The sequence below is a fragment of the Flagellimonas flava genome (assembly GCF_050617915.1).
Taxonomy (GTDB): Bacteria; Bacteroidota; Bacteroidia; order Flavobacteriales; family Flavobacteriaceae; genus Flagellimonas; species Flagellimonas flava_A.
On record NZ_JBODQE010000003.1, the window covers coordinates 173,015 to 288,357 of the forward strand.

Genomic DNA, 115,343 nt, shown 5'->3' on the forward strand with positions numbered 1-115,343 from the left:
AAAGCTACGCTAAGTTTGGAGAATATGACCAACCAGCGCTATAGAACCTATTCCTCAGGAATTGTTGCCCCAGGCACAAATTTTATCATGGGGTTGGGTTATAACTTCTAAAATAAAAAAGCCCCGATTAATCGGGGCTGAGTATTTGGTTGGAGCTTGATTTTTAATGATCCAAAGCCTCTTTGGTATCTTCCGCCGCCTTTTTCAGGTCATCTCCCATTTCTTTTGCTTTGTCCATGGTTTCCTCACCAGCTTTTTTAATGCTGTCCAAGGCTTGCTCACCAGCTTCCTTCACATCTTCCCCAGCCTCCTTCACGGCATCCATGGCATCATTGGCGGCATCTTTTAAGTTGTCGCCAGCTTCTTCCAAGCTTTGTTCCGTTTCTTCAGCTGCTTCCTTAGCCTTGTCTGCGGCCTCTTTGCATGATACCAAAACGGACATGGACAGGGTCAAGGCCATGACCCCAATTACTACTTTTTTCATATTATAATGGTTTAGTGTTAAAGCTGTCAAGATATAAATTTTAAAAGAACTGGATTAGCGCAGCATATCATATTTAGGTTAAGCAACTTAAAGCATTTAAAACACTCATTTAAGCAACAGTTATTCCATCTAAATTTTTAATTTTGCAAACTTGGAATTCTAGAAGAAGTAGCAGTACATATGAAGTTTGCGGAATATAAGGGATTGGATTTACCTAAGGTGTCCGAAGAGGTTTTGGATTTTTGGAAAACCAACGAAATATTTGAGAAAAGTGTTTCCACAAGGGAAGGTAAGGAAAGCTACGTTTTTTACGAAGGCCCACCCTCTGCCAATGGGATGCCCGGGATTCACCACGTTATGGCAAGGACCATAAAGGATATTTTTCCAAGGTACAAGACCATGAAAGGCTACCAAGTAAAGCGTAAAGCTGGTTGGGATACCCATGGATTGCCCATTGAGATTGGCGTTGAAAAGGAATTGGGCATTACCAAGGAGGATATAGGCAAAAAAATCTCGGTTGAAGAGTACAATGCTGCTTGCAAGAAAGCGGTGATGCGCTATACCGACGTCTGGAATGAAATGACCGAGAAGGTTGGTTATTGGGTAGATATGGATGACCCCTATATCACCTATAAGTCCAAGTATATGGAATCGGTTTGGTGGTTGTTGAAGCAGATATACGACAAGGGTCTTTTATATAAGGGATACACCATTCAGCCTTATTCACCCAAGGCAGGTACGGGATTAAGCTCGCATGAGCTTAACCAACCGGGCACCTATCAAGATGTTACTGATACCACGGTTACGGCACAGTTCAAGGCCAAAAAAGAATCGCTACCCAATTTCCTGAAAAATGTAGAGGGAGACATCCATTTTCTGGCTTGGACCACTACCCCATGGACCTTACCATCCAATACAGCATTGACCGTAGGGCCAAAGATTGAGTACGTTCTGGTAAAGAGTTTTAACCAATACACTTTTGAGCCGATTAACGTGGTGCTTGCAAAAGCCTTGGTTGGGAAACAATTTGCAGGAAAGTTTTTTGAAGCCGAAAGCGAAGATGACTTTGCCAATTACAGCTCAGGAGACAAAAAGATACCATATCAAGTAGGTCAAAGTTTTATAGGGAAGGATTTAGTGGGAATCCAGTACGAGCAGTTGTTGGATTATACCCTACCTTATGAAAATCCTGAAAATGCCTTTAGGGTAATTAGCGGGGATTTTGTGACTACCGAAGACGGTACCGGAATAGTGCATACCGCTCCCACCTTTGGTGCGGATGATGCTTTGGTGGCCAAACAAGCCACACCGCCTGTGCCGCCCATGTTGGTTTTGGATGAAAATAACAACCCAGTCCCATTGGTAGACCTACAAGGAAGGTTTAGACCCGAAATGAAGGAATTGGGAGGCAAATACGTCAAGAACGAATACTATGACGATGGTGAGGCACCTGAAAAATCGGTGGATGTCGAGATTGCCATCAAACTAAAGGAAGAAAACAAGGCCTTTAAGGTTGAAAAATATCTGCACAGTTATCCCAATTGCTGGAGGACTGATAAACCAGTACTTTATTATCCATTGGATTCGTGGTTTGTGAAGGTTACGGATATCAAGGATCGTATGTTTGAGCTGAACCAATCCATTAATTGGAAACCCAAGGCAACAGGCGAGGGTCGTTTTGGGAACTGGTTGGCCAATGCCAACGATTGGAACCTTTCCCGATCAAGATATTGGGGGATTCCTTTGCCCATATGGCGAACGGATGATGGCAAAGAAGAATTGATGATTGGTTCTGTTGAAGAGCTAAAACAAGAAATGGCCAAGGCCATGGAAGCCGGGGTTTTGGAGAAAGACCTTTTTGAGGATTTTGTGGTAGGCGATATGAGTGAGGCCAACTACGAAAAGATAGACCTACACAAAAACATTGTAGATCAGATTACCTTGATGTCTCCTTCTGGGAAACCCATGAAACGGGAATCCGATTTGATTGATGTTTGGTTTGATAGTGGTTCCATGCCTTATGCACAATGGCACTATCCTTTCGAGAACAAGGAACTGGTGGATGACGGAGTCGCTTTTCCAGCTAATTTCATTGCAGAAGGGGTCGATCAGACTCGGGGATGGTTTTATACTTTGCACGCCATCGCAACCATGGTCTTTGATACCGTTTCCTATAAAAATGTGGTATCCAACGGGCTTGTACTGGACAAAGAGGGCAAAAAAATGTCCAAACGATTGGGCAATGCTGTTGATCCCTTTGAGGTATTACCCAAGCATGGGGCAGATGCTACGCGTTGGTATATGATTTCCAATGCCAACCCTTGGGACAATCTTAAATTTGATATTGAGGGAATAGTTGAGGTAAAACGTAAATTCTTTGGAACACTTTACAACACCTATTCCTTTATGGCGCTGTACGCCAATATAGATGGGTTTACGTACTCCGAAGCAGACATTCCATTGGAAGAGCGGCCAGAAATCGATCAGTGGATTCTGTCGGAGCTGCATTCGTTGATTGAAAAAGTGGATGAAGCTTATGCTGACTATGAGGCTACAAAGGCTACCCGAATGATTTCTGACTTTGTACAGGAAAACCTGAGTAACTGGTATGTACGTTTGAGCAGAAGACGTTTCTGGAAAGGGGATTACCAACAGGATAAAATTTCTGCTTATCAGACCCTGTACACCTGTTTGACCACGGTGGCTAAACTTTCTGCTCCTGTGGCCCCATTTTATATGGAGCGTTTGTACAAGGATTTGGACAACAGTACCCAAAAAGAAGGGGTTGAAAGTGTGCATTTGGCAGATTTTCCTGTTTTTGACCCCAAAATGGTCAACAAAAAACTGGAGCGCAAGATGCAGCTGGCACAAAAGATCTCATCTTTGGTGCTGTCCATACGTCAGAAAGAGAAGATTAAGGTACGTCAGCCTTTGCAAAAAGTGATGATACCTGTTTTGGATGCTGACCAAAAAGAAAGTATTGAAGCGGTCTCTGAGTTGATCAAGTCCGAAGTGAATGTCAAGGAGATTGAATTGTTGGATGATGCTTCAGGAATTTTGGTAAAGCAAATAAAGCCTAACTTTAAAGTTTTGGGCCCTCGGTTTGGCAAGGATATGAAGGCGATTGCGGCAGCTGTAAACCAGTTGGGCCAGGAAGAAATCCAAAAAATTGAACGAGAAGGCGAATTAATGCTTGAATTGGAAAATAAAAGTATTATTTTACAGTTAACCGATGTAGAGATCAGTTCGCAAGATATTGAAGGTTGGTTGGTGGCAAGCTCAGGTGCTTTGACGGTTGCCTTGGACGTTACCATAGACGAAAACCTTAAAAAAGAAGGTATTGCGAGGGAATTGGTCAATAGAATTCAGAACCTTAGAAAAGAATCTGGGTTTGAAGTGACAGATAAGATTGACATCAAAATATTGAAAGACGGTTTGGTGGAACAAGCGGTTTCCAGTAATGAGGAATACATCAAAACAGAAACGCTGACTGCCCAACTTAATTTTGAAGAGAATTTAGAGGAAGGCATAGCAATTGCCTTTGACGAAGTGAATACAAAATTGTTTATCCAAAAACACTAGAAATGGCGCAAGATTTAAAAGTTAGATATTCTGATAAAGACCTTGAGGAATTCAGAGCGTTGATCGAGGAAAAAATTGAAAAGGCGAAAAAGCATTTGGAGTTGCTGAAAAGCTCTTATATGAATGATGGCAATAATGGTACGGATGATACTTCCCCCACTTTCAAAGCCTTTGAAGAAGGCTCCGAGACCATGAGCAAGGAAGCCAATACCCAGTTGGCCATTCGTCAAGAGAAGTTTATCCGCGATTTAAAAAACGCTTTGTTGCGTATAGAAAATAAAACCTATGGAATTTGCCGGGTCACTGGCAAATTGATCAATAAGGAACGACTAAAGCTTGTTCCCCATGCCACCCTGAGCATTGAGGCCAAGAACATGCAGAAATAGAAAAACGCCTTAGGGCGTTTTTTGTTTATGAGACTCCTGTTCATTTTCTTGGGCTTGTTTGGATTGTCCAGTCTTCATGGGCAAAAGGAAATCAATAAAGCTCTGTTGGATTCGGATATTGAATTTATCCAGATCAATGCTGATTTCTGCTATCAGGTTTCCCTTCAAACAGCCAAAACGGATGAAGTTTATGTTGCTGCCCATATGGAAGGTGAATATGCCAAGGATTTACTACTAACCTTGGAAGAAAAGGGGGCAACCATGTTAATCGGAGCTGGATTTCATCCCAACTTTACCAATCCCAACGATAAATTGAGCGCCCATAAGGTAATCTCCATTGCTTTGGAGATTGTTGTCCCGGAATATAGGAATGTGTCCCTTTACGGCACCAGCAGCAATGTGGATGTCCTTGGGAGCTATGAAAAATTGGAAGTAAAATTGGCGAACGGAACATGTAGGTTGGACAATGTGGGGGAATATGTGGATGTCAAAACCCAAAAAGGGGATATTCTGGTAAGGACATCCCAAGGAGATTTTCAGGCAGCATCCACCTATGGACAGGTTATAAAAGAGGAAATTCCCAAAGGAAGTAACCAGTACATTTTAAGCACAGTGGAAGGCACCATACAACTTAAGAAAACAAAATAATATCCCTACTTTTGCGCAATCTCTTTTTGAAGGTATGAATCTAAAGAAGTCCCTAATAATCATTGTGTTGGTCTTGATCATAGATCAAATCAGCAAAATATATATCAAGACCAATTTCCTGTATGAACAGTCACACGAGATTTTTTCGTGGTTCAAGATTTATTTCATTGAAAACTCCGGAGCGGCCTGGGGAACCAAACTCAGCGATTTTCTTCCAATATCGGAATCTACCGGAAAATTGATCTTGACCATTTTTAGACTTTTTGCCATATCTGGAATTGGATATTGGCTTTGGGATATTATAAGAAAGCAATCGCCCAAAACCTTGATTTTGGCCGTGTCGCTGATTTTTGCCGGAGCGGTAGGGAATATTATAGATTCGGTTTTTTACGGTGTTATATTCAACGACAGCCATGGCCAAGTAGCCACCCTTTTCTCGGATGATCCCTATGGCAAAATATTTCATGGAAAGGTTGTGGACATGCTATATTTTCCCTTGATTGATAGTACCTGGCCTGATTGGGTTCCGTGGGTTGGTGGCAACCGATTCCGTTTTTTTGAGCCCGTTTTCAATATTGCCGATACCGCTATAAGTACGGGTGTAGGTGTCCTGATTGTTTTCAACAAAAAAGCTTTCCCTAAAAAGCAGAAGGACGAAACTTCAGACTAGAATTTATAGATTTTCTCTGGCGTGATGCAGTAATCCAGAGCCACATCATTTTCATGGACATCCTGGATGGAATTTTCGGCCTCAAACAAGGACAGGCCAATTTTAATGGTTTTAGCGTTGCACTTTCGGAGGAAGGTATCATAGAACCCCTTCCCGTAGCCCACTCGGTTTCCCTTAAGGTCAAAGGCCAACAATGGCACAAACACCACTTCTATTTTATTTTCTGGGATGGGGATTCCGTCTATAGGTTCTGGAATTTTCCATTTGCTCAGTTTAAGTGTGGTACTGTCGGTAAGGAGATAATTTTCCATGGAATTGTTGGAAACTACTTTGGGAACAACCACATTCTTGTCCCGGCCTTGGAGTAGGGTGATTAGCGGTAAGGTGTCAACTTCTTGGTTAGCTTCGATGCTTAGGAAAGTATGGAAATAAAAAAAATCCCAAATCGGGATTTCTAGTACATGATTTGCTAGAATGATACAGGACGCTGAGATTTGTTCCGGACTCATGTCCAATCTCAGGTTTTTATACTTTTTTCTTAGTTCATGTTTCAACATTGAATGTTGAAAATTTTGGGGTTGGGGGTTCTGGGGGATTTGGTTTATTCTCTAGTTGAAACTGAGAAAAAGATTTTGAAAAACAGCATCAAAATCAAATACATTCCCAAAACGATAACATAGTTCTCCATCGAATTGTTTTTATACGGTTAAATGTAGGTAAAAGAATTGGAAAAATCACCATGAAATGCACTTTTTATCGATGAACAGCATCATTTTTAGCAACAGTTTAACATGTAACACCTGTTTTTGAAGCTAATTCCCACAAAGTTTAAACATATTGTTAGGAAAAAATTTGGGTTTCAGTTTCTATTTCATTCCTAGAAATTTAGCCTATCTCTTGAACATTAAAAAGACTAATTTAGGGGTAATGCTGGATGTCCAATTTTGCATCCGTTGATTCAACGCTGACAACCGTCAATTCCGGAAGGGATTTGGTCAATTTTAACTAGAAACCAGTAGTATTAAAACCTACTTTTGTTAGAGCGTGGATTTTTAAGAAGTTTATGTCCGACTTACCCTCTATTAGTGTTCAAATAAGTGTTTTACCCAGCAATCCGGGCGTATACCAGTTTTACGATTCGGAAGGAAAGATTCTGTACGTGGGGAAAGCCAAAAACCTGAAGAAAAGGGTGTCCTCCTACTTTAACAAGAAACAGGAGTACGGCAAAACAAGGGTCTTGGTAAAGAAAATTCACACTGTTAAGCACATTGTGGTGTCCTCCGAATCCGATGCGCTCTTACTGGAGAACAACCTGATCAAGAAACTACTGCCCCGCTATAATGTATTGCTCAAAGACGACAAGTCCTATCCCTGGATTTGCATCAAAAAAGAGCGTTTTCCAAGAGTGTTCTCCACGCGTAAATTCATTAAGGACGGTTCTGAATATTTTGGGCCGTACACCAGCATGAAAACCGTACGGACCTTGCTGGATTTGGTCAGAAGTTTATATCCCCTTAGAACCTGCAATTATGACCTGTCAGAGGAAAAAATCAATGCAGGGAAGTATAAAGTTTGTTTGGAGTACCATCTTGGAAATTGCTTGGGGCCATGTGCTGGCTTGCAATCCGAAGCTGACTATCACGGACAGATTGAGAACATCCGACAAATAATCAAGGGGAATTTCAAGGGCTCCATCCAGCATTTTAAGCAACAGATGAAAACCTTGGCAGAGCAAATGGAGTTTGAAAAAGCCCAGTTGATCAAGGATAAAATTGAAATCTTGGAGAATTATCAGGCGCGTTCCACGGTGGTCAACCCCAAGATCAACAATGTGGATGTGTTCTCCATTATTTCTGATGAGACCCACGGCTATGTAAACTTTTTGCAACTGTCCCATGGCTCCATAGTTCGTGCACATACCCTGGAAATAAAAAAGAAGCTGGATGAGACCGATGAGGAACTGCTTCAATTGGCCATAACCGAGATTAGACAGCGCTTCCAATCCCAATCCAAGGAAATTTATCTACCTTTTCCCGTCCTGGTTGAGGACAATATCAAGATTACCCTTCCCAAATTGGGCGAAAAGAGGAGAATTTTGGAACTGTCGGAACGCAATGCACGTTTTTTTAGGCAGGATAGGTTCAAACAGATCAAGATTACAGACCCTGACCGTCATGTAAAGCGAATCATGGCCCAGATGAAAGCCGATTTAAGGCTTAGTGAAGAGCCAACCCATATAGAGTGTTTCGACAACTCCAACATTCAAGGGAGCAATCCTGTGGCCGCCTGTGTGGTATTTAGAAATGGCAAGCCTGCCAAAAAGGAGTACAGGCATTTCAACATTAAAACCGTTGAAGGGCCAGATGATTTTGCAAGCATGGAGGAAGTGGTTTTTCGCAGATACAAGCGATTATTGGGAGAAGATGAAGCCTTACCTCAGCTTATTGTGATTGATGGGGGAAAGGGCCAATTATCTTCCGCTTTAAAAAGTTTGGAAATTTTGGGATTAAGAGGCAAAATTGCCATTATAGGCATTGCCAAACGCTTGGAGGAGATCTACTTTCCGGACGACCCCATACCGCTTTATCTGGACAAAAAATCGGAAAGTCTTAAGATCATACAGCAACTGAGAAACGAAGCCCACAGATTTGGGATTACCCACCATAGAAACCGAAGAAGTAAGGAGGCCATAGACTCCGAGTTGGAAAACATAGAGGGAATTGGGAAGAAAACGGCAGAGCAATTGTTGAAACAATTTAAATCGGTAAAAAGGGTCAAGGAAGCAACCATTGAGAGTCTTGCGGAATCTGTAGGTATGGCCAAGGCCAAAAAAATTTATAAATCCTTCCATTAAAAACCCATGAGATTGAAGAGCGTATTGTTAGTGATTTTTGTTTTGATGGGGATTTTGGGCATAGCCCAGGATGAATCTCCCAAGGTGGGATTGGTGCTCAGTGGTGGTGGTGCCAAGGGCATGGCCCATATTGGGGCGCTTAAGGTAATTGATGAGGCAGGTATCAAAATCGACTACATAGGCGGAACCAGTATGGGGGCCATTGTAGGGGCCTTGTATGCCTCGGGCTATTCAGCCCAGGAATTGGATTCCATTTTTAGGGTGACCGATTTTACCGAGCTTATTCAGGATAATGTGCCTAGGGGAGCCAAGACTTTTTACGAGAAAGAAGATTCTGAACGATATGCTTTGGGATTGCCTTTTACCAATTTCAACGTTTCATTTCCGCAGGCCATTTCTGGAGGCCAGAACATTTACAATGAGCTGGTCCGATTGTTATTTCACGTAAAGGATGTTCAGGATTTTGGCAGTTTGCCCATCCCATTTTTATGTGTGGCCACCAATGTGGAAACTGGGGAAGAAGTCCTGTTGGATAGAGGCTATTTGCCGGAAGCCATTATGGCAAGTGGAACCTTCCCCTCGCTGTTTGAGCCTTCGGAAATTGAAGGAGAGGTGCTGATTGATGGTGGGGTGGTCAACAATTATCCAATAGATGAGATCAAGGCCTTGGGAGCGGACATCATAATTGGTGTGGATGTACAGCATGGATTGGCCACTAGGGAATCCTTGGAATCTGCTACGGAGATTCTATTGCAGATCAACAACTACAGAACGGTCAGGGACATGAAAAAGAAGGCCCAACAGACAGACATCTATATAAGGCCTGATATTGATGACTTTTCCGTGATCGATTTTGATCGGAGTTTGGAAATTGTGGAGAGTGGTGAGATTGCCGCTTATGCCCAAATGAAAGCGTTGAAGGAGATTGCAGCTAGGCAGCAAACAAAGTCAGCCCCCAAAAAGAGGATTGCCGTAAAAGATAGTCTGGTCATCAACCGTCTGATTTTGGAGGGGAACGACCGCTATACCCGAGGTTACATTAAGGGGAAGTTACGGCTCAATCTGGCAGAAAAGGTAGCTTTCGAAAAACTAAAACAGGGGATAAACAACTTATCCGCAACAGGAAACTTCAAGGCCATTAGATATGAACTGGTATCCAATGGTTTGGGCACAGATCTCATTCTCAAACTCAAAGAGAACCCAACAAAGATGTTTATTAAAATGTCTGCTCATTACGATGATCTTTATAAAAGTTCCGCTCTGATCAATCTGACCAAAAAGAACTTTTTGCTCAAGGACGATGTGGCTTCCTTTGATTTTATTGTGGGAGACAACATCCGTTACAATATGCAGTACTATCTGGATAAAGGGTACTACTGGAGTTTTGGGATAAACTCCAAATTCACAAATTTTAATGAGGAAATTGACTATAACTTGATCAGAACCAACTTTGATGCCCCCAATGACCCCAACATTAGGGAGATTAATTTGGATGTTACCGATTTGACCAACCAAATATATCTGCAGACCGTGTTACGGGAGGAGTTTGCATTTACGCTGGGCCTGGAACACAAATTGCTTCGCTATAGTACAAGAACTTTGAATCAATTTGCAGATGAAACGGCGGAAGCTTTTTTGCCCGAACCTTCGGAACGTACCTTTTTTGATGATTCAAGCTATTTTAGTGCCTATGGTAAAATAACCTTGGACACCTATGATGATAAGTACTTTCCTTCCAAAGGACTTTACTTTGATAGTGATTTCCATCTGTATCTTTTCTCCTCTGATTTCAACGATAACTTTAGGGAATTTTCTGTGGGAAAAGCAAGAATGGGGACAGCATTTACGCTATTTCCAAATTTGAGCCTTAATTTGGAAACCGAGGGGGGTGTAAAATTGGGAACTTCAGGTGTAACTTCCTTCGATTTTGTGCTTGGCGGCTATGGCAACGATTTTGTAAACAACTTTACCTCCTTCATGGGCTATGATTTTCTTAGTCTTCCCGGCAATAGTTTTGTGAAGGCCTACGGCCGTTTGGATTATGAGGTGGCTCCCAAGAACCATATCTTGTTTACTGCCAACTTTGCCAATGTGGCCGATGATCTTTTTAGGACTGGCGATTGGTTTTCGGAACCCACTTATTCAGGATATGGCTTGGGTTATGGACTGGAATCTTTTTTGGGGCCAGTTCAAATCTTCTATTCCTGGAGCCCGGAAGTTTCGGAAAGTAACTTTTTCTTTAGCTTGGGCTACTGGTTTTAGTTTGGGAATCCCTTATTTATTGGCAAAACCTCTTAAAAAACTGTCAATTTTTTCCCCCTTCCATATCAAAATTGATAAAAGATAGTTAAAGTCGCCTTAAAACTTATTTTCCTACAAAACCTTGGCTTATCTTTGTTGGCATAAGGGGTGGTTCCCTTATAACTTTAAGTATTGGTTTTTCATAATTTAAAGTTTGGTTGGTTATTTAGGAAAAGCCCAGTTTTTACACTGGGCTTTTTTTATACATACTATTTTGGAACAAGATTTGTTTATGTAATAGTAAGTTAACCTGCTAAACATGTGATTTTAGTAATTTTATGACGACAAAATAGTTATGAAAAAGTTTTTTGCCCTTATCATCTTATTGCTCTTGACCCCTATTGCAATACTTGGCCAATCTCCTGCATACAAGAGTGGGGAATGGTTAAAATTTCGAATTCACTATGGTATTCTCAATGCAAGCTATGCCACCTTGCACCTAACTTCTGATACTATAGAAAAAGTACCCGTTTATCACGTTGTGGGATTGGGAAAAACCACTGGCTTTGCCAGCATTTTTTTTAAGGTGGATGATAGATATGAGAGTTACTTTGGAAAAAATGACGGTAAGCCCTACCGTTTCATCCGTAAGATTAGTGAAGGAGGGTATACCCGGGATGTGGAAATCGACTTTAAATATGACCAGGACAAAGCCATTTTAACGGACAACAAAAATGGCAAGGTCATGGACATTCCGGTACACACAGATGTGCAGGATTTGTTATCAGCCTCCTATTATTTGAGAAACCGATATGGGCTGGATGATTTTGAAGTGGGCAAGTCCATTGATCTTGATATGCTGTTTGATGATGAAGGAATTTACAAGTTCAAACTAAAATATTTGGGAAAAGAAGTGATTCGCACCAAGTTTGGCAAGGTAGAATGTCTTAAATTTAGGCCCATTGTACAATCTGGCCGTGTATTTAAGGAAAAAGAGAGCCTTACCCTATGGGTTTCCAATGATCTCAACAAAATTCCGATACGTATCAAGGCCGATTTGGCCGTTGGTTCCCTAAAAGCGGATTTGGATGGTTACAACGGATTGCGAAACCAGTTTAAAATAATAATGAGATAGTAGTTAATGAGGAATGATGAGCGAATTGAGTCCCAAATCAATAAGCTTGAAGAGAAGTATAAAAACTCTGGACAAGACCTAAGTTCCTACCTAGACGGGCTCCTTTACCAAAAATATCTTACCTACTGGGATTATATCCATTTAGACACCTTATTGAGTATTCAGGTGCCCCGCACCCATTTCCCCGATGAGGAGATATTCATCATGTATCACCAGATTACGGAGCTTTATTTTAAGCTCATTTTGCACGAGCAAAAGCAAATTGTGGAGGATAGGTCCCAAGATGTGCAATATTTCATTGAAAAGGTCAATAGGATCAACAGCTATTTTAAGGCGCTCATATCCTCTTTTGGAATCATGATCAAGGGGATGGAACGTGAACAGTTTCTCCGATACCGAATGGCGTTACTTCCAGCCAGTGGGTTTCAATCCGCCCAATATCGGATGATTGAGATCTATGCAACACCTTTGGAGAATCTAGTCCACCATACCGAGCGGGACTCCTTTTCAAACAAAAACAGTATTGAAGAGCTTTTTGAGCACATTTATTGGAAAAAGGGCGCTACTGATTTGACCACTGGAGAAAAAACACTTACCCTTAAACAGTTTGAGTTTAGGTATACCCCACGCTTGTTGAGAATATCCAATCAGGTGAAGGAAAGTACTATCTACCACAAGTACCTACAGCTGCCCGAAGAGCATAGAAAAAATGGGCAATTGATCAAATCCCTTAAAGAGATGGATGTCAACGCCAATGTCAATTGGCCCTTGATGCATATGGGTTCTGCCTATAGATATTTGGCCAAGGAAAACAAGGAGGTTGATGCTACCGGAGGAACCAATTGGAAAGACTTTTTACCCCCAAGTTTTCAGAAAATAATATTTTTCCCAACTTTGTACTCGGAAAATGAGCTGGATACATGGGGAAAACAGTGGGTTGACCACATTTTTAACCCAGCAAATAAAAGATAGGAATGCAGAAATTTTTTGGGGCAATTCTCGCATTGATGTTATTGATATCCTGTAAGGAGAAACAGGAATTGGTACAACAACTGGAGCCGGCGGAACCGGTTCAAAAGCCAATTGTAAAGCGCTTTGGCTTCAATTTGGATGAGTTCAATGTGGTTTATGATACCATACAAAAGGGGGAAACCTTTGGCGAACTTATGCTCAAGAACAAGGTGGATTACCCCAAGATCATTCATATTGCTGAAGAGTATAAGGACACCTTCGACATTAGAAGAATAGACAGGAAGCCCTACGTGCTTTTAAAATCCAAGGACACTTCTGAATCGGCACAAGTCTTCATTTATCAGAATGACAAGATCAATTACACGGTTTTTGATTTTCGGGACAGCACGGCCAATGCCTATAAGGGAAGAAGAAAGGTAAATTCAGTGGAACGTGAAGTTGGTGGGGTAATTGAGAACAATCTTTCTGAAACTTTGGATAACCTGGGCGTTGATTACAATGTGACCATTGACCTGTCTGAAATTTATGCGTGGACCATTGATTTCTTTAGATTGGAAAAGGGGGACAAGTTCAAACTCATCTATGACGAACATTTTATCAATGATTCCGTATATGCGGGCCGTGGACCTATAAAAGCAGCTTTATTTGAGCACAAGGGTAGGCCCATATATGCATTTCCCTATGTGACGGATTCGCTGAAAAACATTTTGGATTACTACGATCAGGAAGCCAATAACCTTCGAAGCACCTTTTTGCGCGCTCCTATCAAGTTCGGATATCGTTTGTCTTCCCGCTATAACCTAAAGCGAAGAATTGCCTATTATGGGTACAAGGTAAGACCACATAAAGGAACGGACTATGCTGCTCCAATTGGAACGCCGATTATTGCCACGGCAGATGGTACGGTTACGGAATCTACCAGAAGAGGAGGCAATGGCAAATATGTAAAGATTCGGCACAATGGAACTTACAGTACCCAATACCTGCACATGAAAAAGCAGAAGGTGAAGCGTGGGGAATTTGTCCGCCAAGGCGATGTAATTGGATGGGTTGGGATGACCGGAAATACGGGAGGACCCCATGTTTGCTATAGATTTTGGAAAAACGGAAGACAGGTAGATCCCCTTCGGGAAAAGTTACCTGCCGCAGAGCCCATTGTTGACTCCTTGCGGACCGGTTATCTAGCGCACATTGATCCTTTAAAAACCCAGTTGGACTGTATTGAATATATCCTCCTACCCAAAGAAACCGAGGATTTGCTTGACTCTGAGCTTGAAGAAAACCAACTAACCCTTAACCCTTAAAATGGCATTACCCAAAATAAACCCTACTACCACCCAAGCCTGGAAAAAACTTCAAAATCATTTTACCCAAACCCATAAAACCCATTTAAGGGAGCTTTTTGCAAATGACCCACAGCGTGGAACAAAATTTAGCTTGCAATGGGAAGATTTTCTTGTTGATTTTTCAAAGAATAGAATAACCCAAGAGACGGTTGATTTGCTTTTGGAATTGGCCGAGGAAGTAGGCTTGAAAAACTCCATTGACAGTTACTTCAAGGGGGATTTGATCAATCAGACGGAAGGAAGAGCTGTTTTACATACTGCTCTTAGGGCGCAAAAAGGAGATGAGGTTTTGGTTGATGGGCAAAATGTGGTTCCAGAGGTTTTTGAGGTAAAGGAGAAAATCAAGGCTTTTTCTGAAGCTGTGATTTCAGGTGATAAAAAAGGGTTCACAGGTAAGGCATTTACTGATGTGGTCAATATTGGCATTGGAGGATCGGATTTGGGTCCAGTAATGGTCACCGAAGCACTGAAATTTTATAAAAACCATCTGAACACCCACTTTGTCAGCAATGTGGATGGTGATCATGTGCACGAGGTTCTAAAAAACTTGGACCCAGAAACCACCCTTTTTGTGGTGGTGTCCAAAACATTTACCACACAAGAAACTTTGAGCAATGCGCTAACCATAAAAAAGTGGTTCTTAGAGCACGCTTCCCAAGCGGATATTGCCAGGCATTTTGCAGCGGTTTCCACAAATCAAGAAAAAATTGATGAATTTGGAATAGCCCAGGAAAATGTGTTCCCCATGTGGGATTGGGTAGGAGGTCGTTTCTCACTTTGGAGTGCGGTTGGACTTTCCATTGCTTTGTCTGTGGGGTACAATAATTTTGATGCACTGCTTTCAGGGGCCAATCAAATGGATTCCCATTTTCAGGAAGCTCCATTTACAGAAAACGTACCGGTTGTTTTAGCATTGTTAAGTGTTTGGTACAACAATTTCTATGGTGCCGAGACCGAGGCGATTATACCTTATACCCAATACCTAAATCGATTCTCGGCCTATCTACAGCAGGGAATCATGGAGAGCAATGGCAAGAGTGTGGATCGAGCAGGCCAAAGAGCCAATTATGAGACGGGAACCATTATTTGGGGCGAACCTGGAACAAACTCGCAGCACGCTTTCTTTCAACTTATCCATCAAGGCACCAAATTGATTCCAACAGATTTTATCGGTTTCAAGGAGTCCCTACATGGGGATGTGGACCATCACAATAAATTGATGGCAAATTTCTTTGCACAGACAGAAGCCTTGATGAACGGTAAAACCGCCGAAGAAGTCAAAATTGAATTGCAAGCGCAGGGATTGTCCCAGGAACAATTGGAAACCTTGCTTCCGTTTAAGGTTTTTGAAGGTAATAAACCCACCAATACCATTCTAATTGACAAACTCACCCCAACGAGTTTGGGAGCTTTGATAGCCCTTTATGAGCACAAAATTTTTGTTCAGGGCACTGTTTGGAACATCTTCAGTTTCGACCAATGGGGCGTGGAGTTGGGCAAGCAATTGGCCAAGAATATTTTGGCTGATATTGAGAATTCAGGAATTGGCAATCACGACAGCTCAACACTTCATCTTCTGCAACATTTTAAGAAGTAAATTAAGGGGTTAGCATTCTTCGGGAAAAAAGCTAAATACTTCTTTGTCAGCTCATTTTAAATGTTAATTTTATATTAATATTTTAGCTTTTTCTTAACTTTCCCTTAATCGGGATAACTCAGAAATACGGCACTTTTGCAGGGCTATTTAAACTATTTAAACACTAGAAAATGAAAACAATTTACTTGGCATTTGTGGCTATGCTTACATCAACTATGGCATTTTCACAAGGGACCATCACTGGTACTGTGGTGGATGGAGAACTGGGAACCGGGCTTCCCGGGGCAAGTGTGGTGCTTCAAGGCACAGACAATGGAACATCAACCGACTTTGACGGTAACTTTACACTGGAAGTATCGGGCGACTCGGGTACTTTGGTAATTTCTTACATTGGATTTGTTTCCAAAACCGTTTCTTTCAGCTCAACAGGAAGCGTAGGAAGAATCTCATTACTTCCAGATGCAGAAGAACTGGAAGGTGTAGTGGTAGTGGGAACAGGGATTATTGACTTGGCTAACGACAGACAAACCCCAATAGCAGTTTCATCTGTACCAATTAAAGTAATCCAAGAAAAAATAGGTACCCAGGATGTTACGATGACCTTGGTGAACACTCCTTCCGTTTACGTGTCGGGTCAGGCAGGTGGTTTTGGAGATACCAACATGAGGGTGAGAGGTTTTGATCAGGACAATACTGCCTTCCTTTTGAACGGGCAACCCATCAACGGGATGGAGGATGGATTGATGTACTGGTCCAACTGGTCTGGTCTTAACGACATCGCGTCAGGGGTACAGATTCAAAGAGGTCTAGGTTCTTCCAAACTTGCGATTTCATCGGTTGGGGGTACAGTGAACTTTGTGACCAAGGCAACGGAGATGAATGAAGGTGGATTTGGATACACTACGGTGGCGAACAACAATTACCTGAAGACTTCTGCCGGATATAACACTGGAATCTCTGAAAAGGGATGGGGTGTTAGTGCGATGTTCTCTCACTGGCAAGGTGATGGTTTCAACGAAGGAAACTATGGAGAAGGTCAAACGTATTTCTTGTCCATAGGATACAGACCAAGTGATAAGCACAATTTCAACTTCTTGATTACGGGTGCACCGCAGTTCCACGATCAAAACTTTACCAAACCCATTTCCGATTACTTGGAGTATGGATTGAATTACAACAACAATTGGGGAATGTATGAAGGGGAGTACATGACCGAAAGAAGAAATTTCTACCACAAACCAGTTTCCAACTTGAACTGGGACTGGAACATCAATTCTACAACCAGCTTATCCACTGTGCTTTACGCCTCTTGGGGTAATGGTGGTGGAACTGGAGATCGTGGTAACAGAATTAGAACCGCAGAGGGTAGAATAGATTATAATGCAATATATGCACAGAATGCACAAGTCCCCAATGGAGCTGGGGTCTACTTTGGAGCAGATCCTGCGTATATTACTAGAGCTTCCATGAACCTTCATAGCTGGTATGGCTTGATATCAAACTTGGAAAAGAAACTTTCTGACAATCTTACATGGAACGTAGGTTTCGACCTCAGAACATACTATGGGAAACACTTTAGGGTAGTTTCCAACTTCCACGGCTTGGACTCTTGGCGGGAGAATATCCGTCTTAGAGATCAGAACAACAACCATGATACGTTTGGAAGTTTTGGAACTTATAAATTTGTGAATGCAACTGAGAGTTTCAGGCCCTCAGGATGGTCCGCCGCCTTTAACAGCTATGACGAAACGGAAAAGATTGCGTACAATAACGAGGAACGAATTTCCTATGGAGGTTTATTTACCCAGTTGGAATATGCAACGGATCAGTTCTCAACCTTTTTCCAAGGATCTATTTCCAACCAATACCATCAACGGTTTGATTTGTTCCAATATGCCGATCAATCCCTTATTGACGGAACTTCCCCACAGTGGACCGGGGAGCCATTGCCAGCAGGTATAACCGATGGGGTAGATTCTGAAAAAATAAACAACTTTGGATATAATGCCAAGGCAGGATTCAGTTATAAGCCCGATACGCAAAATAGTTTTTATGCCAATGTCGGATATTACAACCGTCAACCCTATCATGATAACATTTACTTGAACTTTACCAACCAGGTAAATCCGCTGACCGAGAATGAAAAGATTTTTGGATTGGAAGCAGGGTATGGATTCCGAAGCAATATTTTCTCTGCCAATGTGAATTTGTACAGAACTTCATGGAAGGACAGGGTAGTTACCAGTTCTGATGTTGTTAACGATGTTGTGGAGTTCACTACAAATTTTGGAACAGAGCAATTGCACACTGGGGTCGAATTGGATGCCAAAGTAAGACCTAACGATGTAATTTCCTTTAATGCATTTGCCTCTATCGGCGATTGGAAATATCTAGGAGAAGCGGTTACCCAGGTAACTGATGAGGAACGAAATGTAATCAGTACTGAAACCGTTGATTATGATGGTGGTAAAGTTGGTGGCGCCGCACAACTATCAGGCGGACTGGGTGTAAACCTTAGATTCAATGACATGTTCTCTTTTGATTCTGATTTTAGATACTATGATAATCTCTATGCAGATGTGGGAGCTATCAAGGAAAACTTGGAATTACCTTCGTACAGCATTGTTGATGCAGGATTGACTTTCACCATTCCTGTAGGGGCAGATAGATCTAACAGATTGAAGGTAAGAACCAATATGAACAATGTTTTCGATACAGAGTACATTTCCAGGTTGACAACTGCCAACATGGTTGAGGCTGGAGACGAAACCTATGATGGTTTAAATGTTTCTAACCGAGGTTTCTTTGGATGGGGAAGAACTTGGAACTTGACGTTGAGATACGATTTCTAACAGCTACCCGTTATAATATCAAACCCCCGCCAAAGGCGGGGGTTTTTTATTTGCAAAATCCGTACTTTTAGGATTCACAAACTAAACTCATGGAAATTCTAAAAAACCTGCATTCCTATTTCGCTTATATTGTTTTGGCCATATTGATTTTGGCCTTCGTAAATGCCCTTATGGGGCTTTTAGGCAAAAGAGAGTTTGCCATGCACAAAGATTTAAGAATAAGTCTTTTTGCATTGATATTGACTCATATCCAACTACTTATAGGCCTTATCCTCTACTTTGTATCCGCAAACGGATTGCAAGCCATTCAGACCTTGGGCATGGGCGGCCTTAACTCCGCAGCCCGCTTATTGGCCGTGGAACACCCTTTTGTCAACATTTTGGCGGTGGCATTGATCACCATAGGTTGGTCCAAGCATAAGAAAAAAGAAACCAGTAATGCCAAGTTCAAGAGCATTACGATCTTTTATGGATTGGGATTGCTGTTTATCTTAAGCCGTATTCCTTGGGGACAGTGGTTTAGTTAAGCTCCCTTCCTAGCTGGCATATTGAACAGATAGGCCTTATTGATTTTGCCGGCCTAGTCTGTTTTCGTATCTTGGTTTCAACAAAAAAGCATAGCCCTTTGCGCCTAGCGCATAGGGTTTTTGTGTTTTAATGGGAATAGTATTCCTGTGCCCAGCCTCTATTCAACCTCACGGTAGCGTATCTATTAATTAAATATAAAACCATGAGAATCTTAACCTATTTATTTGGCTGCGTAGCGGTCATTTTACTAATTGCCTGTTCAGGAGGGTCTTCAACAAAAGACATTACCCAATCCCCCTTTTATTGGCCGCCTATGGAAATTGACACCACTAAGCTTTTAAGCCAAAAATTCTTTAGCAAAATCCATAAAAACAACTTGGGGCGCTATGTTTTTGCCAATGAAACCATAGACAGGGAATGGAAGGACGAAGGCAAATTTGTAACCACCTATGATATGTCCAAAATGGATAAGGAACCCTTGTTCTGCAGATTGTTCATCAACTACAATGTAGGTCCGGCCGAAATTTTTAAAAGGTTCTCCTTGAATCCAGGGATACCAAGAAATGCACATTTGAGGTATGACTATTTTGTGGACAGCCTGCAGGCAGATGACTACTACAATTACAAAACCTCCAAAGAAGAAAGGGGCTGGGAATCTGTTCGTTATCCCATCTTTGAACCTGGGGTTCTGGAAGAATCAAATGAGGAAGAAACCGAGATCAGCATACAACAGGCCCGGATATGTGAAGCCTTGTTAAAGCATCAAGGATACATAAAGTCATTAAAGGACAATTCCGTGTTATTGGGGTTACGATATTCTTTGGCAGATGGTAGTTCTGGAGGAGGATGGGCACATAAAAAGACCCTACCGCTTGCGGAAGGGCAAATATGGCTCACCAATGTAGATAAAGGTCTGGAATGGATTAGCAAGATTCCAAAATTTAAGATTCCAGAACCTTTTGAGCGAGATAAAAGATTGGAAAAAGAGGCGCTGAGGTTAATGCAGAGCTATGCCAAAAACAATGGTTGGAAAGAAAAATTTAAAAAAGCCATAAAAACCAGTGATTATCGCATCAAACGCAATAAATTTTCCGGAGTAATTGAGGGCCGTACCATAACCTTTGCCCTCATTGCTGAATGGCCTGATGGTTCATGGACCAGCCAATATTTCAATACCTCTCAGGTACACGAGGGAGGAAATGATTTTGGAGGCCTTAGTTACCATGGCACGGGCGATCAACACCTTATTTGGGGTGATGCAGTTGATCTATAATCTGACTCTTGGGAATTAATCCCGTGCCTCTTTTATTAAAAACAAATACACCGGAAAATGGTCACTGTACCCTCCGGTGTAGTTTTTTCCAGAATAAGTGCGTTTGGGATACCCCTTATATTTTCCATTTTGGGTTTTAATAAATTGGGGAGCAAAGATTTGAGTTTGCCAAAAGAAAAACCCAGCTTCATTTTCATGGACCAGGTTGGGAGTCATAAAAAATTGGTCAAAAAGGTTCCACTGGTCTCGGTAAGCCAAAGTTCCCATTCCTCTTTTGTACATTTTCTCCATAGGGTTAAAAAGGGAAAGGCTGTCCAATTTGGAGGAATCTCCCTTGGTTTTTAATATCTTTTTTAAACTGTGGTCTCTGGGATCATCATTAAGATCACCCATTGCAATGATCTTTGCATCTGGGTTCAACCTCCTTATGGAATCCATGATTCTTTTGTTAAGCAAAGCAGCCCTAACCCTTTTGGGTTGGCTTTTAGTGGCACCTCCTCGTCGGGAAGGCCAGTGATTCACAATAAAATGTAGTTCTTCCTGATCCATTATACCGCCAACAACAAGCTGGTCCCTAGTATAATCCCGTTCTCCCATTTCATCAAACAAAAGCAGCCTATGGCTTTTAAAGGAGGTAGGGATAAAAACGGATTTTTTATAGAGCAAGGCTACATCAATGCCTCGGGCATCAGGAGAGTCAAAATGGACAATGCCGTAATCTTTTGCCCGTAAATTAGGATGATTCACCAAATCTTCCAGTACCCCTTTATTTTCCACTTCACAAAGTCCTAGAATGTCAGGTGAGGTTCCTGTCTTTTCCTTCCCTAACTGGGCCATGACCTGGGAAATGTTATTAATCTTTGCCTCATAGCGATTTTCTGTCCAGCGGTAGGCACCTTCAGGGGTGCGATCATCATCAAAGATTAAGGTGTCGTTGGTGGTGTCAAATAGATTTTCAACATTATAAAAAGCAACAGTTCTGATTTTGTAGCTCGCTTCATTTTGTCCCCATAGACAAAACGGCAATAGTAGGAATGAGTAGGTTAAAATTTTCATTTGGGTTTTGTTTTCTGTACTAAAATTACTAAGATTGTTCGCTTTTCTTACAAAACATCTAGTAATAACCCCAAATTTTATTCTGATTAACCTACAAAGGCTAACAAATGAGAACAGCTATGTTCTTTGTGCTGCTATGCTATACCAACCTCCTTTTTGGCCAGCACAGTATAGAAATTTCAGGGACCATAAAAGATGGGTCAAACCAAATTCCTATTTCGGGGACTTCTATAAAAATAGAAGGATTTCAACAAGAATATCATACTGGGGTTGAAGGTAGTTTTACCATTGCCCTGAATTTTGAGGGGGATTTTATAATTCACATATCGGCCCCGGACTACTTGCCCAAAACATTTGAGCTTTTTCTGGAAGGTGAACCTATTGATTTGGGAGACATTTTTTTGGAAAAGGATATTACCCTGGAAAAAAGTGACAATCTCATAACCTTGACAGATAACGAACTTTCGGATGAGGATGGTTTACTTTCAGGATCTACGGGAATGTTACAGTCCACTAGGGATATCTTCCTTACCCGAGCAGCATTTGATTTTGGACAGGCATTTTTTAGGATTCGTGGATACGACTCCCAGGAGGGGGAGGTATTGATCAACGGAATCCCTTTAAACAAAATCTGGGATGGAAGACCGCAATGGAACAATTGGGGCGGACTCAATGATGTAATTCGAAATCAGACGTACACCCAAGCCTTGGAAATGAACCCAAATACGTTTGGTGGAATCTTGGGAAACACCAATATAGATATAAGACCTTCTGGATTGAGATCAGGTCTACGGGTTTCCAGCTCTATGTCCAACAGAACGTATAGGAGCAGGTTAATGGCGACCTACAGTTCAGGGTTACTGACAAGTGGTTGGGCCTATTCCCTTTCTGCCTCCAAAAGATGGGCTGTTTCAGGCTATGTGGATGGTACTTTGTATGATGCCCACTCCCTTTTTGGTGCTCTGGAATATAAATGGAACAACAAAAACAGTTTGGTCATAAGTACAATTATGGCAAACAATAGAAGAGGTAGATCAGCGGCACTGACCGAGGAAGTATTTGACTTGATGGGAAATCGCTACAATCCATATTGGGGGGCTCAGAATGGGGAGACTAGAAACTCAAGGGAACGCAAGATTTTTGAACCCATGTTCATGGTCAATCACTTTCTTCAATCCAATAAAATGAATTGGACTACGGGAATTTTGTATCAGAATGGTAGCGTGACAAAAGATAGACTTGCTTACTTTAACGCACAGAATCCAGACCCTACCTATTACAAATATATTCCCAGCTATCATATCAATGGTTCTTTTGGAGCCGATTTTGCCAATGCAAACTTGGCCAAGGAAGCTTTATTGGATCATCCGCAATTGGATTGGGAACAGATTTACGCGGTGAATAACAATTCCCTCGGTGAATCTGCGTCCTATGTGCTTTCTGAAGATGTACAGAACGAAGAACGGCTAATGTTGGCAAGCAATATGCGATTGGACCTTGGGGAGAGTTTGGAATTGGGTCTAGGGGCAAACATGGAAGTTTCGGGTATCCAGAATTATGCTAGCATCAAAGATTTACTTGGAGCTGAATTTCTAGAGGATAGTGATTCCTTTTCATCCACTCGGAACGATGTTCTTGGGAATCCAACCAAAACCGAAGGAGATAGGATAAGCTACAACTTTGAATTGGATTCCAAAAGACTCAGGGGTTTTGCACAAATGCAAATCAAAAGGAAAAAGTGGAATGCATTTGTTTCAGGAGAACTGTTTCAATGGCATGCTCAACGGAATGGATTGTTTCAAAATGAACGATATCCCGATAACTCAATAGGTAAAGGGGAGGAAATTTTATTCGCAGGGTTAAGCGCGAAATCAGGAATGACCTATTTTTTAACCGGGAGGCAGTGGTTAACGATTAATGCCGCAAAAATCAACCGAGCTCCATCACTTCAAAACCTATTTATTAACCCAAGAGAGAACAACCTAATTGTTCCTGATATTCAGAATGAAGCACAATCCGCAATTGATGTTGGTTACTATATCCGGTTACCGGATTTAAAAGGCCGCATTAGTGCTTTCTATACCAGATTTCAACACGCAACGGATGTCAATTTCTTTTTTGTGGATTCAGGCTTAGGCTCGGATTTTGTTCAGGAAGTGATTACGGGTTTGGACAAGTTACACAAAGGCTTGGAATTGGGTTTGGAGTACAAGGCCTCCAACGAACTTAAACTTTCCTTGGCGGGGAATTTAGGCAGCTATGTATATGCCAGCGACCCGGACATTCAGCTCTATTTTGACACTGCTGGCAACGAGGAAGACCTAATCAATAGTGAAGGGAGTGTGCAATTGGGAACAGCGACGATCAAGGGGTTGAAATTGGCTCAAGGCCCACAAACAGCACTTTCACTTGGAGTAGAATACCGAAGTCCAAAATATTGGTGGCTGGGGACAACGGCGAACTATATGGATCAAAGCTATGCAAACCTAAGTACCATAAAGCGAACCCAGAGTTTCTTATTGGATCCTGATACCCAGCGACCACTTCCAGATGTTACCCAAGCCGATGTTGGCAGATTACTAAAACAACAAAAGTTGGATGAAATTTATCTATTAAACCTGATAGGTGGAAAGTCCTGGTTGGTGAAAAAGAAATATATAAGTGCCTTTTTGAGCGTGAACAATGTATTCGATTCCGTATTCAAGACTGGAGGATATGAACAAAGTAGAAATGGGAACTATCAGCAAATGCTACAAGATAATTTAAGTGGAACCCCATCTTTTGGCCCCAAATATTGGCACAGTTACGGTAGGACCTACTTTTTGAATCTTGCTATAAACTTTTAAAGACGAACAAATGAAAATGAAAGTGGGGATTCTTGTGAAAGGGTTGGTCATGTCAACAATTGTTTCAGCCTGTGTTCCGAATACCGGTTTTGATACACCCCAGCCGAACTGTAATAATATTTTGTCTGCCAACACAACGTTTCAGGAATTGGAAGAGATGTATTCTGGTGACGCATTTCGGATACAAGAGGATTTGATCATTGAGGGTTATGTCATCTCTTCAGATGAAGCAGGTAACTTTTTCAATGAGGTTTATCTCCAAGATAAGACCGAAGGTCCAACAAAGGGGCTTCTTTTGGAAGCGGAACTAAGTCCTGCATACCTACATTACCCACTTGACACAAAGGTATTTGTCAAGCTACAAGGATTGTTTTTGGGAATGAGTGGCGAAACCTTAAAGATTGGCAGTTCATTTACTTCCTTTGGCAATGTTTCCGTAGGGCGATTACCCGCTTTAAAGGTACAAGACCATCTAATACCGACCTGTGGCGAAAGAGGGTCGGTGGTACCCTCTCCAACAACTATTTTGCAGTTAGATCAGGCGGGATTAAATACTTTAATCAAGCTTAATGATGTGGAATTTGGTGAAGAAGAACTTGGCCTGATCTATGCAGAACCCCAAGAGGAGACCATTCGTGTCCTCCAAGATTGTGAGGAAAATAAAATAGAGTTATTAACCAGTGGTTATGCCGATTTTCAGCAAGAACTACTGCCAGAAGGTAAAGGAAGTATAACTGGGATCTTAAAAAGGGATGGTGAAAAATATCAATTAGTGATTAGGGATATTACAGATTTGGATTTTGCCAACGAGCGGTGTCCAGAGATAATAACTGAGTTTACCTCCAAAGAAATTTTCATTTCGGAATTGGCAGATCCAGATAATAATACGGGAGCCCGTTTTGTGGAATTATACAACTCGTCCAGCGAACCACTGGATTTGAATTTATGGACCTTACGCAGATACACCAATGAAAAAACGGAAATTAGCTCTTCTATAGATTTATCGGGCCAAGTGATAGCCGCAAAAAGCACCCTTGTAATTTCCCCCAACGCAGAGGAATTCGAACTGGTTTATGGTTTCCCTCCGGATGTAAGCGTTTCCACCAACAGCCCTGCAGATTCCAATGGCGATGACAATCTTGAGCTTGTGGATCCCTTTGGAACCATAATCGACGTCTTTGGTGTAGTGGGCGAAGACGGCTCAGGGACCAACCATGAGTTTGAGGATGGGCGTGCACTTCGGAACCCGGAGGTAACCCAAGGAAACCCAACATACATTTTTGGGGAATGGATCATTTACAATGATACAGGAGACGCAGGGACAATCAACCAACCCCAAAATGCCCCAGGAGATTATACCCCTGGGCAGTTTAACTAAAACGGCTTATACCCAAACTTTTGTCCCCCCACGGAGGCATCGGCCATAAGGCCAGCTTTGGGAAGGGCAAATACGGCAACGCCGTCCTTGTATTTGGCATTAAAGGCAATCCCGGATTTCAGGGCAACAGCACTGGTTTCTGCAGCAAACTGGAATTTCCCTTCTTTAAATCGTTCCAAATCAACGGCGGTTTCAAAAAAGATGACTTCAATAATGGCCTGTCCACCAGCCTGGAACCCTACGTTCAATTTTTTCAGATTGGCCATGCCTACTACCTCTCCATTTTCATAAACCGCCCCATTCCCAGAAGCACCTCCAATTATAAATCCACCTTTGCCCACATTGGGGAAAAGCACATAGCCGGCAGAATTGTCAAAGAATCGTTGTAGACCCCTATCGGCTTTCAAAAGGGTTTTTTTGGCCCGTTTGGCATCATTGATGATCTTACGGTCTTTTTTATTTTGTGCTGTGGTGGTAAATGCGAAGAGCATAAGGGCCACCAAGGCAAAGGATTTAAATAGTTTCATGTTCCTGTTCTTTTTTATCCCATCAAAATTAAAAAATAAACCCCGTCCAAAGAGGAAGGGGTTTGCCAATAATTGTTAAACAATGAATCAATCCACGTTGGATGGAAAAAGCTTGTGATTCATCACTTCCTTCATTTGGTTGACATGTCGTTCTGTATGACCGGACATGAACAGGATCAACTGGACCCCATCTATAGTTCCAAAGGGCAAATCGCTGCTGTAAAGATTTCTTAGGTCATCCTCTGTGCTTTCCATATAGGAGATGTGCTCCTCACGCTTGTCCATGAAAGCTTTTAAGGTTTCATCATGGGACCCAAATTTCCCGGAAGGTTCAAAAGGTTCTGCTGTTTTCACCTTGTTGGAACGGTCCAGAATGATTCCCATAAGTTGTTCGTCATTCATTTTTACAGAGTCTTTCAGAGCAGGATTTGGGCCAGCGGCCACTGTTTTTTGGATAAGACCCCCAAAAGCATTTTCCGAAATGGTCAAGTGCTCTACGCAGTCTGCAATGGACCAAGCGTCTTCTTCCGGTTTAAAGGTTAATTGGGCCTGGCTCAATCCTCTCAAAACTTTGGACATTTGATCACGTGTTTCCTTAAGATGATTCACTACCTTTTTCCGATCATCCTCGGAAAGTTTATTGGTATCTGCACTAAAGCTAAATAACAAGAGTGCAACTAATGGCAAAATCAATTTTTTCATGTGTGATGGATTTTAGATTACTGTAGGTGCCTTATTATATAGACGTTTAAAGATAATCCAATTGGACATCTTTAGGAACATATTTCATCGAGAGCCAATAGGATGAATTCAAAAATAGTGCAAAATTCCGCCTCTTATAGGGCCATATCTGCCAAATTATGGCCTTAATTGGGCAATTCGTAGGAGGAGCAGAAGATGATTTCATATAGATAATATTTATGTTTTAATAGTATTTTAATATGAATTGTCTATTCTTTGGAAAGGGGATTTCCTATCTTTATAAAGGTTAAAAAATCACATTAAAACAACATACTATCATGAGCAAAGAATTAGCAAATTCAGCAGGAAATGGAATGGATGAGGGCATGTGTCCATTTCTCAACGGAACGCTGAAACAGGGAGCTGGAGGGGGAACCTCCAACCGCGATTGGTGGCCCAACCAACTCAATTTGAACATCCTTCGCCAGCACTCTAATCTGGCAGACCCCATGGATGCGGATTTTGATTATGCCACCGAGTTCAAATCCTTGGATTTGGAAGCTGTTAAAAAAGACCTAACCGACCTAATGACGGATAGCCAGGACTGGTGGCCGGCAGATTATGGCCATTATGGCCCATTCTTTATTCGTATGGCTTGGCACGCAGCTGGCACCTATCGTATTGCCGATGGTCGCGGTGGTGGTGGAACAGGCTCACAACGATTTGCACCCTTGAACAGCTGGCCGGACAATGCCAACTTGGATAAAGCCAGATTGTTATTGTGGCCTGTTAAGCAGAAATACGGGAAGAAAATTTCTTGGGCCGATCTGTTGATTTTGGCTGGAAATATTGCCCATGAATCCATGGGACTGAAAATGTTTGGGTTTGCGGGAGGCCGAGAAGATATTTGGCAACCAGAAGAAGATATTTATTGGGGTTCTGAAGCCGAATGGTTGGGGAACAAGGCAAGGTATAATGAGGATGGAGAATTGGAAAAGCAACTGGGAGCGGCCCATATGGGATTGATCTATGTAAATCCGGAAGGACCCAATGGAAATCCTGATCCTATTGCTGCCGCCCATGATATAAGGGAAACCTTTGGCAGAATGGCAATGAACGATTATGAAACCGTGGCTTTGATTGCTGGGGGACATACGTTTGGAAAGACGCACGGAGCCGCCAGCGATGCCGAATATGTGGAAGCTGAACCTGCTGGGGCCTCTATTGAAATGCAGAGTATGGGCTGGAAGAACAACTTTGGTTCTGGTAAGGGAAGCGATACCATCACTAGTGGTATTGAAGGAGCCTGGACAGATACCCCTGCCCAATGGAGCCATAAGTTTTTGGAAAATCTTTACGCATACGAATGGGAATTGACCAAGAGCCCTGCTGGAGCCCATCAATGGAAACCTAAAGATGGGGCCGGAGCTGGAACCATTCCAGATGCGCATGACCCAGAGAAAAAACATGCACCTTTCATGCTGACCACGGATTTATCATTGCGTATGGATCCAGAATATGGAAAAATCTCCAAACACTTTTTGGAAAATCCGGAGGAATTTGCTGATGCTTATGCTCGCGCTTGGTTTAAATTGACGCATCGTGATATGGGACCGGTAAGTCGTTATTTGGGCTCGGATGTACCTAGCGAGGAATTGATTTGGCAAGATCCTGTTCCTGCCGTTGATCACGATTTGATCAATGATGGAGATATCTCTGAGTTGAAATCCAAGATCCTTGATTCTGGGCTGTCTATTTCGCAATTGGTATCTACTGCTTGGGCATCTGCATCTACTTTCAGAGGTTCGGATTACCGAGGAGGGGCAAATGGGGCGCGAATCCGTTTGGCGCCACAAAAGGACTGGGCAGTAAACAACCCAGCCCAATTGTCCAAAGTTTTGGAAACCTTGGAAAATATCAAGAATGACTTCGGAAAAAAAGTTTCCCTGGCTGACTTGATTGTTCTTGGAGGTTGTGCGGCTGTTGAAAAAGCGGCCAAGAATGCAGGCCATGACATAACGGTACCTTTTACACCTGGTAGAACCGACGCTTCTGCAGAGCAGACAGATGCAGAATCTTTTGAGGTTCTAGAGCCAGTAGCAGATGGTTTTAGAAACTATTTAAAACGAAAGTACTCCGTAAAATCAGAAGAGTTATTGGTGGATAAAGCCCAATTGCTTACCCTAACCGTTCCTGAAATGACAGTATTGGTCGGTGGAATGCGGGTCTTGGATACCAATGCCGATAAATCCCATCATGGGGTGTTCACCAATCGTACAGAAACCCTGACGAACGATTTCTTTGTTAATCTTTTGGACTTGAATACCACATGGTCTGCAACTTCTGATGATGATGAGGTGTTTGAAGGACATGACCGTAAGACTGGGAATTTGAAGTGGACCGGGACCAGGGCGGATCTTATTTTTGGATCCAATACGGAGCTGAGAGCCATTGCTGAAGTTTATGGAAGTAGCGATGCCCAAGGGAAATTTGTGGGCGATTTTGTTTCCGCTTGGAACAAAGTCATGAACTTGGACCGATTTGACCTTGCGTAAGAAAGGTCTTCAATAGAAAAGGAAAATTAAACACAAAAGACTGTCACACCCACCAAGGTTGTGGCAGTTTTTTTATAATTTTAATTGATCAAATGAGCAAGATAGAAGAGCTTTTCAATGCGTTAAGAAATGGCGATAAAGTTGCCGTTTCCGCATTGTTGGAAAATGACCTAGCCCTCTTGGAAACCAAAGATGAAAGGGGGTCTACCCCATTAATTTTGGCCACATACTACAATCACAAGGAAATTACCGAATTACTTTTGGCCCAAGGCGCCAGCATAGATGCCACGGATGGATCGGGGAATACTGCCTTATTGGGCGTTTGTTTTAAAGGTTATACCGATTTAGCTGAACTGCTGATCAAATCCGGTGCCAATGTGAACCATGTAAATAGCATGGGAGCCACGGGCCTAATATATGCCGTTACCTTTAATAGATTGGACATGGCACAATTACTTATCCAATATGGAGCCAATATTGACGTTAAAGATGGAAGGGGAAATACTGCATTGGATCAGGCCAAAATGCAGGAAAATGAAGATTTGATAAAATTATTGGAATCAAAAACTTAGCCAATACCATATGGATTCAAAGGAACAGCTTAACCTCATCAAACGAATAAAGGCCTTGGCAGAAGCTGGCCTGGTGTTCACCCAGGACGACTATGATAAGGAACGTTATGAGGAACTCAAGAGCATTAGTTTAAAATTGATGGCATTTGTGGCTGATGAACCCATGGAAGTAATACAGGACTTTTTTATGCCCCAACAGGATTATCCCACACCCAAGGTGGATGTTAGAGGCTTTGTCTTGAATGATAAGGACGAAATTTTGATGGCCAAGGAAAGTGTGGATGGCAAATGGACCATTCCCGGAGGTTGGGCCGATATTGGGATTACCCCGTCCGAAATTGCCGTCAAGGAGATTGAAGAAGAGACTGGGTTAAAGACGGAGGTCGTTCGGTTTTTGGGCGTTTACGATAAGCAGGTTCACCCGCACCCGCCGGAGCCTTACTACATCTATAAACTATTTTTTCTGTGCAGGATAACAGGGGGAGAATTAAAGGCAGGATTTGATATGCTCGATGCTGAGTTTTTTCCTCTGGATCAACTCCCAGAACTTTCCCAAGAGCGCATTTTGGAAAGCCAGTTAAAACATCTCTTCCAACTGGCAAAATCTTCGCAAACCGATGTTTATTTTGATTGAAACTTATGTCTGAAAAGCTAAAAGTAGCCCTTGTACAGACACCCTTGCATTGGGAAAACCCCGAGGCTAATAGGACTATGTTGAGTCATAAAATTGAAACAATCCAAGATAACTTGGACCTCATTGTGCTACCAGAGATGTTTACATCGGGCTTTACCATGTCTCCCCAAAACATCGATACCTCAGAAGGAGCTAAGACTATAAGTTGGATGCAGGATCTGGCTAAAAAGTCCAATGCGGCCATAGTGGGAAGCGTGGTTTTTCAGGAAAACAATCAAAACTACAATCGGTTGATTTTTACGCACCCTGACGGGCACGTAGATACATACGACAAAAAACACACCTTTACTTTGGCAGGAGAGGACAAAGTGTACACCGCAGGAACTGAGCGGTTGGTGATAGACTTCAAGGGATTTCGTATTTGTCCTTTGATATGTTATGATCTTCGTTTTCCAGTTTGGGCACGAAATACGCAAGCCTATGACGTTTTGATCTATGTGGCCAATTGGCCCAAGCCAAGAATTGGAGCATGGGATGCTCTTTTAAAGGCACGTGCCATAGAGAATATGTCTTACTGTATTGGGGTTAATAGGATTGGAGTGGATGATCTAGGTTACGAATATTCTGGACATTCTGGGGTGTATGATGTGCTTGGAAATTCTTTGGCGTTTTCCGAAAAGGAAGAAATCCTTTATGCGGAGTTGGAGAGAGAACACATTACAACCTATAGAAACAAACTTAAATTCTTGGAAGATCGAGATGATTTTAGTTTGAAACAATAAAAGTCTGTTCCAATTCCCAATTGGCACGAACGTCAATGGGATCTGGATAGTAGCTGACTCTTTCGGGTTGAATTTTCTTTAGATAACTACCGGTATCCCATTTGCCATTTCCGTTGTCGTCAAAAATCACCCTAATGTTGTATTGCCCAGGTTCCAAGTTTTTGAATTCGAAAGTCTTGGGCTGCTCTGCAAAAAGTTCCCGTAGCATATTGCCACGGTCGTCAGTCAATTGGGCAATCATGGGGTAACGAACGGCCCCGCCAACATTCAAACGCAGGTTTCCATAATCAGCGTAGCTTCCCGTTGAAAATCGGTAATTGAGGGTGTCGTTCTGGATACCAAAAAAGTCCGTGATGGCGCCAGGCATAATTTCAAAGGAATAGCTTTGGTTGGGTTCCAAGGCAAAATCAAAATCCACCTTGTTTTTAATGGAATCCAATGAAAAAGTGAATGGAGAACTGATGGAATCGCTTATAAAGAGTGCAATATGATTGGAATCCAAAGCGGCTATGGGCGTACTGGCCAATATGCTAAAGGTATCCTCAAAATTGAATTGGCGGCCAATGGAAGTGCTAAGTTTGAGCGAATCCAAGGGCAAATTTCTGGTTTTCACCGTAAAAGTGTCCACCTTTTGCATCTTTTCATTGCTTACCGTAAATATGATGGAGTCCAAATCCGTGGGGGTGATCCAAAAATCCAAAGTGTCTTTTTCGCGATCTTTCAGAATCAGGGTTTGGACCGAATCGGCAAGCTCCGTTAAACTTTCAATTTTGATATCCCTGTGATCTCCTTGATAGCCAAACAAGATATGGTTTTTGGCTACATAACTCGGCACGGAAGCACTGTAATCCGGTTCTTCCAAAAACATGTTCAACAGATAAACGGAATCTGTGGGTACAGTAATGGTATCATATAAAAAGCCAATTTTATCCTGCCGTTGGTTAAACATGTTGTTCTTGTTTACATCTTTGACGGCCACAAGAGCATATTTTCCAGCCTTTAGATTTTTCAGTTCAAAAAAGGGAAGACTGTCCAACGTATTGGTAATGTAATTTGGCACGGTCTTATAAATGGTGGAATCGGTATAAGCGGTGTCAATCTCATACAACATAACACTTACAAACTGATCTGCCCTTCGGTTAAAGGCGTCTTTTACGGCCCCAGAAAGGGAAAGCGAATCAATGTAAGTGCCTGTGGAAAACACATAGGTAAGAAAGCTGTTGGGATTTCCTTCATTGTTGTCCACTATACTTTGACCAAAATTCAAGGTATAGGTAGTATTTTCCTGAAGGGTGTCCTTTATAGTCACCTCAATGTATTTGTTTGCCCCTCCTAAAGGTGTAATTTCTGGTGGGTATTTAAGCGGTGGGGATACGATCAACTGATTTTGTACATCTTCCAATTTGATCAGCTCATCAAAGTACAAACGGATTTTCTCAGCCTTGAATTCCGTGGTAAAATTCTCCGGTTCGGTGCGTATCAATTGGGGTGGGGTCAAATCTTTGGGTCCCCCGGACGGATTGCCTCGTTTTGCGCATTGCCAAAGGGCCATTACCATCAGCAACAAAAAAGAAAGACTCAATAGTTTTTTAAGGTACTGCATCTAAAACTAGTGTGGGACAAAGAAACAACTAATTTGAAAAAGGAAAACACGCCTTAATAAATTTTAACCTCTAGGGAACCACGGCCATGCTCAGCACCGATATTTTAATTGGCCCCATTTTGGAAAGGGTTTGGGCACAGGCTTCCAAAGTGGCCCCCGTGGTGATCACATCGTCAACCAGAAGCACATGTTTTATGGAATCCTGGGCTTTGGGCGTCAACTGAAAAACATCTTTGGTGTTCTCCCAGCGGAGTTGCCTATCCTTTTTTGTTTGGGTTTTGGTGTTGATTCTTCTGACCAGGATATCGTCCCTGTATTTGGCATTGATGGAAGCTGCTATCTTCTCTGCAAAGAGCGCTACTTGGTTGTACCCCCTTTTCTTTTGTTTTTTAACATGCAAAGGAACGGGAACCACGGTATCAACATCCTTCAAAGAAGATTCATGTTGAACGATAGAGCCATACCACTCGCCTAAAAAACCACCAATTTGCTCTTGATTTTTGTACTTTAAGTGGTGCAAGATGTTCTTGACAATACCATTTTTCTGGAAAAACATAAAGGAAGCTGCTTTATTTATGGGGATTCGTCCATAAAAAATGCGGTCTACTGGGTTTTCATCGCCAAAGTTGTAATCGGTGAGTGGCACCTCATGTCGACAAACGGTACACAACACGCTTTCTCCTCTGGATAAATGCGCATTACATCCAAAACATACCAATGGCAATAGTATGTTGTGAATCTCGTTTAGTATCTTAGCCAACCTTTTAGGGATCAAATCTTATACGCGTTATAGTAGCCAATTAACCTCATGGATGCCCAAGATAACAATTTCAACTACAAGATTATCTTTGCTGCACTTCTAGCAGTAATCGTGGGTATTCTCATAGCTTTTTATTATAGCTATGCACAATCCAAGAACCAAATGAACTTTTTGGAACAGGAAAAGTCACTTTTGGTCAAAGATCTTACTTTGATGAAAGCGGAGGTTGACCGTCTATCTGGATTGAACGAAGTAAGCGAAATTGAACTGCAAACATCCCGTTTCCGGGTGCAGCAATTATTGGATTCCGTAGGTCGGTTGAATTTTAGCATTATGAAGCTGAAAGAAACCCGAAAGGAACTACGAATGTTGGAAATCAAATTTGATAGCCTAAAACTCAAGAACAATTTCCTTCGCTATAATAACAGCTTATTGGCCAATAGGTACGAAGAGACCCAAAAACAATTGGACGAACTTCGTGGCAGGGCCAGTAACATGGAAAAAGCGGAATCGCTTTTACGGGAGACCAATAGGGAGCTTGCACGGGAACTTAAAATCAAAAGCTACCTAAAACTTCAGGATGCGGAAGGAAGTGGATTCCGACTTAGGGCCGGAAGACCTTTAAAGACCAATAAGGCCTCTACCATTGAAAAATTAAGGGGCTGTGTCACCGTAACCGCTGACCCCAATGAAACGGGGAACGTCAGGGTATTGTACCTACAGTTCCTTGATCCCAATATGTCCATTATTGAGGATAATGCCAATACCATTTCAGTAAGTGGTAATACCTACAGCAAAAAAGTAGAGATTCCGTATACGGGAAAAGAGATCAGTATTTGCGATGCAATTACCGTTCCCGAAGGTTCACTTTCCGAAGGAATTTATACCCTTAACGTGTTTGAGGACGAAAGACTTCTGGCCTCTGCCGAATTTCAGTTGAAATAGTCCTTGTTTTTTAGGTAAAGTTCTATTTTTGCCGAATGGCAAATCAAGAAGACGTTTTTAAGAAGGTAATCTCCCATGCCAAGGAGTATGGGTATGTGTTCCAATCCAGTGAGATTTATGATGGCCTGAGTGCGGTATATGACTATGCACAAAATGGGGTTGAATTAAAAAAGAACATTAGGGAGTACTGGTGGCAAGCCATGGTACAGCTCAACGATAACATTGTGGGTATCGATGCCGCAATCTTCATGCATCCAACAACCTGGAAAGCTTCAGGGCACGTAGACGCATTCAACGATCCCTTGATTGACAACAAAGATTCCAAAAAGAGATACCGTGCCGATGTTTTGGTAGAGGAGCACAGGGAGAAGATAAATGACAAAATCCTAAAGGATGTCAACAAGGCCAAAAAGCGCTTTGGAGATGCCTTTGATGAGCAGCAATTCAGGGAAACCAACCCTAATGTGTTGCGTCGTCAAAAAGAAATTGATGAGATAAGTGCCCGACTGGCGGAAGTTCAGGAAAAGGGAGATTTAGAGGCTTTTAAACAATTGATCTTGGATTTGGGCATTGTTTGTCCCGTTTCCGGATCCAAAAACTGGACGGATGTAAAGCAGTTCAACTTAATGTTCGGTACCAAATTGGGGGCTTCTGCAGATTCCGCTATGGATTTGTACCTAAGACCCGAGACCGCCCAGGGGATTTTTGTAAACTTCCTCAACGTGCAAAAAACTGGACGGATGAAGATTCCTTTCGGGATTGCCCAAACAGGAAAGGCCTTTAGAAATGAGATCGTGGCCCGTCAGTTCATTTTCCGTATGCGGGAGTTTGAACAAATGGAAATGCAGTATTTCATCAAGCCGGGAACCCAGCAAGAGTGGTACGACAAATGGAAGGAAAAAAGATTGAGATGGCACCTATCCTTGGGCATGGGAGAAGAGAACTATCGCTTCCATGATCATGATAAACTGGCCCACTATGCGGATGCCGCCGCTGATATCGAATTTAAATTCCCATTTGGTTTCAAGGAATTGGAAGGAATCCATTCCCGTACCGATTTTGATTTGAGCCAGCACGAGGAATACTCAGGTAAAAAATTACAGTACTTCGACCCAGAGGAAAACAAAAGTTATGTCCCCTACGTGCTGGAAACTTCAATTGGGTTAGATCGTATGTTCCTGGCCGTGTTCTCCAATTCTCTCCAGGAAGAGGAACTGGAAAACGGAACAACTCGAACAGTACTCAAAATCCCTGCCGTATTGGCTCCAACTAAAGCTGCAGTATTACCGCTGCTGAAGCGCGATGGACTTCCTGAAGTTGCCCATAAATTGATAGATGAGCTAAAATGGGATTTCAATGTGATATATGATGAAAAGGATGCCGTAGGCCGTCGCTACAGAAGACAGGATGCAGTGGGAACACCTTTCTGCGTTACTGTAGACCACCAAACTTTGGAAGACGATACGGTGACCATCCGCCATAGGGATACCATGGAGCAGCAACGAGTAAAGCTATCCGAAGTCAAGGAGATTATCTCCAAGGAAGTGGACATGCGCTACTGGTTGCAGAAAATCTAAACTGAAAACCGTACTTCAGATCTGGAAGTCTGGTCAAGATGTCAGGTCGAGATGTCATCTTGAGCGCAGTCGAAAGAGCATCGAGACCTACTTGAACAGTTGGGTTTCTAAGACCTCTCGACTGCGCCTGTCCGCCGACAAAGGCAGGCTCGAGGTGACACTTCATTTATTTAAAATAAACCAGTAATTTCTCCGTCGTCGTTTACATCAATTCCCTCGGAAGAAGGAGTTGCAGGTAATCCGGGCATACGCATGATGTCTCCCGTTATGGGAACCAAAAAGCCAGCGCCGACTGCAATTTCAATCTCCCTAACTGTGATGATAAAGTCTTTGGGCCTACCCAAAAGTTTTGGATTGTCCGACAAGGATTTTTGGGTCTTGGCAATGCACACCGGTAGGTGGTCCAAGCCTAAATCGGTGATTTTCCGCAGGTGTGCTTTGGCTTTGGAGGTATAGTCCACGTATTCTGCTCCGTAAATTTCAGTGGCAATGGTCGCTATTTTGTCCATGACTGGGGAACCCCAATCGTAAAGAGGTTTAAAGTCGGACGCTTTGGATTCCACCACATCAATAACATGTTGCGCCAGTGCTTCGGCACCTTCACCTCCTTTGGCCCATACCTCGGCCAAGGCCACACGTATGCCTTTGGATTCGGCCAACTCCTTGATGACGGCTATTTCTTCATCGGTATCGGTCACAAATTTGTTGATGGCGATTACCGGCACCACATTGAACTTGGCAATATTTTCCAGATGTTTTTCCAAATTGGGCAATCCTTTTTTCAGGGCTTCCACATTGGGTTCCGTCAACGATTTTAGGTCGGCCCCGCCATGATATTTTAAAGCTCTAATGGTTGCTGTGAGCACTACAGCCTTGGGTTTCAATCCTGCACTTTGGCACTTAATGTCAAAGAACTTTTCCGCACCAAGGTCAAAACCAAAACCAGCTTCTGTAACCGTGTATTCCGAGTGCGACATACCCATTCGCGTAGCGATTACAGAATTGGTACCTTGGGCAATATTGGCAAAAGGCCCACCGTGGATAATGGCCGGATTCCCCTCCATGGTCTGAACCAAATTGGGTTTTATGGCATCTTTAAGCAAGGCCGTCATGGCACCTTCGGCCTTCAAATCCTTGGCATAAATGGGTTCTTTATCAAAAGTATAACCCACAAAAATGTTCCCCAATCGCTTTTTTAGATCGCTGAGGTTTTCCGCAAGACAAAGAATAGCCATGATTTCGGAGGCTGCGGTTATATCAAATCCCGTTTCACGAGGTACGCCAGAAGTGGTTCCACCCAGACCCACAATGATGTCCCTTAGCGCACGATCGTTCATATCCATTACCCGTTTCCATCCAATGGTTCTGGGATCAATGCGAAGAGATCTGGTTTTGCTTTGGATGTTGTTGTCAATGACGGCGGCCAACAGGTTATGCGCCTTTTCGATGGCGGCAAAATCCCCGGTAAAGTGAAGATTAATGTCTTCCATGGGCAATACTTGGGAATATCCGCCTCCGGTGGCTCCTCCTTTGATGCCAAATACCGGCCCTAAAGACGGTTCCCTAAGCACAACAGTAGTCTTTTTGCCTAAACGATTTAGTCCCTCGGTAAGTCCAATGGACATGGTGGTCTTACCTTCCCCTGCGGGAGTTGGGGAAATGGCAGAGACCAAGATGAGGTTGCTCTGTTCCGCTTTTGTTTTATCAATGGCTTGTAAAGGTAATTTGGCCTTGTATTTCCCATACATTTCAATATTTTCTGGATCCACCCCGAATTTTTCGGCAATGCTGGAAATAGGTTGTAGGGTAACGCCTTTGGCGATTTCCAAATCGGTCATAGGTAGCTGTTTTGAATTAGTCAGGCAAACGGATAGGTGTTCCTAATTTGCGCCATACAAGATACTATAAACATAGAAGAAAACAGGAAGCTTCAATGGCTTAAAAGAAAGATAAATTCTCAGCTTGAAAACAGAGTTTTAGGAATTCAATAGCTGAAAAAGATGAGGTGCCCGTCAGTAAATACATCGATTTTGATAATTCCATAAATTCCTTATTTTTAAGTGGTTAGATAGATAGCTTTGATTCGAACTTTACTCGTTCTTCTTTTGTTGTGTTCATATGGCGTTCAGGGCCAACTTTCGTTTGAGGAAAGTGCGGCGGCTTTGGGCGTGGATCGCACCTATGGTTTCAGTTTTTATGGCGGTGGACTCTCTTTCCACGATTTTGATGGGGATGGATGGGACGATATCACCTATTCTTCTACCTTGGACCAGCAGTTGTACTTTTTCAAAAACAATGGCGGAACTTTTTCTGAAGTTGACCTTGGTATAGATAACACCTACGAGACCAAGCAAGTACTATGGGTGGATTATGACAATGATGGCGACAAGGATTTTTTGGCTACCAGCATCACAGGCCTGAACAAGTTTTATGTGAACGACGGAAACATGAACTTTACGGACGTTTCCGAAACCTGTGGTCTTTTCACGGACAACCTTTACACCTACGGGGCCACTTTTGGCGATATCGATAACGATGGGGATTTGGATGTCTTTATTTCCAATAGGGATGAGACCACCTTTGAGCAGCACAACTACCTTTACATCAATGAGAATGGGGTATTCATTGATATAACCGAATCGGCGGGTATTGTTTTGGACAACGAACTTTCGTTCTGTGCCTCCTTTTTTGATTACGACAATGACGGATTGCAGGACATTTATGTGGCCAATGATAAGATCAATAACATCAACCGCTTGTACCGAAACCGGGGCGACCTCACCTTTGAGGATGTTTCCATTTCCAGTGGGGCGGGAATTGCCATAGATGCCATGTCCACCACCATTGAGGACTACAACTATGATGGTTGGTTGGATATTTATGTCACCAATACCTCTGCGGGAAACTACCATTTGCGGAACAATGGCGATGGCACCTTTACCAATGTGGCTACGGAATTGGGAACCGTTTTTTTCAGCATTGCCTGGGGGGCTGTTTTCTTGGATGCTGATAATGATACCGACCTTGATTTATACGTGAGTGGTATGCGGGTTGGTGAAAATGAACAACTGCCCTCGGCCTTTTATGAAAACATAGGGGGGAGTTTTGAGATCCCCGAAGGCATCGGTTTTGAGAATGACAACCGTATCAGTTTTGCCAACGCCAAAGGCGATGTGGACAATGATGGCTATCCAGATATTATTGTGCTCAACGATACTGAGGACAACTTCCTTTGGAAGAACACCACTACCAACAATAACAACTGGCTCAAGGTAAAGTTGGAAGGTACAACCAGCAACAAGGAGGGGATTGGAAGCACCATTGAGGTCTTTGCCAATGGCATGCCCCAGTATCGATATACGGTTTGCGGTGAAGGCTATTTGGGGCAAAACTCCAGTTATGAATTCTTTGGTTTGGGAGATGCCACTGCCATAGACTACGTTCAAGTAAAATGGTTGAGCGGCATTGTGGACCGGATTGAAAATGTGGACATCAACCAGGCAATGACCGTGGTGGAAGGGAGCAACGCCATTGAACAGGAGGAAGATGAGGAAGAGGATCCCGTGGAGGAGGAGCTTCCACAAGAAGATCCCGTAGAAGAAGAGGAAAATGAGGAACTGGCCTTTGAAGAACTATCCGAAGAACCCCCGTGCAAGGGCCGACCCCTGGTCATTTTGCCCAACCCTTCCACAGCCAGATTAGTAGACCTATGTGCCGATTTTGGAGGATCCTTTGCCGTTGCCCACGTGTTCAGCATGAGCGGGATTAAACTGAAAAGCCAGACCATTGCTGCAACTGCGCCTATGCTGGATTTGGCAGGACTCCCCAGCGGACTCTATTTGATTAAACTGGAAGTGGGGGACAAAGTGGTGGAGACCAAGCACATTAAGCTTTAACCTTTTGGGCTCGTTTTTCCTGTTTTTGTTTAAAGTAGGCCTTGTTGGCTACGTAGATTAACTTCTTAACCTCGCAGAACACTTGGGATTTATCTGCATTGGTCAACTGTGTGGTCTTTACAATTTCCAGTTCATTTTGCTCTGCCACTTTGGATTTAATGTCCTGTAGTTCCTCAAAGGTATAACTAAACTCTGCGTACAAATGTTCCTTGGCAGGGCGCTTAAAACGGATCTCGGCCGATTTGTCCCAGACCACATAGTCCGGACCCAACAGATGGATCAATTGCACCATGGGAATGGGATCCACGGCAGAGAACATGCTTCCTCCAAAAATGGAATTGACATAATTCCTGTTTTTATAGGTAAGCCGCAATTGCATTTGCACCAGCAGTAGATCTTCCGAAACATGGGTGATCTTACCCGTGCTACGCCTGTACATGGGCGAGAAGTTAAAACCGTGTTTAAGGAGCTGGTGTTTTTTAAAGAACCGTTCCCCAACTCCCATTAAGTTTTGATACAAAGACATACTGGCAAGTTACTTAAAACCCTCGCTAAAAAATTCTTCCAAACTATTTTAACTTATCTGGATTATCGTCCAACTTTTTGGTTTCCGAACCCACTCTGCGTTCCAGTTTTTTTACATCTTCCTCAGCTGGGAGTTCTTCGGGTTTAATACCCCTTTGCAGCATGATCTTGCGAACGGACCTGTTGTTGGTAATGTGCTCGGCCGAAATTTGTCTTTCACTTTCAAGGTTTTTGTCTTTGGTGTTGAACACTGTTATTTCTGTGGCAAAGTCCTTGGCCTTAATGGTTATGGTGGGCAGAAAATCGGCTAAAGCCCTATTTTTTGGAACCCCAAGCTTGTCCTTCATTTGTCGGGTGCTCTTCCCAAACAACGCTTGATCTCCCTTACTGCGGATGATTCCAAAGTTTTTGTTGTTCCCGGTTTGTTCATAGATAAGCTCGGATAGTTCTTTTTCAGATAAACTTAGCTTTTGCCTAGCCTGCAAACGCTCCCAATCTTTGATCCGTTGCTCAATGACCTCCAGTTTTCTGGTCTGGATGGCAAAGTAGTTCTGAGCGAATGCAATTTGTTCCTTGCGGGAATCTCCGTTTTGGGCAATGAGATAACAGGCATAACGGGTGAGCATGATATCGTCTATTTCCCGTTCGCTGCCCGAACCTAGATTAACCATTTTGTTGACGTCAACAAAATGGTCTCCGATAGTGTTACCGGATGCTTCGCACGCTGTTTTTCCTTTAACGATTACTTTTTGGAAATTACGCCATTCCGTGTATCCCAAAAGGTGTTGCAAGTCCCTTGCAAACCAAAACTCAATACCATTCTCTGTGGTTTGGGAATGGCCCTCAAAATTGTTGGACAATGATTTGATTACTTCTGCTTTCATGTTGCCATTTGATTAGGTTAGTGGATTTGGGGATGCCACGGGCCCATACAAGATAGCAAAAGAAGGAACCACTAATCAAAACCCTCGCTAAAAAATTCTTCCAAGGTCATGTCAAAAGCTTGGGCAATTTTTAGCAGACTGGTGTATTGAAGATCTGTGCCTGTTTCATAGCGGCCATATTGGGCTCGATGAATGTCATTATCAAAGGCAAAATTCTCATAACTTGAATATCCTTTTTTTATTCGAAGCGATTTAATTCGTTTGGCAAGTTTCTGAACTTCTAGTGATTTATCCATGAGGTTAAAGGAATTAAGAGCACTATTAATTGGTTACTACTAATTAGTAGACATTTCTAACTTTTTTCGTATGTTTGACACGAATTATATCGATTACACGAATTTTTTATGCTAGAGCAGGCGCAAATTGAACAATTGAATAATTTGATAAAAGAGGGTTACGGCTCACCTGAGCGGATGGCACAATGTTTAAGCCAAGTGATTTTTATGCTGCACTTTCTGGAAGAGGAAGTTTTTACCCAAAGAGAAATTCAGAGTTCCGCAGATTTGCTACGGGCATTGGGGGAGGTTTTGAGGTGAATGTCTTGTATATGATTGATTGCGACTTTTCCAACGGAAAATGGCCGCCACAATTAATTATTCACCGTGTTGGAGGGAGTTTTTATCCTATTCATAAATCTTTTTTTTCGAATCCTTCTTTTTCCCTTTAATATCGGGCTTAAGTCGCTGGTGTTTGCAATTCTATCAGGAATAATTATGGATTCTCCCGTTTTTAAAACTATTTCTATATACGTGAAATCAGTGAATGGAGGTCCATCTCCGTAGGATTCAAATAGTTTTAAGTGTCCAATTTCTGATGGGAGAATTTCTTTTTTAGTTATTCCATCATGAATAATAAGTTTTGGAATCTCTTTATCAAGAATAACTATTTTATTTCCTCCCTCTCTTTCATATGCTTGACGATAAATCACGATTCTAATCAATGTGAACAAAATGAATATAAAAGGAGATAAGACCAACAATACTTTCCAAATCTGATTTGGGTTGCCGATAATTCCTTTGGCAAGAATCACAGCTAAAATACCTCCTAAGAATATCGCACATATTGTCCAAAACCATGTGTCCGTATGCTTTTTATATTTAAAATATTGGGTATTCATAAATTACCGCCAACTTGTTTATATAGATGTAAAAAGTATCCTTATTCACCCAAATGTAGTGTACAAATGGAATAAAACGTAAACAGAATTTGTTTCCAAACTTAAGCTGACACCTTGAGTTAATAAGACACCTGAAACTCCACCACATCACTCGCCTTAAACCCTATCCTATGCGCCATAATTTCCAGTTGGGTGCCATTTTTAACCGTAAAAGGCGCACTATACACTTGCCATGGAGAGAGAATGCTGTCTTGCTTTAGGGTTCGGTAGCCAATACTGGCCCCCTTGGTGGGGCATTCCATGCTAAGTTCACTGTCCATCTGGAGCACCACAGGCTTTTGGGTCATGGGTTGTTCCTCTGCACCTTGCCAAAGCTGGGCAATCAATTCCCGTTCTGGCAGGTTGGGCTGGTCGCCAATCTCGGCTAGCCAACGGTCCATTTCTGTACTTAGCTCTTGGAGTTTTTGGGAATATTCGGGTTGGCCCGCCAAGTTGTTGATCTCATGGGGGTCGTTTACGCAATCGTAGAGCTCTTCTTTGGGCTTACTTTCCCTAAACCAGATGGACTGCACTTTGTTGAGGGTTCCTTCATCCCGCATGCGCAAGAGTTCTTGCATGGTGGGGATACGCTCGCGATACGTATTGGCCAAATAGTTGCCCTGTTCGGGTCTATAGTTTCGCACATATTTGTAGCGGTTGTCCCGCACCGCTCGGATGGCATCGGTTACGCCATCAAATCGGTCTGCAGCTCCGTGGATGTATTGTCGTTGTTCCTCATCTCCCAAAAAGGTTTGGCCTTGCAAGTAATCGGGTGGGGTTTGGCCGGCTAAGGAGAGTACCGTAGGTACAAAATCTATAAAACTTATGAGTTGGTCATCTATGGTTCCGGCCTTCTTTTTATCCGGGAAGCGCACGATCATGGGTACGTTCAGCCCGGAATCGTACACCAATCTTTTTTGTCTAGGCAAAGGCCCACCATGATCGGCATAGAAAAAAATGATGGTGTTGTCCATAAGCCCATCTTCTTCCAGTTGATTTAGAATTTCGCCAATCTGACGATCCATCAGCGCAATATTGTTGTACATTTTCCAAAGGTCGCGGCGCACCACTTCGGTGTCGGGCAAATAAGGGGGAATGGGAAACGGAGTGTCCTTGGAGATGACTTCTTCCCTTTTGTAAGGTTCAAAAAGCCCAGATTCATGGGTGACCCCAAAATTAAAAATGGAATAAAAAGGCTGTCCTGGAGCTCGGTTTCTCCAATGGCCATCCTTGCCATTTTGGTCCCAAGCGGTCACAGGCGCCTTAAATTGATAATCGTTTTTGGCATTGTTGGTACAGAAGTAGCCCAGCTTTCGCAAATGTTCACTCAACATCCTAACCTCCGCAGGGGGAATTGCCTCGTAAGCGGGTAAACCTGTTACTTCGGTATAGGAATGGGTGCGCATGTGGCTGGCCCCAATGCTTGTGGGGTACATACCCGTAGCTATGGCCGCCCGGCTGGGGGCACAAACCCCGGAAGGAGAAAAGAGATGGGTGTAGCGAATCCCTTCCGAAGCCAATTTGCTGAGGTTGGGGGTTACCACAGTAGAATCCCCGAAAGGAGGGATATAAGGCCCCATATCCTCCACCACCAACCACAAAATGTTGGGTGGAGGGGTAGTTACTTCGGAGCTGTCTTTAGGTTTGGTATTGCAGGCCCATATCAAGATCAAAACAAATAGGGTCAGCGAACTTTTTAATCGTAACATCATAGGTTTACTCTTTGGGTATTTGTCCTGTTTCATCCAAAATCCCTTCCATTTTTAGGTGGGTTATTACCGGTTCCTTGGCCATCCGAACCAAGGTAATATGATCAAAGGAAAGGGAATCCGCGGGATTTTGGCTCCCTCCTGTGGTTCCCAATATGGTGTAATTACGACCATTCCGTTTCCTATGGGAGAACGAATGAAAATGTCCATTGATCACTGTGTAGGGGTGGTTGGCCAGAGCCTCCTCCAAAGCACCTAGGCCTTTATCATCTTCGCGCATCCATAGGGGTTTGTGCATCAAAACAAAAGTCCATCTAACGTTAGGATATCTTTGTAGGACATTTTTAAAATAACCGAGCTGGTCCGAGCTCATCCCCCCGACCCTACGTTCTTGCATGTGGAAATATTCCGTATCCTCAAACTTACCTTCCACCAGGCCATCCAGTACTTTTATGGCTTCGGCACGCGCTTCATATATTTCTTGCATCCGCTCTTCTTCATAATCTTCAGAATCCAACATCAAAAACAACACATTTTCATACACAAAATGATAGTAGCGGGGTCCCATGCGATTTTTCCAAAATTTGCGCATGGTAGGGTTGGTCAAGTCGTGGTTGCCGCCCAAATAAAAGAAGGGCATGTTCAATTTGGCGGTGCGTTCATCAAAAGAATCCCATTCCTTGGTCAGTTGTTCAACATCCTCGGTACCGCCGTCAATAAGGTCTCCTACACTTAGCACAAAAGTGGGCTCTAAACGGTTGAGCTGGGCCACCGCGGTACTATAGACACCTTCCCGTTCGCCCCCGTTGAGGTCCGAGATGATTCCAAAAGTGAAGTCTTCCTCTTCAAGTTCAAATACGTCACTGGTCCAGGGGGTGGGGCCTTCGGTAATATCATGCTCAAACTGGGGTTTTGGAGCTGTCTCGGGATTGGTTTTACAGCCAATAACAAATTGCATCGCAAGGACATAGAGAAGATATTTTTTCATGGTCACCTTAATTATGGGTAGGAATAATAAACCTAGCCAATTCAGTTTGGAAACACAACCTAAAAAAGAGGTTTTGTTAGCCAAAGGGACAAGTATTTGGCTTTAAATTATACCTTTATAAAACACAGTCAACCTTATTATTATGAAAAATCGAATATTCCTTGTCTTAGTTGCTTTCATTCTTTGTTTCCAAAACACCTCTGCCCAAGAAGAGGTATACGAATTCCGAACCTACGAGTTGGAATTTTTTAAATCTGCGGATGTGCTACACAACTATTTTAAGGATGCCCTTATTCCTGCTTTAAACCGACAAGGAATCAACAATGTGGGTGCTTTTGAAGAAGCTGGGGATGCTTTGCCCAAGAAGATCTATTTGTTGGTGGCCTATGCCAACATCCAGGCGTTTCAGGATAGTCAGGATGCCTTGGCCCAAGATGGACAATATAAGAAAGATGCCCATGATTATTTGGTGGCCGGAGCCACCGTACCCTATAAACAAATTTCCACCAGCCTTATCCGATCCTCCACAGGCTTTCCCAATTTGGTAAAACCCGATGATGCGTCCAACCTATTTGAGTTGCGGATTTATACGAGCGCCAATGAGGACGACCTGCGCCGGAAGGTAAAGATGTTCAATGATGCCGAGTTTCCGATTTTTGCAGATGCGGGACTGCCCATGGTGTTTTTTGGGGTGAATATGGCGGGGGGACAAATACCTTGTTTGACCTATATGCTGGCCTTAAAGGATAAGGAAGCCCATGCTGAGGGCTGGTCCAAGTTTCTTGCCCATCCGGAATGGCAGCGAATCATAAAAATGGAGGAATATGCCAATTCCATGAACAATATCCTCCGAGTGTTTCTAAAGCCACTACCATATTCCCAGCTTTAGACTAAAGAGGGTTATGAAATAAAAAAGCCCAGATAAATCTGGGCTTTTTGCGTTTAAGGCGAAGTCTGTTTATTCCTCCTTTTCATATTTTTCTTGATACTCCCCAAGACCTTCATCAATGGTCAAGGTTAGTATATTTTCTTCGATGACATAGCCTACTTCCCGTGTTTCTTCCTCATTGTAGACCAATTCCAAAACCCCATCGCGTGCATAAGACCACTGCCCAGTTTGGTCTCCGGTATCCACACATTCATCGCCTTCAATATAGTGATAGGCAAAATCAAAAGTGTCGTCCTCATTAAACCGGATAAAATCATTGTTGTCGCAGCCATTTGGATCTTGTTGTCCCTCATCGTCTATATAAGCTATAAAATACCAGGTTCCAATAAGGGAAGCATTTGGATCGGGATCTTCCTGGTTTTCAGCATCCGTGGAACACGACATAAAAAGTATACAGCAGGCCAGAAAATAACGCAAGATAAGTTTCATAAGGTTGGGGTTAAAGGTTGATGCATTTAAAAACGCTTGGACAATTTTGATATTGTGTTAGAGGAGAGGGCGGGTGTGCCAGATTAAAGTCCGCACGGGCGGTCTATACAATTGTTAAACCCATCCGGACAAATGGTTTCTACACAATCTTCTTCCTTGGAGCAAGAAGCTATGACTATAAGGAGGAGAGCAAAAAGAAATTTTACGGCTTTATTCATGGTTGAGGGCTGGCTTAAAGGGGATAAATATAATATATACCATCAAACCACAAACAAGATTGTCTTTGCTTTTAGTCGAAAGGCAACAGGTCGGGTTCCAAATACTTTTTCTTGGCTTGTTCGGAGTTAAAAATGTCCATGGCATAATGTGCTCCGATCAATTCCTTAAAACAGGTCTTGAGTTGGGGAAACTCCAACATAAAACCTGGAAAATTCTCCGAACTGGATTTACCCATGAAATGGCTGACCATCTTTACCGAAGCCACCGTTAAGGTGGTGTTGTATTTGTCCACTGCTCCAAGATGTTCCACATATCTACTAAGCTGGGTACAAACATTTCCAATGGCGGTTTCGAGACCATATTTTTTTATCTGGATCCATGCCAACCGCAGGTGGGCTTCATGATTAAATTGGGAGGGAGGTACTTCACAGTTCCCAAAGGCTATTTCAAATGCATTGTCCGATAACTCCGTATTCATATATTGTATTTTGTAATTAGAATACAAAACAAGGGACAACGCCGATCTTTCCCGTTTACATTTGTTGAGAAAACTGTTTTCGGGCTCTGCTTAATTGTGTAGGGGTAATGCCCAGATAGTTGGCAATGTAGTAATGCGGGATTCGATTTAACAATCCAGGATAATCTTTCAGGAAGCGTTTGTATTTTTCCAGGGAGGTCAAGTTTAAAAGTGACACCAAGCGCGACTGTAACTGATGGTTCAGTTTCTGAAACTCCCGGGTAATGATTTCTGTAATTTCCCTGTCCTTGTTCACGTAGGACATCACCTCAACATAATTTGCAATGGAGATTTGGCAATCCTCCATGGCCTGTATGGACATGGTCATTTGGGTGTTGGGCAGAAAACTTCCTACCACCATATCGCCCTCCTGATAAAAATGGGTGGTAATCTCATCCCCTTCGCTATCATATACAAATCCCCGTAGTACACCCTTTTCAACCTTGCCAATTTTTACGCATAACTTCCCATGCTTCAAGAAATATGCTTCTTTTTTTAGGAACTCGGTGCTATGTAGGGAATCGCTTAAATTCATCTTTGAACCGATATTGGCGGTTCATAAAATTAGAAAAGATACCCCAAACGGACACCTCCGTAAACATTGCGACCATTGCCCGGATAAAAATAACGCGGCGGCGCACCTCCAAAACTAGAGGCGTTGATCAATACACTTTGGGCATAGTTGGTATCAAAAAGATTGTTGACCCCTGCATTTAATCCCAAGGAAATATGGTTAGACAGACTGGTCTGATATCCGAGTTTTGCATGCAGAACGTTGAAGGATTCACTCTTTAGTGAGTTGTTGTCCCGCAATGGAATCTCATCTACAAATTGATGGGTCAGATTCAGTTGCAGACCATTAGCATGCTGTAGATCTAAGCCAGAGCTGATGCGATGTTTGGGCACCCCGGTCAATGGATTTCCCGAATAATCGTTATCCTCATCCACAAAATCCACAAAACTATGATCGTTAAGGGTATAGCTTATGTAGGGAGAGAGTTGTAGGCCTTCACAAAGTGGCAGTACATATTTAGCATCCAGTTCCAAACCTTGATGGCGGGTTTCCCCTGCATTCCTTCCAATAAACTGATCTTCACCAGTTCGTTGCGCCACCAACAGATTGTTGATGTTCATTCGGTATAGTGCAAAGTTGAAATAGAGTTTGGGCTTTAAAAAAGTGAGCTTGCCGCCAAGTTCGTAGTTCATTCCAGTTTCCTGGGCAATATCGGGATTGATTACCCCATCAGGTGTCAAAGTTTCTTCCAAACTGGGATTTGAAAATCCTCGACTCACATTGGCATATAGCCACCCTTTTTTTAATTGGTATTTCAACCCTAAACTGGGTAACAAAATGGCATCAAAATCCCTTTCGGCAGAAGTGTTGGCAGCTCCCGTATTGAACAAATCCCTGAAATCGTAATTCGTACTGTTGAGGTTCAGGCCAGCTTGGGCATACAAAGCATTGGACAGAGGAAGGGTAAAGGTTCCGAACAGGTTCAATTGATCTCGGAATTCCCTGTTACGGCTTAAACGGTCTCCTTGTAGACTTCCATTCCCATTGTTATCCCCAAACAGGTTTTGAAAAGTACCCCAATGGTATTCGTCCTTATACAGTTCAAGACCAAAGCTATATTCGCCCTTTAACAAGCTACCTCCTTGAAACTGGCTTCGCAATCCAAAACCATTGGTGAATTCGTCCAGAATATTAAAGGGTCGCGGTTCGTAATGATCCAAATAGGTGTAAAAAATACTGGTGGTGTTCTTAAAGTTTTCGGTAAACTCTTGCGTATACGAAAGACCTATTAAAGAATATTTGTTGGCCTCAAAACCTTGTGCGGCCAACCAGTTTCCAGCAGCGCGGGTAGGGTCTTCATCAAAATCACTTTGGTTGATGGAACTTGGTATCTGGGCCGTATAGTCAATATAGTTTACCAAAATGCCCAAACTGCTTTTGGTGCTGAGATTTATCTCTGATGCCAACAAAAATCCATCCCGTTCAAAGTTGTTGTTCTGCCGATACCCATCTGTTTTAAAATGATTATAGCTAAAACTAAGATTCAACTTTTCTTCTGCATGCTTAAATGTGAGATTGTCCTTGACCATGCTGTACGATCCCACGGTGAAACTATTGGTCAATCGGGTTTCATTTTCAAAAGCCGATTTGGTATCCAACAAAATGGCTCCACCCAAATTGGATCCGAATGAGGTTCCCTTTGGCCCTTTGATGACCTCCATGGAACCTAAATTTTCAAAGTCGAAAGCTTCAATGGTGGAAGAACCAGTGCCGTTGGTCACAGGAATGCCGTTAAAATATAAGCGAAGCTTATCTGTGCCGAACAAGGTGCGGGCGCCTACTCCGCGAATGGTAATTCGATTGGTGTTTAAAGCTCCTGATAGGATATAAACCCCGGAAACCTGGTTAATGGCCGACGCAATATCGATAGGATTGAATTTCTCAAAAGTGGAAGGCCCCAAGGTGGATGATGCCGTTATGCCAACGGCTCGTTTGGCAACCACATCTTCCAGTAGTATGATTTCATCCAATTGAGTAATGGAATCCTGTGGTGTCTGTTGGGAACTGGCGGTAATTGCCATAAGACCGAGGAGGAGCGAAGGAATTTTTTTCATGAATAGGCTGAGTTGAAATAGCGATTGATGATTTTATTTTTTTAGGGTGATGGTCTTTCCTTTTTTGGCACTTTTTCGGGCGGCATCCAAGATTTCCATGACAACCAAGTTGTTTTCTATGGAATACAAATTATGGGGCAGCAGCTTGATTTTATTTCGTACTACCGCTTCAAGCAATGCAAACGGGTCATTGTATGGGGCCGGCCGTTCTTCCAAAATAAGGGTCTCTTCATTATACCCATCATAGCCTTCTGCCATGCGGATGCGAAGGGTGTTTCGGTTATCGGCATAGATGGCTCCTGTTAGTCCGTAAACTTCCATATCCTTGCGTCCCATGGGCCAATTCCAAGAAGGTTCCAAAATGGCTTGGGCATCGTCATAGGTCAGGATGATGGTAGCATCGTCGTCCACTTTGGGATTGTTTTCAGGTTGCAGCTGTTGGGTAACTGCGGTTACGGTATTGGGCCGTTCCCCGTCCCGAAGCCAAGTCATAAGGTTGGCTCCATAACAACCGAAATCCATGATGGCACCACCGCCATTTTCCACAGGATCAAACAACCAATCCAGAAATTCTTGATTGATGCCCAATTTGGCTGGACCCCTGTGGCCATCACGAACGATGACTTTTCTTAAATCGCCCACCTTTCCCTGTTTCAGCAGTTCTTTGGCCTTATGGTTGGTAGGATACCAGGTAGTTTCATAATTGGTGAGAAGTTGGATGTTGTGTTTTTGGGCTAAAGCCGCCATTTTTTTAGCATGGTCCAAGCTCACAGCCATGGGTTTCTCCACCATCACATGAATGCCTTTGGGCGCACAGACCTGTACCACCTCCAAATGATTATAGATAGTTCCGAAGGCAGTTACAGCCTCTGGTTTTGTGGCAGCGATCATCTCTTCCAGCGTATCATAAACCAAATCCATGGAATAGCCATATTGGTCCGCATACCGTTGGGCGAGGTCCTTGTTGGGTTCTACCATACCCACTAATTGGATATCACCTTTGTCTTCCCTTCCCAAAATCCAGTGTACATGGGTATGCGTGAGACCTGCTACCCCAACCCTTAAGGGTTGTTTTTGGGCAAACGAGGAGGAAAAAGACAATAAAATGGAAAAGACAAAAACAAGTGTAGTACGGAGCATGGGTTGTATTGAGCTTTGATCTTATAAAAATAAGAAGGAATTAGCCAAGTTCCTGTAACAAACTTTGGGTATCCTGTATGCTGGCGAACTCGTCTTTGAGGTTGGCTAAAGCAATTTTATGGGCTAAATCAGCACTGTATTTTTCCCCATCAACACCTATTTTATTGAAAGCAGCGGTGGCATCGGAAATCAAGGTGGTATTGAACCCCAAATTGGCAGCCATTCTGGTTGAGGTGGATACACAATGTTCGGTGGTAAGTCCAACAATAACCAAATCCGAAATTTTCTGAGCTTTGAGCTTGGATTCCAAGTCCGTGCCAATAAAGGCACTGTTTACCGATTTTTGGAAAATGGGTTCACCTTGTCTTGGTTGGACCAAGGGATGAAAATCGTTGCCAGCTTTGCTGGGATGCAGTGGAGATTCAAGATTGATGGAGCAATGCTGTACGTGGAAAACTGGAAGCCCCTTGGTTCTAAAAGCTTCCAAAATTTTGCCACAGTTGGCTTCCGCTTCGGGATTGTTGCGTTCCCCACCATAAAAATCGAGTTCTTGGAGACCTTTTTGAATGTCTATCAGAAGTAAGGCTGTCATTGGATAGGATTAAGCCTTAAAATTACGGCTTAAAACCTAAACCCAACAGACAAGGCTCCACGAAACATAAATGTGTCTTGGAAGACTTCGGGATTTACATTTCTACCAACGCCACCATAGATTTCCAAGGTGAAATTATCGCTGGGAGTAACCCATTTATTTCCCAATCCCAACCCAAGTGCAACAGTACTGAATTTGTCGTTTCTTAACCGTATGTCTTCCTCAAGATTCTCTTCGTCCCAAGTATAGTAGAGTCCAAAAGCTTCCACAAAAAGGCCAGTTCTGGGTTGATACCCAAAATAGGCTCTAAGATTGGGACCGATTCCAAAATCGCCATTGTAATCTGTAGCATCATTATTAAAATAAACGGTTCCCCCAAAGCTGGTGTCTTCGGTAAAGTAATATTCATAAGAACCTTCCACCGATCCAGTCGCCAGAAATAGGCCGGCGTTGAACTTCAATTCGTGGTTGTTGTCATATCTAGGGTACGCCTGTGCGTTCATTGCCAATCCAGTGAGCAAAACGCTAAAAATCAAGAGCTTTTTCATGATTAAAAATTTGATTTCATTATGGATAATCAATTAGTGTTCCAAAATTGAAGCAAGCTTTTAAGGCTGTACTGATTCTGTTTTTCAGTGCGAAGCACTTTGGTTATTTTTAGGGAAAATTTTTTCAATGAAGATTGCTTCCTACAATGTCAACGGTATCAGAGCCGCGTTAAACAAAGGATTTATTGATTGGTTACAGGCGGTGGATCCCGATGTGATTTGCCTTCAGGAAACCAAGGCCATGAAAGAACAGGTGGATGTTTCCTTGTTCGAAGCCGCGGGATACCAGCACAACTACTGGTTCAGTGCCCAAAAAAAGGGGTATAGCGGAGTGGCATTGCTTTGCAAGGAAGAACCGGACCATGTGGAGTACGGTACTGGAATTGACTATATGGATTTTGAAGGGCGGAACCTAAGGGCAGACTTTGGTGATATTTCTGTGATGAGCATGTACTTGCCATCAGGTACTAACATGGACCGCTTGGAGTTTAAATTGACCTATATGGCCGATTTCCAAAAATATGCGGATCAACTTAGAAAGGAGCGACCCAATCTCATTGTTTGTGGGGATTATAACATTTGCCATGAGGCAATAGACATTCACGACCCGGTCAGAAATAAAAACGTTTCAGGGTTTTTACCTGTAGAGCGGGAATGGATCGGGAATTTCATGAAAAGTGGATTTATTGACAGTTTCCGGCATTTCAACAAGGAACCACATAACTATACCTGGTGGAGCTACCGAGCCAATGCCCGGGCCAACAACAAAGGTTGGCGATTGGACTATGGCATGGTCAATGAATCCTTAAAGGACAGGCTTAAACGTTCCGTGATTCTTTCTGACGCCAAGCATAGTGACCACTGTCCGATTCTTCTTGAGGTTGAAAAATAACATTTCCGTTAAAAAGCCAAAATTCCTATTGCTTATTTTTGCCAATTGTAATTTGATGGCCCAATGAAATATACTAGAATACCACATACCAATATTAGAGTAAGTAAAATCTGTTTGGGAACCATGACCTGGGGGAGGCAGAACACCGAATCAGAAGGACATGAACAGATGGATTACGCCCTTGATCAAGGTGTGAATTTCTTTGATACGGCCGAGCTTTATCCCATTCCTCCCAAAAAGGAGATCTATGCCGTAACCGAAGAGATTATCGGGAGTTGGTTCAAGAAAACTGGGAATAGGGACAAGGTGGTTCTAGCATCAAAGATTGCAGGAAGAGCTGATTTTACCAAATACATACGGACTACGGGCTTTAGCAAGGATTCCATCATTAGTGCGGTCAACGGAAGCTTGCAACGGCTACAAACGGATTACATAGATTTGTATCAATTGCATTGGCCAGAACGGAACACCAATTATTTCGGCCAGCGTGGATTTAATTCCCAGATCATGGATCCTTGGGAAGATAACATCCACCAAATATTGGAAACACTTAGGGATTTGATCAAAGAGGGGAAAATAAGGCATGTGGGTCTTTCCAATGAAACCCCTTGGGGAACCATGCGCTATTTAGAGGAGAGCAAGGTACACCAAGATTTGCCCAGAATGCTCACCATCCAAAACCCGTATAGCTTGCTTAACCGACTTTTTGAAGTAGGATTATCCGAAGTTGCCACCCGTGAGAGCATGGGTCTCTTGGCATATTCGCCCATGGCCTTTGGCGTGTTGAGTGGAAAATACTTGGATGAAATCAAACCTAGAAAAGGAAGATTGACCTTGTTCCCACATTATGACCGCTATAGTAGTGAAAATGCTACCAAGGCAACACAGCAGTACCAGCAATTGGCCCAAGACCATGGTCTAAGTTTGGCTCAAATGTCCTTGGCATTTGTGAATACAAGGCCATTTTTAACTAGCAACATCATTGGAGCAACCACGATGGAACAGTTAAAGGAGAACATCGCAAGTATTGATGTTGACCTTTCTGATGAGGTTTTGGACGGGATTGAGGCCATTCATAATGCCATACCCAACCCCGCTCCCTAAACTTATTTAAGGGTGTAGGCGCGGTATTCATCTCCCGAAGGAGTGCCCATTTTACCGCCTCCACAGGCAATGACCACATATTGTTTACCATCAACAGCATAGGTTGCCGGGGTAGCATAGCCCCCAGCTGGGAGGCTATCCTCCCATAATTGCTGGCCGGTTTCCATATGGAAGGCTCGAATTTTTTCATCCTTGGTCGCTGCAACGAATAAAACCCCTCCGGCCGTGATTACAGGACCACCATAGTTTTCTGTTCCTGAAACTGGAACGTTTGGGTCGTTCAACAGTTCTTCATGTCCAAGTGGGATGGTCCATAGATATTCCCCCGAATTTAAGTCGATGGCATTAAGTGTACCCCATGGTGGTTTGACCACGGGAAATCCCCGATCATCCTTAAATCGGCCAAAACCTGCCACGGCATATGGAACTTTTACGGAAGTTTCTTCAATCCTATGGTCTGTTTCCTCCGTAATTCCAGAGATAAAATTGGATATCGCTCTAATTTCATTATCATTTAAATTGGGCATTCCGGGCATGGCGCCTCGTCCACTTTTGATCACGGTTGCTATGGAATCCACAGAAAGGCGGTCCTTTACTGTCTGTAATTCTGGAATCCCTGCCAACCCTTGGAACTCTCCCCCATGACAACGGGCACAATGGATCTGGGCAAGGGATTGCCCTGGATTGCTTTCTTCGCCGTCTTTGCCTCCCACTTCCCGCATGCGCACAATCCAGGCCATTTCGTTGGAATTCACATACATAATGCCACTTCGCGGATCTAGAGCTGCGCCCCCCCATTCGGCTCCGCCATCAGCACCAGGATACAACATAGTTCCAATGGTATCTATGGGAATAAACTGTCCTTTGGAAGTTATCCCTTTGAATTTTTCCAAGACCGTTGGAGGGTCAATGTTTTGATCTTTGTCCACAAAGTCATCTACAAAAGCTGGTCTGTTTGGATCATAAAGATCTGTTTCGTTCAATATTTGCCGTGCAAAGGGCTTGGGTTTGGTCGGCAGGGGCTGGGTTGCATAGGACTCTTCACCTACCAAAGGAGATGAAGGATATGATTTTTCCTCAATCGGAAATAAGGGCTCCCCGGTAATACGGTTAAAGACAAATACGTGTCCGCTTTTGGTTACTTGAGCCACAGCAGGAATGGTCTCTCCATCCCTTTCCATCTCAAAAAGGTTGGGTGGTGCGGGTAAATCCCGATCCCATATATCGTGATGAACCATTTGAAAATGCCATTTGCGTTCCCCAGTGTTGGCATCCAAAGCCAATAGGGAATTGGCAAACAAATTAGCGCCTGCCCTATCTCCTCCATACCAATCAAAGGCGGCAGATCCTGTGGGAATATAGACCATGCCTCTATCTTGATCCAATGCCATTCCGGGCCAACTATTTGCCCCGCCCACTGTTTTGTATGCTTCTTTGGGCCAGGTTTCATAACCCATTTCACCGGGTTGAGGAATGGTGTGGAATGTCCATTCAATGGCTCCGGTTAACACGTTGTATGCCCTGATATGTCCAGGTGAGGAACCAGGCCCCTCTCCAACACGGGTTCCTTGGATAAGCAAGTTTTTATGAATAATTCCCGGGGTATTTGCAACTACGGACAGTTGTTGGGGGTCTCTTCCCAAACCATCCCTTAAATCAATACTACCATCATTCCCAAAGGAACTAATGGGTTTTCCATCCAAAATGTTGATTGCAAAAAGGTTGGATCCCGATGAGAAAAAAATACGGCTGGGATCCTCTCCCTGCGACTCCCAAAAACTCAATCCACGATTAACCCCCAAACCTGAATCCTTTGATTCCGGTGGCTCAAAACTCCATATTTCCTCCCCTGTTGCCGCATTAAGGGCAAACAGCTCCAAAGCTGCGTTTACGCCATAGAGCACCTTATCTATGATCATTGGATTGGTTTGGATTTGAGTGGTTCTTCCTTCTTCCAAGCCCCCACTTTTATACCACCATGCCAATTGCAAACCAGCTACGTTGGAAGTATCTATTTGTTGTAGTGTTGAATAGTGGGTCTGTTCGGGATCACCTAAGTAATGCTGCCAAGTGGTATGATATGTCTTTACTGGATTTTCTTTTTCCTTGGCGCAGGAGAAAATGATCAAACACATCAAGGGGATTAGGGTCTTTGCGGATTTCATATATATGTTTTCTTAAATATAAAATATAAGACCTTGAAAACCAGAATTGAGCTGCGAAAATATTTTGGTGGTTAAAACAAGGAGTGAACTACGTCCTCAATTTTTGAAACCAATTGAATTTGAATTGCCGTGCTCTTTAACCCAATCTTATTGTTTTTGGAAACGTAGATTTTGTTGAAACCCAATTTTTCGGCTTCAAGGATACGTTGATCAACGCGTTGCACAGGTCTAATCTCCCCGGCTAGACCAACTTCTGCAGCAAAACAAACTCCCTTTTCAATGGAAATATCAGAATTGCTGGACAAAATTGCCGCTACCACAGCCAAATCAATGGCGGGGTCATCCACAGAGATTCCGCCTGTTATGTTCAGGAATACATCCTTGGCTCCCAACTTAAACCCAGCCCGTTTTTCCAAAACGGCCAAAAGCATGTTCAGTCTTTTGGCATTGAATCCGGTACCCGAACGTTGCGGGGTTCCATATACAGCGGTACTGACCAAGGCTTGGATTTCTATCAGAAGAGGTCGCATACCTTCCACGGTTGCCGCTATTGCGGTTCCGCTTAAATCTTCCTCGTTTTTGGAAATAAGAACTTCCGAGGGGTTGTTCACTTCCCTTAGGCCACTACCTTGCATTTCATAAATGCCCAGTTCAGCCGTAGAGCCAAATCGGTTTTTCAAAGAGCGGAGGATACGGTACACATAGTTGCGATCTCCTTCAAACTGCAATACGGTGTCTACCATATGCTCCAAGATTTTGGGCCCGGCAATGGTACCATCTTTGGTAATATGCCCCACCAAAATGACTGGGGTATTACTTTCCTTGGCAAACTTGATCAGCTCTGCCGTACACTCCCTTATTTGCGAAATGCTTCCCGCAGCCGATTCAATATAATCTGTATGTAGGGTTTGTATGGAATCAATCACCAACAGATCGGGCTCCAAGGCACTTATCTGTTGAAAGATATTTTGGGTTTTGGTCTCTGTGAGAATATAACAGTTTTCACTGTTGGGATGAATACGGTCTGCCCGCATCTTGATCTGCTTTTGGCTTTCTTCTCCCGATACGTATAGGGTTTTGTAGTTGAGCTTTAAAGCAATTTGAAGTAGCAAGGTACTTTTTCCTATCCCGGGTTCGCCACCTAAAAGAATCAGGGAACCTGGGACAATGCCCCCTCCCAATACTCGGTTAAACTCCTGGTCTTTGGAATCCAACCGCAATTCTTTTTTGTTGGTAATTTCGGCAATTTTTAAAGGACGGGATACTTTTTTGGAGGTGCCACTATCAGTTTTCCAGCTTCTTTTTTCCTCTTTTTGAACTACTTCTTCCACAATGGTATTCCACTGTTTGCAAGACGAACATTGCCCTACCCATTTGGGGTATTGGGCACCACAGTTTTGACAAAAGAAGGCAGTTTTGGTTTTGGCCATTTGTTGTTAAAGAAGAACCCAAAGATATGGAATATGATGTATGGATTTTTAGATGGTCGGATTATGGGATTTCCAGGATTCATTTTTCGAAAAATCCATCTGTCCAATAATCTAACTTTCCAAGAGATTAATATCCAAAATCCGCCTTAAGGGCGTCAATTTTATCCAAGGCCATGTCTTTGGTGAGAAAGTCGATTTCTTCCATTTGGAAGGCTTTTTCAAAGGTTTTGAAGGCTTTCTTGGGTTCACCAAGCTCCTCGTAGTATTCCCCTTCAAAGTAAAAGCCCATCATGGTGTCCGGATACTGTTTTTTGCAGATTTCGGACAGGGGTTTCAAGGATTCAAAATCGTCTTTTTTAAGACAGGCTGCATAGATGGCCATAATGTCATTGAGCTCCACGGGTTTTCTGAAACCGAGCAGATTTTCAATCATGTTGTACCGATCTTCAAGGTATTTAAATACAGGCTCATCCGAAGTAAGAATTTCAGTTTTGTATTCTTTGGGGCTTATTGGCCTAAATATCTTGAACACATTGTCAAAAGCTTTGCTTATGCCATAAGCGGCTATGGATACATGATCGGCATTGTTATATTCATCAAAAAAGTAATGCAAGCTTTCCTTATCTATGGATTTGATGGCATTGTTCATTTGAAGAATACGCTGTCTGTCCTCTGTTTTTTCCTTTTCCAGAACCACATTATAAAAAATCTGTTGGTTTAGGTCAGATAATCTTGAAGGGACACGACTTTCCATTTCCGTGGCCAAAACAGGGGAAATGGACAGATAGGAGTTGAATAGTGAACGGTCCTTGAACAAAAAGTAATTGCCAAAGTTGGCGGTTATATCGTAGCCCACAAACATTTTAAAAGGGGCAATATTGTAACTGGTTTCTAAATAGGGAATAAGTTCCGTGCCCAAAAACTCATAAAATTTGGCGCCTTTTTCTGTAGGGAGGCCAGTGGTCTGTTCAAAATCACAATCTTCCCATCTGATGTCGCCCTCGGCTTGATGAACCCCAACAATAATTGTCTCTGGCATTCTTTGATGCTCACTATAGAATTTGGCATTGGCCACAACCAAATCAAACAGGTATTCTGCATCAAGGACCACGATCAGAGGATATTTTTGGTCTTCTGAATAATTCTCCGGAAAATAATAGGAAACATCCCTACGCTCCTGAAGTTTGAAGGATTCAAAGATTTCTTTTTGTACTTGGGCGCCAAGCTCAAGGCACAATAGGCCAGTTAAAACCAATAGCCATTTTTTCATTGGATAGGATTTGATGGTAGGGGTTTACCGATTTCTATTCCATAACGGCAACACAATAAAGGATATTGTGCCAAAAACCACCACCATTAAGGTCTGTGCGGTCCACATGATCCATCCATAGGCATCGCCGGAAGTTTTGCTTATACCATATACGGATAAAGCAGCTGTTACCATAATGGGGAAAAGACCCAAACCTCCATTGGTGGTTGCCATGGCAAAGGCACCGGCCACAAAGGCCACCAAAAAGGCACCAAGGGGTAGATCAGTGGTTTCGGGGACTGTAAATTTTATCACCCAGAACATGGCAATATAACAGGCCCATATCAGGAAGGTGTGGAAAACAAAAGCGCCCCTACGCTTCATTTTAAAGATGCTGAGCACACCATCCAAAAGACCAGTTAGAAAAGTCTTTATTTTGACCGCCAGCTTGGAAGAAGACTTTTTTATAAGCCTAATGGAAATTAGAAGGCCAACAACTCCCACCAAGAGCAGTGTCAAAGACCCAGCAAGTCCAATGCCATTTTCCTCGAGGATGCCCAGAATTACATCGGTTTGCACTAGCAACGCGATGGTAATGATAAGCAGTAACATGATCAGGTCAATAATTCTTTCCGTAACAATGGTGCCAAAGCCTTTTTCAAAAGGAACATTTTCATAGGTGTTCAACGCTGTGGCCCTTAAAAACTCACCTGAGCGCAAGACCAAGGTATTGGCAAAATAGCTGGTAAGGATAATGAGGACATTATTGACCAACTTGGGGCGATATCCCATGGGATCTAAAAGATAGTTCCAACGGATTGCTCTGGAGACATGGCTCAAAATTCCAATGGCAACCGACAACACCACCCAAATAGGGTCGGCATTTTTAATGGCCTCCAAAATTTTTGTTCGATCCTCCGGGGTTGTGGAAGCGTAGGAATAAAATACCAGTCCCAAACCGATAAGGATCGGAACGGCAATTTTCAGGAATTTTTTGAGGGAGTCGCTCAAAACTAGTTTAGCATATTGGTTTCCTCGTTGGGGAAGACCAATGCAGGATTAAAGGATTTGGCTTCCTCTATACCCATCCATGCATAAGTGATCAAAATAAGTACGTCGCCAACTGCAACCTTGCGTGCGGCGGCACCGTTAAGGGTAAGCTCCCCGGAACCTCTTGGTCCTGGAATGGCATAGGTTTCCAATCGCTCACCGTTATTGTTGTTCACGATTTGTACCTTTTCTCCCCGGATTATATTTGCAGCATCCATGAGGTCTTCGTCAATGGTTATACTCCCAATATAATTGAGATCGGCACCAGTGACCTTTACTCTATGGATCTTTGATTTTACTACTTCAACTTGCATGGCGCAAAATTAATTATTTCAATCTTAGATTGTCTATCAATCGGACTCCATCAGCATAAACGGCAATGAAAGCCCTATATTTTTGGTTTGCCTGTTTTTTGTTCATTGGGGTTAAGGTGTCTTCATCCGTGATTTCAAAATACTCCAACTCCAATGTTTGGTTTTCGGCAAATTGGGTATTTACCCAATCCTTAATTCCTTTAGCACTTTCCGTGCCAAATTTAGCCTTGGCAGCTTTTAAGGTTTTGTAAATAAATCCAGCTTCGTGCCTAGTCGAAGGAGAGAGTCGTTCATTACGTGAACTCATAGCCAGACCATGGGCTTCCCTTTCAATGGGGCAACCTATTATATTATAAGGTAGTTGCTTGGCTTCCACCATTTTCTTAACGATTTGGAGTTGCTGAAAATCTTTCTCTCCAAAATATGCCCTATCTGGGGATACGGTCTTTAAAAACAATTCCACAATGGTTCCAACACCGTCAAAATGTCCTGCTCTAAAGGCCCCTTCCATGACCTTATCCAGTCCGTCAAAATCGTAGGATTTGGAGACTACTTGATCCCCATAGATTTCGGATGCTGTTGGAGTAAACACCGCAATGTTTGGGTCAACACTTTGGAGAAGCGCTAAATCTTTTTCAAGATTTCTAGGATATTTCTCCAAATCTTCTTTTTGATCAAATTGGGTTGGGTTTACGAATACGCTTACAACCACCACATCGGTTTCCAGGATGGCCTTTTTTACCAAAGACAAATGGCCTTGGTGCAACGCTCCCATGGTAGGTACCAAGCCAATGGTACGATTTTTGTTCCTTTCATTTTGCAGGAAGGATTGTAAATCCTTCTTGCGGTCAAATACGTGCATAGCGCAAATCAAAAGCGTGCAAAAATACTATAAATACTGCTAATCAGCATAATTTTTGTACTTTTGCGCCTACGTTTTTCGGATAAGCAAAAGAAAGTGTTTATGAATGGTAAAAAGATATTGTTTGTATCTTCTGAATTAGTGCCCTACCTCCCAGAGAATCAAGTTTCCTTAATGTCGTACGAAGCGCCCAGAATGGTGAACAGTAATGGGGGTCAGATTCGCATATTCATGCCCAGATACGGGAATATCAATGAGCGGAGACATCAGCTTCACGAGGTAATCCGTTTGTCAGGGATGAACTTGGTAATCAATGATATGGATATGCCTTTGATTATTAAGGTAGCATCTATTCCAAGAGAGAGAATCCAGGTATACTTTATTGACAATGATGAGTATTTTAAAAGAAAAGCAACCTTTGCCGATGCGGAGGGGAATCTTTTTTCTGACAATGATGAGCGTGCCATTTTCTTTGCCAAAGGTGTGGTTGAAACCGTAAAAAAGCTGAATTGGTCTCCGGATATTATTCATGTTCACGGTTGGATGGCTTCCTTGCTTCCCTTGTATTTGAGGGAATACTATTCTGATGAACCCTTGTTTGCGGACAGTAAGATTGTTACCTCTGTGTATGATAGGGGTTATGAAGGAGAGTTGGATGGAAAAATGATCAACAAAATTGCTTTTGACGGGATCAAGGAGGAGCAGATAGCTTCGCTTACAGCACCTGACTATAATAATTTGTTAAAAGTTGCAGTGGATTATTCCGATGCGGTTATTTTAGCCTCGGAGGAGATTTCAGAGGACTTGAAAAGCCATATTGCAAATCTTTCCAAACCAGTACTGCCCTATGTTTCTCTCCAAGAGGCAGAAGAGGCGTACACAAATTTCTATAAGACAGAAGTTTTAAAATAAATTGCATGAAATTTTCTAGGATTATATGGGTTTCAGCCTGGGTTGGAGCTTTATTTCTAATCATTACATCCTGTGAGGAGGAATTGGGGACCATAGGTGAGGGTGTAGTTGCAGGAGAACCGTTTACCACAGGGAAGGCAGAGTATGAAGTTTTTGCTTTTAATAAGGGAGTGGAAGCCGTTCAGACCAACAAACTACCCCTGTATCAGTTGGGAACCTTGAATGATGGTGTATATGGAAAAAGAAATGCCAGTATAGCTTCACAACTTTGGTTGCCAAATGGCGGGCAAGGAAATCCAATCTTTGGGGAATTATCTCAGGAGACGGAGGACAATGCGGACAATGACGATAATGACAATACCATTCAAGAAAACGAGACGGTAAAAGAGGTCTTTTTGTACATACCATTCCAATTGCCTCCAACTACGCTGAGGGACAATGATGGCGATGGCGTGGAAGATGAGTTTGATAACGATTCAAGCGACCCTAATTCCGACGAGGATGGGGATGGGGTTTCAGATAATGAGGAACGCATCATTGGGTCTGACCCTTTTGATCCCGATGAGGATGGAACAGGAGAGGATTTCATTGCCAATACTTTTGCAAAACGTTTCGATTTGGATAGTATTTTTGGGGATAGGACCCAAGCCTTCAATCTTAAGGTTTCTTCTTTCACATACTACCTAAGGGACTTGGATCCGAATACCAATTTTGAGGAGGCTCAAGAGTATTTTTCCAATCAGGATTTTTCAGCATTTGTGGATCAAGAGCTTTTTAGTGGAGAGGTCATTGTAAATAACGAAGAAGAGCTGGAGTGGTTTGAGGACGATCCTGAAACAAGTGACGTGGATGAATCGCTTCAAGTAGAAAATAGAATTGCGCCTGGAATTCGTGTTCCCTTGAACAACGCTTTTTTCCAAGAAATTTTGGACAAGGAAGGGGATGCCGAATTGATCAGTCAAGCCAATTTTTCTGACTATATCCGAGGCATACATTTGGCAGGTTCCTCAGATAGCGAGGAGCTTATGTTCTTGTTGGATTTGACACAAGCCAATATTACCATCACCTACGATTTTCAAGACTATAATTCCACCGAGGAAGAGGTGGAAACGGTGGAACGTGATTTTGTCCTGAACCTTCTGGTCAACAATAATGGAACGATTTTGGGGAATGCTGTCAATATTTTGCAAGATGATATTTTGCCTGCGGATATTGCCAATGCCCTTGATAATGGTGAAAATGCTTCCAAAATATACGTCCGTGGCGGTACTGGAACCTTTACGGAAATAAGATTGTTTGAAGAAACTATAAATGGCGGTGGGGATTTGATTAATCAAATCAAGCAGAATAATTGGATTATAAATGAGGCCAATCTTGTCTTTTATGTAGACCGTGCTACCTTGGATGCGTCAATGGGGATTTCCGATGAGCCATCCAGGTTATACCTTTATAATGCTGAAACCAATCAGCCTATTTATGATGCCACAATTGAGACCAGCAACACCAATGAACCACTAGGGCTTTTCTTGGATTTTGATGGCATCCTTCAAAGGGAAAATAATCAGGGGACCCAGTACAAGTTTAGGATTACGAATCACATCAATGATATTGTGGTCAGGGATTCTACCAATGCCAGATTGGCGCTAACCGTGACTTCCAATATCGGAATTGCCGCAGTTTTGGAAGCCATGGGCTCGGTTGAAGAAATTATTGACGTACCTGTCATGTCCAACATTAATCCATTGGGAACTGTATTGTTTGGCAGCAACGTAGATGCCGCCGATGAGGACAAAAAACTCAAGTTGGAAATTTATTATACGGAGGCCAACTAGGCATACCATTCATAGACTTTTTTCGTTTTATGACTTACAGGCGTCAAAATTTCCCTTTTTGGGACTAAATTTGGCAACAAAGTCATTCATCAAATAGCTTAAAACTCAATCATATGTGCGGAATTGTAGGATATATTGGTCATAGGGATGCGTATCCTATTATTATTAAAGGTCTGCAACGTTTGGAATATCGGGGCTATGATAGTGCCGGAATAGTACTATTTGATGGGGTGGACACCCATTTGTCCAAAACCAAGGGAAAGGTAGAGGATTTAAAAAAGAAAAGCGAGGCCACCATCACCACCGATGGCAAATTGGGTTTGGGCCATACCCGATGGGCTACCCATGGTGTACCCAATGATGTCAATTCACATCCGCATTATTCCAATAGCGGGGATTTGGTTATAATCCACAACGGAATCATTGAGAACTACGAATCCATTAAAAAAGCACTTACAGGGCGCGGTTATACCTTTGAATCGGATACGGATACTGAGGTTCTGGTCAACTTGATAGAGGAGGTTAAGAAAAAAGAGGGAGTAAAGCTGGGTCAAGCTGTTCAGATTGCCCTGAATCAAGTGGTAGGGGCTTACGCCATTGCGGTGTTTGACAAAAACAAGCCAGATGAAATTGTGGTGGCAAAACTGGGAAGTCCCTTGGCCATCGGAATTGGTGAGAACGAATATTTTATTGCTTCCGACGCATCACCCTTTATAGAATTCACGAACAATGCTGTTTACCTGGAGGATGAGGAAATGGCCATTGTGAGAATTGGAAAGGAAATCAAATTGCGCAAGATCAAGGATGATGCCATAGCCTATCCCAATATTCTTGAGCTTCAAATGAACCTTGAGGAAATAGAGAAAGGCGGGTATGAACATTTCATGCTCAAGGAGATCTATGAGCAACCACGTGCTATTTTAGACACCTATAGAGGTCGCCTACTGGCCGATCAAGGTATTGTTAGGATGGCGGGAATTGACCAGAACCTGGAGAAATTCCTTAACGCCAACAGAATTATTATTGTGGCCTGTGGTACCTCATGGCATGCCGGATTGGTCGCCGAATATATTTTTGAGGACATGGCACGTATTCCAGTTGAAGTGGAATATGCTTCCGAGTTTAGATATCGAAATCCTGTCATCACGGAAAACGATGTACTGATAGCCATTTCCCAATCTGGGGAAACCGCAGATACTTTGGCCGCAATTAAATTGGCTAAAGAAAAAGGAGCATTTGTGTTTGGGGTCTGTAATGTTGTGGGTTCCTCCATTGCAAGAGAGACCCATGCTGGAGCCTATACCCATGCCGGTCCGGAAATTGGAGTGGCTTCGACCAAGGCGTTTACCACCCAGATAACCGTGCTGACCCTGATTGCTTTGAAACTCGCGCACGAAAAGGGTATTTTCTCTGAATCCAAGTACCATGAGATATTGACCGAGCTGGAAAGCATTCCATCCAAAGTGGAAAAGACTTTGGAGTCCAATGCACTGGTCGAGGAGATTTCAGAAATATATAAGGACTCGTCCAACTGCCTTTATTTGGGAAGGGGCTATAACTTCCCTGTAGCGCTGGAAGGAGCATTAAAATTAAAGGAGATCAGCTATATCCATGCCGAAGGTTATCCAGCGGCCGAAATGAAACATGGACCCATAGCCTTGATCGATGAGCAAATGCCTGTTGTGGTCATCGCCACCAAAAAAGGTCATTACGAAAAAGTGGTGAGCAATATCCAAGAAATCAAATCCAGAAAGGGTAGGATTATTGCCATTGTAACCGAAGGAGATGAGCAGGTGAGGGAGTTGGCAGATCATGTCATCGAAGTACCTGAGGCTACTGAATGTCTAACACCTTTATTGACCACAATACCGCTTCAATTGCTTTCGTACCACATTGCCGTGATGAGGGATTGCAACGTAGATCAACCTCGGAATTTGGCCAAATCGGTTACCGTGGAGTGACCTTCAGAATTCGATAATACTTTAAAAAGCTTTCGATTTTCACAGTTTTTTTGTTAAAATGGTAGATAAAGCACACTTTTTTTAGCAATAAAGTACTATGCATGCATAATTTTTTTTGATTTTGACGAAATCAAATGAAAAAAAATGTATCTTCCGCCTGCAATGCTTAACATACTTTTAAAACTATTTTAACTCAAATTAAAAACTGATGAGAAGACTAGTCATTCTTTCCCTCATGCTGTTTGGTTGCCTATCTTATGCCCAAACAACAGTTCAGGGAACGGTAGTTGATGAAAATAATGAACCCATTCCCGGGACCAATGTTGTCCTGGTTGGAAAAGCAGAAGGAACCACTACGGATTTTGATGGAAATTTCACCTTCAACACTTCAGAACAGCCCCCGTTTCAACTTCAGTTTACGGCGATAGGCTTTGCCACTAATACGACGGAGGTAACCTCAAACAATCAAACACTTTCAATAGTGTTGGCAGAGGCCTCCACTTTTTTGGATGAAATTGTAATCTCTGCTTCCCGAACCCCGGAAAGAATCTTTGAATCTCCAGTATCTGTGGAACGGTTTGGTCTCAAGGAAATCAAAAACACAACCGCAGAGTCATTTTATGGAGGACTTCAAAATTTAAAGGGAGTAGACATAAACACCAACAGTTTAACCTTCCAATCCATTAACACCAGAGGTTTTGCCACTTTTGCCAACAACCGTTTTTTACAGTTGGTGGACGGCATGGACAATACTGCACCAGGACTGAATTTTGTACTAGGTAACCTAGTGGGGATGTCAGAATTGGATGTACAGAGCGTGGAAATCCTTCCAGGAGCATCCTCTGCACTTTATGGTGCTGGCGCCTTTAATGGAATTTTGTTCATGAGAAGTAAAAACCCTTTTGATTTTCAAGGAATCAGTGCCTATGGAAAAACGGGAATTACTTCCCAAGAAGCTGCTGGGGACAATAATTATTATGATTTTGGTGTAAGGGCTGCCCATGCATTTAGTGATAAACTGGCGGTTAAGGCAAACATTTCCATTTTAAAAGGTGAAGATTGGCATGCCAACAGCATTTTGGACCTGGCTAATCCTGGTGCCGATCGTTCCAATCCAGCATATGATGGATTGAACGTTTATGGGGATGAGGTTTCAACTACCTTGGATTTTGATGCCGCTGCTGGGCTACCCAGTGGAACTGTTGGAACGGCAACGATTTCAAGAACAGGATATGATGAAAGGGATTTGGCCGATTATAATGCGGAAAGTGTGAAGACCGATTTCGCCATTCACTATCGCCCGTTCGGAACGGATTTGGAGTTAATTTATAACGGACGGATTGGTCGAGGTACAACAATTTATCAAGGTTCGAACAGATATGCCGTTAGTGGGTTTTCCATGCAGCAGCATAAATTGGAACTTAAAAATGACAATTTCTTTATAAGAGGGTACCTAGTTTCTGAAAATTCTGGGGATGCCTATGACACGAGGTTTGCGGCAATCAACATCAATAGAAGATGGAAGGGAGATACCCAATGGTTTACAGAATATGCCGGGACTTATATTCCAGCTTACCTTGGTGGGATACAACAAGGAGGGCTTACACCAGAGCAAGCGTCAACTGCCGCACATGCCGCAGCTAGACAAGCGGCGGATACGGGAAGACTGATTCCAGGTACCCCCGCATTCCAAAGTGCCTTTAACACCGTTACCAATGATGGGGATTTAACCACCGGTGCCAAGTTTATAGATAACACCAAATTCCGTCATATTAACGGAAATTATAACATAGCACATTTAATAGATGATTGGGCGGACATTCAAATTGGCGGATCATTTAGGGAATATGAATTGAATTCAGGAGGAACAATCTTCACGGATTCCGATGGCCCTATTACCTATAATGAATATGGAGCTTACGTTCAGGTTCAAAAGAAATTCGCGGATGATCGCTTCAAATTTACTGGGTCAGCACGTTATGACAAGAACGAATTTTTTGATGGTTTTGTTTCTCCTCGGGTTGCATTGGCCTACACTGCTGGTGAAAACCGTAATCACAATATTAGGATTTCTGCGCAGCAAGGATTTAGAAACCCAACCACCCAGGATCTGTTTATTGGTTTGGATGCAGGTGCGGCCATATTGGTGGGTTCTGCTCCAGATAACTTAGATAGGGATGTAAGAACTTTTAATGTAAGTCAAAATGGTCAAGGCCTGATCGGTCAATCCACTGTGGATATTGTGGGAAGGGCAGCCTATGAGAATGCCTATTCCCTGAATTCTGTATTAAGCGGTGCTCCTGAAGCAGTGAATACATCTGTTATCAAACCAGAGGAGATTACGACTTTTGAGGCTGGTTATCGTGGACAGATTGGAAAATTCACTATTGATTTGAGTGGATACTACAACAGGTATAAGGATTTTATTGCCAACGTGACTGTATTGGTTCCGTACTATGGAACTGCGGGTGACGGTGGTCTTTCATTATTGGCCCTACAAAACGGTGATAGAAAACCATACCAGACGTATACCAATTCCACAGTGGATATCAATTCCTATGGAGGAACCGTTGGAGTGGACACCAAAATTTTTGGAGATTTTGATTTGGGGGTTAATTATACCTATACTGAACTTGATTTTGACAAGGCCAGGTTCCCGGATTTCAGAACCAACTTCAATACGCCCAAGCACAAGGTCAAGGCGTCTTTTGGAAATACGGAGCTTTTCAAAAACTTTGGATTCAATGTGAACTATAGGTGGAGTGATAGTTTCTTCTGGGAAGCTTCCTTCGCGGATGGGGATGTTCCTTCCTTTACCGTACTCGATGCGCAAATGAACTATACTGTGCCAAGTATCAAATCCGTGTTTAAGGTCGGAGGATCCAACCTTTTGGGAGATGAATACTTTACGGCGATAGGTACCGGAAACATAGGTTCTATTTACTATGTTTCTTGGACCATAAATCCATAACAATTGGCATTAAAAAAGTGAATAAGGGCACTGCTAAAAACAGTGCCCTTTTTGTTGCTAAAAAAAGCCGTTTTTAAGTTTTTCATTACAATGTAATAGTATATCTTTGCAGCCGGAAAAAAAGCAGTTTTTTCCGTCGTATTCAATTAAAAATAAACACAATAATGTCTAAAGTTACAGGTAAGGTTGCCCAAATTATTGGCCCCGTCATTGACGTTGAGTTTGAATCAGGCACAGAGATTCCGAAAATATACGATTCCTTGGAAATCGATAAAGCTGACGGTACCAAGTTGGTGCTTGAGGTGCAGTCGCACATCGGGGAAAATACGGTTCGTACCATTTCCATGGATTCAACGGATGGTCTAAGCCGAGGTGTTGATGCCCATGCTACTGGAAATGCGATCCAAATGCCAATTGGTGAGGATGTGTACGGTAGACTTTTCAATGTAATTGGTGACGCTATTGATGGTTTGGAAAACCTTCCCAAAGAAGGAGACAACGGACTTCCAATTCACAGGGAAGCTCCAAAATTTGAGGATCTTTCCACTTCTACTGAAGTACTTTTCACAGGGATCAAGGTAATTGACTTGATTGAGCCTTATGCCAAAGGAGGTAAGATTGGATTGTTCGGGGGTGCTGGTGTTGGTAAGACCGTATTGATTCAGGAATTGATCAACAACATTGCAAAAGGACACGGTGGTCTTTCCGTATTTGCAGGTGTTGGAGAAAGAACCCGTGAAGGAAACGATTTGCTTCGTGAGATGTTGGAATCCGGAATTATCAAGTACGGTGATGATTTCTTGCACTCAATGGAAGAAGGGGGATGGGATTTGTCCAAAGTAGATAAAAAAGCAATGAAGGAGTCCAAGGCAACTTTCGTGTTTGGACAGATGAACGAGCCTCCTGGTGCCCGTGCAAGGGTGGCCCTTTCCGGATTGACAATTGCGGAATATTTCCGTGATGGTGCTGGAGATGGACAAGGAAAGGATGTACTTTTCTTCGTAGATAACATTTTCCGTTTTACTCAAGCTGGTTCAGAGGTATCTGCCCTATTGGGTCGTATGCCTTCTGCGGTGGGTTACCAACCTACCTTGGCAACAGAGATGGGTGCTATGCAGGAACGAATTACCTCTACAAAAAGAGGATCTATTACATCGGTACAGGCGGTTTACGTACCTGCGGATGACTTGACGGATCCTGCTCCCGCAACTACCTTTGCCCACTTGGATGCGACTACGGTACTTTCCCGTAAAATTGCTGAGTTGGGTATTTATCCTGCTGTGGATCCGTTGGATTCCACTTCCAGGATTTTGACTCCTGAGATTTTAGGAAAAGATCATTACGAATGTGCACAACGTGTTAAGGAGTTGTTGCAACGTTATAAAGAGCTTCAGGATATTATTGCCATCCTTGGTATGGAAGAACTTTCCGAAGAGGATAAATTGGCTGTGGGTAGAGCAAGAAGGGTACAGCGTTTCCTTTCCCAACCTTTCCACGTGGCTGAGCAGTTTACAGGTATCCCTGGGGTATTGGTAGATATAAAGGATACCATCAAAGGCTTCAACATGATCATGGATGGTGAGTTGGATCACTTGCCAGAATCGGCCTTCAACCTTAAGGGAAGCATCCAAGATGCGATTGAAGCTGGTGAGAAAATGCTTGCCGAGGCGTAGCCAAGGTGAGTGCTGGGCACAGTCGAAGCATTATTAATTATAAAAGATTCCCGTTTTCACTGGAACAACAATAAAAAATGTATTTAGAAATCGTATCACCAGAAGCCACTTTGTTTGCCGGAGAAGTAACCTCGGTCACTGTACCTGGTATTAACGGAGAATTTCAAATGTTGCAGAACCACGCACCTATAGTTTCCTTGTTGCAAGAAGGTGATGTGAAAGTACAAGGTGACATTCAGATAGAAGAGGAATTTCAGGGCAAATTTTCTAAAGGAGCCAATGGGGAGACAGTTTTGTCCATTACCAGCGGCACTATTGAAATGAAGGATAACAAAGTTATCGTATTGGCAGACTAATTTCCCTCTTGTAAATAATATTGGAAAGGCCACTCTTTGGAGTGGCTTTTTTATTTTAATACAATCAACACCCAGTCTTTGCCATCATCTCCTTGGTATCTTTTGAGCTCAGTGAATCCAATAGCAAGGTGCGCATTTAGGGAACGTTGGTTCTTTGCATCGACTTCAGTGATTATCGCATCCATTCCCGTCGGAAGTTTTTCTTTCATGGTTTCATATAACTTCCGAAAAACACCTAGGCCTCTATGACTTTTGGCAACACAGATTTGCCCCATGACCATATAGTTTTGACGTCCGCCAATTGCCAGATTTATTTCATGGAACATGGGTTTTAACACCTCAATACTCTCGGAAAATTTAGGATGCATACAAAGGGCATAGGCTACCACATTTTCATTGTCCAATGCAATGATGTGCCCACATTCGTCATTCATCTCCTTTAAAACCGAAAAGGAATGCTCCACTGTTAAAAATCCTTCATTTTTCAGTTCATCCGCTGATAGATTTTTGGGAAGGTTCCTCTGCTGGAGTTCAAGAATTTGTTCCAGATGGTCGTCGTTGGATGCCTGCGTATATCGAACCATTTATTCCGATTTGAGCCAAGATTTTCGGAAGGCCATCATTTCTTCGGAAGGTGTTCCCTCCATATCTTCCATAAGCTTGATGGAATAAGAAGGGCTTGGTGTCAGGACTATGGTTGTAGTTTTTTCAGTCCCGTAACGTCGGTAATTTACTTGAAGCGGTTTTCCCAGCTCAAACTGTTCTAGATAGGCACTGAAATTTTGTCCTTCTGCGAAGGGAATGGCATCGATATTTAGAATAACATCCCCTTTGGCTAAACCCGCTTTGTAGGCTGGAGACCCAATTGTTGGGTTACGCATAATACTTGCTCCATCTTCGCTCATAGAAACAAAGGAGCCAAAATGGGGCTGCTCTTCTTTTTGGGTCAAATTTACGCCAGCAAGTTGCAGAAGTACCTTGTAATTGGGCATCCCGCTTTTGTATATAAAGGTATTAAAGAAGCCATCTCCAAATGCTTTTCCCGCATATTGATTGAGGGTTTCATGAAGATCTGTTATGGTATATGGAATCTCCTTTTTCCCAAACTTCTCCCACACCAATTTCATATAATCGTCTAAGGTAAAACCATTTTGTCGCAGTGATAGATCCAAGGCTAAGCCTAAAACACTACCATAGGAATAATAAGAAATAAAGGTGTTTTCACGGTTAACGGGATCCACGGATGTTGCCGCATCCACAAAGGGAGCTTGATAACTCATTTCTATGGGATTAAAGAACCGCCTTGCCGGGGACGTCCAAACATAATTGAAGGTACCCGTAAGGCCCTCTACATATTCCTTTGGAGAAATTAAGCCAGCTCTACACAAGATCAAATTGGTATAATAGCTGGTAAAACCTTCGGCAAACCAGAGCTCCCCACTCATGTTGGCTTCCTCAAAGTTGAAGGGTTCCAGACTTTTTGGTCGGATACGTTCCACATTCCAGGCATGGAAAAACTCATGTGAAACTGTGCCAATATTGCGTTCCATTCCACCTTCTGCCAAGCTTCGGGTGCTGGTGAGAAAGGTAGAATTTCTATGCTCCATTCCATCTCCCGAAGCGTTGGGAATATAACAAGCTAAAAAGGTATAGGTTCCATAATCAAAATTGGGAAGTTCTCCATATACCTCCTTTTGCGCCAAAACGGTTTTTTTCACTTTCTCAAAATAGGTGTCCGCCTCCTCCTTTGTTCCATTATGATGCAATACCATTTGTATCGTCTGCCCGTCCAAATCAAAAGATTTAAGTGTAAAATTGCTGATTTCGGTAGGGCTGTCCATAAAGTAGTATAAATTGGGTGCGGAGTAGGTGGTTCCAGAAACCAACGGCAATTGGGTAGCCACTTTCCAGCCCAAATCTTCCCTAACACCAAAGTCCACCTCAATTTTTCGTTCCTGTAAGGTAGGGGCATACATAAAAGTGGCCGGAATGTTCAAATGGGCGTGTGTTTCGTCTATCTGGGAATAGGTGCCATCCCCTCGATTGGCAAACAGGATATAGCTTATTTTAATGGTGCCATCATGACCAGAGATCTTCCATTCATATGGATTTGGCCGCGTCACGACCAACGAATTTCCCTTGCCATCGCTCGCTTTAAAATCGTATACATTTTTGGCAAATTCATGAAGTGCGTATCGCCCCGGAGATGTACGGCTCATCCTCAACGCAAGGGTGTCGGTTTTTACATCTGGAAAAGTAGCTGTAATTAAAGCTTCGTGATGTACGGCATTTTCAAAAGAAATGGAATAGGAATTGGTTTGACCTAGTAAGGGTAAAACCGCAAGTAGGGAAATTAGGGAAAAAAGTAGCCTCATTTGATTGCTATTAGAAAGCAACTAATTTAATCATTTAAAGAGAGTAAACACTAAATTTGGGGCATGGGGAAACTGCCATCAAAATTGGAATCCAAACTTACGGAACGTTCGGCAAATCAGTCTTTGAGAAACTTGCCCGAGGAGACGGATAGGGTTGATTTTTCCTCCAATGATTACTTGGGTTTTACTCGGGAAAGTATGATAAGTGAAATGACTCGGGAACTACTTCAGGAGAATGGGGAACCGAGGCACGGAGCTAGCGGCTCAAGATTACTTTCAGGGAATCATGCATTATACCCAAAACTGGAGTCTTTTTTGGCCAAGCATCACCGTGCGAATGCAGCATTGGTCTTTAATTCGGGATACGATGCCAACCTTGGACTGTTTTCATCAGTTCCCCAACGCGAGGACCTGGTATTTTATGATGAACTTATACATGCCAGCATTCGCGATGGAATCAAAATGGGCCATGCGAAGAGCTATAAGTTTGCCCATAAGGATATTCAAGATTTACAAAACAAGGTTGAAATGTCACTTCGAGCACAGTCGAGAAGTCTTGAAACCGAAATCTACATCGTCACCGAGTCAGTTTTTTCAATGGACGGAGATTCACCAGACCTAAAGGCACTGGTTCAATTTTCCAAAGAATACAATGCACATCTTATTGTTGATGAAGCCCACGCAACAGGGATTTATGGCGATGGAAGCGATTTGGTTTGCGAACTGGGACTTCAGGACGAGATTTTTGCCAGGGTGATCACCTTTGGAAAGGCCATGGGTTCTCATGGTGCTGCCATTTTAGGGAGTGAAGACCTAAAGACCTATCTCATCAATTTTGCCAGAAGCCTTATCTATACCACGGCACTTTCACCACATTCCGTAGCAGGAATTATGGCATCTTATCAATTTTTGGAGGTTGAAGGTATGGGCCAGGTCAAAAAATTGAAGAAAAATATCAAGTATTTTAAGGAGCGGATTCGTGAAGAGGGATTGGAGGGAGATTTTGTTGAAAGCGATTCTGCAGTGCATTGTCTTATCGTTGCTGGAAACCACCAGGCAAAGTCCATGGCGGGGCATTTGCAAAATGCGGGTTTTGATGTCAAACCCATTCTTTCGCCAACCGTCAAGTTGGGAGAGGAACGACTGAGATTCTGTTTGCATGCCTTCAATACCGAAGCGGAAATGAATAGGGTTTTAGGGGAAATCAAAAAATACAGGAGCCGATGAAACAAGAGTTTTTTACATTGGGAAGCTTTGAATTTCCAGCAGATGTCCAAATCATTAAGGGTAAGCTGGAAGCTGAGGGTATTCAGGTGTTTTTGAGGGATGAGAATACCATAAATTCCGATCCTTTGATCAGTAGTGCCATAGGAGGGGTTAAACTGCAGGTGTATACCACGGATATGGAAAGGGCCAAACTCATATTTGACGAAGTGCGAAACTATGCCACCGATATGGAGGGCAAACCTATTGTTTGTCCAAACTGCAAGGCGGAACGATCGGAAATTTATTATTCGAGAAGCAGTGTTTTTTACAAACTTTTCCCCTTCTTTGAGCCCAAGAAATATAGATGCACAAGCTGCAATTTTATTACAAAACCTGAATCATGAGCTATTTTATTACCGGGATATCCACCGAAGTAGGTAAGACCGTTGCTTCGGCCATCATGGTGGAAGCCTTGGAGGCCGATTACTGGAAGCCTGTACAGGCTGGAGATTTGGATTATTCCGACAGTCATAAAGTCCAAGAATTGATTTCCAATTCCAAGACCAAGATTCATCAGAACAGCTATGCGTTACAGACTCCCATGAGTCCACATGCTGCAGCGGAAATTGATGGGATTCAGATAGAATTGGATAAGATAACACCTCCTAAAACCCAAAACAGACTGGTGGTCGAAGGTGCTGGAGGACTATTGGTTCCACTAAATGAAAAGGATACCATTTTTGATTTGATCCAACCCGAGGACAAGGTGATTGTGGTCTCCCGCCACTACTTGGGGAGTATTAATCATTCCCTTTTAACCATTGAAAAACTCCAGGAAAAAAATCTTAGGATTGGAATCATTTTTAGTGGGGATGAGCATCCCACTACCGAAAGCATAATACTTAAGAAAACAGGGGTCACTTTTCTTGGAAGAATCAATGAAGAGCAAGGGTTTAATAAGGAAATGGTAAGCAAATATGCCACTAAATTCAAGCAGGCCCTGGAATCATTCTAGGCGCTGATAGATCAATCCACGGTCAATAGTTTTCACCAGTTTATAATGCTGGGCTAGGTAGGCATCTATATAGGCGTTGAATTCCAATAGTTTTTTGTCAAAAATGGTTTCGCGCTTTCTGGTCACCAAGGTTTTCGGCTTGATTTCTTCCATGATGTAACGAAGTTCCTCCATGCCCGTTGTTCTTGGGTTGTCCATAAATGGAAAGAGCTTGTCCCTGGTTATATTGCTAGGGTGGGTCGCAGCCTTGGTCGGCGGAGTTTCCCCCAAAACCCAATACCCAATATGATATTCCGTAAAGAAGATGTTCTCGGTCTCTAGCTTGTTCTCAATGATATAATTGGGGACGTCTATTCCCTCCCCATTAAAAAAGGAACCTTTTTCCATTTTGTTTTTTATGACATTGGCGTACTCCAAATAGGCCTCCATAGGAATCAGTACAAGCAGAACTCCAGCAACGATTTGGAGATTTTTTTTCAACTGTGGCATTTTACTCACAGCAAGGGCAACCAGAATAAGTAGAAAGGGATACAGCTGTATTAGATAATGACCGTTGACCTTCCCCGTTTGCATAAACGATATAAGGACACCCAAAATAACCAACAGCAATACTTGGATTTCCTTGGATTTTATATCGATAAGCCTTTTGCCTATACCCAAACCGAGTAACAGAAGAGTACCCAGAACCACGGGCAATGCTTTACCTATGGAATGAAACTTGGATTGCGAATAGGCCAAAGGAGCTTCAAAAATGGACGCCCACCATGTAGTCAGTTCCCCTTGAAGATAATAAGGAACAGCAGTTAAGGCTACCAATAAACCAAATCCGATACCCATCCAGATTAGATGTTGCACATCTTTCCAAAAATGTTGTCCTTTAAACGCGGCCCATAGCAAGTAGATGCCAAGGGCCAGTATGGGGTAGGCCATATTCAGTTTGGACATGACTGAAATTCCAAGGAGAAACCCAATAACCAAATGCCACCCTGGTCCATTCTTGGCAAGCAGTAAATAAAGAGCCATTACCAAGAACAGCGTGCATATATGCTCGGACATTACGCCTTGTAAACTACCAAAAAGACTCAGGAAGAAGACGGTAAAGATGGCGCACCAAAAGCCCACTTTCTTGGAGGCAATTCGTGTTGCCATACCATAAGTGAAAAGTGCGGTAAGTGCAACCAAGAGCGTTCCAAACAAGCGGATGGCAATAAAACTCTTTCCAAATACAGCAATAATCCCAGCAAAAAATAAAAAGGTAATCGGAGGTTTTAAATCCCACAGCTGGGTATAGGGTAAATGACCATCTACCCAGGATTGCGCCATGATAATAAATGTGCTCTCATCCCGATCCACATAATCCCTAAAAAAGAAAGGAAATCGAATAAATAAGGCAACCAAAAACAACACAAAAAAAACCGTTTTCCAGTCTAATCTGCTGTTAAGGGAATCAAGAAATCCAATAGCTTTCTTAAGCACGGTGTGGTTGGTGTTTTTTAGGTTTTAATTACCATCTTTGCAAGATATATAAATTGAAGCGTTTGACTAATCCCACAGCATTGGAAAAGTTATCGGATCGGGACAAAAAGCATCTTTGGCACCCACTAACACAGCATAAGACCCATTCGGAAATGTTGGCCATTTCCAGGGCCAAAGGCGTGTTACTTTTTGATGAAGAAGGAAAGGAATATTTAGACGGCATTTCCTCTTGGTATACTTGTATGTATGGCCACTGTCATCCCTATATTCTGGAAAAGGTGGGGAACCAGATGCAGCAGTTGGATCAAGTGGTTTTTAGTGGGTTTACGCATGAACCTGCAGTGAAACTTTCAGAAGAGCTGATCAAAATATTACCCGCCAACCAAGAAAAACTCTTTTTCTCTGATAATGGATCCACGGCTACGGAAATTGGGATTAAAATGGCACTGCAATACCACTTTAACCGGAGCGAAAAACGCAATGTCCTGTTGGCCTTTGAGGAAGGTTTCCATGGGGATACGTTTGGGGCGATGTCCGTTTCAGGCTTATCCGTGTACAATGGCCCGTTTGAGGATTTCTTTATTGAAGTGGATCGCATTCCCGTTCCCACGGAAGACAATATCGAACCTTTATTGGCAGAGTTGGAAAGCAAACTGAAAAACAACACTATTGCGGGATTTATTTATGAGCCCTTGGTTCAAGGTGCCGCCGCAATGAAAATCCACGATGCTGAAGGACTTGACCGAGTATTGGCACTTTTGAAAAAACATGGGGTGCTCACTGTTGCTGATGAGGTTATGACTGGATTTGGTAAAACGGGGAAACACTTCGCTTCGGATTATTTGGAAACCAAACCGGATATCATCTGCTTGTCCAAAGCGTTGACCGCAGGTCTTGTTCCTATGGGATTGACTACCTGCACCCAAGAAGTGTATCAAGCTTTTTATAGTGATGATATAACCAAGGGCCTCTTCCATGGTCACACCTATACGGCAAACCCATTGGCCTGTACTGCTGCCCTGGCCGCTGTTGAATTGTTACAAACCGAGGAAATTCAGGAAAATATCCAAAACATTATCCAATGGCATAAAGCATTTGATGCGGAGATCAAAGACCATCCAAAGGTCGCCCAAACCAGACAGCTTGGGGTGATTTATGCGTTGGATTTGGATATTCAGATGGAGCGATACGGGAATCTAAGGGACAAATTGTTCAAACATTTTATGGACGAGGGGGTTTTTCTTAGGCCTTTGGGGAATACCATTTATATTTTGGCGCCTTATGTAATATCCGAGATTCAAATGAACAAGATTTACGATACGATAAAATCAGCTTTGGAAATTGTATAGTCAATCAAAAATGTTGGAACAACCCATTTCCATAACCGCCTTATCTTCTATTTCTGCATTGGGAAGCTCCACAGCAGAAGTCTGGAATTCTTATCAAGAAGGGAATCATAAGCTAACCCACGCTTGCATTGGCGACCAAGAAGTTTGGGCCTCTTACCTTCCTGAAGCTTTGAAGGCAGAGGTTATTGCCCTAAGGCAATCCGATTCCAAATACGAACAGCTGGACGATTCAGTGCTTTTTGCACTTTTGGCAGCCAGAAGGGTCATTGAACAATCAGGTTGGGATGCCACTGCCAATTTTGGGGTGAACATTGGGTCATCTCGAGGTGCGACCGGCTTGTTTGAAAAGTACTATGAGGCATACTTGAAAGACGGGAAATCCTCCACCTTGTCTTCCCCCACAACAACCTTGGGGAACATTTCGTCTTGGGTAGCCCATGATTTAAAGTCAAAGGGACCAGCAATATCCCATTCCATAACCTGTTCAACGGCCTTACATGCAGTTTTAAATGCTGTGGCTTGGCTACAGAGTGGCTTGACCGATAAATTCTTGGTAGGTGGCAGCGAGGCACCACTGACCTCTTTTACCATTGCCCAGATGCAGGCCTTGAAAATATATTCAAAAATGTCACCTCGAGCGCAGTCGGGAGGAACCCGAAAAATACAGTACCCTTCTCGGGCCATGGATTTGGAGAAGAGACATAATTCTATGGTCTTGGGAGAAGGCGCGGCCATGGCTTGTTTGGAAAGAGGAAAACAAGCAAATGCCATGGGCTACATTATTGGAATCGGGTATGCCACCGAACCCTTAGAGCATAACGTGTCCATTTCCACTGATGCCCAGTGTTTTCAGGATTCCATGAAAATGGCCTTGGGCGATTTAGATCCATCCGAAGTGGATGCTATTGTAATGCATGCACCAGGTACTGTAAAGGGAGACTTGTCAGAATACAAGGCCATAGAAAAAGTTTTTTGTAACAAAATTCCATTTTTAACAACCAATAAATGGAAAGTAGGTCACACTTTTGGTGCATCAGGACTTTTAAGCGTTGAGTTGGCCCTGCTCATGTTACAGCACCAAACCTACATTACAACTCCTTTTTTTAGTCAAGAACCGAGGTCGAAAGCCATCAAAAATGTGATGGTAAATGCCGTAGGCTTTGGAGGGAATGCCGTGTCTATTTTACTTTCCAAATAAGACGTTTTTTATTACACAAAAGTCTTATCTTTTTAATCAAAAAAACAACCTAAAACTATTGATTATGGAAGAATGGTTTACCGCGCTCACCCTTTTTGAAAAAGTCTATTGGATAACTGCACTTGCGGGTTCGGTAGTACTGCTCATCTTAATGATTTTGACCTTTGTAGGTGGGGATATTGATGATGTTAGTGGTGATATAGATGCAGATATTGATGGTGATGGTGGTATCGGGTTTCAATTCCTTTCCTTTAAAAATTTGGTGGGCTTTTTTACCATTTTTGGTTGGTCTGGAATCTCTTGCATTGAAAATGGACTTTCAACAGGCACTACCATTATTATTTCCGTGGTTTGTGGTTTGCTTATGATGTTGCTCATGGCTTCCCTGTTTTATTACCTCAGCAAAATGCAGAGCAGCGGGACCCTAAAATTGAAAAATGCCCTAAATCAAATTGGGGAAGTTTACTTGACCATTGGTGCCAATCGCTCAAGTATTGGCAAAGTGAGCATAAATGTGCAGGGAACCTTGCGCGAATTACAAGCCTTGACGGATGAGGACATGGACCTGACCCAAGGTAATGTGGTCCAAGTAAAAGAAGTTACCGATAACGGAATATTGATTGTTAAACTCCTAAATAAATAACCATATGCTATTATTACCCTTACAGCTGGGCGGAGGAGCTTCGCTCTTAGGCATTGGCTTTGCCATTTTATTTGCCTTTATTATTATCATTTCTTTTATCCGGAGGTACAAAAGGTGTCCTTCTGACCGAATTTTGGTGGTCTATGGAAAAGTTGGATCTGGCAATTCAGCCAAATGTATCCATGGTGGCGCAGCCTTTATCTGGCCCGTGATTCAGGACTACGAATTTTTGGATCTGACCCCAATTTCAATTGAAGTTGACCTTACCAACGCCCTGAGTAGACAAAATATTAGGGTTAACGTACCTTCCAGATTTACTATTGGTATATCTACCGAGCCTGGAATTATGCAGAATGCTGCTGAACGACTTTTGGGCTTGGGCATGCAGGAAGTTCAGGATTTGGCCAAGGAAATCATTTTTGGTCAACTGCGTCTGGTTGTGGCTTCCATGGATATTGAGGAAATCAACTCGGATAGGGATAAGTTCTTGTCCAATATTTCTCAAAGTGTGGAGTCTGAATTGAAGAAAGTTGGTCTGAAATTGATCAATGTAAACATCACGGATATCGTAGACGAATCTGGCTATATTGAAGCCCTTGGTAAAGAGGCTGCAGCACATGCCATCAACGCCGCAAGAAAGTCCGTTGCTGAAAAGAATAGGGATGGTTCCATTGGGGAGGCCAATGCGGTGCAAGATGAGCGAACTCAAGTTGCTGCTGCCAATGCAAAAGCTGTAGAAGGGGAAAATGTCGCAAAAATCGATATTGCCAATTCCGATTCTTTACGTAGACAGCGGGAGGCCGAAGCAGAACGTACGGCAATCGCTGCAGAAAAAGTTCAAGCTGCAAAAGCACTGGAGGAATCGTATGCCGCTGAAAAGGATGCGGAAATAGCTAGGGCGGAAAGGGAAAGAAGCTCTCAAATGGCAGATATCGTGGTTCCAGCAGAAATAGACAAGCAAAAAGTAGAGATTGATGCCGAAGCTGAAGCTGAAATGATCCGCCGGAAAGCCAAAGGTGAGGCAGATGCCATTCTCTTTAAAGCAGAAGCGGAAGCCAAAGGTATTTTTGAGGTCTTGACCAAGCAGGCAGAAGGTTTGGACAAGATTGTAAAAGCTGCCGGAAATGACCCTAAAGATGCTGTATTGCTGTTAATTGCGGATAAACTCCCAGAATTGGTGGAGAAGCAGGCCGAGGCAATTAAAAACATCAAAATTGATAAGGTTACGGTTTGGGATTCTGGAGGCAAGACCGAAGATGGCAAGAATTCCACGGCCAACTTTATTTCGGGAATGTACAAATCGGTTCCACCCTTACAGGAAATGTTCAACATGGCAGGGATGCAATTGCCTGAGTATTTGAAAGGAAAAGAGATTCCTGGACCTACTGTGGACAAAGGCACTGGCAATAAGCCCAAGGACTCTAAAAAATCAGAATAACAACTTGATTTTTTGAATAATGAGGTCATGACTTTTGTCATGGCCTTTTTCTTTTTAACGCCATATCATTGTACGTTTAAAGGAATATGGGCTATTTTTGACCCTGAATTATACTCAACCCATGATTGCACCAAGACACGACTGGACCAAGGAAGAGATTCTTAAGGTGTACAACAAACCCCTTATGGAATTGTTGTACGACGCAGCTACCATCCACAGACAACATCATGATCCAAATACCGTACAGGTTTCAACCTTATTATCAATTAAGACCGGTGGATGTCCTGAGGATTGCGGGTATTGCCCACAGGCCGCCAGATATCATACCGATATTGAAGGGAACGATTTGATGAGTGTGCAGCAAGTAAAGGCCCAAGCGCTTCGTGCCAAGCAATCTGGAAGCTCCAGGGTTTGCATGGGTGCGGCTTGGAGAAACGTGAAGGATGGCCCTGAGTTTGACCAAGTATTGGAGATGGTACGAACCATCAACAAACTGGATATGGAAGTCTGCTGTACTTTGGGCATGTTAACGGAAAATCAGGCCAAAAGATTGGCTGAAGCTGGACTGTACGCCTACAACCACAATCTGGATACTTCAGAGGATTATTATAAGGATGTGATTTCCACTAGGGCTTTCCAAGACCGTTTGGATACCATAGACAACGTGCGCAAGAGCAATGTAACTGTGTGCAGTGGCGGAATTATTGGGATGGGTGAAGCCTTGGAAGATCGGGCAGGAATGCTTGTGGCATTGGCTTCGTTGAATCCACAGCCGGAATCTGTTCCAATAAATGCCTTGGTTGCAGTGGAAGGTACGCCAATGGAAGATATTGAGCCTATTTCCATCTGGGAAATGATTCGCATGGTGGCTACCACCAGAATTGTAATGCCCGAAACCCAGGTTAGGTTGTCCGCAGGGCGAACCGATATGAGTAGGGAAGGACAGGCCATGTGCTTTTTTGCAGGAGCCAACTCTATTTTTGCAGGAGATAAATTGCTTACTACACCCAATCCGGACGTGAACGAGGACATGGAAATGTTCAAACTTTTGGGCTTGAATCCGCAGAAACCCTTTACCAAAATTTCCCAACCCAAAACCGTGGAAGCTCAGGATTCCCAATTTGAGTCCAAAGGGGAAAAACCCAAATGGTCCCGCCCTGGGCATACCATTGAGCGGAATGAAGAGGCTAAGCAAAAAGGAAAATTGGTTTCCAAAGAATAAAACTTCGTAACAACATTAAAAACCTTTTCTTAATTTAGTTGTTTCAAAATCATTGAAATTTTGGAGCTTAACCTTGACCAAATTCCTCGCGAAAAGACCCTTACCAAAAAGGAATTTCTTCGCAAATACTTCCGACCACAAAAGCCGGTGGTTGTAGAACAATTCATTGAGGATTGGCCAGCACATTCCAAATGGAACTTGGATTATATCAAGGAAATCGCCGGAGAGAAAACGGTTCCGCTCTATGACGATAGGCCCGTTAAGCATGATGAAGGATTCAACGAGCCCCATGCGAAAATGAAGATGGCCGATTACATTGATCTTCTAAAGAAAGAGCCTACCAAGTATCGGATTTTTTTATGGAATGTCTTAAAGGAAGTACCTGAACTTCAAAAGGATTTTAAATATCCTGATTTTGGATTACGCCTGATGAAGGGTCTCCCCATGCTCTTTTTTGGAGGGAGCGACTCCCATACCTTCATGCACTACGATATTGATTTGGCGAACATTTTTCACTTTCATTTTGAGGGAAAAAAACAGTGCATCCTTTTTTCGCAATCAGAGACCAAGTTTTTGTACAAGATTCCTCATTCATTGATTACCCGGGAGGATATAGATTTTGCAAACCCAGATTTGGAAAAGTGGCCGGCATTAAAGCATGCCAAAGGCCATATTGCCCATTTGGAGCATGGCAATGTGCTATATATACCCGAAGGGTATTGGCACCACATGAAATACATTACTCCTGGATTTTCTATGAGTCTTCGTGCCATTGCCCGCAGACCCAGAAACTTTGGCAAGGCGGTTTACAATATCATGTTCATGAGGCATTTTGACAATTTGATGCGTAGGCTAAAAGGTCAAAAATGGATTGATTGGAAAAATGAGAGGGCCGTTGCCCGGACCCATAGTGTAGTATTTCCAAAGTAAGGAAGTATCATATTCCAGGATTGTCCCGATGCACGAGCTCCATCAGCTTTTCATACACCAAATGACTTTCCCACCCTCGATACAATAGGTAGTCTGCCGTTTTTTTCTTTTTCTTTTGAATATTGGGTTCCTGCACTTGCTCCCATCTTTTTTTGGCAAGTTCATCCAGCGCAACCCTATAATCTTCCTCATCAATTTCTTTTAGGGCACTTTTGATATTGAACCTTGAAATCTGTCGCGTTTTTAGCTCATTGACAATCCTATTTTTACCCCATTTTTTGATATTGAATTTTCCACGGGCAAAACTCTTGGCAAAGCGTTCTTCATTTAAATAGTTTTCCTGGATCAAGTGGGCCATAATGGTGTCAATGGCCTGGGGAATCATACGCATGCCTTTGAGCTTGTCAACCACTTCCTTATGACAACGATCTTGATAGGCACAGTAATGTTCCATTTTTCGTAATGCTTCCTGCACGGAAATGTGCTTATGGGATGGATTTGGGAAGGGCATATATCCTATTCTCTGGTTACAACCAATTTGTTTCCGCTTGCGGTAAACACGGAATACTGATTGCTTTCTGTAGTGGAGGCTTCCCCTTCAGTTATAAGGTAGCTCCCTTTATCCAACTCCAATTGGATTTCCCATTCCGGATTGGTTTGCTGTATTTCTATGGTATCACCTGTGTAATGAATGGAAATTACGTTGTTGGCAATTTTTACATTTTCCAATGAAGCACCTTCATCCCACTCCGTAGGCATTTGGGGTCTTATGACCACTCTTTTTTGATTGGCCATGGGCAGAATTCCAAAGAATTGCTGCACAATGGGAATGGCATAGGAATAGATGTTCCAGGCCTGGGTCATCATCCCATAGTCGGGCGAAACTTCGTAGATGCTTCCTGGGAGGGCGTAACTGAAGGTTCTGGTCATTCGTTCCAGATAGTCCAAGGCCTCATCGGGTCTTCCATAGTTGTTCTCGGCAATGGCCTGCACTCCAGTGGGCAAGGTCATCACCGCTCCTGTATAGGAAAACACCTTGCTGCCTTGAAACGATCCAAAATCCTTGCCTGCTGAATCGTCACGGTCTATCCCAGTAACAAATACCCCAAAGGGATTGGTAAACTTTTTTGCCGTATCCAAGGCGGTTATGGCTTTGGCCGAATCGGCTATGCCCATTTCCATGGGGGTGTTTACCACCCAATTATGATGGAGTACAAAAGGCCTTAGGTCTGCAGATGGATTTTTAAGAATTTGTTCCTTGGTAGCTTCAAGCTCCTCAATGGCCCAGGGTTTGTTCAGGGTATCGGCACGGATAATGGCATCTTCGATGAGATGAATGGCTTGTTCATCGGTTCCTAAAAAATCGGCATATGATCCAAAATCTTCGGACCAAAGTTCTTTGTTGATTTTTTCTTTGAGTTGAAGGGCCAATTCCGTGTATTCCTTGACCACATCTTCTTTGCCTAATTCAGAGGCAATTTTGGCGGCATCATCAAAAGCTCTTTGGGTGTAAGCGGCTACATCGATCATTTCGCTGTTCAAACCATGAATTTCCATCATTCCGAAGCCGTCAGGGAAAAGATTTTTGTTGCTATCGTTTTCCTCAAGCAGCCAGTCAAGACCCTTCTGTATGGTGGGGAAGTACTTCTCCAGGAATTTCTTGTCTCCATTCCAGGTGTAAATTTCCCAAATTAAGGATGCAAACTGAGGTGTCTCATTGATGTTTCCTGGATTAAAGACAAAGCCGTTGGTGGACATTTCGTGAAGAATCTTTCCATTTCCGTTAACAGCCATGGAAACGCTATCCAATAATTTGATGGTTTCTTCCACTATCTTATCCTGACCTATGGCCATGTATCCTTTTAAGGCATATTCACTATCCACCCCAAACCACCACGGATAATCGGGTATCCCCGCCCCGATTCCTGTCCCTATTTCGGGAACGGTTCTAACCAGCCAATCACAGTTGTATTTGAGCCATTCAAAAGTTTGCTCCAACTGTTTATCGGGGATGGTAAGTTTGGTTTGTAAGGCCAGTTGCTTGTAGCGTTCTTTTTTAGCCAAAGCCATAGAAATGAAATCCTTCTGTATAGCCGTAAAAGTGTTTTGTGCATCTTCTTTTGAAGTATAAGACCCAGAAACAACAAAATTTATAGCAGCGGAAGATTTACCATCCAATTCTACAGAATAGGTCAATACGTTGGAACTTCCATTTCCTTTTCCATCCAGGGATTCGTGGGCTGTTGGGATTTGGTCAGATCCAAAAATATTAAACCAAGGATTATCATTATCCTGCAGAACCCATTGCCCAGGTTCAAAACTAGAGGAGTCCTTGGCATCGATCATTTGGGTCTTTTCCCCCAACCATGTAGGTCTTAAGTCCGTATGTCCAATGAATTGAAAGGACGATTTCTGTTTGCTTTCCGTGTTATTTCTAAAGACGTATTGGATTACCAGTCCCTGCATATTGTCCGGGACAAATTGCCATCTTTCCACTTCGATGTCTTTTGATGGCCATTCAAAAACGTGCAGATTGGCAAATGGGTAGTTGACAAATTCTGATGCTTGATTCAGCGTTAGGGTGTCATTTTCTATGATGAGCTTTCCGTCAAAGCCATCCATTAGTTTGATGGGATGGTTCCAAATCCCTCCCATTTCCCCTTTAATATGCCAACCTAAATCAGGGAAGCTTCCATCTTGATGGCCCACCATATAGACTCTGTTGCCTGCGGTTACAAATGGAGATTCCAAATATTCCTTTTTCCCCTTAATTGAGGGTGACTCCGCTAGAATTTCGGAAAGAGAATTTTGTGTTGGGTTGGAACAGCCTAAAAAAAGGAATGTTCCAAGAAGGAAGGCTACAGTTTTCATAGGATGCAGGTTATATTTCAAAAATACCATATTGTTCCGAAACCCTTAAAACAAAAAAAGCGACCCCATTGCTGAAGTCGCTTTTTGTTATCTAATTGTTTTACCGTCTTTATCTTTAAAACGATACTCAAGGTATGTGTACGCATCCCTTGGTTGGATCTTAACCCATTTTTTGTGTTCCAAAAACCATTTGAAACGTTGAGATGGGAATCCTTGGTTAAGGTAGGCAGCAATGAAAGGATGGGTGTTCAGGATAATACCATTATCCTTGAACTTACCTTTCATGATCCGCTCCAGATCAACATTAATTTTGTCGATCAAAACAATGGGAGCTTCTACTTCGGTGCCAGATCCATTGGGGTTTTCCTCACTGGTTTTGATATTGACCTCTGGCCGTACCCTTTGTCGGGTGATTTGGACCAGACCAAATTTACTGGGAGGTAGAATTTTGTGCTTGGCACGGTCATCCTTCATTTCCTCCCTTAGATGATCAAACAGTTTTCTTCTGTGATCACCCTTGGTCATATCAATAAAATCCACTACAATTATTCCTCCCATATCCCTAAGGCGTAATTGCCGCGCAATTTCTGTGGCGGCCAATAGGTTTACCTCTAGGGCAGTGTCTTCTTGGTTCTTGGCCTTGTTGGAACGGTTACCACTGTTCACATCAATTACGTGAAGCGCTTCGGTATGTTCTATAACAAGATAGGCGCCCCTACTCATTGAGGCGGTACGACCAAAAGAAGTCTTGATCTGTCGTTCTATCCCAAATTTTTCAAAAATTGGGGCCGAACCGGAATAATACTTTACAATGGATTCTTTTTGAGGTGCGATTTCGTGCAAATAATCCTTGATTTGATTGTGGAGCGTCTCATCATCAACATGGATTCCCGTAAAGGAATCATTGAATACATCCCTGAGAATGGATGAGGCCCTATTGAGCTCTATCAATACTTTTGACGGATGCGGCGCTCGCTGCAATCTCTTGCACATGTTTGTCCATTTGGACAACAGATTCTGAAGATCTTTGTCTAGTTCTGCAACTTTCTTGCCTTCTGCAACGGTACGAATAATAACTCCAAATCCTTTGGGCTTAATACTCTTTACAAGTCGGATAAGCCTATCCTTTTCTTCCTTGGTCCCAATTTTTTGCGACACGGAAACCCGGTCGGAAAATGGTACCATGACCAAATAGCGCCCGGCTAGGGAAAGCTCGGAGCTGATTCGAGGTCCTTTGGTGGAAATGGGTTCTTTTACAATTTGTACCAATAATGACTGATTGGCCTTAATAACATCGTTAATACTGCCATTTTTGTCTATATCTTTTTCAAATGGAAAATCTTTGAGGGAATAGTCTTTTAGCTTTCCCGTTCTAATCTTCTTAATGAATTTAAGCATGGAGGACAGTTGCGGTCCAAGGTCATGATAGTGCAGGAACGCATCTTTTTCATAACCCACGTTTACAAAGGCCGCATTTAAGCCAGTGACCGGCTTTCTGATTTTAGCCAGGAAAATGTCACCAACAGAAAAGTTGTTGTCATCCTCATCCTTATGTAATTCAATAAGTTTTCCATCCTTTAACAAGGCAAAATCGACTGCATCAGGACTAGATCTAACGATTAATTCTCTATTCACCTGAATCGATTTTTATCCGCCGTGGCGGATGATTAAACAATATGTAGAATCGGTTTGTACCGATTGAAATTCTTTTTCTGAATCTCTATGTCAAAGAACGTATGGGTGTAAAATGAAAAAGTAGTTGCAACAACTACTTTTTCTTGTGTCGGTTAGCTCTTCTACGCTTCTTGCGCTTATGGGTAGCTACCTTATGTCTTTTTCTTTTTTTACCACTTGGCATATGGTTCTTCCTTTTGTGTTAGTTATCTTATTTTACTTGAACGTTGCTCTTTACGCCTTCCACAAAAACCTTTGCAGGTTTGAAGGCAGGAATATTGTGGGCAGGAATTTTGATGGTAGTGTTCTTTGAAATGTTTCTACCTGTTTTTTCCGCTCTGGTCTTGATGATAAAGCTTCCAAAACCTCTTAAATAAACATTATCTCCATTCTCCAAGGACGATTTTACCTCCTCCATAAAAGATTCCACTGTTGCTTGTACGTCTCCTTTTTCTATACCTAGTTTTTCTGAGATTCTAGTTACAATATCTGCTTTCGTCATTTCGTATTACTGTTTTCTAATTTTTTAGGCTTGCAAATATAAAAATTAAAATTAATCTTTCATTTAAACCCTTTAATTTTAAGTATATAAACTGCTACTTTTAACCCTTATTATTTCCGAGCATGTCTTTTTCCCAAAAAATTTTGGATTGGTATCAAATCCACAAGCGTGATCTACCGTGGAGATCTACCGTGGACCCCTATAAAATCTGGATTTCGGAGATTATGCTGCAACAGACCAGGGTGGCCCAGGGCATGCCGTACTATCATAAATTTTTGGAAAATTTTCCCACTGTTCATGACCTGGCGAATGCTTCGGAGGAAAAAGTGTTAAAGTTGTGGCAAGGATTGGGCTACTATTCCAGAGCTCGAAATCTTCATGCCACGGCCAAGATGGTTGTGGATGACCATAAGGGCAATTTTCCAGACACTTACAACGGATTAAAAGCCCTAAAAGGAGTAGGGGATTATACGGCTAGCGCCATAGCTTCCATTTGTTTTGATATTCCCGAACCTGTGGTGGATGGCAATGTGTACAGGGTTTTATCCCGCTATTTTGGAGTGGATTTGCCCATCAACAGCACCCAGGGAGTCAAATACTTTAAAGATTTGGCCCGGGAAGTCATGGATGTCAAGAACATTCGGGATTATAATCAGGGCATCATGGAGTTTGGAGCCATGCAATGTGCTCCCAAGAATCCTGATTGTGAGGGTTGCCCGCTGAATGAAAGTTGCGTGGCTCTAAAAGAAAACAGGGTATTCCAATTGCCAATCAAAATAAACAAGACCAAAGTAAGGCAACGCTATTTTAATTACTTGGTTTATTTGGACGGGAATAAAAGAACAATCTTGGAACAACGCCAGGGGAAAGGCATTTGGCAAAACCTGTATCAATTTCCATTATTGGAAACCGAGGATTTGATTGAGCACAAAGAATTGACCCAAATCCTGAATGGGAAATTGAAGGATGCTGTCAATACAGTTGTCTTGTACAATAAGGAACCCATAGTCCATAAATTATCACACCAGCATTTGCATACCCGATTTTGGATTTTGGAAACGGACGAACTGAATTCCGAGGGAATCCCATGGAAGAAAGTCCACAATTATCCAGTACCGGTTTTGTTGGCAGACTTTATAAAGACATTTAAAATTTAGTACTTTTGATCAATTAAAGAGTTATGAGCGGAACATTAAATAAAGTGATGCTGATCGGGCATTTGGGAGACGAAGTAAAAGTCCATTATTTTGAAGGCGGGGGATGCGTAGGACGCTTCCCGTTGGCTACCAATGAAACCTACACCAACCGCACTACTGGTGAAAAAGTCACCAATACGGATTGGCACAACATTGTAGTACGAAACAAGGCGGCCGAAATTTGCGAAAAGTACTTGAGCAAAGGGGATAAAGTCTATGTGGAAGGCAGATTGAAAAACAGGCAATGGCAAGGAGAAGATGGAAATACCCGATACACTACTGAGGTGCACGTACAGGACTTTACCTTTTTGTCCACCAAAAAGGAAAGCCTGCCTACCGGACAGGCAGGCTTGGAGAACGCCCAGCAAAATCCGCAGATGGCACCACAAACAGCGCCAATGAAATCGGTGGAGCCTGCTCCAGCCGAAGAAACGGATCAGGATGACGATCTGCCGTTCTAACTTTTAGCATAAACCTGTAGAAATTGGATCCCGAGCCCTATTGTTTGGCGTTTTTCTTGACTATCTTTAATGGTATGTTCACCGCGAAAGTGATTGTACTGTTGTTTCTGCTGATATGTTCTGCACTTATTTCCGGTGCAGAAGTGGCCCTGTTTGGACTCTCACAAACAGATTTGAATGAAATGGGGGAATCGGACAGTTCCAGGGACAAACTGATTGTTCGTTTATTGAATAGGCCCAAAAAACTTTTGGCCACCATCCTCATTACCAACAATGCCATTAACATTGGGATTGTGCTTCTATTTAGTTCCATTGGCAATACCATATTTTCCAATGTTAACCAGGTGTTGTTTGGGGTGGTTTCGGTGCGCTTTCTTTTGGAAGTGATTGTGGCCACTTTTCTGATTTTGATGTTTGGGGAAATTCTCCCAAAAATCTATGCCAATCGCAATCGTGTTCAATTTTCCCAGTTCATGTCGGTTCCAATCCGCATTTTGAACACCCTATTTACCCCTTTTAGCGCCCCAATGAGTTCCGCTACAGGTTACCTGCAGGAAAAATTGGGAAGGGAAAAATCCAACCTCAGTGTAGATCATTTATCGCAAGCATTGGAGCTGGCTTCGGAAGGGGATACTACCAAGGAGGAACAAAAGATTTTAGAAGGTATTGTGACCTTTGGAAACACCGATACCAAGCAGGTTATGCGCCCTCGAATTGACATTTTTGCCCTAAATGAGGAGATGAAATTCCCTGAAGTGCTTGAAGAAATCAAGAAAAATGGGTATTCACGGATTCCGGTATTTTCGGAAAATATGGACAACGTATTGGGCGTTTTGTATGTGAAGGACCTTCTTCCCTACATTGATAGGAAGAGTTTTAACTGGATGTCCTTGATTCGGGACCCCTATTTTGTTCCGGAGAACAAAAAACTGGATGATCTTTTATTGGAATTTCAGGATAAAAAGAACCATTTGGCGGTTGTGGTTGATGAATATGGTGGAACATCTGGAATTGTGACCTTGGAAGACATCATTGAGGAAATTGTGGGGGATATCAGTGATGAATTTGATGATGAGGACCTGATTTTTTCCAAATTGGACGATTTCAATTATGTCTTTGATGGAAAAACAACCCTAAAGGATTTTTATAGGGTGGTCAAGATTGAGGATGAAGAGGATTTTGAAAACCAAAAAGGAGAATCGGAGACCATAGCAGGATTTGTGCTGGAGATGTCGGGAAGTTTCCCAAAAAGAGGAGAGAAAGTATGGTTCAAGAACTACCAATTTTTGGTGGAAAGCCTGGATAAGAAAAGATTGAAACGTATAAAAGTTACACTCCCCCATGAAGCATAATTGGCTGGTTTTTTTGGTTGTGTTTTCACTATTGATAGGCTGCAAGGATGATGTTTTGCCCAAACCCAATGCCATGTTGCGCCTTGCATATCCTGAGGCATCCTATGGCCCATCATCCAACGATTGCCACTATACTTTTGACCAAAATACCTTGTCGGTTATCAAAGAAAATAAAGACTGTTCCTTGGTTTTGGATTATCCTGTGATGAATGGTTCTGTATACATAACTTACAAACCTGTTCAGGACAACTTAAAGACCTTGCTTACGGACGCCCAAAAACTATCTTATGAGCATGTGGTAAAGGCGGACAATATCGTGGAACAGCCTTTTATAAACCCAGAAGATAAAGTGTACGGGATGTTCTATGAGGTAAGCGGGAACGCAGCTTCCCAATCACAATTTTATGTGACGGACAGCACCAACCATTTTGTAACGGGTTCCCTGTATTTTTACGCCAAACCCAACTACGACTCCATACTTCCTGCAGCGGTATATCTGCAACAGGATATCCGAAGAATTATGGAAACGCTCCGTTGGAAATAGTCCCTATTCCTTTTTTAAAAGCTCTTCAGCCTTGGCGATACTGGTGTTGATCTGCTCCTTCAGCGCCTTTACTTTGACTTCCTCCTCATGCAACCACTTTTGTTTTTGCTCCGTGAGTTCCTTGCCGTTCAGAATTTCATCGGAATTGAAACGGTCCCCAAATCCCTTCATCCAATCCATCATGGAGTTGTGGGAGGCTTGAAGATCTCGCATTGCGGCTTCATAGGCTTTGCCTGTTTCTGTGGTATCCACTTTGGATTTTAGCTCTCCGACCAATTTCCCTAAGGTGCTCATTTTGGGCATCACCTCATCATGGATGGCCATAACCTGATCCATTTGCGTAACTCCATCTTCACTTTTTTTATCTGATTTGCAGGCAACGATCAATAACAATGCTAGTGTTGCCAAGAAAATATGTTTTTTCATTTATGTCTTTTTTTTCTAAAAATTCTTGATGTAAAAATATGGAAACTTCGCTGGCTCAAGATGACAGATTATCTTAAAATGCAAAAATCATGGCAGATATCCTTTAAAAGATTGTCTGTGGGAATAAACGGGAATTTTAGTACACAAACTCAAGAATGATTTTGGGCTTAGGAGTGGTCTTGAATAAAAAAACGCTCCTGAATTGGAGCGTCTTCTCAAATAATAATTTTTATACCTTTTATTCAAAGTCGGAAGGACTTACACCCTCGTTGACCTTGATTTCCTTGACCACAAACTCAAAATTCTGTGGGCCAAATGTCTGCCGCATACTGAAAGGAAACTTAATTCCCGATACTTCTTGATAATCATCAAATGCCAAAGTATTGGTCATGGCCTGTCCTTGAACATCTTCGATACTCACTTCCTGCAATTTGAGACCAGTCTCCACGTCATAGTAACAATGCTTGTTTTCAGTGATTTTAAGTTTGTACGCCTTTTTATCTCCTACAGCTTCTATTCCTTCTATGGTAATATCGCCAGCTGCGAGATAATTGAGTTCTGGAAAAGCCGCTGATTCCTCTTTGATTCGTTCAATTTCCTCTGGGGTTAGGTCTTTTCGTTGACCTTGGGCCATGGCATATCCTTTGTCACCATCCAATACCTGTTTTTGAACCGAGTTGCCCATAACCTTGATGTCCTGCATAAATTGGTAACTGCTGGTCTTCTTCATTTCAAGTTCCAGGGTCATCCCTTGCATTTCGGCTTCCGCGGTCAAGGCATAGGATTCCACGTTCTCCAATTTGGATTTACCTCCAATGGCCTCCATATATTTTTCCAGGATGGATGTAACCGTTACTCCTTCAGGTAAGGGAGCGGAATAGTCAGGCTTTTCTGTTTTGGATGCGTATGCATCATAATACAGTACAGGCACTTTTTTGCCGTTAAAAGATACATTTTCAAGATTTTCCAGGACTTCACTGCCTTTGCCGGTAACAACAATCCGGGCGTTGCTGGTGGAGAAGTACTTTTGGGCGGCCTTCTGCACATCTTCTATGGTAATAGCATCGATTCGCTCCAAATAAGTTTTATAAAAATCGCCAGGTAAACCCTCTGTCTGGATATTTAAGGCATAATTGGCCACCGTTTCAGGTTTTTCCAATGCCATAACGAAGCTACCGGCATACTTGGCCTTGGCATTGGCCAGTTCCTCCTTGGAAACCGGATGCTTGGCAATACTGTCTATTTCCTTTAGTATTTGTACAACAGAGCTATCAGTAACCGCGTTCCGAACTTGTGCGTAGGCATTAAAACGCATGGGACTGTATTTGTTGGCCCTGATTCCCGAATACGATCCGTAGGTATAAGCCTTATCTTCCCTTAGATTTTTGAACAATCTCGCTTGGGAACCCCCGCCCAGAATTCTGTTGGCGAGAAGTGCGGCCAAATAGTCCTCATCCTTCATCTGAAGCTCGGTAATGTTTTGTACAGCCACTTCCGATTGCACGGCATTGGGCATGTCCACAAAATTGATTTGATTGTATTGGGCATCCGTTGGTTTTGCATAGCTAAACGATGGCGGAGTTGCCTTGGACCAAGGGGTGAAATAGGTAGTCACCAGTTCTTTGGCCGTTTCAAAATCCACATCCCCCAGTATAACCAAATAGGCGTTGGCGGGCACAAAATAGGAGCGATAGTGTTGTTCCACATCCGCCAGGGTCACACTGTTCACCGTGGCTTCCGTGGTAATTTCCCCATACGGGTGGTTTTGACCATAGGCTAGGGCCAATTGAACCCTTGTTGCGATGGCGGATACATCTTTTTCCTCCGATTTGATTCCAGTAAGAATCCGATCTTTTTCCTTGTCAAATTCCTCTTGGGTAAAATTGGGATTCAGGGCAGCATCTGCCATAAGCTCCAGTATTCTTGGAAAGTACTTTGACAAGCAACTCGCCGAGGCACTTTGGTCACCGATACCTATACTCGCACCCAAAAAGTCGACTTCCTCATAGAAATCTTCTTTGGAAATGGTTTTGGATCCTTTTCCCAAAAGACTGGAAGTGAGGTCGGCAACACCGGCCTTTTTTCCTTGCAAAATAGGTGGGTTGTCAATGGTGAGGTGCATGGATACCCTTGGGAGTTTATGGTTTTCAACAACCATCACTTTTAATCCATTGTTCAGCTCAAACCTTGCAGGTTCCTTGAGATTGATCTCTGGAGCTGGCCCAGGTTTGGGAGGGGTGCTGCGATCTATTTGGGCATAGGAAAACACCATGCACATGGACAGTACGGAAAAAACAATATACTTTTTCATTTTAATTGGCATCTTTTTGTTCTGGTAAATACTCTAACTCCACTCTTTGGTTCACCTTAAGGTACTTTTTGGCAACCTCCATAATTTCTTCCCGGGTTATGGAGCGGTAAATTTCAATTTCGGTATTGATTAAATTGGTGTTGTCCCGCAGCATATAGTTTTCGGCCAACGAATTGGCTATTCCGGAAATACTGCTGTTTGCATTGACAAAATTGTTTTCAAACTTGTTCTGGAGTTTCTGATAATCTTTTTCAGAAATCAGCTCGGATTGGATTTTGAGAATTTCGGCATCAATCTCATTTTTAATGTCCTGTATGGAATTCTCCCCAACGGGCAATCCACCAACCACATAGCAACTATAGTCTTCGGCAACTATTGGTACAGAAAAAACCTGTAGCGCTATCTTCTTTTCATCCACCAATTTCTTATAAAGCTTGGAACTTTCCCCATCACTGAGATAGGTAGATATCATGTCAATGACATAGGCATCACGTTCCGTCTGCCCTGGCGTCCTATAGGCCAACAATATGGCGGGAATTTGGATGTTGGGGTCGTAATAAGTTGCCTTTTTGGTATTTACGATGGGATCTTCAACAACTGTATTTCTTTTAATTTCCGCTCCTCTTGGAATGGGGCCAAAATAGTCCAAGATCATTTGTTTTGTTCTGGCAGTTTCAAAATCACCCGCTACCACCAAAACCGCATTGTTGGGCACATAATAGGTTTGATTAAATCGCTTGAAATCATCGAGGGTTGCGCTAGCCAAGTGATCCAAAGATCCAATCACACCCCACCGATACGGATGCTTGGTGTACAGGTTTTTTAGTAGGACTTCAAAGAAAGCCCCGTAAGGTGAATTGTCCACCCTTGTTCTCCGTTCCTCCTGAACCACTTCTTTCTGCGTATCCACCCCAACCTGACCTATAATTGGATGCATTAATCGTTCGGATTCCAGCCAAAGTCCTGTTTCCAAACTGTTAGAGGGAAAGGTTTCGTAATAATAGGTTCGATCAAGAAAGGTGTTGGCGTTTCCACTTCCTCCATTGGAAGCCACGATTTTATCCCATTCACCCCTTTTTATGTTTTTGGTTCCTTCAAACAATAAGTGCTCAAAGAAATGTGCAAACCCGGTTTTCTCTGGGTCTTCATCCTTGGAGCCCACATGGTACATTACGGCGGTAGTTACCACGGGAGCTGAATTATCTTGGTGTAAGATCACATGTAGCCCATTGTCCAGGTCATATTCCTCAAAAGAAACTTGTTGGGCTACCATTAAGTTTCCTGCAGTGAATAGGAACAATGCCAATACAATATGTTGTTTCATATCAAATAGTACGTTTAAGATATTAAAATGATTAGTGCGGAATTTATGATTGATGTTACGTTAAATATAGAATAAAGTTATCAGAAGATCGGGACTCCCAAAGGCTCTTTTAAAAAGAAATTGTGGGATAAGTCGTCAACATTCAGTAATTTAAGGATCCACCCGAAAATTTAGCAAAATGAAAAATCTCACCCTCCCCATCCGGTTTGGCATCGTAACCAGCGCCTGTTTGATGGCGTATTTCCTCATTTTGGCGCTCATGGGAAAGCACACCAATGTATTCTTTAGCCTTTTTAATGGGGTTATTACAGGATTTGGCATTTATGAGACCATCAAATACACCAAAATGCGGGAAGGGAAGTCGTTTACCTATGGTAAAGGATTTACAGCAGGTGTTACAACGGGTTTTATCGCCACCTTGCTGTTCACCATTTTCTTTGCTTTTTATTCCACAGAACTGAGCAGTACTTTTCTAAGTGATCTTTCGGAGGTTTGGTCCAAGGATTACAGCAATTTTGAGGGAATAGTGTTCTTCACTGTGGCTATTATGGGCTTTGCAACAACCTTGGTTCTTACCTTATCGTTTATGCAGTTGTTCAAAACCTCCAACAATCTTAAAAAATAAATGGGGAATTGCCCCAAGATTACTTGTAGATTAAGGATTTAGCAGTATATTTGCACCCGCTAATTTTAGCAACGCGAAAGTAAAATAATCTAATTAACGCATTATGTACGCAATTGTAGAGATGGCAGGGCAGCAATTTAAAGTTGCAAAAGACCAGAAAGTGTACGTTCACCGTTTGCAGACCGAGGAAGGTAAAAAAGTGACTTTTGATAAAGTTCTTCTTTTGGATGACGGAGGTAACGTAACTGTTGGCGCCCCAGTCATAGAAGGTGCGGCTGTTGAAGCCAAAGTAGTTAAGCACCTAAAAGGAGACAAGGTAATCGTCTTTAAAAAGAAAAGACGTAAAGGATACCGTGTTAAAAATGGACACAGACAGTCCTTAACCGAGATCGTTGTGGAAGGGATCATTGCAAAGGGAGCCAAGAAAGCTGCCCCAGCAAAAGCAAAAGAAGAAAAGCCTGCTGCTGAAACCAAAAAAGCTGCGGCAAAAGCAGAAGCTCCAAAAAAAGCCGCTCCAAAGAAAGAAGCTGCTAAGAAGCCCGCAGAGGATTTAAGTTCCAAAACGGTTGCTGAGTTGAAAGAAATGGCCAAAGCAAAAGGAATTGCAGGTATTTCTTCCATGAAAAAAGCGGAATTGATCGAAGCGCTTAACAAATAAGATAAAGAACTAAAATTTATATATCATGGCACATAAGAAAGGTGTAGGTAGTTCAAAAAACGGTAGAGAATCAGAATCGAAACGCCTTGGCGTAAAGATTTTTGGTGGACAGGCCGCTGTTGCCGGTAACATCATTGTTAGACAACGTGGTACCAAGCACAATCCTGGTGAAAATGTATACGCCAGTAAAGACCATACCCTACATGCCAAAGTAGATGGTATTGTTAAGTTTCAGAAAAAAGCAGGCGGAAAATCATTTGTTTCCATAGAGCCTTTTGAAGCATAACACTTTAGGTAATAAAATGTACAAACCCTCACTTTTTTAGTGGGGGTTTTTTGTTAGCCCAGTGTTAAGCCAATTTAAAATGCTTCCCTATAAGCGCTAAACATTACGTATTCTTAAAAATTAGCTAACTGCCTTTTCCAGCTATATCCAATTTCTTTGTGGTCTGAATCAACCACTTAGAAAATGAAGAAGTATTTACAGATTTTTATCCTGATTTTTATTCCCCTATCCTTTTATGCCCAAACGGGAAATATCCAAGGAAACATTTCAGATGATAATGGGATTTATGTACCTGGAGCCAATGTTCTCATTTCGGACTTGGGCAAGGGAGCCATTACAGATTTTGACGGCAAATTCACCCTGGTCAATGTACCCGAGGGAACCCACAACTTGCAAATTTCGTATTTGGGCTATGCCCCTATTCAACAAGAAGTGAACGTGGTAGCTGGTGAAACTACCGTAGTAAGCCTGATCATGAACCCGAGCAATGTTGAATTGCAGGAAGTACAAGTGACCGCCTACGGATTAAGCGGCCAAGCCAAGGCATTAAATACCCAAAAAACCAACTTGAACATCACCAATGTGGTCTCCACAGATCAAATTGGAAAGTTCCCGGATGCCAACATTGGGGACGCCGTTAAGCGAATCCCTGGAATCACCATGCAAGTGGACCAAGGAGAGGCCAGAAATGTAATTGTCCGAGGATTGGCTCCCCAGTTAAATTCCGTAACATTAAACGGTAGCCGAATTCCATCTGCCGAAGGTGACAACCGAAATGTACAGATGGACCTGATTCCTTCGGATATGATCCAAACCATTGAGGTGAATAAAGCCGTGACTCCTGATATGGATGGTGATGCCCTTGGAGGATCGGTCAATTTGGTTACCCGTTCGTCCCCACAGAGTTTCAGGTTGTCTGCAACTTTGGGGTCAGGGGTTAGCCTGATCAATGATGAACCTATATATAATGGTAGTTTTTTATTGGGTGACCGCTCCAAAAACAAAAAATTTGGTTGGATGGTCGCAGCCTCCTATAACAATGTTGATTTTGGTTCCGACAATGTGGAGGCGGAATGGGTCAATGAAGCCGAAAGCCCCTTGACAGAGGAAGATATTGATGTGAATCCTTTTGTGGAGGAATCGGATATCAGAACCTATCTGGTGCAACGTATCCGCAGAAGCTTTTCCGCCAACGTGGATTATGCATTCGATGCCAACAACACCGTTTTCATCAAAACCATGTACAATTGGAGGGATGACCGTGAAAACAGATTTCGTTTGCGCTTTAGAAGCATTGAGCCGATTTTCGCGGATGGAACTGAAAACATTGTGGGTTACGAAGGCGAAATCCGAAGACAGACCAAAGGGGGAATTCCTGGAGGTAGAATCAAAAACACGCGTTTGGAAGACCAACGCATGCAGAACTATAGCGTGGGGGGCAACCATTTGTTTGGCAGCCTAAAAATGGATTGGATGGGATCTTATGCCAAGGCATCCGAAGAACGTCCCAACGAAAGATATGCCGAATATGAAATTGGGGATGCCATTGGAATCAATGCAGATTTGAACAATCCTAGATATCCGTCTTTTAGGCCCTCTAACGCTGCGGATGCTACCTTGGCCAATTTTGAATTGAAAGAGTTTACCGAAGAAAACCAGTTTACGGAAGAAGAAGATGTTAACGCCTTCTTGAACTTTGAATTGCCCTTGGACATTTTTGGAGCTGGGGATGGAACCCTGAAGTTTGGCGGAAGATATAAGTCCAAAAATAAAGTACGTGACAATGATTTTACAGAAGCTGAACCCATCAGTGGGTTTGAAAGCTTGGCCGATGTGGAAACAAGGGACTATTCCAAATCCGATTTCTTGGCAGGAAGCCAATATGCTGCTGGCAATTTCGTTTCCCCGGAATTTTTGGGCGACCTAAATTTTTCGGATAATACACTATTTGACACCACCGCGGTTCAGGATGAGTTTTTGGCCGGAAATTATGATGTGGATGAAAAAGTTTACGCTGGTTATGTGATGACCAACCAAAAATTGTCGGATAAGTTGTCCATGTTGGCAGGTCTTCGTGTGGAAAACACCAAAATCAACAGTTTGGGCAATGAGGTTATTTTTGATGATGAGGGCGACTTTGACAGCTTTAACCAGATCAGGGATGAAAGTTCCTATACCAACTTCTTGCCAGGCGTGCACTTCAAATACAACCCAAGCAACAACACCGTATTGCGTTTTGCGTGGACCAACACTATTGCCAGACCCAACTATGTGGATTTGGTACCCTTCCGTAATGTGATCAATGAGGATGAGGAAGTAGAGACCGGAAATGCCGAGTTGGATCCTACCACCTCCATGAACTTTGATTTGATGGCCGAACACTACTTTGAGTCAGTAGGGATTATATCTGGAGGGATCTTTTACAAAGACATCCAAGATTTCATCTATGTCTCCCTGTCTGAGGATACGGCTACTGGATTTGATCTTTTTCAACCTTTGAATGGGGATAGTGCTTCCATATTTGGGGCCGAAATTGCTTTCCAGAGACAATTGGATTTCTTGCCAGGTTTTGCCAAAAACTTTAGCATCTATCTTAATTATACCTTATTGACTTCTTCTACGGATGGCATCCGAAACGGAGATGAAATTCGTGAGGATATTGACCTGCCGGGAACGGCACCCAACATGTTCAATGGATCTTTGGGATATGCCGATAAAAAATTCAGTATTCGTTTGTCCACCAACTTCTCGGATGCTTATATAGATGAACTGGGCGGCAATTCATTTGAGGATAGATACTACGATAAACAGTTCTTTGTGGACTTGAACGCTTCATTTACCATTAACAAAAACCTGCGACTATACGCAGATTTGAACAATCTTACCAATCAACCTTTGCGCTACTATCAAGGTGTTGAAAACCGTACGCAACAGGTAGAGTTTTATGAAAAACGATTGACGTTTGGATTGAAATATGACTTGTTCAAAAAATAACCTACCAAAGTAAATGTCTTTAAGGCCGCCCTTTGGGCGGCTTTTGTCTTAATTTGTTTCTATGAAGTTCAATATTCTTTCAATTCTTTTGATCTTGACTTTTGTGGCCTGTTCCACCAAAAGCAATTTACCACCTCTAGAACCTGATGTAATCACAGAAGCCACTGTCAATGATACAGATGACCCGGCTATTTGGGTAAATCCGCAGGATGCATCCAAAAGCATTGTTTTTGGAACAGATAAAGAAACCAACGGAGGTATTTATGCCTTTGATTTGGATGGGAAGATCATCAAGGATAAATCCATTTTGAATATTCAAAGACCCAATAATGTGGACGTGGAATATGGCTTAAAACTCAATGATTCCACTTTGGTTGACATTTTGGCTTTTACCGAAAGGGAAAAACAGCAGATAAGGGTGTTCTCGGTTCCTGATATGACCCCATTGGATGGGGGAGGTTTTCCCGTTTTTGAGGATGCCAACACATTTGATGAAAAACTGCCCATGGGCATAAGTCTGTATAAATCTCCAGTGGATGCTACCGTGTATGCCGTGGTAGGAAGAAAAACAGGCCCAAGCGATGGATACCTCTATCAATATGCATTGGAGACTACCAATGGCAGTGTTAAAGCAAGCTTGGCCCGAAAGTTTGGCAAGTTCAGTGGACAAAAAGAGATTGAGGCCATAGCTGTGGATGATGAACTTGGATACATTTATTATTCGGACGAAGGGGTTTGTATCAGAAAGTACCATGCAGAACCCAACAAGGGAAATGAGGAATTGTCCTGTTTTGGCGGGCAACTTTTCTTGGAGGATATTGAAGGTATTGCTATAGCAAAATATTCAAATGGTGAGGGTTACTTGATCGTCTCCAACCAGCAGTTGGGAGAATTCAACATTTTTTCCAGAAAAGACAATTCGTTTATAAAGGCAGTCAACTTGACGACCCTGGAAACTGATGGTTGCGATGTGGTTACGGTTCCATTAAACGAAAACTTTCCTAAAGGATTGTTTGTGTCCATGAATGATGAACGCAACTTTTACTATCACGATTTATCCCGATTTTTGGAAATCCCTGAATAAGATTAAAACTGGAGCTTTCGCTTCCGAGCGCTAATTTCCCAGGAATCCACTTTTTGTCCACCATCAATAACCGAGACCTCGTCATGAAGGTTGATGGTTGGACAAATGTGGTAGGGCACCCCGTAAAGTACATCCCCTATATGAAATTGATCCCAATCAGAAACCTTGATCACGCCATGCTCCTCACTTTGAGAAAGCAGTTGATAATCGCTTAGATTAAGGAATTTAATGCGCTTGTCAATGGGATTTTCAGGAGCTACGGATTTATGTCCCATATCCACCGTGATGATTCCCTCCGTAGGTTTGGAAATAATTCGGGTAACCACAAGGGCGGCATATTTGAACTCCTGTTCTTGAAGCTTTTCGGAATAGCCTAGATCCCAAAGCACACAGGTTCCCGGACTGGTAATTCTACTTTTGTCCAGAAGATGGGAGGTGAAGGAAGGGGTACCTCCACAAATCATTTTAAGCTTGGGATTTTCTTGCTTCAAGGTTTCAAAATAATTGGAAACTTCTTCCAGTCCTGTTTCAATTTTTTGGTTTCGTCGGTTAAAATCAACATCTCTTAAATGCCCATCGTACACATGTAAGCCCGTAAAATGAAGAGAAGCGCAAGATGAAATAAACGCAGCCAATTCCAACAAATTTTGACCAGCCTCTATTCCAGAACGATTCATACCGTTGTTCACATCAATGTATATATGGGCGCTTATCCCTTTTTTGGTAGCTTCCTCGTTCAAGATTTTAGCAGTTTCAATGGAGTCCAGGATAGTAGAGAACCTCGTATTGGGGAAATGGAGGCTCAAGTCCAAAAAACGGCTCACTTTGGGTCCAACCAATTGATGCGCAATCAAAACGGACTTTGCCCCGACCTCTGCCGCAATTTCCGCTTCGGAAATGGTGGAGGCCTTAAAATTGGTAATGTTGGATGCCAGCAGCATTTTCATCACTTCCGGCATTTTATTCGTTTTGATATGCGGCATAAGCCTGTCCGTTTGGCCATCTACCAAAGAGACCATGTGACCAATATTAAACTGTAAATTTTGTTTATATAAAGCAATGGAGGGGGAATCTACCGTGTTGACATTTGTTATTTCGAACCAATGTTCATTCATGGGCTTAACTTGTTTTCTATGCATTTTTAATGATGTCCCTGACAATTTTTAAATGATGTCGGGTATGGATTTTTAGAAACCGAATACTTTGTTTTTTATTGATAACGCTAAAATAGGGATGCTCAAAATGGGCATTTTCATCCAAACCCTGGATTGTTATCAAGCCTACTTTGGCAGCGTCAATTTGAAGATGGAGATCCTCGGTCAGAATAACATCCGGAGGTCTTACCACCCTAGGGGATTTGGCTACCCCTCTAGGGAAATCGCCCCAAGCGTAGATGACTGTCCTGGTAAAATTAAAATTGGATTTATATTCCTCTGGCTTTGAAGCCTCCAAAGATTTGCAGATCACAATAACCGTTTTTAGCATATGGTCCAAATGCCAAGCAACATCCACTTTGGACACTTTGGGATTTATGGCATCCCTATGTGAAATGTAAGATGCTATTTTGGAAAATTCCGGATCTAAAAAAGACAAGTGCGACTTTTTATCTGCAGCCAAAAGGGCAAATTAAACAATGTCATAAAGCTAGGAAATTCCATCAAGCAAAATGGAAACTGTAATCCTTTTGGAGCAAATCTTTTGTAGATTTAGAAACGTTAACTATAAAATTTTTTATCATGAAGAAAGTCATTAGTTGTTTAATGTTGTCGTGTGCCATTTTGTTTTCCAGTTGTTTGGGCTCTTTCAGGGCCTTCAATAATTTGAAAGATTGGAACCAGGGCCTTACCGATAGCAAGTTTCTGGATAACCTCATTTTCTGGGGGTTGAACATTGTACCTGTGTATGGGTTGTTTTTCTTGGGGGACGCCCTTATTTTCAATGTTATTGAGTTCTGGTCGGGATCTAATCCCATTGCTATGAAAGATGGGGAGTCGGAGACCCAAATGGTGGAACACGATGGAAACACCTTTAAAATGGTAGCCACCAAAAATAGAATTCAGGTTACGGTTGTGGAAGGGCCTAAAAAAGGCAAGAAAATTGATTTGGTGTACAAACCTGATGAAAAATCTTGGAATGCCATTAGACCCAATGGTGAGGTGATTAGATTGTCCTCGTTTGAGGAAGGGTTCTACATTGTGTACATGCCAGATGGCACCCAGGTCAAGATAAATCCGTTGGATTCAAGGGAAGAGGGCTTGGCAATTTTGAAAGAGAACAAGCTCTGTTATTATTCCGAGGGAATGTTGGCAGAAGCCAACTAAGAATGATAAAAGAACCCCATGGTTTACCATGGGGTTTTTCAACACTAAAACTGAAAACGATAACCAAAATCCGGGAAGAAACCTATTTGGTCCTCTCGATCAATATTGTTGGTTAGTCTGTTGTATCTTCTGGAAAAGATGTTGTTTTTGTTGGTGACGTTCTGCATGTCCACATAAAACTGGTGCGACTGCTTTTTACTTTTGCTGTTTATCTTAAGCCCCAGCTTTACATCCCACCTAAAATAGCTGTCGTATTGTTGACTGTAGGCCAAATCATCAAATAATACCTCATAACCCATATTCCTGGAGGCTTCCAGATCTATTGGGGTATAATATCTTCCTCCTGAATAGGTAATTCGGGTATCTGCAAAGAATTTGTTCTTTTTGGATTTACCAACAGCCCATTCCTTACCCCCCAGCAAATTCACAACCTGCCCATTGTTGAAAGGAGAGTTACGTTCTATACCATCACTACCGGTGTATTTACTTTGGTAGAACGAGGAGGTCAGTAGCACATAGTAATCCTGACTAAAGAACTTTTCCAAAGTCAGCTCAACACCCTGGTTGAATGCAGTTCCGTTGTTGACCAGGTCAATGGCATCTGTGCTAAATCCAAAATCGGCCCCCTCGGTCAGGGTGGAGTAGCTGGAGGCAAATCGGTCCACAGGAACGTTATCAATGTCTTGATAATAAGCTTCCAGTTTGGCGCGCCATTTATCCCCTAATTTTACATCATATCCAAAGACGTAATGTGCACTTCTCACAAATTCCAAATCCCTGTTGGATTGTACTGGGGTACCATTGATCTCTTCATTCAAAAACAAAATAGGCGTTGGATTGTTTTGGGAATGCAAGCCATAGCCCAAACTGAATCGGTGCTTGTCATTGGCCTCAAAACTAAGTCCGGCCCTTGGTTCCATTACAAATTGCTTGTTCAGGTCACTGTATAGTCCATGCACGCCAGCATTCAAGGTAAGTTTCTTGGACAGTCGAAATTGACCTTGGGCAAAAGGTTGATATAAGGCCAGGCTTTCATCCATTTCTATCAAGGTTACCAAATCGGAAAAGCCATCTCCATCCAAATCAGCTTGCTCCTCACGATCTTGATTGCTGTAATCCAAAGCAAGGTTTTCGTATTGGAGGCCAGTTCTGAAGGTTATCTTGTTATTGATTTTGGAGTTGAATAGTGTGGAAAATGTAAACCGATTTTCCTTTTCGTCATCTTTAGTATACAGCAGAAGGGTTTCTTGTGGGGTGTCCTTCTCAAAATAACGATCGGCAGTATACTTACTTGAAGAAGTGGAAAAACCAGCAACGGTTCTTAAGTAAGACTTTTTCCCAAAGGGAATGGTGTGTTTAACTCCGATGACCCCAAAACCGGATTCCACATAGGCATCCTCGTCTTCTGCTGCAAATAGGTCGTCCGCTTCAATATTGTCACCCAAAAATTCAATATCCGAAGTTCCCCCAATACCAAACAGGGATAAACTTCCCAATTTGCCTTTTCCAAAGTTCAGATTGAAGGAGAAATCCCCATAATTTGGGTTAGCGGAGGTACCCGCCCCGGCTGACCCGATCAAACCGACAAGCGAATACCTTCCTGCAACCAAAAAAGAACCTTTATCACCCAAAGGGCCCTCTGCTGTGGCTTCCACCCCGGAAAACGCACCTACCTGGGCCGCAAACTCATAGTCGTCCGTATTCCCATTTCGCAAGCCAATGTCAAAAACCCCACCTATGGCATTGCCATATTCCGCTGGGAACGCCGAAGTAATAAAATCCGAATTTTTGAGCATATTGGGATTCAAGGCGGATACCGGGCCACCGGTTGTTCCGGCGGAGGAATAGTGATTGGGATTGGGAACTGGAATCCCTTCAATACGCCAAAGCAGTCCGGTGGGGGAATTTCCACGGATAATGATATCGTTTCTACTGTCATCTGGTGCAGAGACCCCGGCAAAATTGGCGGCCAATCTGCCGATGTCTCCCCGACCGCCAGAAAAACGACCCACTTCCTCAATACCAAATTGTCTGGCAGATACTGTGGCCATTTTGTTTTTAGGTTTGTCCAAGTTGGAGTTTGAGGTCACCACCACTTCGGTCAGGGTGTTGAAACTTTCGGTCAGGGTAATGTTCAACTGTACATCCTTGCCCGTGGTCACCTCAATATTGGGCACATAGGAATTCTCGTAGCCTAAATAACTTATTCGGATGCTTTGCCTGCCAATGGGAACATCCTTTAGGGTAAATCGACCGTCTAAATCGGTAATTACGCCTGTAGCAACATCCACATTGAGAAGCTCTATGGTGGCCCCTTCCAATGGGTTTTCGGATTGTTTGTCCAAAACAACTCCTTTAATAACTCCTGTTTGCGCAAATGCCAAGGAAGAGATCATCAGCGCTAGGGCCAAAATGGTTTTTTTCATGATGGGTTTATTTTTTTGTTTCTCCGAAAGTCTTGGAATCCTTTGGATTGTCTGGTGGCAGAATGGGTGAATTGCTTATTTGCTTCCTGAACTGATATTCTGTCCCTTAAGGCTCATTGGAAAGGTTTGGATCCCCCATTTGGCCAAATAAGTCCAGTTCCTGACAATTCAATGGGATTATTGACGGTTCAATGGGTTGATTTCGGTGGGAAGCCCCATGCATGTGTATCTTTACGCCAAGATGATTTTACGTTGAAGAAAAAGGCGATATATAAAATACTGTTTCGGTTGTTGGTGATCAATGTGGTCTTTTTTCTGGTAAAGACAACCATGGAGCATGATGATGATGCTGTTGGGGGATTGTTCAATCCCACGAGTATTTTCTATTATGTAACTGCATTTTTCCTTTTCATGTTTACTTGGGAGACCAATGATTGGCTCCTCAGAAAACAACGATTGAAAGGCGGGCTTGATTTTAGAAGTAGTTTGATCATCATTGGAAAAAACATGGCATTGTTGGCCCCAGTAACTGCTTTGATTTATTATTTGGGCTTGTTTGTCTTTAGGGAGCGTTGGGGGATTATTTGTGATGACCCTCCGCCAGTAGAGTTTGTTACGGATTTCTTTAGGGCCACTTTACTGGGCTTGACCGTGATTTTCTTTAATATGTTCCATTTTTCCATGACCCAAAGGGAAGAGCTTGCCAAACAGATGGAAGACCTGAAGCGGGAAATGTTGGCCTCAAAATACAGTTCGTTGAAGAACCAGATAAGCCCCCATTTTCTGTTCAACAGTTTAAATACGCTTACTTCTTTGATGTACGAGGACCGGGACTTGGCTTCGGACTTTGTGACCCGGTTGGCATCCAGCTATCGCTACATTTTGGATAATCGGGAACAAGATCTGGTAAGCTTAAAAAAAGAGTTGGGCTTTTTGGATGCCTTTGTCTTTATGATGAACGTAAGACATCGGGATGCGGTGGTCATCAAATCGGAAATCCAAAAGTCATCTGAGCAATTTCTTATACCCACCTTATCGGTTCAAATGTTGGTGGAAAATGCACTGAAGCATAACTACTACAGCAAGGAAAAACCTTTGGAAATCCAGATTTCAACTATTGGTAATGATGCCTTGGCGGTTAGGAACAACCTTAGAAAAAGAAAGCTAAAGGAAGAAACCACCCAATTGGGATTGAAAAACATTAAAAAGCGATATTCTTACTATACCAATAAACAGGTTTTGGTCCGAGAGGAAGAAAACTTCTTTGAAGTGATCATTCCCTTGTTGGATAAGGAAGTTACCGACATGAATCTGATAGCTATATCTTAATATGAAGGCAGTAATCGTAGAAGACGAGGAATTTGCAGCCAAAAGATTGACCAAGTTGGTGGGAGAGCTGGCCCCTGAGATTGAAATCTTGGCCAACATCAACTCTGTGGAAACCGGAACCCGATGGTTTAAATCAAACGCACTCCCCGACCTGGTCTTTTTGGACATTCAGCTCAACGACGGCTACGGATTTGACATTTTAGATGGTGTGGACGATCATCCGCCGGTAATTTTTACTACCGCCTATAATGAGTTTGCCATCCGTGGCTTTAAATACAATGGGGTGGATTATTTACTAAAGCCCATTGTTAAGTCCGACTTGAAAACGGCCTTGGAGAAGTTCAAAAAAAATGTGACCCAAAATGGTCGAGGCTCCACGGAGAATCTTGAACATCTTAAACAATTATTTCATAAGGAGTACAAGCATCGGTTTATGGTCAAGGTGGGCAATCAGTTTAGGTCATTTAATGTGGAGGATATTGCCTTTTTCAAATCGCACGAGGGGATGATATGTTTGTATACCCATGGCGGGCAGAGTTATCCTATTGAATACACCATAGACCAGCTGGAAAACATATTGAATCCCATTCATTTTTTTAGGATCAACCGCAAATTTATGGTCTCAGTGAGGGCAGTGGTTGAAATTCATAGTTACTTTAACAGTCGCTTGCTGCTAAAACTTCTTCCAAAGGAAGAAGAACAGGTAATTGTGTCCAGGGAACGGACCACCAACTTTAAAAAGTGGTTGGATATGTAACAAATCACCCTTACAGGAGACATATCAGCATTTGAGCGCTTTTCTAACTATATTCGCTTATCATTAATCTTAAAAACGTAAAAGGATGAAAAGGTTTCTTACACTGATGGTTTTGTCAGGACTGGCCATGTCTTGCAAAACCAAGAATATATCAAATGATTTAGCAACCCAAAATCCCATCACGGCCCAATTGGATTTGGTGAACCTAGAGAACGATAAAGTTCAGGTTACCATTAACCCAGGAAGGTTTATTAGTGATACAGTGGTCTACAGATTGCCAAGAGTGGTTCAAGGAACCTATGCGGTCTCCGATTTTGGAAAATATATTGAGGGACTGAAAGGGATGGACTATGATGGCAATGAAGTGGCAGCAACAAAACAAGACACGAATACCTGGGTGTTCCCCAACGCTCAAAACCTTGACAAAATAATCTATTGGGTCAACGATACATTTGACCAAGAAATTGAAGGAGGCATAGGAGATGAGGTGCCATTTTCACCCTCAGGGACAAACATTGAACCGAAACAGGTAATGCTCAACCTTCATGGCTTTGTGGGTTATTTTGATTCCCTTAAAAACAATGCCTACCAAATTGGAATTACCGCTCCCGATACGTTTAATTATACGTCGCCATTACAGGAAATCAACACCTCCAAAAGTGAGGATGGCAAGAACGCAACCTCTGTTTTTTATGCCAATCGCTACTTTGAGGTGACAGATAATCCCATGATGTATGGAGAAACTGAAGTAGAGGAATTTATGGTTGGGGGCATTAAAATTGTATTGAGTGTTTTTTCTCCCAATAAGGTTCATACGGCCAAAGAGATAAAGGAAACGGTATACAAAATGATGCTGGCCCAGAAAGAGTATTTGGGAGATTTGGACAGTACCCCCCGTTATGATGTTCTACTGTACCTCTCAGATACTGAAAAAGAAGATTCTCCAAAAGGATTTGGAGCTTTGGAACACCATACCTCAACCGTGGTTGTGCTTCCTGAAAATATGCAACCAGAGGCTTTGGCGGAGTCCATGATAGATGTTGTGGCGCACGAGTTTTTCCATATCGTCACTCCTTTGTCCGTACATTCTGAGGATGTCCATTACTTTGATTACAACGAACCTACTTTTAGCAAGCATTTATGGCTTTATGAAGGGGTAACCGAATATTTTGCGCAGCATTTCCAGGTGTACGAAGGTTTAATTGACGAGCCTGAGTACTTTTCCAGAACGACCCAAAAAATTAACGGCTCCCGATCCAGTTATGATGATTCCATGAGTTTTACCCAAATGAGTGAAAACATATTGGAAAGCCCGTACAAAGAAAATTATGCCAATGTGTATCTGAAAGGAGCGCTTATAGGCATGTGTGTTGATATTTTAATGCGGGAAAACAGTAAAGGTCAGCGAAGTCTTCGCTCCCTTATGGCAGAACTATCCGCAAAATATGGAAAAAATAGGCCTTTTGTAGACGATAACTTGGTCGCTGAAATTACGGCAATGACATATCCAGCGGTTGGAGAATTCTTGACCACTCATGTGAAGGGCACAACGCCCATTGATTATGATGCATTCTTTGAGAAGGTTGGACTACACTTTGGAGAAGCCAAGGTTGAGACCAACTATATTCAAAATGCAGGAAACTTGATTGTTGGGGCCGACCGTGAAAAGGGTGGAATCAAGTTTAATGATTTGGTAACGAACAACAGTTTCTGGACTGAGAATGGGGCACAACCTAATGATTTGTTTAAATCAATCAATGGTACCGAGGTGAATTTGGCCAATGCAAACCAAGTTTTTGGCGAGGTGTTTTCGTGGAAACCCGGTAAAGAGATAGAAGTGGTGCTATTGCGGGAAGGAGAGGAAGTTTTGATCAACACAACCACCACACCCTCTTATACCAAAGCCAAAACATTGTTGGAAAACCCAGAAGCAACGGCATCCCAAAAAGAACTTAGGAATGCTTGGTTAAAGGGATAGGAACAATTAACAAGATAAAAAAGGCCCCGATATCTGTCGGGGCCTTTTTTTTGACGATACCTAAAAAAATCTAGTATCTATAATAATCTGGTTTATAGGGGCCTTGTACCGTAACACCGATGTACTCGGCTTGATCTTCCCTAAGTTCGGTAAGCTCCGCTCCCAATCTTGATAGGTGCAGCTTGGCTACTTTTTCATCCAAGTGCTTCGGTAACATATATACCTCATTGCCATATTTGTCGCTATGTTTCCACAACTCAATTTGGGCCAAGGTCTGGTTGGTAAACGAATTGCTCATTACAAAACTTGGATGTCCAGTTGCACATCCCAAGTTGACCAATCTTCCCTCCGCCAAAACAATGACGTCCTTACCATCAATGGTATACTTATCCACCTGGGGCTTTATTTCATCTTTGGTATTACCGTAGGCACCATTCAACCAGGCCATGTCGATCTCGTTGTCAAAGTGTCCAATATTGCACACAATGGCCTTATCCTTCAAAGCACGGAAATGCTCTTCACGGATGATGTCCTTGTTTCCTGTGGTGGTAATCACAACATCGGCGTTACCTACAACAGTTTCCAATTTCTTCACCTCGTATCCGTCCATACAAGCTTGTAGGGCACAGATGGGGTCAATTTCCGTAACGGTAACAATGGCTCCGGCACCTCTAAAAGAGGCTGCAGTTCCTTTACCTACATCACCATAACCGGCAACAACAACACGTTTCCCCGCCAACATGGTATCCGTGGCTCTTCGGATGGCATCCACCGCACTCTCGCGGCAGCCATATTTATTATCAAATTTTGACTTGGTCACAGAATCGTTCACGTTGATGGCTGGCATGGGAAGGGTTCCGTTTTTGACCCGTTCGTAAAGGCGATGTACTCCAGTTGTAGTTTCTTCAGAAAGACCCTTTACTCCAGCAGCCAATTCCGGATATTGATCCAAAACCATATTGGTTAAATCCCCACCATCATCCAAGATCATGTTCAAGGGCTGTCTGTCCTCGCCAAAAAACAGGGTTTGTTCTATACACCAGTCAAACTCTTCTTCGTTCATGCCCTTCCAAGCATAAACGGGAATTCCGGCAGCTGCAATGGCTGCGGCTGCGTGATCCTGGGTCGAGAAAATATTACAGGAGCTCCAGGTCACATCGGCACCCAATTCAACCAAGGTCTCTATCAAAACAGCAGTTTGGATGGTCATGTGCAGGCATCCCGCTATGCGGGCACCTTTTAACGGTTGCTCATCCTTGTATTCTTCACGCAACGCCATAAGACCAGGCATTTCCGCCTCTGCAAGTTCAATTTCTTTTCGCCCCCAATCCGCAAGCGAAATGTCTTTTACCTTAAAGGGTACATAGGGAATTGTCTTTGTGCTCATCTTTTATTTTAATTAACTTTATGTAGCTTAGCTCTAACAGTCAGCAAAGATACGAATCACCTAACTAATAGTCGTGCCATTATACAAAACCATACCTATTTCGCCAACTACATCCGTATATGTTTGGAAGGTCACCGAACCGGAAGATGAACTTTCCAAAGGCATTGAACTTACCCCGCATTGCCAAAAAAGGATAGAAGGGATGAAGTCGGAGCTTCATCGCAGGGCTTTTTGGAGTATCAGGCATTTAATGGCAGAAGCGGGATATGTGGACAACGACATGTTCTACGACGATTTTGGAAAGCCTCACCTACACGATGGAAACCATATTTCCATTACGCATTCCCGTAATTTCACAGGCATTATACTAAGCAAAACGGACGAGGTAGGAATCGATATTGAAATGCAACGGGAAAAGATTCTTAGGATAGCCCATAAATTTACACCCCTGGAAGAATACCGCACCTTGGCCAATACCGAGGCCATTATTAGAAAACTGACCATTGTTTGGGGTGCCAAGGAATCCCTATACAAGATTTATGCAGAACAGGGACTTAGCTTTCTTAGGCATATAGATGTGATGGATTTTGCCTTTGATGACAAACGCACGGTAGCCCAAATTGCTTACAAGGGTAAAAAATCCCACTACGGAGTCGAGTTTTTGGAGTTTGAAGGTTTCACTTGTGTATTTGCACACAAAATGATGGGTAACTGATAGGGTCTTTTTACTAGCTTTGCTGCTTAATATTCGGCATTACCCATGAAAATCTCCGTTGAACTTACCTTGACTCCTCTTCAGGACAATTTTGAACCTCCGATTATAGCTTTTATCAAAAAGTTAAGGGCATCTGGCCTGCAGGTTCTTGAAAATCCATTGAGTACCCAAGTGTACGGAGATTATGATGAAGTAATGGGCTTGCTTCAATCCGAAATAAAGCAAAGCTTTGAGCAATTGGAACATGTGGTGTTGAGCATGAAGCTTGTAAAATCTGACCGAAGCGGGTATGAGCCACATTTTTGATTGGATTTTTTCGCAATACCAAGGCGTTCCAACGCATATTGTTGTATTGGAGCTGATCAGTGTGGTCTTTGCGTTGCTCAGTGTATGGTATTCCAAACGGGAAAATATCCTGGTCTACCCTACCGGAATTGTTGGAACTGGAATTGCAGCATATATTTTGCTTTTTTATGGTTTACTGGGTGATATGCTCATCAACACCTACTATTTTATCATGAGCATCGTTGGGTGGTACCTGTGGACTAGAAAAGTAGATGAAACCCATTTTGTTCCCATTACAAAAACCACGAAAAATGAGAAAAAATGGTCAGTTCTGTTGTTTGTGGGAACCTTGATTTTTGTCTCCATTGTTTATACGGCGGCAGATAAGTTCAATGTGTGGACGGCCTATGTTGATACCATAACAACAGCCATTTTCTTTGTTGGGATGTGGTTAATGGCCAAGAAAAAACTGGAGAACTGGGTATATTGGATTATAGGGGATGTAATTACTGTACCCTTGTATTGGTATAAGGGACTAATTTTTAGTTCCCTGCTCTATTTTTTGCTAACCATAATTGCCATTTATGGCTATAAGGCATGGAAGAAAAACTTGGGCAAGAGCCCTCAGACCTTGTTAAAGTAGTGCTTTTTGGACCCGAGTCCACCGGCAAGACTACCCTTTCCCAGCAGCTCGCAAGGCAGTACAATACGGTATGGGTTCCAGAATATGCCCGCGAATATTTGCAGAACAAATGGAACAATGAACGGAAAACTTGCGAGCCCAAGGACCTATTGCCCATTGCGGAAGGACAGATTAGACTGGAGAACGAGTTGACCAAAAAAGCATCAGACGTCCTTATTTGTGATACAGATTTATTGGAAACCAAGGTGTATTCAGAGGCTTACTATTTGGGCTACTGCGATCCAGTTCTGGAAAAGTATGCGCTGGAAAACACCTATGACCTGTATTTCCTAACCTATATTGACACCCCTTGGGAAGCGGATGATTTACGGGATAAGCCCAATGAAAGGGAGCGAATGTTTGCATATTTCCATGATACCTTGAAAAAATATAATCGGAATTTCGTTATCTTGAAGGGAGATAAGAAAACAAGGCTAACAGCCGCAGTCCAACACATTGATAAACTTCTCCAAAAAGCATGATCAACCTAAGCCAAAAAGACCTGGAACAGCTTCAAAAAAAAGGTGTTTCCCAGGAAAAAGTCAATAACCAAATCGCTACTTTCAAGGCGGGAATCCCATTTGTGAACCTGGTAAAGGCTGCTGTTGTTTCCGATGGGATATTGCAATTTAACCAAGCTGAGCAAGCTGAGCATATTGCCTATTTTGAAGGTGCAAGGGGGGACCTTGAGCTTTTGAAGTTTGTGCCTGCTTCCGGAGCCGCATCCAGAATGTTCAAAGCCACCTTTAATTTTTTGGATGCCTTTGACCCATCCAAAGAATCCTTGGAATCCTATCTGGACAGCACA

At 42.7% G+C, this 115,343-nt stretch carries 101 protein-coding genes (2 of these 101 running past the window's edge); 60 read left to right on the forward strand and 41 right to left on the reverse strand.

Translation table 11 applies throughout. The features are described 5' to 3' along the window. Positions 1 to 111, forward strand: partial view of a TonB-dependent receptor gene (locus tag ACRHOZ_RS09365; protein WP_431124988.1) — the 3' end only. It extends 2,322 nt beyond the left edge of the window; only the last 111 of its 2,433 coding nucleotides appear in the window; the start codon falls outside the window, past its left edge; it ends in the stop codon at positions 109 to 111. Between the two features lie 52 nt (positions 112 to 163). Here the strand turns inward: ACRHOZ_RS09365 and ACRHOZ_RS09370 are convergent, their stop codons facing one another. Then, positions 164 to 484: a hypothetical protein gene (locus ACRHOZ_RS09370; protein ID WP_431124990.1), complete on the reverse strand. Its 321-nt coding sequence runs from the start codon at positions 482 to 484 to the stop codon at positions 164 to 166. Positions 485 to 664: 180 nt separating this feature from the next. On the opposite strand from ACRHOZ_RS09370, the gene ileS reads away from it, so the two are divergent. Genes ileS through ACRHOZ_RS09390 form a run of 4 tightly spaced genes read left to right on the forward strand, consistent with a single transcriptional unit; the run spans position 665 to position 5,770 of the window. Further along, positions 665 to 4,066 (forward strand): isoleucine--tRNA ligase, encoded by a 3,402-nt coding sequence (ileS, locus tag ACRHOZ_RS09375; RefSeq protein WP_431124993.1) that lies wholly within the window; start codon positions 665 to 667, stop codon positions 4,064 to 4,066. 2 nt (positions 4,067 to 4,068) lie between these two features. Continuing rightward, a complete protein-coding gene (locus ACRHOZ_RS09380) occupies positions 4,069 to 4,452 on the forward strand; it encodes a TraR/DksA family transcriptional regulator (RefSeq protein ID WP_138837316.1) in 384 nt (127 codons plus the stop codon). Positions 4,453 to 4,479: 27 nt separating this feature from the next. Further along, on the forward strand, positions 4,480 to 5,100 hold the full coding sequence (locus tag ACRHOZ_RS09385) for a hypothetical protein (RefSeq protein WP_431124997.1): 621 nt from the start codon (positions 4,480 to 4,482) through the stop codon (positions 5,098 to 5,100). A gap of 34 nt (positions 5,101 to 5,134) precedes the next feature. Beyond that, positions 5,135 to 5,770, forward strand: coding sequence for a lipoprotein signal peptidase (locus ACRHOZ_RS09390; RefSeq protein ID WP_431124998.1), 636 nt, complete (start codon positions 5,135 to 5,137; stop codon positions 5,768 to 5,770). On the opposite strand, the gene ACRHOZ_RS09395 is transcribed toward ACRHOZ_RS09390, so the two are convergent. Then, positions 5,767 to 6,327 (reverse strand): 5-formyltetrahydrofolate cyclo-ligase, encoded by a 561-nt coding sequence (locus tag ACRHOZ_RS09395; protein WP_431125000.1) that lies wholly within the window; start codon positions 6,325 to 6,327, stop codon positions 5,767 to 5,769. The genes ACRHOZ_RS09390 and ACRHOZ_RS09395 overlap by 4 nt on opposite strands. Positions 6,328 to 6,833: 506 nt before the next feature. Here ACRHOZ_RS09395 and uvrC point away from each other — a divergent pair. The 9 genes from uvrC (at position 6,834) to ACRHOZ_RS09440 (ending at position 20,568) form a co-directional block, all read left to right on the forward strand. Beyond that, entirely contained in the window at positions 6,834 to 8,624 is a 1,791-nt protein-coding gene (gene uvrC, locus ACRHOZ_RS09400) for an excinuclease ABC subunit UvrC (RefSeq protein ID WP_431125002.1), read from the forward strand. Positions 8,625 to 8,630: 6 nt separating this feature from the next. Beyond that, the gene (locus ACRHOZ_RS09405) at positions 8,631 to 10,886 is read left to right on the forward strand and encodes a patatin-like phospholipase family protein (protein WP_431125004.1); all 2,256 of its coding nucleotides are present in this window, start codon (positions 8,631 to 8,633) and stop codon (positions 10,884 to 10,886) included. Positions 10,887 to 11,220: 334 nt separating this feature from the next. Further along, a complete protein-coding gene (locus ACRHOZ_RS09410; RefSeq protein WP_420401188.1) occupies positions 11,221 to 12,000 on the forward strand; it encodes a DUF3108 domain-containing protein in 780 nt (259 codons plus the stop codon). A gap of 6 nt (positions 12,001 to 12,006) precedes the next feature. Next, positions 12,007 to 12,972: a tryptophan 2,3-dioxygenase family protein gene (locus ACRHOZ_RS09415; protein ID WP_431125007.1), complete on the forward strand. Its 966-nt coding sequence runs from the start codon at positions 12,007 to 12,009 to the stop codon at positions 12,970 to 12,972. A 2-nt stretch (positions 12,973 to 12,974) separates the two neighbouring features. Beyond that, positions 12,975 to 14,276, forward strand: coding sequence for a M23 family metallopeptidase (locus tag ACRHOZ_RS09420; protein WP_431125010.1), 1,302 nt, complete (start codon positions 12,975 to 12,977; stop codon positions 14,274 to 14,276). A 1-nt stretch (position 14,277) separates the two neighbouring features. Then, a complete protein-coding gene (gene pgi, locus ACRHOZ_RS09425) occupies positions 14,278 to 15,915 on the forward strand; it encodes a glucose-6-phosphate isomerase (RefSeq protein WP_431125012.1) in 1,638 nt (545 codons plus the stop codon). A gap of 170 nt (positions 15,916 to 16,085) precedes the next feature. Then, positions 16,086 to 18,767: a TonB-dependent receptor gene (locus tag ACRHOZ_RS09430; protein ID WP_431125014.1), complete on the forward strand. Its 2,682-nt coding sequence runs from the start codon at positions 16,086 to 16,088 to the stop codon at positions 18,765 to 18,767. Between the two features lie 89 nt (positions 18,768 to 18,856). Further along, complete coding sequence (locus tag ACRHOZ_RS09435; RefSeq protein ID WP_420401183.1) at positions 18,857 to 19,294, forward strand: hypothetical protein; 438 nt, start codon at positions 18,857 to 18,859, stop codon at positions 19,292 to 19,294. A gap of 203 nt (positions 19,295 to 19,497) precedes the next feature. Beyond that, complete coding sequence (locus ACRHOZ_RS09440; protein WP_431125016.1) at positions 19,498 to 20,568, forward strand: hypothetical protein; 1,071 nt, start codon at positions 19,498 to 19,500, stop codon at positions 20,566 to 20,568. 15 nt (positions 20,569 to 20,583) lie between these two features. On the opposite strand, the gene ACRHOZ_RS09445 is transcribed toward ACRHOZ_RS09440, so the two are convergent. Then, positions 20,584 to 21,624: an endonuclease/exonuclease/phosphatase family protein gene (locus ACRHOZ_RS09445; protein ID WP_431125018.1), complete on the reverse strand. Its 1,041-nt coding sequence runs from the start codon at positions 21,622 to 21,624 to the stop codon at positions 20,584 to 20,586. 107 nt (positions 21,625 to 21,731) lie between these two features. Here ACRHOZ_RS09445 and ACRHOZ_RS09450 point away from each other — a divergent pair, with 107 nt between their 5' ends. Both ACRHOZ_RS09450 and ACRHOZ_RS09455 read left to right on the forward strand, forming a co-directional pair. Further along, the gene (locus tag ACRHOZ_RS09450; RefSeq protein WP_431125020.1) at positions 21,732 to 24,470 is read left to right on the forward strand and encodes a TonB-dependent receptor; all 2,739 of its coding nucleotides are present in this window, start codon (positions 21,732 to 21,734) and stop codon (positions 24,468 to 24,470) included. 10 nt (positions 24,471 to 24,480) lie between these two features. Beyond that, a complete protein-coding gene (locus ACRHOZ_RS09455) occupies positions 24,481 to 25,848 on the forward strand; it encodes a DUF5689 domain-containing protein (protein WP_431125022.1) in 1,368 nt (455 codons plus the stop codon). Here the strand turns inward: ACRHOZ_RS09455 and ACRHOZ_RS09460 are convergent. Further along, on the reverse strand, positions 25,845 to 26,375 hold the full coding sequence (locus tag ACRHOZ_RS09460; RefSeq protein ID WP_431125024.1) for a hypothetical protein: 531 nt from the start codon (positions 26,373 to 26,375) through the stop codon (positions 25,845 to 25,847). The two genes, ACRHOZ_RS09455 and ACRHOZ_RS09460, sit on opposite strands and share 4 nt — an antisense overlap. Before the next feature lie 87 nt (positions 26,376 to 26,462). Next, on the reverse strand, positions 26,463 to 27,077 hold the full coding sequence (locus tag ACRHOZ_RS09465; protein ID WP_431125026.1) for a DinB family protein: 615 nt from the start codon (positions 27,075 to 27,077) through the stop codon (positions 26,463 to 26,465). 317 nt (positions 27,078 to 27,394) lie between these two features. Between ACRHOZ_RS09465 and katG the strand changes: the two genes are divergently transcribed. From katG to ACRHOZ_RS09485, 4 genes are all read left to right on the forward strand, one after another. Next, on the forward strand, positions 27,395 to 29,611 hold the full coding sequence (gene katG / locus ACRHOZ_RS09470; protein ID WP_431125028.1) for a catalase/peroxidase HPI: 2,217 nt from the start codon (positions 27,395 to 27,397) through the stop codon (positions 29,609 to 29,611). A gap of 92 nt (positions 29,612 to 29,703) precedes the next feature. Then, a complete protein-coding gene (locus tag ACRHOZ_RS09475; RefSeq protein ID WP_431125030.1) occupies positions 29,704 to 30,183 on the forward strand; it encodes an ankyrin repeat domain-containing protein in 480 nt (159 codons plus the stop codon). A gap of 10 nt (positions 30,184 to 30,193) precedes the next feature. Then, positions 30,194 to 30,817, forward strand: coding sequence for an NUDIX hydrolase (locus ACRHOZ_RS09480; RefSeq protein ID WP_431125032.1), 624 nt, complete (start codon positions 30,194 to 30,196; stop codon positions 30,815 to 30,817). A 5-nt stretch (positions 30,818 to 30,822) separates the two neighbouring features. Continuing rightward, positions 30,823 to 31,599: an amidohydrolase gene (locus ACRHOZ_RS09485; RefSeq protein ID WP_431125034.1), complete on the forward strand. Its 777-nt coding sequence runs from the start codon at positions 30,823 to 30,825 to the stop codon at positions 31,597 to 31,599. On the opposite strand, the gene ACRHOZ_RS09490 is transcribed toward ACRHOZ_RS09485, so the two are convergent. Both ACRHOZ_RS09490 and ACRHOZ_RS09495 read right to left on the reverse strand, forming a co-directional pair. Next, a complete protein-coding gene (locus ACRHOZ_RS09490) occupies positions 31,583 to 33,202 on the reverse strand; it encodes an Ig-like domain-containing protein (protein WP_431125036.1) in 1,620 nt (539 codons plus the stop codon). The genes ACRHOZ_RS09485 and ACRHOZ_RS09490 overlap by 17 nt on opposite strands. Positions 33,203 to 33,272: 70 nt before the next feature. Continuing rightward, complete coding sequence (locus ACRHOZ_RS09495; protein ID WP_431125038.1) at positions 33,273 to 33,962, reverse strand: ComF family protein; 690 nt, start codon at positions 33,960 to 33,962, stop codon at positions 33,273 to 33,275. Positions 33,963 to 34,010: 48 nt separating this feature from the next. Here ACRHOZ_RS09495 and ACRHOZ_RS09500 point away from each other — a divergent pair, with 48 nt between their 5' ends. Together ACRHOZ_RS09500 and ACRHOZ_RS09505 are read left to right on the forward strand one after the other, a co-directional pair. Further along, the gene (locus ACRHOZ_RS09500; RefSeq protein WP_420401170.1) at positions 34,011 to 34,907 is read left to right on the forward strand and encodes a hypothetical protein; all 897 of its coding nucleotides are present in this window, start codon (positions 34,011 to 34,013) and stop codon (positions 34,905 to 34,907) included. Positions 34,908 to 34,942: 35 nt separating this feature from the next. Beyond that, positions 34,943 to 36,484, forward strand: coding sequence for a glycine--tRNA ligase (locus tag ACRHOZ_RS09505; protein ID WP_431125040.1), 1,542 nt, complete (start codon positions 34,943 to 34,945; stop codon positions 36,482 to 36,484). A gap of 170 nt (positions 36,485 to 36,654) precedes the next feature. Here ACRHOZ_RS09505 and ACRHOZ_RS09510 read toward each other — a convergent pair whose 3' ends face one another. Next, on the reverse strand, positions 36,655 to 38,322 hold the full coding sequence (locus ACRHOZ_RS09510) for a formate--tetrahydrofolate ligase (RefSeq protein WP_431125042.1): 1,668 nt from the start codon (positions 38,320 to 38,322) through the stop codon (positions 36,655 to 36,657). A gap of 240 nt (positions 38,323 to 38,562) precedes the next feature. Between ACRHOZ_RS09510 and ACRHOZ_RS09515 the strand changes: the two genes are divergently transcribed. Continuing rightward, complete coding sequence (locus ACRHOZ_RS09515) at positions 38,563 to 40,380, forward strand: FG-GAP-like repeat-containing protein (protein ID WP_431125044.1); 1,818 nt, start codon at positions 38,563 to 38,565, stop codon at positions 40,378 to 40,380. On the opposite strand, the gene ACRHOZ_RS09520 is transcribed toward ACRHOZ_RS09515, so the two are convergent. The 3 genes from ACRHOZ_RS09520 to ACRHOZ_RS09530 form a co-directional block, all read right to left on the reverse strand. Continuing rightward, the gene (locus ACRHOZ_RS09520; RefSeq protein WP_431125046.1) at positions 40,370 to 40,906 is read right to left on the reverse strand and encodes a DUF4442 domain-containing protein; all 537 of its coding nucleotides are present in this window, start codon (positions 40,904 to 40,906) and stop codon (positions 40,370 to 40,372) included. The genes ACRHOZ_RS09515 and ACRHOZ_RS09520 overlap by 11 nt on opposite strands. 43 nt (positions 40,907 to 40,949) lie before the next feature. Then, positions 40,950 to 41,789: a DNA damage-inducible protein D gene (gene dinD, locus ACRHOZ_RS09525; RefSeq protein WP_431125048.1), complete on the reverse strand. Its 840-nt coding sequence runs from the start codon at positions 41,787 to 41,789 to the stop codon at positions 40,950 to 40,952. Positions 41,790 to 41,860: 71 nt separating this feature from the next. Beyond that, positions 41,861 to 42,085 carry a helix-turn-helix domain-containing protein gene (locus ACRHOZ_RS09530; protein ID WP_431125050.1) on the reverse strand — a complete coding sequence of 75 codons (225 nt, stop codon included), beginning with the start codon at positions 42,083 to 42,085 and terminating at the stop codon, positions 41,861 to 41,863. Between the two features lie 108 nt (positions 42,086 to 42,193). On the opposite strand from ACRHOZ_RS09530, the gene ACRHOZ_RS09535 reads away from it, so the two are divergent. Then, a complete protein-coding gene (locus ACRHOZ_RS09535; protein WP_431125052.1) occupies positions 42,194 to 42,385 on the forward strand; it encodes a hypothetical protein in 192 nt (63 codons plus the stop codon). Positions 42,386 to 42,438: 53 nt separating this feature from the next. Here ACRHOZ_RS09535 and ACRHOZ_RS09540 read toward each other — a convergent pair whose 3' ends face one another. From ACRHOZ_RS09540 to ACRHOZ_RS09550, 3 genes are all read right to left on the reverse strand, one after another. Continuing rightward, positions 42,439 to 42,966: a hypothetical protein gene (locus ACRHOZ_RS09540; protein WP_431125054.1), complete on the reverse strand. Its 528-nt coding sequence runs from the start codon at positions 42,964 to 42,966 to the stop codon at positions 42,439 to 42,441. Positions 42,967 to 43,085: 119 nt separating this feature from the next. Next, positions 43,086 to 44,717: a sulfatase family protein gene (locus ACRHOZ_RS09545; protein ID WP_431125056.1), complete on the reverse strand. Its 1,632-nt coding sequence runs from the start codon at positions 44,715 to 44,717 to the stop codon at positions 43,086 to 43,088. A gap of 4 nt (positions 44,718 to 44,721) precedes the next feature. Then, entirely contained in the window at positions 44,722 to 45,702 is a 981-nt protein-coding gene (locus ACRHOZ_RS09550; protein WP_431125058.1) for a metallophosphoesterase family protein, read from the reverse strand. 142 nt (positions 45,703 to 45,844) lie between these two features. Between ACRHOZ_RS09550 and ACRHOZ_RS09555 the strand changes: the two genes are divergently transcribed. Then, complete coding sequence (locus tag ACRHOZ_RS09555; protein ID WP_431125060.1) at positions 45,845 to 46,591, forward strand: NIPSNAP family protein; 747 nt, start codon at positions 45,845 to 45,847, stop codon at positions 46,589 to 46,591. A 69-nt stretch (positions 46,592 to 46,660) separates the two neighbouring features. Here ACRHOZ_RS09555 and ACRHOZ_RS09560 read toward each other — a convergent pair whose 3' ends face one another. From ACRHOZ_RS09560 to ACRHOZ_RS09590, 7 genes are all read right to left on the reverse strand, one after another. Beyond that, a complete protein-coding gene (locus ACRHOZ_RS09560) occupies positions 46,661 to 47,080 on the reverse strand; it encodes a lipocalin family protein (RefSeq protein ID WP_431125062.1) in 420 nt (139 codons plus the stop codon). 289 nt (positions 47,081 to 47,369) lie between these two features. Further along, a complete protein-coding gene (locus ACRHOZ_RS09565; protein ID WP_431125064.1) occupies positions 47,370 to 47,777 on the reverse strand; it encodes a hypothetical protein in 408 nt (135 codons plus the stop codon). A 55-nt stretch (positions 47,778 to 47,832) separates the two neighbouring features. Beyond that, complete coding sequence (locus ACRHOZ_RS09570) at positions 47,833 to 48,351, reverse strand: Crp/Fnr family transcriptional regulator (RefSeq protein WP_431125066.1); 519 nt, start codon at positions 48,349 to 48,351, stop codon at positions 47,833 to 47,835. 29 nt (positions 48,352 to 48,380) lie between these two features. Further along, on the reverse strand, positions 48,381 to 50,444 hold the full coding sequence (locus tag ACRHOZ_RS09575) for a TonB-dependent receptor family protein (protein WP_431125068.1): 2,064 nt from the start codon (positions 50,442 to 50,444) through the stop codon (positions 48,381 to 48,383). Between the two features lie 33 nt (positions 50,445 to 50,477). Further along, positions 50,478 to 51,584 (reverse strand): Gfo/Idh/MocA family protein, encoded by a 1,107-nt coding sequence (locus tag ACRHOZ_RS09580; protein ID WP_431125070.1) that lies wholly within the window; start codon positions 51,582 to 51,584, stop codon positions 50,478 to 50,480. 40 nt (positions 51,585 to 51,624) lie between these two features. Next, positions 51,625 to 52,176, reverse strand: a complete 552-nt coding sequence (locus tag ACRHOZ_RS09585; RefSeq protein WP_431125072.1) for a cysteine hydrolase family protein — start codon at positions 52,174 to 52,176, stop codon at positions 51,625 to 51,627. 29 nt (positions 52,177 to 52,205) lie between these two features. Then, positions 52,206 to 52,724 carry a hypothetical protein gene (locus ACRHOZ_RS09590; RefSeq protein WP_431125074.1) on the reverse strand — a complete coding sequence of 173 codons (519 nt, stop codon included), beginning with the start codon at positions 52,722 to 52,724 and terminating at the stop codon, positions 52,206 to 52,208. Positions 52,725 to 52,851: 127 nt separating this feature from the next. Here ACRHOZ_RS09590 and ACRHOZ_RS09595 point away from each other — a divergent pair, with 127 nt between their 5' ends. Both ACRHOZ_RS09595 and ACRHOZ_RS09600 read left to right on the forward strand, forming a co-directional pair. Beyond that, on the forward strand, positions 52,852 to 53,616 hold the full coding sequence (locus tag ACRHOZ_RS09595; protein ID WP_431125076.1) for an exodeoxyribonuclease III: 765 nt from the start codon (positions 52,852 to 52,854) through the stop codon (positions 53,614 to 53,616). Between the two features lie 63 nt (positions 53,617 to 53,679). Then, positions 53,680 to 54,720: an NADP(H)-dependent aldo-keto reductase gene (locus ACRHOZ_RS09600; RefSeq protein ID WP_431125078.1), complete on the forward strand. Its 1,041-nt coding sequence runs from the start codon at positions 53,680 to 53,682 to the stop codon at positions 54,718 to 54,720. Positions 54,721 to 54,722: 2 nt separating this feature from the next. On the opposite strand, the gene ACRHOZ_RS09605 is transcribed toward ACRHOZ_RS09600, so the two are convergent. From ACRHOZ_RS09605 to panC, 6 genes are all read right to left on the reverse strand, one after another. Further along, positions 54,723 to 56,885 (reverse strand): pyrroloquinoline quinone-dependent dehydrogenase, encoded by a 2,163-nt coding sequence (locus ACRHOZ_RS09605; RefSeq protein WP_431125080.1) that lies wholly within the window; start codon positions 56,883 to 56,885, stop codon positions 54,723 to 54,725. Positions 56,886 to 56,956: 71 nt separating this feature from the next. Then, positions 56,957 to 58,315 (reverse strand): DNA repair protein RadA, encoded by a 1,359-nt coding sequence (radA, locus tag ACRHOZ_RS09610; RefSeq protein ID WP_431125082.1) that lies wholly within the window; start codon positions 58,313 to 58,315, stop codon positions 56,957 to 56,959. Positions 58,316 to 58,442: 127 nt separating this feature from the next. Continuing rightward, positions 58,443 to 59,585, reverse strand: a complete 1,143-nt coding sequence (locus ACRHOZ_RS09615) for an alpha/beta hydrolase (protein WP_431125084.1) — start codon at positions 59,583 to 59,585, stop codon at positions 58,443 to 58,445. 24 nt (positions 59,586 to 59,609) lie between these two features. Beyond that, positions 59,610 to 60,575, reverse strand: coding sequence for a lysylphosphatidylglycerol synthase transmembrane domain-containing protein (locus ACRHOZ_RS09620; protein WP_431125086.1), 966 nt, complete (start codon positions 60,573 to 60,575; stop codon positions 59,610 to 59,612). A gap of 2 nt (positions 60,576 to 60,577) precedes the next feature. Then, entirely contained in the window at positions 60,578 to 60,928 is a 351-nt protein-coding gene (gene panD / locus ACRHOZ_RS09625) for an aspartate 1-decarboxylase (RefSeq protein WP_420401146.1), read from the reverse strand. Positions 60,929 to 60,941: 13 nt separating this feature from the next. Beyond that, on the reverse strand, positions 60,942 to 61,790 hold the full coding sequence (gene panC / locus ACRHOZ_RS09630) for a pantoate--beta-alanine ligase (protein WP_431125089.1): 849 nt from the start codon (positions 61,788 to 61,790) through the stop codon (positions 60,942 to 60,944). 102 nt (positions 61,791 to 61,892) lie between these two features. On the opposite strand from panC, the gene ACRHOZ_RS09635 reads away from it, so the two are divergent. The 6 genes from ACRHOZ_RS09635 (at position 61,893) to ACRHOZ_RS09660 (ending at position 71,495) form a co-directional block, all read left to right on the forward strand. Continuing rightward, a complete protein-coding gene (locus ACRHOZ_RS09635; RefSeq protein ID WP_431125091.1) occupies positions 61,893 to 62,702 on the forward strand; it encodes a glycogen/starch synthase in 810 nt (269 codons plus the stop codon). 5 nt (positions 62,703 to 62,707) lie between these two features. After that, positions 62,708 to 64,534 carry a DUF4270 family protein gene (locus tag ACRHOZ_RS09640; protein WP_431125093.1) on the forward strand — a complete coding sequence of 609 codons (1,827 nt, stop codon included), beginning with the start codon at positions 62,708 to 62,710 and terminating at the stop codon, positions 64,532 to 64,534. Between the two features lie 113 nt (positions 64,535 to 64,647). Continuing rightward, positions 64,648 to 66,495 (forward strand): glutamine--fructose-6-phosphate transaminase (isomerizing), encoded by a 1,848-nt coding sequence (gene glmS, locus ACRHOZ_RS09645; RefSeq protein WP_431125095.1) that lies wholly within the window; start codon positions 64,648 to 64,650, stop codon positions 66,493 to 66,495. Between the two features lie 208 nt (positions 66,496 to 66,703). Continuing rightward, entirely contained in the window at positions 66,704 to 69,466 is a 2,763-nt protein-coding gene (locus ACRHOZ_RS09650) for a TonB-dependent receptor (protein ID WP_431125097.1), read from the forward strand. A 164-nt stretch (positions 69,467 to 69,630) separates the two neighbouring features. Beyond that, positions 69,631 to 71,139 (forward strand): F0F1 ATP synthase subunit beta, encoded by a 1,509-nt coding sequence (gene atpD / locus ACRHOZ_RS09655; protein ID WP_420401141.1) that lies wholly within the window; start codon positions 69,631 to 69,633, stop codon positions 71,137 to 71,139. 77 nt (positions 71,140 to 71,216) lie between these two features. After that, complete coding sequence (locus ACRHOZ_RS09660; RefSeq protein WP_420401140.1) at positions 71,217 to 71,495, forward strand: F0F1 ATP synthase subunit epsilon; 279 nt, start codon at positions 71,217 to 71,219, stop codon at positions 71,493 to 71,495. 50 nt (positions 71,496 to 71,545) lie between these two features. Here the strand turns inward: ACRHOZ_RS09660 and ACRHOZ_RS09665 are convergent, their stop codons facing one another. Together ACRHOZ_RS09665 and ACRHOZ_RS09670 are read right to left on the reverse strand one after the other, a co-directional pair. Beyond that, positions 71,546 to 72,079, reverse strand: coding sequence for a GNAT family N-acetyltransferase (locus ACRHOZ_RS09665; RefSeq protein WP_431125100.1), 534 nt, complete (start codon positions 72,077 to 72,079; stop codon positions 71,546 to 71,548). Beyond that, positions 72,080 to 73,870 carry a M61 family metallopeptidase gene (locus ACRHOZ_RS09670; RefSeq protein ID WP_431125102.1) on the reverse strand — a complete coding sequence of 597 codons (1,791 nt, stop codon included), beginning with the start codon at positions 73,868 to 73,870 and terminating at the stop codon, positions 72,080 to 72,082. Positions 73,871 to 73,933: 63 nt separating this feature from the next. On the opposite strand from ACRHOZ_RS09670, the gene ACRHOZ_RS09675 reads away from it, so the two are divergent. The 3 genes from ACRHOZ_RS09675 to bioD are packed head-to-tail and all read left to right on the forward strand — an operon-like array spanning position 73,934 to position 76,091. Continuing rightward, positions 73,934 to 75,097, forward strand: coding sequence for an aminotransferase class I/II-fold pyridoxal phosphate-dependent enzyme (locus tag ACRHOZ_RS09675; RefSeq protein ID WP_431125104.1), 1,164 nt, complete (start codon positions 73,934 to 73,936; stop codon positions 75,095 to 75,097). Continuing rightward, positions 75,094 to 75,480, forward strand: coding sequence for a DUF2007 domain-containing protein (locus tag ACRHOZ_RS09680; RefSeq protein ID WP_431125106.1), 387 nt, complete (start codon positions 75,094 to 75,096; stop codon positions 75,478 to 75,480). Before ACRHOZ_RS09675 ends, ACRHOZ_RS09680 begins: the two co-directional genes overlap by 4 nt. Then, complete coding sequence (bioD, locus tag ACRHOZ_RS09685) at positions 75,477 to 76,091, forward strand: dethiobiotin synthase (RefSeq protein WP_431125108.1); 615 nt, start codon at positions 75,477 to 75,479, stop codon at positions 76,089 to 76,091. Before ACRHOZ_RS09680 ends, bioD begins: the two co-directional genes overlap by 4 nt. Here the strand turns inward: bioD and ACRHOZ_RS09690 are convergent. Then, on the reverse strand, positions 76,083 to 77,567 hold the full coding sequence (locus ACRHOZ_RS09690; protein WP_431125110.1) for an ArnT family glycosyltransferase: 1,485 nt from the start codon (positions 77,565 to 77,567) through the stop codon (positions 76,083 to 76,085). The two genes, bioD and ACRHOZ_RS09690, sit on opposite strands and share 9 nt — an antisense overlap. A 62-nt stretch (positions 77,568 to 77,629) precedes the next feature. On the opposite strand from ACRHOZ_RS09690, the gene bioA reads away from it, so the two are divergent. From bioA to ACRHOZ_RS09720, 6 genes are all read left to right on the forward strand, one after another. Continuing rightward, positions 77,630 to 78,916 carry an adenosylmethionine--8-amino-7-oxononanoate transaminase gene (gene bioA / locus ACRHOZ_RS09695; protein WP_431125112.1) on the forward strand — a complete coding sequence of 429 codons (1,287 nt, stop codon included), beginning with the start codon at positions 77,630 to 77,632 and terminating at the stop codon, positions 78,914 to 78,916. 10 nt (positions 78,917 to 78,926) lie between these two features. Next, on the forward strand, positions 78,927 to 80,114 hold the full coding sequence (locus ACRHOZ_RS09700; protein ID WP_431125114.1) for a beta-ketoacyl synthase N-terminal-like domain-containing protein: 1,188 nt from the start codon (positions 78,927 to 78,929) through the stop codon (positions 80,112 to 80,114). Positions 80,115 to 80,178: 64 nt separating this feature from the next. After that, positions 80,179 to 80,757, forward strand: coding sequence for a hypothetical protein (locus ACRHOZ_RS09705; protein WP_420401132.1), 579 nt, complete (start codon positions 80,179 to 80,181; stop codon positions 80,755 to 80,757). Positions 80,758 to 80,761: 4 nt separating this feature from the next. Next, complete coding sequence (locus ACRHOZ_RS09710) at positions 80,762 to 82,195, forward strand: flotillin family protein (RefSeq protein WP_431125116.1); 1,434 nt, start codon at positions 80,762 to 80,764, stop codon at positions 82,193 to 82,195. Between the two features lie 121 nt (positions 82,196 to 82,316). Then, positions 82,317 to 83,417, forward strand: a complete 1,101-nt coding sequence (bioB, locus tag ACRHOZ_RS09715) for a biotin synthase BioB (protein ID WP_431125118.1) — start codon at positions 82,317 to 82,319, stop codon at positions 83,415 to 83,417. A gap of 60 nt (positions 83,418 to 83,477) precedes the next feature. Beyond that, positions 83,478 to 84,347: a cupin-like domain-containing protein gene (locus ACRHOZ_RS09720; protein WP_431125120.1), complete on the forward strand. Its 870-nt coding sequence runs from the start codon at positions 83,478 to 83,480 to the stop codon at positions 84,345 to 84,347. Positions 84,348 to 84,354: 7 nt separating this feature from the next. Here ACRHOZ_RS09720 and ACRHOZ_RS09725 read toward each other — a convergent pair whose 3' ends face one another. The 4 genes from ACRHOZ_RS09725 to ACRHOZ_RS09740 form a co-directional block, all read right to left on the reverse strand. Beyond that, entirely contained in the window at positions 84,355 to 84,858 is a 504-nt protein-coding gene (locus tag ACRHOZ_RS09725; RefSeq protein ID WP_431125122.1) for a regulatory protein RecX, read from the reverse strand. A 5-nt stretch (positions 84,859 to 84,863) separates the two neighbouring features. Beyond that, on the reverse strand, positions 84,864 to 87,218 hold the full coding sequence (locus ACRHOZ_RS09730) for a glycogen debranching protein (protein ID WP_431125124.1): 2,355 nt from the start codon (positions 87,216 to 87,218) through the stop codon (positions 84,864 to 84,866). 87 nt (positions 87,219 to 87,305) lie between these two features. Then, positions 87,306 to 88,853 (reverse strand): Rne/Rng family ribonuclease, encoded by a 1,548-nt coding sequence (locus tag ACRHOZ_RS09735; RefSeq protein WP_431125126.1) that lies wholly within the window; start codon positions 88,851 to 88,853, stop codon positions 87,306 to 87,308. A 250-nt stretch (positions 88,854 to 89,103) separates the two neighbouring features. Beyond that, positions 89,104 to 89,394 (reverse strand): HU family DNA-binding protein, encoded by a 291-nt coding sequence (locus tag ACRHOZ_RS09740; protein WP_036380395.1) that lies wholly within the window; start codon positions 89,392 to 89,394, stop codon positions 89,104 to 89,106. Positions 89,395 to 89,516: 122 nt separating this feature from the next. Here ACRHOZ_RS09740 and mutY point away from each other — a divergent pair, with 122 nt between their 5' ends. The 4 genes from mutY (at position 89,517) to gldD (ending at position 92,947) form a co-directional block, all read left to right on the forward strand. After that, positions 89,517 to 90,551 carry an A/G-specific adenine glycosylase gene (gene mutY / locus ACRHOZ_RS09745; protein ID WP_431125129.1) on the forward strand — a complete coding sequence of 345 codons (1,035 nt, stop codon included), beginning with the start codon at positions 89,517 to 89,519 and terminating at the stop codon, positions 90,549 to 90,551. A 23-nt stretch (positions 90,552 to 90,574) separates the two neighbouring features. After that, positions 90,575 to 91,051, forward strand: a complete 477-nt coding sequence (locus tag ACRHOZ_RS09750) for a single-stranded DNA-binding protein (RefSeq protein WP_431125131.1) — start codon at positions 90,575 to 90,577, stop codon at positions 91,049 to 91,051. Positions 91,052 to 91,125: 74 nt separating this feature from the next. After that, positions 91,126 to 92,403, forward strand: a complete 1,278-nt coding sequence (locus tag ACRHOZ_RS09755; RefSeq protein ID WP_431125133.1) for a gliding motility-associated protein GldE — start codon at positions 91,126 to 91,128, stop codon at positions 92,401 to 92,403. Further along, entirely contained in the window at positions 92,393 to 92,947 is a 555-nt protein-coding gene (gene gldD / locus ACRHOZ_RS09760) for a gliding motility lipoprotein GldD (protein WP_431125135.1), read from the forward strand. Before ACRHOZ_RS09755 ends, gldD begins: the two co-directional genes overlap by 11 nt. Before the next feature lie 3 nt (positions 92,948 to 92,950). Here gldD and ACRHOZ_RS09765 read toward each other — a convergent pair whose 3' ends face one another. From ACRHOZ_RS09765 to ACRHOZ_RS09775, 3 genes are all read right to left on the reverse strand, one after another. Continuing rightward, on the reverse strand, positions 92,951 to 93,373 hold the full coding sequence (locus ACRHOZ_RS09765; protein ID WP_431125137.1) for a hypothetical protein: 423 nt from the start codon (positions 93,371 to 93,373) through the stop codon (positions 92,951 to 92,953). Positions 93,374 to 93,611: 238 nt separating this feature from the next. Next, complete coding sequence (locus ACRHOZ_RS09770; RefSeq protein WP_431125139.1) at positions 93,612 to 95,684, reverse strand: M16 family metallopeptidase; 2,073 nt, start codon at positions 95,682 to 95,684, stop codon at positions 93,612 to 93,614. A 1-nt stretch (position 95,685) separates the two neighbouring features. Then, positions 95,686 to 97,008: a M16 family metallopeptidase gene (locus ACRHOZ_RS09775; protein WP_431125141.1), complete on the reverse strand. Its 1,323-nt coding sequence runs from the start codon at positions 97,006 to 97,008 to the stop codon at positions 95,686 to 95,688. A 178-nt stretch (positions 97,009 to 97,186) separates the two neighbouring features. On the opposite strand from ACRHOZ_RS09775, the gene ACRHOZ_RS09780 reads away from it, so the two are divergent. From ACRHOZ_RS09780 to ACRHOZ_RS09800, 5 genes are all read left to right on the forward strand, one after another. Then, positions 97,187 to 97,633, forward strand: a complete 447-nt coding sequence (locus tag ACRHOZ_RS09780; RefSeq protein ID WP_422349301.1) for a DUF4199 domain-containing protein — start codon at positions 97,187 to 97,189, stop codon at positions 97,631 to 97,633. A 103-nt stretch (positions 97,634 to 97,736) separates the two neighbouring features. Continuing rightward, positions 97,737 to 98,291 (forward strand): 50S ribosomal protein L21, encoded by a 555-nt coding sequence (rplU, locus tag ACRHOZ_RS09785; RefSeq protein ID WP_431125143.1) that lies wholly within the window; start codon positions 97,737 to 97,739, stop codon positions 98,289 to 98,291. A 25-nt stretch (positions 98,292 to 98,316) separates the two neighbouring features. Next, the gene (gene rpmA, locus ACRHOZ_RS09790) at positions 98,317 to 98,577 is read left to right on the forward strand and encodes a 50S ribosomal protein L27 (RefSeq protein WP_138837476.1); all 261 of its coding nucleotides are present in this window, start codon (positions 98,317 to 98,319) and stop codon (positions 98,575 to 98,577) included. Between the two features lie 183 nt (positions 98,578 to 98,760). Beyond that, positions 98,761 to 101,571 (forward strand): TonB-dependent receptor, encoded by a 2,811-nt coding sequence (locus ACRHOZ_RS09795; protein WP_431125145.1) that lies wholly within the window; start codon positions 98,761 to 98,763, stop codon positions 101,569 to 101,571. 61 nt (positions 101,572 to 101,632) lie between these two features. After that, positions 101,633 to 102,655 (forward strand): phytase, encoded by a 1,023-nt coding sequence (locus tag ACRHOZ_RS09800; RefSeq protein WP_431125147.1) that lies wholly within the window; start codon positions 101,633 to 101,635, stop codon positions 102,653 to 102,655. Positions 102,656 to 102,657: 2 nt separating this feature from the next. Here the strand turns inward: ACRHOZ_RS09800 and ACRHOZ_RS09805 are convergent, their stop codons facing one another. Both ACRHOZ_RS09805 and ACRHOZ_RS09810 read right to left on the reverse strand, forming a co-directional pair. Then, positions 102,658 to 103,794 carry a D-TA family PLP-dependent enzyme gene (locus tag ACRHOZ_RS09805; RefSeq protein ID WP_431125149.1) on the reverse strand — a complete coding sequence of 379 codons (1,137 nt, stop codon included), beginning with the start codon at positions 103,792 to 103,794 and terminating at the stop codon, positions 102,658 to 102,660. Continuing rightward, on the reverse strand, positions 103,787 to 104,272 hold the full coding sequence (locus ACRHOZ_RS09810) for a DUF1569 domain-containing protein (RefSeq protein ID WP_431125151.1): 486 nt from the start codon (positions 104,270 to 104,272) through the stop codon (positions 103,787 to 103,789). The genes ACRHOZ_RS09805 and ACRHOZ_RS09810 overlap by 8 nt, the downstream gene beginning before the upstream one ends. Before the next feature lie 119 nt (positions 104,273 to 104,391). Here ACRHOZ_RS09810 and ACRHOZ_RS09815 point away from each other — a divergent pair, with 119 nt between their 5' ends. Then, entirely contained in the window at positions 104,392 to 104,976 is a 585-nt protein-coding gene (locus ACRHOZ_RS09815; protein WP_431125153.1) for a DUF3332 domain-containing protein, read from the forward strand. Positions 104,977 to 105,020: 44 nt separating this feature from the next. On the opposite strand, the gene ACRHOZ_RS09820 is transcribed toward ACRHOZ_RS09815, so the two are convergent. Further along, on the reverse strand, positions 105,021 to 107,402 hold the full coding sequence (locus ACRHOZ_RS09820; protein ID WP_431125155.1) for a TonB-dependent receptor: 2,382 nt from the start codon (positions 107,400 to 107,402) through the stop codon (positions 105,021 to 105,023). A 252-nt stretch (positions 107,403 to 107,654) separates the two neighbouring features. Between ACRHOZ_RS09820 and ACRHOZ_RS09825 the strand changes: the two genes are divergently transcribed. The 3 genes from ACRHOZ_RS09825 (at position 107,655) to ACRHOZ_RS09835 (ending at position 111,466) form a co-directional block, all read left to right on the forward strand. Further along, positions 107,655 to 108,731: a sensor histidine kinase gene (locus ACRHOZ_RS09825; RefSeq protein ID WP_431125157.1), complete on the forward strand. Its 1,077-nt coding sequence runs from the start codon at positions 107,655 to 107,657 to the stop codon at positions 108,729 to 108,731. A 1-nt stretch (position 108,732) separates the two neighbouring features. After that, positions 108,733 to 109,488: a LytR/AlgR family response regulator transcription factor gene (locus tag ACRHOZ_RS09830; RefSeq protein WP_431125159.1), complete on the forward strand. Its 756-nt coding sequence runs from the start codon at positions 108,733 to 108,735 to the stop codon at positions 109,486 to 109,488. 85 nt (positions 109,489 to 109,573) lie between these two features. Then, a complete protein-coding gene (locus ACRHOZ_RS09835; protein WP_431125161.1) occupies positions 109,574 to 111,466 on the forward strand; it encodes a peptidase M61 in 1,893 nt (630 codons plus the stop codon). Positions 111,467 to 111,536: 70 nt separating this feature from the next. On the opposite strand, the gene ahcY is transcribed toward ACRHOZ_RS09835, so the two are convergent. Continuing rightward, positions 111,537 to 112,853, reverse strand: coding sequence for an adenosylhomocysteinase (gene ahcY / locus ACRHOZ_RS09840; RefSeq protein ID WP_431125163.1), 1,317 nt, complete (start codon positions 112,851 to 112,853; stop codon positions 111,537 to 111,539). A gap of 73 nt (positions 112,854 to 112,926) precedes the next feature. On the opposite strand from ahcY, the gene ACRHOZ_RS09845 reads away from it, so the two are divergent. The 5 genes in view from ACRHOZ_RS09845 to ACRHOZ_RS09865 are tightly spaced (at most 45 nt apart) and all read left to right on the forward strand, a layout consistent with a single transcriptional unit that may run on beyond the window. After that, on the forward strand, positions 112,927 to 113,568 hold the full coding sequence (locus ACRHOZ_RS09845) for a 4'-phosphopantetheinyl transferase family protein (RefSeq protein WP_431125165.1): 642 nt from the start codon (positions 112,927 to 112,929) through the stop codon (positions 113,566 to 113,568). A 45-nt stretch (positions 113,569 to 113,613) separates the two neighbouring features. After that, positions 113,614 to 113,874 (forward strand): YkoF family thiamine/hydroxymethylpyrimidine-binding protein, encoded by a 261-nt coding sequence (locus ACRHOZ_RS09850; protein WP_431125167.1) that lies wholly within the window; start codon positions 113,614 to 113,616, stop codon positions 113,872 to 113,874. Further along, positions 113,858 to 114,496: a nicotinamide riboside transporter PnuC gene (gene pnuC / locus ACRHOZ_RS09855; RefSeq protein WP_431125169.1), complete on the forward strand. Its 639-nt coding sequence runs from the start codon at positions 113,858 to 113,860 to the stop codon at positions 114,494 to 114,496. Before ACRHOZ_RS09850 ends, pnuC begins: the two co-directional genes overlap by 17 nt. After that, on the forward strand, positions 114,451 to 115,017 hold the full coding sequence (locus tag ACRHOZ_RS09860) for an AAA family ATPase (RefSeq protein WP_431125171.1): 567 nt from the start codon (positions 114,451 to 114,453) through the stop codon (positions 115,015 to 115,017). Before pnuC ends, ACRHOZ_RS09860 begins: the two co-directional genes overlap by 46 nt. After that, positions 115,014 to 115,343, forward strand: partial view of a DUF4301 family protein gene (locus tag ACRHOZ_RS09865; RefSeq protein WP_431125173.1) — the 5' end (the start) only. Its footprint extends 1,209 nt past the window's final position; only the first 330 of its 1,539 coding nucleotides appear in the window; its start codon is at positions 115,014 to 115,016; its stop codon lies beyond the right edge, outside the window. The genes ACRHOZ_RS09860 and ACRHOZ_RS09865 overlap by 4 nt, the downstream gene beginning before the upstream one ends.

Bases quoted from the DNA above. Each gene is read 5' to 3' on its own strand.
- pgi (WP_431125012.1), top strand. From the start codon at position 14,278: ATGGCATTACCCAAAATAAACCCTACTACCACCCAAGCCTGGAAAAAA.
- ahcY (WP_431125163.1), bottom strand. From the start codon at position 112,853: ATGAGCACAAAGACAATTCCCTATGTACCCTTTAAGGTAAAAGACATT.
- katG (WP_431125028.1), top strand. From the start codon at position 27,395: ATGAGCAAAGAATTAGCAAATTCAGCAGGAAATGGAATGGATGAGGGC.
- ACRHOZ_RS09460 (WP_431125024.1), bottom strand. From the start codon at position 26,375: ATGAAACTATTTAAATCCTTTGCCTTGGTGGCCCTTATGCTCTTCGCA.
- ACRHOZ_RS09485 (WP_431125034.1), top strand. From the start codon at position 30,823: ATGTCTGAAAAGCTAAAAGTAGCCCTTGTACAGACACCCTTGCATTGG.
- ACRHOZ_RS09615 (WP_431125084.1), bottom strand. From the start codon at position 59,585: ATGAAAAAATGGCTATTGGTTTTAACTGGCCTATTGTGCCTTGAGCTT.
- bioB (WP_431125118.1), top strand. From the start codon at position 82,317: ATGATTGCACCAAGACACGACTGGACCAAGGAAGAGATTCTTAAGGTG.
- ACRHOZ_RS09600 (WP_431125078.1), top strand. From the start codon at position 53,680: ATGAAATATACTAGAATACCACATACCAATATTAGAGTAAGTAAAATC.
- ACRHOZ_RS09800 (WP_431125147.1), top strand. From the start codon at position 101,633: ATGAAGTTCAATATTCTTTCAATTCTTTTGATCTTGACTTTTGTGGCC.
- ACRHOZ_RS09550 (WP_431125058.1), bottom strand. From the start codon at position 45,702: ATGAAAAAATATCTTCTCTATGTCCTTGCGATGCAATTTGTTATTGGC.
- ileS (WP_431124993.1), top strand. From the start codon at position 665: ATGAAGTTTGCGGAATATAAGGGATTGGATTTACCTAAGGTGTCCGAA.
- ACRHOZ_RS09520 (WP_431125046.1), bottom strand. From the start codon at position 40,906: ATGTCTTTGTATCAAAACTTAATGGGAGTTGGGGAACGGTTCTTTAAA.
- pnuC (WP_431125169.1), top strand. From the start codon at position 113,858: ATGAGCCACATTTTTGATTGGATTTTTTCGCAATACCAAGGCGTTCCA.
- ACRHOZ_RS09430 (WP_431125014.1), top strand. From the start codon at position 16,086: ATGAAAACAATTTACTTGGCATTTGTGGCTATGCTTACATCAACTATG.
- ACRHOZ_RS09765 (WP_431125137.1), bottom strand. From the start codon at position 93,373: ATGAAAAAACATATTTTCTTGGCAACACTAGCATTGTTATTGATCGTT.
- mutY (WP_431125129.1), top strand. From the start codon at position 89,517: ATGTCTTTTTCCCAAAAAATTTTGGATTGGTATCAAATCCACAAGCGT.
- dinD (WP_431125048.1), bottom strand. From the start codon at position 41,789: ATGAAAGCAGAAGTAATCAAATCATTGTCCAACAATTTTGAGGGCCAT.
- ACRHOZ_RS09475 (WP_431125030.1), top strand. From the start codon at position 29,704: ATGAGCAAGATAGAAGAGCTTTTCAATGCGTTAAGAAATGGCGATAAA.
- ACRHOZ_RS09405 (WP_431125004.1), top strand. From the start codon at position 8,631: ATGAGATTGAAGAGCGTATTGTTAGTGATTTTTGTTTTGATGGGGATT.
- radA (WP_431125082.1), bottom strand. From the start codon at position 58,315: ATGGCCAAAACCAAAACTGCCTTCTTTTGTCAAAACTGTGGTGCCCAA.
- ACRHOZ_RS09660 (WP_420401140.1), top strand. From the start codon at position 71,217: ATGTATTTAGAAATCGTATCACCAGAAGCCACTTTGTTTGCCGGAGAA.
- ACRHOZ_RS09805 (WP_431125149.1), bottom strand. From the start codon at position 103,794: ATGCATAGAAAACAAGTTAAGCCCATGAATGAACATTGGTTCGAAATA.
- ACRHOZ_RS09395 (WP_431125000.1), bottom strand. From the start codon at position 6,327: ATGTTGAAACATGAACTAAGAAAAAAGTATAAAAACCTGAGATTGGAC.
- ACRHOZ_RS09635 (WP_431125091.1), top strand. From the start codon at position 61,893: ATGAATGGTAAAAAGATATTGTTTGTATCTTCTGAATTAGTGCCCTAC.
- ACRHOZ_RS09755 (WP_431125133.1), top strand. From the start codon at position 91,126: ATGTTCACCGCGAAAGTGATTGTACTGTTGTTTCTGCTGATATGTTCT.
- ACRHOZ_RS09590 (WP_431125074.1), bottom strand. From the start codon at position 52,724: ATGAAAAAGCTCTTGATTTTTAGCGTTTTGCTCACTGGATTGGCAATG.
- ACRHOZ_RS09665 (WP_431125100.1), bottom strand. From the start codon at position 72,079: ATGGTTCGATATACGCAGGCATCCAACGACGACCATCTGGAACAAATT.
- ACRHOZ_RS09530 (WP_431125050.1), bottom strand. From the start codon at position 42,085: ATGGATAAATCACTAGAAGTTCAGAAACTTGCCAAACGAATTAAATCG.
- atpD (WP_420401141.1), top strand. From the start codon at position 69,631: ATGTCTAAAGTTACAGGTAAGGTTGCCCAAATTATTGGCCCCGTCATT.
- ACRHOZ_RS09860 (WP_431125171.1), top strand. From the start codon at position 114,451: ATGGAAGAAAAACTTGGGCAAGAGCCCTCAGACCTTGTTAAAGTAGTG.
- ACRHOZ_RS09770 (WP_431125139.1), bottom strand. From the start codon at position 95,684: ATGAAAAAGTATATTGTTTTTTCCGTACTGTCCATGTGCATGGTGTTT.
- ACRHOZ_RS09740 (WP_036380395.1), bottom strand. From the start codon at position 89,394: ATGACGAAAGCAGATATTGTAACTAGAATCTCAGAAAAACTAGGTATA.
- ACRHOZ_RS09675 (WP_431125104.1), top strand. From the start codon at position 73,934: ATGGGGAAACTGCCATCAAAATTGGAATCCAAACTTACGGAACGTTCG.
- ACRHOZ_RS09455 (WP_431125022.1), top strand. From the start codon at position 24,481: ATGAAAATGAAAGTGGGGATTCTTGTGAAAGGGTTGGTCATGTCAACA.
- ACRHOZ_RS09605 (WP_431125080.1), bottom strand. From the start codon at position 56,885: ATGAAATCCGCAAAGACCCTAATCCCCTTGATGTGTTTGATCATTTTC.
- ACRHOZ_RS09640 (WP_431125093.1), top strand. From the start codon at position 62,708: ATGAAATTTTCTAGGATTATATGGGTTTCAGCCTGGGTTGGAGCTTTA.
- ACRHOZ_RS09820 (WP_431125155.1), bottom strand. From the start codon at position 107,402: ATGAAAAAAACCATTTTGGCCCTAGCGCTGATGATCTCTTCCTTGGCA.
- ACRHOZ_RS09730 (WP_431125124.1), bottom strand. From the start codon at position 87,218: ATGAAAACTGTAGCCTTCCTTCTTGGAACATTCCTTTTTTTAGGCTGT.
- ACRHOZ_RS09505 (WP_431125040.1), top strand. From the start codon at position 34,943: ATGGCAAATCAAGAAGACGTTTTTAAGAAGGTAATCTCCCATGCCAAG.
- ACRHOZ_RS09480 (WP_431125032.1), top strand. From the start codon at position 30,194: ATGGATTCAAAGGAACAGCTTAACCTCATCAAACGAATAAAGGCCTTG.
- ACRHOZ_RS09560 (WP_431125062.1), bottom strand. From the start codon at position 47,080: ATGAAACTTATCTTGCGTTATTTTCTGGCCTGCTGTATACTTTTTATG.
- ACRHOZ_RS09595 (WP_431125076.1), top strand. From the start codon at position 52,852: ATGAAGATTGCTTCCTACAATGTCAACGGTATCAGAGCCGCGTTAAAC.
- panC (WP_431125089.1), bottom strand. From the start codon at position 61,790: ATGCACGTATTTGACCGCAAGAAGGATTTACAATCCTTCCTGCAAAAT.
- ACRHOZ_RS09410 (WP_420401188.1), top strand. From the start codon at position 11,221: ATGAAAAAGTTTTTTGCCCTTATCATCTTATTGCTCTTGACCCCTATT.
- ACRHOZ_RS09440 (WP_431125016.1), top strand. From the start codon at position 19,498: ATGAGAATCTTAACCTATTTATTTGGCTGCGTAGCGGTCATTTTACTA.
- ACRHOZ_RS09565 (WP_431125064.1), bottom strand. From the start codon at position 47,777: ATGAATACGGAGTTATCGGACAATGCATTTGAAATAGCCTTTGGGAAC.
- gldD (WP_431125135.1), top strand. From the start codon at position 92,393: ATGAAGCATAATTGGCTGGTTTTTTTGGTTGTGTTTTCACTATTGATA.
- ACRHOZ_RS09445 (WP_431125018.1), bottom strand. From the start codon at position 21,624: ATGAAAATTTTAACCTACTCATTCCTACTATTGCCGTTTTGTCTATGG.
- ACRHOZ_RS09555 (WP_431125060.1), top strand. From the start codon at position 45,845: ATGAAAAATCGAATATTCCTTGTCTTAGTTGCTTTCATTCTTTGTTTC.
- ACRHOZ_RS09500 (WP_420401170.1), top strand. From the start codon at position 34,011: ATGGATGCCCAAGATAACAATTTCAACTACAAGATTATCTTTGCTGCA.
- ACRHOZ_RS09415 (WP_431125007.1), top strand. From the start codon at position 12,007: ATGAGGAATGATGAGCGAATTGAGTCCCAAATCAATAAGCTTGAAGAG.
- ACRHOZ_RS09710 (WP_431125116.1), top strand. From the start codon at position 80,762: ATGCTATTATTACCCTTACAGCTGGGCGGAGGAGCTTCGCTCTTAGGC.
- ACRHOZ_RS09570 (WP_431125066.1), bottom strand. From the start codon at position 48,351: ATGAATTTAAGCGATTCCCTACATAGCACCGAGTTCCTAAAAAAAGAA.
- panD (WP_420401146.1), bottom strand. From the start codon at position 60,928: ATGCAAGTTGAAGTAGTAAAATCAAAGATCCATAGAGTAAAGGTCACT.
- ACRHOZ_RS09830 (WP_431125159.1), top strand. From the start codon at position 108,733: ATGAAGGCAGTAATCGTAGAAGACGAGGAATTTGCAGCCAAAAGATTG.
- ACRHOZ_RS09545 (WP_431125056.1), bottom strand. From the start codon at position 44,717: ATGATGTTACGATTAAAAAGTTCGCTGACCCTATTTGTTTTGATCTTG.
- ACRHOZ_RS09835 (WP_431125161.1), top strand. From the start codon at position 109,574: ATGAAAAGGTTTCTTACACTGATGGTTTTGTCAGGACTGGCCATGTCT.
- ACRHOZ_RS09465 (WP_431125026.1), bottom strand. From the start codon at position 27,077: ATGAAAAAATTGATTTTGCCATTAGTTGCACTCTTGTTATTTAGCTTT.
- ACRHOZ_RS09370 (WP_431124990.1), bottom strand. From the start codon at position 484: ATGAAAAAAGTAGTAATTGGGGTCATGGCCTTGACCCTGTCCATGTCC.
- ACRHOZ_RS09775 (WP_431125141.1), bottom strand. From the start codon at position 97,008: ATGAAACAACATATTGTATTGGCATTGTTCCTATTCACTGCAGGAAAC.
- ACRHOZ_RS09380 (WP_138837316.1), top strand. From the start codon at position 4,069: ATGGCGCAAGATTTAAAAGTTAGATATTCTGATAAAGACCTTGAGGAA.
- ACRHOZ_RS09540 (WP_431125054.1), bottom strand. From the start codon at position 42,966: ATGAATACCCAATATTTTAAATATAAAAAGCATACGGACACATGGTTT.
- ACRHOZ_RS09680 (WP_431125106.1), top strand. From the start codon at position 75,094: ATGAAACAAGAGTTTTTTACATTGGGAAGCTTTGAATTTCCAGCAGAT.
- ACRHOZ_RS09780 (WP_422349301.1), top strand. From the start codon at position 97,187: ATGAAAAATCTCACCCTCCCCATCCGGTTTGGCATCGTAACCAGCGCC.
- bioD (WP_431125108.1), top strand. From the start codon at position 75,477: ATGAGCTATTTTATTACCGGGATATCCACCGAAGTAGGTAAGACCGTT.
- ACRHOZ_RS09575 (WP_431125068.1), bottom strand. From the start codon at position 50,444: ATGAAAAAAATTCCTTCGCTCCTCCTCGGTCTTATGGCAATTACCGCC.
- ACRHOZ_RS09450 (WP_431125020.1), top strand. From the start codon at position 21,732: ATGAGAACAGCTATGTTCTTTGTGCTGCTATGCTATACCAACCTCCTT.
- ACRHOZ_RS09705 (WP_420401132.1), top strand. From the start codon at position 80,179: ATGGAAGAATGGTTTACCGCGCTCACCCTTTTTGAAAAAGTCTATTGG.
- ACRHOZ_RS09385 (WP_431124997.1), top strand. From the start codon at position 4,480: ATGAGACTCCTGTTCATTTTCTTGGGCTTGTTTGGATTGTCCAGTCTT.
- ACRHOZ_RS09670 (WP_431125102.1), bottom strand. From the start codon at position 73,870: ATGAGGCTACTTTTTTCCCTAATTTCCCTACTTGCGGTTTTACCCTTA.
- ACRHOZ_RS09535 (WP_431125052.1), top strand. From the start codon at position 42,194: ATGCTAGAGCAGGCGCAAATTGAACAATTGAATAATTTGATAAAAGAG.
- rplU (WP_431125143.1), top strand. From the start codon at position 97,737: ATGTACGCAATTGTAGAGATGGCAGGGCAGCAATTTAAAGTTGCAAAA.
- ACRHOZ_RS09510 (WP_431125042.1), bottom strand. From the start codon at position 38,322: ATGACCGATTTGGAAATCGCCAAAGGCGTTACCCTACAACCTATTTCC.
- uvrC (WP_431125002.1), top strand. From the start codon at position 6,834: ATGTCCGACTTACCCTCTATTAGTGTTCAAATAAGTGTTTTACCCAGC.
- ACRHOZ_RS09650 (WP_431125097.1), top strand. From the start codon at position 66,704: ATGAGAAGACTAGTCATTCTTTCCCTCATGCTGTTTGGTTGCCTATCT.
- ACRHOZ_RS09580 (WP_431125070.1), bottom strand. From the start codon at position 51,584: ATGCTCCGTACTACACTTGTTTTTGTCTTTTCCATTTTATTGTCTTTT.
- ACRHOZ_RS09390 (WP_431124998.1), top strand. From the start codon at position 5,135: ATGAATCTAAAGAAGTCCCTAATAATCATTGTGTTGGTCTTGATCATA.
- ACRHOZ_RS09435 (WP_420401183.1), top strand. From the start codon at position 18,857: ATGGAAATTCTAAAAAACCTGCATTCCTATTTCGCTTATATTGTTTTG.
- ACRHOZ_RS09585 (WP_431125072.1), bottom strand. From the start codon at position 52,176: ATGACAGCCTTACTTCTGATAGACATTCAAAAAGGTCTCCAAGAACTC.
- ACRHOZ_RS09420 (WP_431125010.1), top strand. From the start codon at position 12,975: ATGCAGAAATTTTTTGGGGCAATTCTCGCATTGATGTTATTGATATCC.
- ACRHOZ_RS09815 (WP_431125153.1), top strand. From the start codon at position 104,392: ATGAAGAAAGTCATTAGTTGTTTAATGTTGTCGTGTGCCATTTTGTTT.
- rpmA (WP_138837476.1), top strand. From the start codon at position 98,317: ATGGCACATAAGAAAGGTGTAGGTAGTTCAAAAAACGGTAGAGAATCA.
- glmS (WP_431125095.1), top strand. From the start codon at position 64,648: ATGTGCGGAATTGTAGGATATATTGGTCATAGGGATGCGTATCCTATT.
- ACRHOZ_RS09700 (WP_431125114.1), top strand. From the start codon at position 78,927: ATGTTGGAACAACCCATTTCCATAACCGCCTTATCTTCTATTTCTGCA.
- ACRHOZ_RS09490 (WP_431125036.1), bottom strand. From the start codon at position 33,202: ATGCAGTACCTTAAAAAACTATTGAGTCTTTCTTTTTTGTTGCTGATG.
- ACRHOZ_RS09850 (WP_431125167.1), top strand. From the start codon at position 113,614: ATGAAAATCTCCGTTGAACTTACCTTGACTCCTCTTCAGGACAATTTT.
- ACRHOZ_RS09795 (WP_431125145.1), top strand. From the start codon at position 98,761: ATGAAGAAGTATTTACAGATTTTTATCCTGATTTTTATTCCCCTATCC.
- ACRHOZ_RS09750 (WP_431125131.1), top strand. From the start codon at position 90,575: ATGAGCGGAACATTAAATAAAGTGATGCTGATCGGGCATTTGGGAGAC.
- ACRHOZ_RS09725 (WP_431125122.1), bottom strand. From the start codon at position 84,858: ATGCCCTTCCCAAATCCATCCCATAAGCACATTTCCGTGCAGGAAGCA.